General features: G+C 65.2%; 66 protein-coding genes (1 of these 66 running past the window's edge). 38 read left to right on the top strand and 28 right to left on the bottom strand.

The window, feature by feature from the left end; all coding sequences use genetic code 11:
* A protein-coding gene (locus F3J44_RS19730; RefSeq protein ID WP_370526322.1) for an OmpA family protein crosses the window boundary here: on the top strand, positions 1-157 show its 3' portion. 560 nt of this gene lie to the left of the window's left edge; 157 of the gene's 717 nt are visible here — the last part of the coding sequence; its start codon lies beyond the left edge, outside the window; the stop codon is at positions 155-157.
* Between the two features lie 113 nt (positions 158-270).
* On the opposite strand, the gene pta is transcribed toward F3J44_RS19730, so the two are convergent.
* Both pta and F3J44_RS19740 read right to left on the bottom strand, forming a co-directional pair.
* Complete coding sequence (gene pta / locus F3J44_RS19735; protein WP_167275231.1) at positions 271-2,358, bottom strand: phosphate acetyltransferase; 2,088 nt, start codon at positions 2,356-2,358, stop codon at positions 271-273.
* 32 nt (positions 2,359-2,390) lie between these two features.
* A complete protein-coding gene (locus tag F3J44_RS19740) occupies positions 2,391-2,693 on the bottom strand; it encodes a DUF3565 domain-containing protein (protein ID WP_167275234.1) in 303 nt (100 codons plus the stop codon).
* Between F3J44_RS19740 and F3J44_RS19745 the strand changes: the two genes are divergently transcribed.
* The 3 genes from F3J44_RS19745 to F3J44_RS19755 all read left to right on the top strand — a co-directional run bounded on the left by F3J44_RS19745 (position 2,692) and on the right by F3J44_RS19755 (position 5,074).
* Complete coding sequence (locus F3J44_RS19745; RefSeq protein ID WP_167275236.1) at positions 2,692-3,177, top strand: peptidylprolyl isomerase; 486 nt, start codon at positions 2,692-2,694, stop codon at positions 3,175-3,177. The two genes, F3J44_RS19740 and F3J44_RS19745, sit on opposite strands and share 2 nt — an antisense overlap.
* Before the next feature lie 146 nt (positions 3,178-3,323).
* A complete protein-coding gene (locus F3J44_RS19750; RefSeq protein WP_167058900.1) occupies positions 3,324-3,806 on the top strand; it encodes a glutathione peroxidase in 483 nt (160 codons plus the stop codon).
* A 164-nt stretch (positions 3,807-3,970) separates the two neighbouring features.
* Positions 3,971-5,074: an NADH:flavin oxidoreductase gene (locus F3J44_RS19755; RefSeq protein WP_167275239.1), complete on the top strand. Its 1,104-nt coding sequence runs from the start codon at positions 3,971-3,973 to the stop codon at positions 5,072-5,074.
* On the opposite strand, the gene F3J44_RS19760 is transcribed toward F3J44_RS19755, so the two are convergent.
* Positions 5,043-6,242 carry a glycosyltransferase family 1 protein gene (locus F3J44_RS19760; protein ID WP_167275242.1) on the bottom strand — a complete coding sequence of 400 codons (1,200 nt, stop codon included), beginning with the start codon at positions 6,240-6,242 and terminating at the stop codon, positions 5,043-5,045. The two genes, F3J44_RS19755 and F3J44_RS19760, sit on opposite strands and share 32 nt — an antisense overlap.
* Positions 6,243-6,419: 177 nt before the next feature.
* Here F3J44_RS19760 and F3J44_RS30245 point away from each other — a divergent pair, with 177 nt between their 5' ends.
* Positions 6,420-7,736 (top strand): PAS domain-containing methyl-accepting chemotaxis protein, encoded by a 1,317-nt coding sequence (locus F3J44_RS30245; RefSeq protein ID WP_167275244.1) that lies wholly within the window; start codon positions 6,420-6,422, stop codon positions 7,734-7,736.
* A 54-nt stretch (positions 7,737-7,790) separates the two neighbouring features.
* Here F3J44_RS30245 and F3J44_RS19770 read toward each other — a convergent pair whose 3' ends face one another.
* Positions 7,791-8,201 carry a hypothetical protein gene (locus F3J44_RS19770; RefSeq protein WP_167275247.1) on the bottom strand — a complete coding sequence of 137 codons (411 nt, stop codon included), beginning with the start codon at positions 8,199-8,201 and terminating at the stop codon, positions 7,791-7,793.
* Between the two features lie 93 nt (positions 8,202-8,294).
* Positions 8,295-9,023: a sulfate transporter CysZ gene (gene cysZ / locus F3J44_RS19775; RefSeq protein WP_167275250.1), complete on the bottom strand. Its 729-nt coding sequence runs from the start codon at positions 9,021-9,023 to the stop codon at positions 8,295-8,297.
* 330 nt (positions 9,024-9,353) lie between these two features.
* Here cysZ and trxB point away from each other — a divergent pair, with 330 nt between their 5' ends.
* Positions 9,354-10,316 carry a thioredoxin-disulfide reductase gene (gene trxB / locus F3J44_RS19780; RefSeq protein WP_167275252.1) on the top strand — a complete coding sequence of 321 codons (963 nt, stop codon included), beginning with the start codon at positions 9,354-9,356 and terminating at the stop codon, positions 10,314-10,316.
* Positions 10,317-10,438: 122 nt separating this feature from the next.
* On the opposite strand, the gene nadC is transcribed toward trxB, so the two are convergent.
* Positions 10,439-11,287: a carboxylating nicotinate-nucleotide diphosphorylase gene (gene nadC / locus F3J44_RS19785; RefSeq protein ID WP_167275255.1), complete on the bottom strand. Its 849-nt coding sequence runs from the start codon at positions 11,285-11,287 to the stop codon at positions 10,439-10,441.
* Between the two features lie 244 nt (positions 11,288-11,531).
* Here nadC and F3J44_RS19790 point away from each other — a divergent pair, with 244 nt between their 5' ends.
* The 4 genes from F3J44_RS19790 (at position 11,532) to F3J44_RS19805 (ending at position 17,403) form a co-directional block, all read left to right on the top strand.
* Positions 11,532-13,685 carry a DUF1631 domain-containing protein gene (locus tag F3J44_RS19790; RefSeq protein ID WP_167275258.1) on the top strand — a complete coding sequence of 718 codons (2,154 nt, stop codon included), beginning with the start codon at positions 11,532-11,534 and terminating at the stop codon, positions 13,683-13,685.
* A 95-nt stretch (positions 13,686-13,780) separates the two neighbouring features.
* Positions 13,781-14,347 (top strand): 1,6-anhydro-N-acetylmuramyl-L-alanine amidase AmpD, encoded by a 567-nt coding sequence (ampD, locus tag F3J44_RS19795; RefSeq protein WP_370526321.1) that lies wholly within the window; start codon positions 13,781-13,783, stop codon positions 14,345-14,347.
* On the top strand, positions 14,344-15,174 hold the full coding sequence (gene ampE, locus F3J44_RS19800) for a regulatory signaling modulator protein AmpE (RefSeq protein ID WP_167275260.1): 831 nt from the start codon (positions 14,344-14,346) through the stop codon (positions 15,172-15,174). Before ampD ends, ampE begins: the two co-directional genes overlap by 4 nt.
* A gap of 216 nt (positions 15,175-15,390) precedes the next feature.
* On the top strand, positions 15,391-17,403 hold the full coding sequence (locus F3J44_RS19805) for a methyl-accepting chemotaxis protein (protein ID WP_167275263.1): 2,013 nt from the start codon (positions 15,391-15,393) through the stop codon (positions 17,401-17,403).
* A gap of 87 nt (positions 17,404-17,490) precedes the next feature.
* On the opposite strand, the gene F3J44_RS19810 is transcribed toward F3J44_RS19805, so the two are convergent.
* Positions 17,491-18,267, bottom strand: coding sequence for a TatD family hydrolase (locus F3J44_RS19810; protein WP_167275266.1), 777 nt, complete (start codon positions 18,265-18,267; stop codon positions 17,491-17,493).
* A gap of 2 nt (positions 18,268-18,269) precedes the next feature.
* The gene (gene cra, locus F3J44_RS19815) at positions 18,270-19,265 is read right to left on the bottom strand and encodes a catabolite repressor/activator (RefSeq protein ID WP_167275270.1); all 996 of its coding nucleotides are present in this window, start codon (positions 19,263-19,265) and stop codon (positions 18,270-18,272) included.
* Between the two features lie 298 nt (positions 19,266-19,563).
* Here cra and ptsP point away from each other — a divergent pair, with 298 nt between their 5' ends.
* Genes ptsP through F3J44_RS19830 form a run of 3 tightly spaced genes read left to right on the top strand, consistent with a single transcriptional unit; the run spans position 19,564 to position 25,091 of the window.
* Complete coding sequence (gene ptsP / locus F3J44_RS19820; protein ID WP_167275272.1) at positions 19,564-22,416, top strand: phosphoenolpyruvate--protein phosphotransferase; 2,853 nt, start codon at positions 19,564-19,566, stop codon at positions 22,414-22,416.
* Positions 22,417-23,364 (top strand): 1-phosphofructokinase, encoded by a 948-nt coding sequence (gene pfkB / locus F3J44_RS19825; RefSeq protein ID WP_167275275.1) that lies wholly within the window; start codon positions 22,417-22,419, stop codon positions 23,362-23,364.
* Positions 23,361-25,091, top strand: a complete 1,731-nt coding sequence (locus F3J44_RS19830) for a PTS fructose-like transporter subunit IIB (protein WP_167275278.1) — start codon at positions 23,361-23,363, stop codon at positions 25,089-25,091. Before pfkB ends, F3J44_RS19830 begins: the two co-directional genes overlap by 4 nt.
* Before the next feature lie 110 nt (positions 25,092-25,201).
* On the opposite strand, the gene F3J44_RS19835 is transcribed toward F3J44_RS19830, so the two are convergent.
* Positions 25,202-25,423, bottom strand: coding sequence for a DUF3820 family protein (locus tag F3J44_RS19835; protein WP_060512540.1), 222 nt, complete (start codon positions 25,421-25,423; stop codon positions 25,202-25,204).
* Between the two features lie 201 nt (positions 25,424-25,624).
* Here F3J44_RS19835 and F3J44_RS19840 point away from each other — a divergent pair, with 201 nt between their 5' ends.
* Entirely contained in the window at positions 25,625-26,101 is a 477-nt protein-coding gene (locus F3J44_RS19840; RefSeq protein ID WP_167275280.1) for a PA2169 family four-helix-bundle protein, read from the top strand.
* On the opposite strand, the gene F3J44_RS19845 is transcribed toward F3J44_RS19840, so the two are convergent.
* The 7 genes from F3J44_RS19845 to F3J44_RS19875 all read right to left on the bottom strand — a co-directional run bounded on the left by F3J44_RS19845 (position 26,098) and on the right by F3J44_RS19875 (position 36,113).
* Positions 26,098-27,594, bottom strand: coding sequence for a diguanylate cyclase (locus tag F3J44_RS19845; protein WP_167275283.1), 1,497 nt, complete (start codon positions 27,592-27,594; stop codon positions 26,098-26,100). The two genes, F3J44_RS19840 and F3J44_RS19845, sit on opposite strands and share 4 nt — an antisense overlap.
* A gap of 214 nt (positions 27,595-27,808) precedes the next feature.
* Positions 27,809-29,143 carry an OprD family porin gene (locus F3J44_RS19850; RefSeq protein WP_167275286.1) on the bottom strand — a complete coding sequence of 445 codons (1,335 nt, stop codon included), beginning with the start codon at positions 29,141-29,143 and terminating at the stop codon, positions 27,809-27,811.
* A 204-nt stretch (positions 29,144-29,347) separates the two neighbouring features.
* A complete protein-coding gene (locus F3J44_RS19855) occupies positions 29,348-29,569 on the bottom strand; it encodes a hypothetical protein (RefSeq protein ID WP_167058836.1) in 222 nt (73 codons plus the stop codon).
* Positions 29,570-29,810: 241 nt separating this feature from the next.
* Complete coding sequence (locus tag F3J44_RS19860) at positions 29,811-31,202, bottom strand: heavy metal sensor histidine kinase (RefSeq protein ID WP_167275288.1); 1,392 nt, start codon at positions 31,200-31,202, stop codon at positions 29,811-29,813.
* A complete protein-coding gene (locus F3J44_RS19865; RefSeq protein WP_167275291.1) occupies positions 31,177-31,851 on the bottom strand; it encodes a heavy metal response regulator transcription factor in 675 nt (224 codons plus the stop codon). Before F3J44_RS19865 ends, F3J44_RS19860 begins: the two co-directional genes overlap by 26 nt.
* Before the next feature lie 9 nt (positions 31,852-31,860).
* On the bottom strand, positions 31,861-34,953 hold the full coding sequence (locus F3J44_RS19870) for a multidrug efflux RND transporter permease subunit (RefSeq protein WP_167275294.1): 3,093 nt from the start codon (positions 34,951-34,953) through the stop codon (positions 31,861-31,863).
* Complete coding sequence (locus F3J44_RS19875; RefSeq protein WP_167058824.1) at positions 34,950-36,113, bottom strand: efflux RND transporter periplasmic adaptor subunit; 1,164 nt, start codon at positions 36,111-36,113, stop codon at positions 34,950-34,952. Before F3J44_RS19875 ends, F3J44_RS19870 begins: the two co-directional genes overlap by 4 nt.
* Positions 36,114-36,627: 514 nt before the next feature.
* Here F3J44_RS19875 and F3J44_RS19880 point away from each other — a divergent pair.
* Both F3J44_RS19880 and F3J44_RS19885 read left to right on the top strand, forming a co-directional pair.
* Positions 36,628-36,882 carry a hypothetical protein gene (locus F3J44_RS19880; RefSeq protein WP_167275298.1) on the top strand — a complete coding sequence of 85 codons (255 nt, stop codon included), beginning with the start codon at positions 36,628-36,630 and terminating at the stop codon, positions 36,880-36,882.
* Positions 36,875-37,126, top strand: coding sequence for a DUF3077 domain-containing protein (locus F3J44_RS19885; RefSeq protein ID WP_167275300.1), 252 nt, complete (start codon positions 36,875-36,877; stop codon positions 37,124-37,126). The genes F3J44_RS19880 and F3J44_RS19885 overlap by 8 nt, the downstream gene beginning before the upstream one ends.
* A 239-nt stretch (positions 37,127-37,365) precedes the next feature.
* Here F3J44_RS19885 and F3J44_RS19890 read toward each other — a convergent pair whose 3' ends face one another.
* From F3J44_RS19890 to norR, 8 genes are all read right to left on the bottom strand, one after another.
* Positions 37,366-38,100, bottom strand: a complete 735-nt coding sequence (locus tag F3J44_RS19890; protein ID WP_167275303.1) for a YkgJ family cysteine cluster protein — start codon at positions 38,098-38,100, stop codon at positions 37,366-37,368.
* Complete coding sequence (locus F3J44_RS19895; RefSeq protein ID WP_167275306.1) at positions 38,097-38,408, bottom strand: hypothetical protein; 312 nt, start codon at positions 38,406-38,408, stop codon at positions 38,097-38,099. The genes F3J44_RS19890 and F3J44_RS19895 overlap by 4 nt, the downstream gene beginning before the upstream one ends.
* 98 nt (positions 38,409-38,506) lie before the next feature.
* On the bottom strand, positions 38,507-39,406 hold the full coding sequence (locus F3J44_RS19900) for a chemotaxis protein (RefSeq protein WP_167058814.1): 900 nt from the start codon (positions 39,404-39,406) through the stop codon (positions 38,507-38,509).
* A 182-nt stretch (positions 39,407-39,588) separates the two neighbouring features.
* Entirely contained in the window at positions 39,589-40,773 is a 1,185-nt protein-coding gene (locus tag F3J44_RS19905) for an HlyD family type I secretion periplasmic adaptor subunit (protein WP_167275308.1), read from the bottom strand.
* Positions 40,770-42,938: a type I secretion system permease/ATPase gene (locus F3J44_RS19910; protein WP_167058808.1), complete on the bottom strand. Its 2,169-nt coding sequence runs from the start codon at positions 42,936-42,938 to the stop codon at positions 40,770-40,772. Before F3J44_RS19910 ends, F3J44_RS19905 begins: the two co-directional genes overlap by 4 nt.
* Positions 42,935-44,368, bottom strand: coding sequence for a TolC family outer membrane protein (locus tag F3J44_RS19915; RefSeq protein WP_167058805.1), 1,434 nt, complete (start codon positions 44,366-44,368; stop codon positions 42,935-42,937). The genes F3J44_RS19910 and F3J44_RS19915 overlap by 4 nt, the downstream gene beginning before the upstream one ends.
* A gap of 63 nt (positions 44,369-44,431) precedes the next feature.
* Positions 44,432-60,037: a BapA/Bap/LapF family large adhesin gene (locus F3J44_RS19920; RefSeq protein WP_167275311.1), complete on the bottom strand. Its 15,606-nt coding sequence runs from the start codon at positions 60,035-60,037 to the stop codon at positions 44,432-44,434.
* Positions 60,038-60,211: 174 nt separating this feature from the next.
* A complete protein-coding gene (gene norR / locus F3J44_RS19925; protein WP_167275313.1) occupies positions 60,212-61,765 on the bottom strand; it encodes a nitric oxide reductase transcriptional regulator NorR in 1,554 nt (517 codons plus the stop codon).
* Positions 61,766-61,919: 154 nt separating this feature from the next.
* Between norR and hmpA the strand changes: the two genes are divergently transcribed.
* The 9 genes from hmpA to F3J44_RS19970 all read left to right on the top strand — a co-directional run bounded on the left by hmpA (position 61,920) and on the right by F3J44_RS19970 (position 71,426).
* Complete coding sequence (gene hmpA, locus F3J44_RS19930) at positions 61,920-63,098, top strand: NO-inducible flavohemoprotein (protein WP_167058796.1); 1,179 nt, start codon at positions 61,920-61,922, stop codon at positions 63,096-63,098.
* Between the two features lie 421 nt (positions 63,099-63,519).
* On the top strand, positions 63,520-64,026 hold the full coding sequence (locus F3J44_RS19935) for a disulfide bond formation protein B (RefSeq protein ID WP_167058793.1): 507 nt from the start codon (positions 63,520-63,522) through the stop codon (positions 64,024-64,026).
* Positions 64,027-64,585: 559 nt separating this feature from the next.
* On the top strand, positions 64,586-65,521 hold the full coding sequence (gene cyoA, locus F3J44_RS19940) for a ubiquinol oxidase subunit II (protein ID WP_167058790.1): 936 nt from the start codon (positions 64,586-64,588) through the stop codon (positions 65,519-65,521).
* 3 nt (positions 65,522-65,524) lie between these two features.
* Positions 65,525-67,543, top strand: a complete 2,019-nt coding sequence (gene cyoB, locus F3J44_RS19945; protein WP_167275316.1) for a cytochrome o ubiquinol oxidase subunit I — start codon at positions 65,525-65,527, stop codon at positions 67,541-67,543.
* Between the two features lie 3 nt (positions 67,544-67,546).
* Complete coding sequence (gene cyoC, locus F3J44_RS19950; RefSeq protein WP_167058784.1) at positions 67,547-68,170, top strand: cytochrome o ubiquinol oxidase subunit III; 624 nt, start codon at positions 67,547-67,549, stop codon at positions 68,168-68,170.
* Positions 68,170-68,502 (top strand): cytochrome o ubiquinol oxidase subunit IV, encoded by a 333-nt coding sequence (gene cyoD / locus F3J44_RS19955; RefSeq protein WP_167058781.1) that lies wholly within the window; start codon positions 68,170-68,172, stop codon positions 68,500-68,502. The genes cyoC and cyoD overlap by 1 nt, the downstream gene beginning before the upstream one ends.
* Positions 68,503-68,513: 11 nt before the next feature.
* Positions 68,514-69,401 carry a heme o synthase gene (gene cyoE / locus F3J44_RS19960; protein WP_167058778.1) on the top strand — a complete coding sequence of 296 codons (888 nt, stop codon included), beginning with the start codon at positions 68,514-68,516 and terminating at the stop codon, positions 69,399-69,401.
* 281 nt (positions 69,402-69,682) lie between these two features.
* Positions 69,683-70,891: an alanine transaminase gene (alaC, locus tag F3J44_RS19965; RefSeq protein ID WP_167058775.1), complete on the top strand. Its 1,209-nt coding sequence runs from the start codon at positions 69,683-69,685 to the stop codon at positions 70,889-70,891.
* A 151-nt stretch (positions 70,892-71,042) separates the two neighbouring features.
* Complete coding sequence (locus tag F3J44_RS19970; RefSeq protein ID WP_167058772.1) at positions 71,043-71,426, top strand: YkgJ family cysteine cluster protein; 384 nt, start codon at positions 71,043-71,045, stop codon at positions 71,424-71,426.
* 27 nt (positions 71,427-71,453) lie between these two features.
* On the opposite strand, the gene F3J44_RS19975 is transcribed toward F3J44_RS19970, so the two are convergent.
* A complete protein-coding gene (locus F3J44_RS19975; RefSeq protein ID WP_167275319.1) occupies positions 71,454-71,909 on the bottom strand; it encodes a transposase in 456 nt (151 codons plus the stop codon).
* Between the two features lie 378 nt (positions 71,910-72,287).
* Between F3J44_RS19975 and F3J44_RS19980 the strand changes: the two genes are divergently transcribed.
* The 6 genes from F3J44_RS19980 (at position 72,288) to F3J44_RS20005 (ending at position 77,933) form a co-directional block, all read left to right on the top strand.
* Entirely contained in the window at positions 72,288-72,851 is a 564-nt protein-coding gene (locus F3J44_RS19980) for a GNAT family N-acetyltransferase (protein WP_167275321.1), read from the top strand.
* Positions 72,848-73,405, top strand: coding sequence for a hypothetical protein (locus F3J44_RS19985; RefSeq protein WP_167275323.1), 558 nt, complete (start codon positions 72,848-72,850; stop codon positions 73,403-73,405). The genes F3J44_RS19980 and F3J44_RS19985 overlap by 4 nt, the downstream gene beginning before the upstream one ends.
* Before the next feature lie 11 nt (positions 73,406-73,416).
* On the top strand, positions 73,417-73,794 hold the full coding sequence (locus F3J44_RS19990) for a lysozyme inhibitor LprI family protein (RefSeq protein WP_167058760.1): 378 nt from the start codon (positions 73,417-73,419) through the stop codon (positions 73,792-73,794).
* 65 nt (positions 73,795-73,859) lie between these two features.
* Positions 73,860-74,387, top strand: a complete 528-nt coding sequence (locus F3J44_RS19995; RefSeq protein ID WP_167275324.1) for a sigma-70 family RNA polymerase sigma factor — start codon at positions 73,860-73,862, stop codon at positions 74,385-74,387.
* Positions 74,384-75,346: a FecR domain-containing protein gene (locus tag F3J44_RS20000; protein ID WP_167275326.1), complete on the top strand. Its 963-nt coding sequence runs from the start codon at positions 74,384-74,386 to the stop codon at positions 75,344-75,346. The genes F3J44_RS19995 and F3J44_RS20000 overlap by 4 nt, the downstream gene beginning before the upstream one ends.
* Before the next feature lie 82 nt (positions 75,347-75,428).
* Complete coding sequence (locus F3J44_RS20005; RefSeq protein WP_167275328.1) at positions 75,429-77,933, top strand: TonB-dependent receptor; 2,505 nt, start codon at positions 75,429-75,431, stop codon at positions 77,931-77,933.
* 129 nt (positions 77,934-78,062) lie between these two features.
* On the opposite strand, the gene selD is transcribed toward F3J44_RS20005, so the two are convergent.
* Positions 78,063-79,097, bottom strand: coding sequence for a selenide, water dikinase SelD (selD, locus tag F3J44_RS20010; RefSeq protein WP_167275329.1), 1,035 nt, complete (start codon positions 79,095-79,097; stop codon positions 78,063-78,065).
* Positions 79,098-79,224: 127 nt separating this feature from the next.
* Here selD and F3J44_RS20015 point away from each other — a divergent pair, with 127 nt between their 5' ends.
* The 6 genes from F3J44_RS20015 (at position 79,225) to F3J44_RS20040 (ending at position 83,326) form a co-directional block, all read left to right on the top strand.
* On the top strand, positions 79,225-80,079 hold the full coding sequence (locus F3J44_RS20015; protein WP_167275331.1) for a putative selenate ABC transporter substrate-binding protein: 855 nt from the start codon (positions 79,225-79,227) through the stop codon (positions 80,077-80,079).
* Positions 80,076-80,873: an ATP-binding cassette domain-containing protein gene (locus tag F3J44_RS20020; protein WP_205300010.1), complete on the top strand. Its 798-nt coding sequence runs from the start codon at positions 80,076-80,078 to the stop codon at positions 80,871-80,873. Before F3J44_RS20015 ends, F3J44_RS20020 begins: the two co-directional genes overlap by 4 nt.
* Positions 80,867-81,694 carry an ABC transporter permease gene (locus F3J44_RS20025; protein WP_167275334.1) on the top strand — a complete coding sequence of 276 codons (828 nt, stop codon included), beginning with the start codon at positions 80,867-80,869 and terminating at the stop codon, positions 81,692-81,694. Before F3J44_RS20020 ends, F3J44_RS20025 begins: the two co-directional genes overlap by 7 nt.
* The gene (phnE, locus tag F3J44_RS20030) at positions 81,691-82,458 is read left to right on the top strand and encodes a phosphonate ABC transporter, permease protein PhnE (protein WP_167275335.1); all 768 of its coding nucleotides are present in this window, start codon (positions 81,691-81,693) and stop codon (positions 82,456-82,458) included. Before F3J44_RS20025 ends, phnE begins: the two co-directional genes overlap by 4 nt.
* Before the next feature lie 281 nt (positions 82,459-82,739).
* Positions 82,740-83,033, top strand: a complete 294-nt coding sequence (locus tag F3J44_RS30125) for a type II toxin-antitoxin system RelE/ParE family toxin (RefSeq protein ID WP_167275337.1) — start codon at positions 82,740-82,742, stop codon at positions 83,031-83,033.
* Complete coding sequence (locus tag F3J44_RS20040; protein ID WP_167058733.1) at positions 83,030-83,326, top strand: addiction module antidote protein; 297 nt, start codon at positions 83,030-83,032, stop codon at positions 83,324-83,326. The genes F3J44_RS30125 and F3J44_RS20040 overlap by 4 nt, the downstream gene beginning before the upstream one ends.
* Here the strand turns inward: F3J44_RS20040 and F3J44_RS20045 are convergent.
* Positions 83,323-83,802 carry an N-acetyltransferase gene (locus F3J44_RS20045; protein ID WP_167275338.1) on the bottom strand — a complete coding sequence of 160 codons (480 nt, stop codon included), beginning with the start codon at positions 83,800-83,802 and terminating at the stop codon, positions 83,323-83,325. The two genes, F3J44_RS20040 and F3J44_RS20045, sit on opposite strands and share 4 nt — an antisense overlap.
* Before the next feature lie 115 nt (positions 83,803-83,917).
* Positions 83,918-84,541, bottom strand: a complete 624-nt coding sequence (locus F3J44_RS20050; RefSeq protein WP_205300012.1) for a trypsin-like peptidase domain-containing protein — start codon at positions 84,539-84,541, stop codon at positions 83,918-83,920.
* A gap of 490 nt (positions 84,542-85,031) precedes the next feature.
* On the opposite strand from F3J44_RS20050, the gene F3J44_RS20055 reads away from it, so the two are divergent.
* Positions 85,032-86,366, top strand: a complete 1,335-nt coding sequence (locus tag F3J44_RS20055) for a Fic family protein (RefSeq protein WP_167275340.1) — start codon at positions 85,032-85,034, stop codon at positions 86,364-86,366.
* The last annotated feature ends 172 nt before the right edge of the window (positions 86,367-86,538 follow it).

An 86,538-nucleotide genomic window follows, 5' to 3' on the forward strand; every position in this document is an offset into this window, starting at 1 on the left:
GCGCGTAACCGTTCGCGGCATGGGCCCGGACCAGCCGATCGCCAGCAACGCCGACGCCAATGGCCGTGCGCAGAACCGCCGTGTCGAGGTCAACCTCAAGCCGATTCCTGGCCAGCAGTATGACCAGCAGCAGGGGCAGGTTCAGCAGTATCCCTGATGCTCTGATTTTGTAGGAGCGGGCTTGCCCCGCGAAGCAGGCGACGCGGTGCATGGCACCGGCTACGCCGGTGTTCGCGGGGCAAGCCCGCTCCTACAGGACGTTGTGGCGGTCTAGCGGGTAACGCTGGCCTGGATCGCCGTAAGCGCGATGGTATGCACGATATCGTCCACCTGCGCCCCGCGCGGCAGGTCGTTGACCGGCTTGCGCAGCCCCTGCAGCATCGGCCCCAGGCTGACCCCGTCGGCACTGCGCTGCACCGCCTTGTGGGTGGTGTTGCCGGTGTTCAGGTCGGGGAACACGAACACCGTGGCGCGCCCGGCCACCGCACTGCCTGGCGCCAGCTGGCGGGCGATCTCGGGGTTGGCGGCGGCGTCGTACTGCAGCGGCCCGTCGATCAGTAACCCTTGCTCCACGCTCTGTGCCAGGCGCGTGGCCTCGCGCACTTTCTCCACTTCCTCGTCGCTTGCCGAATCACTGGAATAACTGATCATCGCCACCCGTGGCGCGATGCCGAAGGTATGCGCCGATTCGGCGCTCTGCCGGGCAATTTCGGCCAGCTCGCTGGCGCTCGGGTGCGGGTTCATCACGCAGTCGCCGTACACCAGCACCTGATCGGGGAACAGCATGAAGAACACCGACGACACCAGGCTCGCGCCCGGCGCCGTCTTGATCAGTTGCAGGGCCGGGCGGATGGTGTTGGCGGTAGAGTGCACCAGGCCCGAAACCAGGCCGTCGACTTCGTCCAGGGCCAGCATCATGGTGCCGATCACTACCGGGTCTTCCAGCTGCTGTTCGGCCATGGGCGCGTTGAGGTTCTTGCTCTTGCGCAGGTCGACCATCGGTTCCACATAACGCCCGCGAATCAGCTCGGGGTCGAGCACTTCCAGGCCCGGCGGCAGGCTGATGCCCTGGGCGCGGGCCACGGCCTCGACCTGCTCGGGCTTGGCCAGCAATACGCAGCGGGCGATGCCGCGCGCCTGGCAGATGGCCGCGGCCTGCACCAGCAGCGGTTCGGCCCCTTCGGGCAGGACGATGCGCTTGTTGGCCTGTTGCGCCCGCTGGATCAACTGGTAGCGGAACACCGCCGGGGACAGGCGCAGTTCACGCGGCGTGCCGCAGCGCTGGTGCAGCCAAGTGGCGTCGAGGTGGCTGGCAACGAAGTCGGTGATGAACTCGGCGCGGTCACGATCGTCCACCGGGATTTCGCGGTTCAGCGAGTTGAGCAGGTTGGCCGTCTCGAACGAGCCGGTGCTCACCGACAGGATCGGCAGGCCGGCCTGCAGGGCGCCGCGGCACAGGCCGAGGATGCGTGCATCGGGTTTGCTGTCGCTGGTCAGCAGCAGCCCGGCCAGCGGCACACCGTTGATCGCCGCCAGGCTGACGGCGAGGATGATGTCGTCGCGATCGCCCGGGGTCACCACCAGGGTGCCGGGTGTCAGCAGCGGTACGGTGTTGGCCACGGTGCGCGCGCAGATGATGATCTTGTTCATGCGCCGCTGCTCGTAGTCACCGGCATTGAGCACCTGGGCGCCCATCAGCTCGGCCACGTCGCGGGTGCGCGGGGCATTCAGCTCGCTTTGCCAGGGGATGCAGCCAAGCAGGCGGAAGTCGTTGCCGCGCAGCAGTGGCGAATGCTCGCGCAGGCGTGCGGCGAAGTCGGCCATGCTTTCGTCGGTGCGTACCTTGTTGAGGATCACCCCGAGCACTTTCGGGTCGCGTGGGCCGCCGTACAGCTGGGCCTGCAGCTCCACCCGCCCGGACAGCTCGCTGAGCACCTCGTTTTCCGGGGCCGACACCAGGATCACCTCGGCGTCCAGGCTCTTGGCCAGGTGCAGGTTGACCCGCGCGGCGTAGCTGGCGTGGCGGGTCGGCACCATGCCTTCGACCACCACCACGTCATTGCCGACGCAGGCCTGCTGGTACAGGCGGATGATTTCTTCAAGCAGCTCGTCCAGCTGGCCATCGCCGAGCATGCGCTCGACATGGGCCAGGCTAAGGGGCGCCGGCGGCCTGATACCGTGGGTGCGCGCCACCAGTTCGCTGGAGCGCTCCGGGCCGGTATCGCCTGGGTGAGGTTGGGCGATTGGCTTGAAGAAGCCCACCTTGAGCCCGGCGCGCTCCAGGGTGCGGATCAGGCCCAGGCTGATGGAGGTCAGGCCGACACCGAAGTCGGTCGGCGCAATGAAAAATGTCTGCATGCGTGCTTCTCGAAATAAGCGGTGCAATGAATTCAACGGCCAAGGGTAGCGCTATCGGCCCCCTGCGCGCACCAGCCACAGGCGAATGCCTGGCCGATGCGCTGCGCGCGCTGCTCGGCATCCAGCACCCACGGGCGTGCCTGCCAGGGTGGCTGGTGGCGCAGGTGCTGGGTATGGCCGCACGACAGCTCGACCACCCAGTGGCCGTCCTCGTCCTGGTGGAAGCCGAGGATCCGACTGATGGGCCGCCCGCAGCCCGCGCCGCGTTCGCATTCGGGCGATGCCTTGGTTACACTTATGGGCTCTACATACTTTTGCAAAAGGTCTTGCCCCATGCTGATCGCCGCCAACAAGGCAGTCTCCATCGACTATACCCTGACCAACGACGCCGGGGAGACCATCGACAGCTCCGCCGGTGGTGCGCCGCTGGTTTACCTGCACGGTGCCGCCAACATCATCCCGGGCCTGGAAAAAGCCCTGGAAGGCAAGCAGGCCGGTGACGAGCTGGAAGTTGCCATCGAGCCGGAAGAGGCCTACGGCGAATACCTGGCCGAGCTGGTCAGCACCCTGAACCGCAGCCTGTTCGAAGGCGTCGACCAACTGGAAGTGGGCATGCAGTTCCACGCTTCGGCGCCGGACGGCCAGATGCAGATCGTCACTATTCGCGACATCGACGGCGACGACATCACCGTCGACGGCAACCACCCACTGGCTGGCCAGCGCCTGAACTTCAAGGTCAAGGTCATCGAGGTGCGTGACGCCAGCGAAGAAGAAATCGCTCACCGTCACATCCACGGTGAAGGTGGTCACCACCACTGATTTTCTGCGCTAAGCTCAGAAAGTCGCCAGGCGCTCGGACAAGCCGGCATCCCTCTTCGGAGGCGCGTGCGGGGCTCGAAAGAGCGCCTTTTTAGTGGGCGCGATTTGCCCCAGGCGGCAACCGGGAACCTGAGAGGGGATTCATCATGAGTGCATTTCACGACCTGACGTTGAAGGCGCTGAACGGCGAGGACCTGCCCCTGGCGCCGTTCAAGGGCCAGGTGGTGCTGGTGGTCAATGTCGCCTCCAAGTGTGGCCTGACGCCACAGTATGCGTCGCTGGAAAAGCTCCACCAGCAGTTCAAGGGCAAAGGCTTCAATGTGCTGGGCCTGCCCTGCAACCAGTTTGCCGGGCAGGAGCCGGGCACTGAAAAGGACATCCAGGAGTTTTGCAGCCTGAACTATGGCGTCAGCTTCCCGCTGGGCGCCAAGCTTGAGGTCAATGGCCACGACCGCCACCAGCTGTATCGTCTGCTGGCGGGCGAGGGCGCGGAGTTCCCCGGCGACATCACCTGGAACTTCGAGAAGTTCCTGGTGGGCAAGGACGGCCGGGTGCTGGCCCGCTTCGCCCCGCGTACCGCCCCGGACGATCCATCGGTGCTGCAGGCCATCGAGAAGGCCCTGGGCTGACGCACACCCTGTAGGAGCGGCGCAAGGCCGCTCCTGCAGGCGCCAATCTCAGGCAGCCGTTTCCCATCTCGATACCTGCGAATCACCCAGATCAATAATGCTTCGCCACGCCCCCCGTAGTCCCTAACCTCAGGCGCATTTCCTACCCAGACGGAAGCGCCCCCATGTCCAGCAGCCCCCTGTTCCAGCCCTTCACCCTTGGTGCGCTCGAGTTGCCGAGCCGTGTCGTCATGGCGCCGATGACCCGTACTTTCTGCCCAGGCGGCGTGCCACACGCCGGTGTGGTGGAGTATTACCGGCGCCGGGCTGCCGCCGGCGTGGGCCTGATCATCACCGAGGGCACCACGGTCGCGCACCAGGCCGCCAACGGCTATGCCAATGTGCCGCAGTTCCACGGTGAAGCCGCCCTGGCCGGCTGGAAGCAGGTGGTCGATGCCGTGCACGCCGAAGGCGGGCGCATCGTGCCGCAGCTCTGGCACGTGGGCGCGGTACGCCGCCTGGGCACCGAGCCGGATGCCAGCGTGCCGGGCTTTGGCCCGAGCGAGAAGGTCAAGGACGGCCAGGTGCTGGTGCACGGCATGAGCCATGACGACATCCGCCAGGTGATCGCCGCCTTCGCCCAGGCGGCCCGCGATGCCCAGGCCATCGGCATGGACGGGGTAGAGATCCACGGCGCCCACGGCTACCTGATCGACCAGTTCTTCTGGGCCGCCAGCAACCGCCGTGATGACGAATACGGCGGCGACCTGGCCGGCCGCTCGCGTTTTGCCATCGAGCTGATCCAGGCCGTGCGCGCGGCGGTGGGGCCGGGCTTCCCGATCATTTTCCGTTTCTCGCAGTGGAAACAGCAGGACTACAGCGCCCGCCTGGTGGAAACCCCCGAGGCCTTGGCGGCCTTCCTCAAGCCACTGGCCGAGGCGGGTGTGGATATCTTCCACTGCTCGACCCGGCGCTTCTGGGAGCCGGAGTTCGATGGCTCGGAACTGAACCTGGCCGGCTGGACCCGCCGCCTCACCGGCAAGCCGACCATCACCGTGGGCAGCGTCGGCCTTGACGGCGAGTTCCTGCAGTTCATGGTCGACACCGACAAGGTAGCCAAGCCGGCCAGCCTCGATGGCTTGCTACGCCGCCTGGGGGACCAGGAATTCGACCTGGTGGCAGTCGGCCGGGCGCTGCTGGTGGACGCCGAATGGGCGCAAAAGGTGCGTGATGGGCGTGAGGCGGACGTGCTGCCGTTCAGCCGTGAGGCGCTGACGACTCTGGCTTGATCGCCAGCGGCCCGGCGGACGGTGTGCTGTGGCAAGCGTTGAACAGGTGCGACTCGAACTGTTCGACAATCGCCGGCCAACCCTGGCGGCTGGCGTGCTGGCGGGCGTTGAGGCGTACCCTGCGCAGGGTTTCGCTTTCCTCCAGCAGCCAGCAGGCCGCATCGATGAAGGCCGCCTGGTCGCCCGGCATGGCCAGCGCACCGGTGTGGCCGGGGCGGATATGCTGGGCGGCGGCGGCTTCGTCGAAGGCGACCACCGCAAGGCCCGAGGCCATGGCTTCGAGCACCACATTGCCGAAGGTTTCGGTCAGGCTCGGGAACAGGAACAGGTCGCCGCTGGCGTAGTGTTCGGCCAGTGCCTCGCCGCGCTGGGCTCCGCAGAACACCGCATCCGGCATTTGCTGTTCAAGGGTTGCGCGTTGCGGGCCGTCACCCACCACTATCAGGCGCAGCCGCCGCTGTGGATAACGTTGTTGCAGCGCCTGCAGGCAAGGGTGCAGCAGGGTCAGGTTCTTTTCTGCGGCCAGGCGGCCGACATGCAGCACGGCGATGTCGTCCGTCGCCAGCCCCCAGCTGTCGCGCAAGGCCTGGTTGCGCCGGGCCGGGTTGAACAGGCCGGCGTCGACGCCACGGGCCATCAATGCCAGGCGTTCGAAGCCGCGGCGTTCCAGCTCCAGGCGTTGGCTGGCGCTGGGCACCAGGGTGGCGGCGGTGCGCCGGTGGAACCAGCGCAGGTAATGGGTGAGCAGGCGTGCCAGCAGGCCCAGGCCGTACTGGCCGGAGTATTGCGGGAAGTTGGTGTGAAAGCCGCTGACCACGGCAACCCCCAGGCGCCGCGCGGCGCGCAGGGCGCTGAGCCCCAGCGGGCCTTCGGTGGCGATGTACAGCACGTCGGGCCGCTGCCGGCGCCAGCGGCGCAGCAGCTTGTGCATCGACACCTCGCCCCATTGCAACCCCGGGTAGCCGGGCAGGGCCCAGCCACGGCACAGCAGCACGTCCTGGTCATCGGCCGCGGGCAGGTCGTTGGCCTGGCGTGGTCGCACCACTTCTACCCGGTGGCCACGCTGTCGCAAGCCCTCGCTGAGGCGGCCAAGGGTATTGGCCACGCCGTTGATTTCAGGTGGGAAGGTTTCGCTGACAAGGGTGATGCGTAGGGCGGGTGTATTCATGAGAAAAAGTCTCCGCCTGCTTGGTTGCGCCTATGTGACACCCATGTGACGCGCAGGTGACGCCTGATTCCCGGCACCGGGCCTGCATGAATAAATCTTTGCAGCGCACTCAAGAGCCGGGTCCGGCAGCCGATGAAGATGCATCGAAATCGGGTGATGCGCTCGGGGAGAGCGGTGATGTTCAACAGCAAGCTCAAGAAAGAAATCCAGCAACTGCGTGAAGAGCTGATGGCCGTCGAGCAGGTCAAGAACAGCCTCGACAGCGAAATGCTGGTATTGCAGCTCGACCCCCAGGGGCGTATTGAACAGGCCAATGGCAACTTCGAGAGCGAAATGCTCTACCGCGCCGAGCAACTGATCGGCCGCAACATCGAAGACATCGTGCCGGCGCATGTGAAGAAGCTCGATTTCTACCAGCGCATGAAAAGCGCCATCAGCCGTGGCGAGCACCTGAACGGCGCCTTCCGCCTGCTGCGGGGCAACGGCCAGGAAGCCTGGCTGCGCTCGATCCTGCAGCCGGTGAAGGCGGCCGACGGGCGCATCAAGCACTTCACCATGCACTCCAGCGACCTGACCCGCACCATCGAAACCTCCCGTGAGCACGAAAGCCTGATCAAGGCGCTGATGCGCTCCACCGCGGTCATCGAGTTCAACCTCAATGGCGAAGTGCTGACCGCCAACGACCGCTTCCTGCACGCTGTCGGCTACAGCCTGGAACAAGTGCGCGGCAAGCATCACCGCATGTTCTGCGAACCCGAAGAGGCCAATTCGCCAGGTTACCAGGCGTTCTGGGAGCGCCTGCGCCGCGGCGAGTACGTGGCCGACCGGTTCAAGCGGGTAGATGCCCACGGCCGCACGATGTGGCTGGAAGCTTCCTACAACCCGATCTTCGACGCCCACGACGTGCTGTACAAGGTGGTGAAGTTCGCCACCGTGATCACCGACCAGGTCAACCAGGAACAGGCCGTGGCCCAGGCGGCAGACATCGCCTACACCACCTCGCTGGCCACCGACGACAGCGCGCGCAAGGCCACCGACGTGGTCACCCAGACCGTGGAAGTGATGCGCGGGCTGGAAGGTTCGATGCAGGACGCCGCCGAAGGTATTCAGGCGCTGGACAAGCAGTCCAAGGTGATTGGCGCGATCATCAAGACCATCAGCGACATCGCCGGGCAAACCAACCTGCTGGCGCTCAACGCGGCCATTGAAGCCGCCCGCGCCGGTGAACAGGGCCGTGGCTTTGCCGTGGTTGCCGACGAAGTGCGCCAACTGGCCTCGCGCACCAGCAGCGCCACCGAGGAAATTGCCAAGGTGGTGCAGCAGAACGAGCAATTGGCGCAAGCAGCGGTGGACATCATCGACACCAGCAAACGCCAGGCCGAGCAGGGGTTGGCGTTGGCGGCCGATACCGGCGGAGTGATCGTAGAGATCCAGGAAGGGGCGAAGAAAGTGGTGGATGCGGTTGGGCAGTTCTCCAACCAGTTGGGCCATTGACCCAACAAGAGAAAGGGGCCGTGGCCGGCCCCAATCAAGCGCAGGCCGGTACCTTCAACCCTTGGTTTCGGTGTCCTTGATGTGGTCGTAGACGAAGCCCATCACGGCGCTGACAAGGTCTGCATCAAGGTCCAGGTTTGCTTCTCGGCTGGTGGTGTAGGCGGCCGAGTAGAAGCCACCACCGGTGCCGAACTGGGTTGAAGCACGCTCGTTGTCCAGCACGGCTTGCGTCATGATCTCCACCAACGACTTGCTGTAGTCGATCACGCCGTCCACAGGGTGGCCGGTGAAGTAGATCTGATCGTAGGGGTGTTGCACCTGGTTGGCTTCCAGCAGCTGGCGCAAGCGCCACTTTGCGCGATGCTCTGCAACCACTGCACTTTGGCGATGAGCCTCGATACCCGCCAGCTCGATGAAGTCGTTCGGCTTCACGTCGGTGAACTCGATTGCCTTGAATGTTGCCATTTTCAATCTCCTGATTTCCGACAAAGCCGCGCAAGTGCGGCCTTGGGAAACCATTGGAAATGAAACGAGGCAGGCCCCGGCGCTACATGTGTACTACGTGCGCTCGCGCACATAAAACAACGTAGCCCCTGCCACCGCTGCTGGCATCATCAGCACGTTCACCCCCGGAATGAGCAACGCCAGGTAGGTAATCCCGCCAAAGCCCATCGACTGCCAGCGCTTCTGCCGCAGCCAGGCGAGCATGTCTTGCCAGCTCATCTTGTTGTTGTCTGCCGGGTAGTCGATGTACTGGATGGCCATCATCCACACGCCAAACACCAGCCACAGCGGTGCAGTCACCACGTTCACCACCGGGATCAGCGACAGGATGAACAAGCCGATGGCCCGTGGCAGGAAGTAGCCGAGCTTGCGCATTTCACGGCTGAAGGTGCGCGGCACCATGGCCACCAGCTCGCCCCAGCTGAACGCCGGGAACGGGTCTTTACCGCGCACCACCACCTCGACCTTTTCCGCCAGGAAGCCGTTGAACGGCGCAGCGATGACGTTGGCCACCAGGGTGAAGGTGAAGAACACCATCAGTACCAGCAAGGCGACGAACAGCGGCCAGAGGATATAGCTGAGGAAACTCAGCCAGCCCGGCAGGGTGGGCATCAGCGCATCGAGCCACAGGCTGAACTCGTGGCCGGCGAAGTAGATCAGGCCACCGAACAGCAGCAGGTTGACCGCCAGCGGCAGCAGCACGAACATCCGCAGGTTGGGGCTGAGCACCAGTTTCAGGCCTTCGCGCAGGTACTGGGGGCCGGAGAGGACAGGGGCTTGCATCGGGACACTCCGCAGAGAAGGGAAAACGCGCTGACCTTACCGAGTTTACCGCGCCGACGAAAGGCGGCCGCGCATGAAGAAACCGGCTGTAACAAAAGCTTCGACGCCTGCGCGGTGGGTGAAATTCTCAAATAGAGGTTACCTATGAGGTGGATTGTCGAAGGATATTTCCTTAATCTCTGCCACCTCGCTACAGTGCGCTCAACGTTCGGTTTGTGGACCTGCGCGTTGTAGCCCTTCCCCAAGTGCTGCGTGGGTCCTTTTTAATGCTCGGCTGGCGCAGCCGGTACACCGTGCCGGCCCCTGCGGCCCGCTCGACAGGAGTTCGACATGTCTGAAGTACGTCATTCGCGCGTCATCATCCTCGGTTCCGGCCCTGCCGGTTACAGCGCCGCGGTGTATGCCGCCCGCGCCAACCTCAAGCCGCTGCTGATCACCGGCATGCAGGCCGGCGGCCAGCTGACCACCACCACCGAAGTCGACAACTGGCCGGGCGACCCCCACGGCCTGACCGGCCCGGCACTGATGCAGCGCATGCAGGAACACGCCGAGCGCTTCGAGACCGAGATCGTCTTCGACCACATCAACGCCGTCGACCTGGCCAACAAGCCCTACACCCTGCAGGGTGACAGCGGCACCTACACCTGCGACGCGCTGATCATCGCCACTGGCGCCAGCGCCCGTTACCTGGGCCTGCCGTCGGAAGAAGCGTTCATGGGCAAGGGCGTTTCCGCCTGCGCGACCTGCGACGGTTTCTTCTACCGCAACAAGCCGGTGGCCGTGGTAGGCGGTGGCAACACTGCCGTGGAAGAGGCGCTGTACCTGGCCAACATCGCCAGCAAGGTGACCCTGGTACACCGCCGCGACACCTTCCGTGCCGAGAAAATCCTGATCGACAAGCTCAACGCCCGCGTGGCCGAAGGCAAGATCGAGCTCAAGCTCAATGCCACCCTGGATGAAGTGCTGGGTGACAACATGGGCGTAACCGGTGCACGCCTGAAGAAAAACGATGGCAGCAGCGACGAAATCAAGGTCGACGGCGTGTTCATCGCCATTGGCCACACCCCGAACACGTCGCTGTTCGAAGGCCAGCTGACCCTCAAGGACGGCTACCTGGTAGTCAACGGCGGCCGTGAAGGCAACGCCACCGCCACCAACGTCGAAGGCGTGTTCGCTGCAGGCGACGTGGCCGACCACGTGTACCGCCAGGCGATCACCTCGGCCGGTGCCGGCTGCATGGCCGCCCTGGACGTTGAGCGCTACCTGGACGGCTTGGCCAACGCCGCGTTCTGATACCGCTTGTTGGGGCCGCTTTGCGGCCCATTCGCGGCACAAGGCCGCTCCTACAGGGGATTGCGTAAACCCTGTAGGAGCGGCCTTGTGCCGCGAATGGCGGGCAAAGCGCCGCCAATGCTTTACAGGCTAAGGCGCATGGACAGGTCCACCGCCTTCACATCCTTGGTCATCGCACCAATCGAGATGTAGTCCACGCCGGTTTCGGCAATCACCCGCAGGGTGCTCTCGTTTACCCCGCCGCTGGCCTCCAGCTTGGCCTTGCCCGCGTTGATGCGCACCGCTTCGCGCATTTCATCCTGGGTCAGCTCATCGAGCATGATGATATCTGCCCCGGCATCCAGCGCCTGGCGCAGCTCATCCAGGCTTTCCACTTCGATTTCCACCGGCTTGCCCGGTGCGATGCGGTGCGCCGCTGCCACGGCCTCGGCCACGCCACCACTGGCGGCAATGTGGTTTTCCTTGATCAGGAAGGCGTCGTACAGGCCGATGCGGTGGTTATGGCAACCACCGCAGGTTACGGCGTATTTCTGCGCAAGGCGCAGGCCTGGCAGGGTTTTGCGGGTGTCCAGCAGGCGCACCTGGGTGCCTTCGACCAGGTCGGCCAAAAAGCGCGCGCGGGTGGCCACGCCCGACAGCATCTGCAGGAAGTTCAGCGCGCTGCGCTCGCCGCTGAGCAGCGAACGGGCCGGGCCTTCGAGGTGGAACAGCGGCTGGTTGGCCATGGCGCGCTCGCCATCGGCAACCTGCCAGTGCACCGCTACCCGTGGGTCGAGCTGGCGGAATACTGCGTCAACCCAGGCGGTGCCGGAAATCACGCAGTCTTCGCGGGTGATGATGGTGGCCTTGGCCAGGCGCTCGGCCGGAATCAGCTGCGCGGTGATGTCGCCACTGCCGATGTCCTCCAGCAGTGCGCGGCGCACGTTGGCTTCGATCTCGGCAGTCAGGTCGGCAAGGCGTAGGTTCGGCATGGTCGGCTCCACAAGCTAGATGCCGGCGATTATAGGGCAGGGGGCGGCGCTGTACAGCCGCTTGCCGACCGACCTTTGGTCAGGCCGATTGAGCATTCGTTGTAATCCAATGTCATTAACACGCCTGGTAAGAGGTGCTAGCAGCAGTAGGCTTTTTTACCGATAATAGCGCCCAGTATTTGGCGTCATAGCTTTGACGATTGTTCTCGACCTATCGAACGAGTTACCCAGCAAGGAGTCCGGGATGCAGAAAGACGGCAAGGTGGTGCCTCTGGCAACCGCCCTTGAGCGCGGTGCGCGCACGCCCTTGCCCTGCCTGCCGGTGCTGCTCCTGCAAGTGCGTGACAAGGCCGCCATGCAGTTGCGCCAGGGCCTGCAGGCGCTGTTCGACAATGCCGACGATACCCTGTTCGAAATGGCCGACCGGGCCAGTGACCGCTTCGACCAGAACCTTTATTTCGAAGCCATGCGCGACCTGCGCCTGAAGCGCAAGAGCATCGAGCGCGGCTTCCTGGATATTTTCTACGACAGCTTCGCCCGCATGGGCCAGGCCGACCCGCTCGGCGCCCTGGACCAGGCCGGGGCGGCGCCAGGCCATGTGCAGCCCGAGCGTGCGGCGGCGATCGAGGGCATGCTGGCGCGCGTGCTGTCACGCGATGGTATTGCCCTCGGCCACCTGGGCTTGCGCCTGCAGAACTTGCTGGAGCGGCGAGTGGACGAGCGGCACAACCCGCTCGGCCCTGCAGCCCTGTGCGGGTATTTTCTCGATGCCGGGCGAAACCTGGGGGTAGGCCCGCGGGTCAAGCTGGTGTTGCTCAAGCTGTTCGAACGCTACGTGTTGCGTGACATCGACGTGCTCTATGGCGAAGCCAACCAGTTGCTGGCTGCGGCCGGGGTGCTGTCGGAGCTACAGCCAGCGCCACGCCGCCGCGCCGAGGACCGCCGGCTGAATTCGCGCAGGGTTTCGGCGAACCTGGCGGTTGAAGATGCCCTGGGCGCCGACAGCGCCGGGCAGGCTTTCATCGAGTCCCTGCAAGGGTTGCTGGCGCCCTCGCGCGGGCGTGTGGCGCCGCGCCTGCAGGCGGTGGCCAGCGCCCAGCCGATCAGCACCGCCGACCTGCTGCGCCTGCTGACGCACCTGCAGCACTACGTGCCGGCGGCCATCGACGAGGACGACTTCGACCTGGGCCAGCAGCTTGAGCAGCTGCTGCTGCGGGTCAGCGTGCGCAGCGGCACCCGCCGGCGCATCGCCATGGCGGACGAAGACATCATCAACCTGGTCGGGCTGCTGTTCGCCTACATGGAAACCGACGACAACCTGCCGCAGAGCCTGCGCGCCCTGATCGCGCGCCTGCACATCCCATTGCTCAAGGTGGCGCTGCTCGACAAAAGCCTGTTCAGCCGCGCCAGCCACCCGGCGCGGCGCCTGCTCAATGAAATTGCCAGTGCCGCCATTGGTTGGGAAACCGGCAGCGAAGGCCTGCGCGACAGCCTGCATTTGCGTGTGGAGCGGGTGGTGCAACGGCTGCTCAACGACTTTACCGAAGACGCCGCGCTGTTCAGCGAGTTGCTGGAAGATTTCCTGGCCTTCAGCCAGGACGAGCGCCGGCGCAACGAACTGCTCGAACAGCGCACCCGCGACGCCGAAGAGGGCCGCGCCCGCGCCGTGCAGGCTCGCCAGCACGTGCAGCAGGCCTTGAACCTGCGCCTGCGCGGGCGCTTGTTGCCCCAGGCCGTGGTGCAGATGCTGGTGCACGCCTGGAGCCAGGTGTTGTTGCTGGCCTGGCTCAAGCATGGGCAGGCATCGCCCGCCTGGCAGCAGGCCCTGGCGACCATGGACACGCTGCTGGCCAGCATCGCCCCGCAGGCCGATGCCCAAGCCCTTTTGCAGCAGGTGCCGGGGTTGCTCAAGGCCCTGCGCGAAGGGTTGGCCAGCGTGGCGCTGGACTCACAGGCGACCCGTGAATTCTTCCTTCAGCTGGAGCAGCTGCACCTGCGCGCCTGCGCCCCGGGCGAGCCTGCTGGCGATGACATCGAGCGGGTCTGGGTGCAGGAGGACATCGTGCTGGCGGTGGCTGATGAGTCTGCCTGTGCACCGCTGCACACGCTCGATGAGCCCATGGCCGAGCTGCGCAGCGTGCAGCGCTTGCGCATCGGCGCCTGGGTTGAAGTGCTCGACGATGACGAACCCCTGCGCTGCAAGCTGGTGGCACGTATCGACAGCAGCGACCGCCTGGTGTTTGCCAACCGCACCGGCATGAAGGTGCGCGAATGGAACAGCGCAGGCCTGGCCCGGGCGGTGCGCCGGGGCGATGTGCGAGTGCTCGATGACGGCCTGCTGTTCGAACGGGCGCTGGAAACCGTGCTCGAAGGCTTGCGCCAGCAGCAGGTGCACTGAGCGGCGGTATTACAATCATTCACATGCACAGCGGTGCGGGCCCAAGGCATACTGCAACCCTGTACCCGGCGTTTTTCAGGATCTGCCCCATGCAATTGGACCGTGCCACGGGCTGGTTCCACGGAATCGGAATCACCCACTGCCCCTCGCCGAACTTCAATGCCCGCCCCGACGGCGAAGCCATTTCCCTGCTCGTTATCCACAACATCAGCCTGCCGCCTGCCTGTTTTGGCACCGGCAAGGTCCAGCAGTTCTTCCAGAACCGCCTGGACCCAAACGAACACCCGTACTTCGCCGGCATCCAGCACCTGACCGTGTCGGCCCACCTGTTCGTCGAGCGTGACGGTGCGGTGACCCAGTTCGTGTCTCTGCTCGACCGCGCCTGGCACGCCGGGGTGTCGTGTTTCGATGGCCGCGAGGGCTGCAACGATTTTTCCATCGGCATCGAGCTCGAAGGCACTGACGATTTGCCTTACACCGATGCCCAGTACCAGGTGCTGGAGCAGCTGACCCGGCATATCCGCGCGGCCTGGCCGGCCATCGATCTGGGCCGCATCCAGGGCCACAGCGACATCGCCCCGGTGCGCAAGACCGACCCTGGCCCGGCATTCGACTGGCCGCGCTACCGCAATGCGCTGACGCACAATGAGGGCAAGGCATGAGTTTTCTGGTGTTGTTACTGGCGCTGTGGGTCGAGAAGTTTTCGGCCCTGCGCCACCAGGTTCAACGCGATGGTTTCTTCCTCGGCGAGCTGGTGCGCCTGGAGCGCAGTGGCAAGGTCGACCCCTGGTGGACGCTGACGATTCTGATTCTGGCGCCGGTGGCCGTGCTGGTGCTGCTGTTGCACGTGCTGGAACCGGTGGCCTATGGCTTGCTGGCTTTGCCGGTTCACTTGCTGGTGCTGGTCTACAGCCTGGGGCGCGGCGATGCCAAGGCTGCCCTGGGGCCGTTTCGCGACGCCTGGCGACGGGGGGATGACCAGGCTGCGTTGCATGTGGCCGAGCGTGACCTGGGCCTGCAGGCCGAGGAGCCCCACGGCTTGCTGGTGCGGGTGCAGGGCCACTTGCTGTGGCAGGTGTACCAAGGGTTTTTCGCCGTCATTTTCTGGTATTTCGTGCTTGGCCCCGGTGCTGCCTTGGCCTACCGCCTGCTGGCCCTGACGGCCGAGCACGGCAAGCAGCCGGCGCTGCGCGCCCGTGCCGAACAGCTGCGGCATATTCTGGACTGGCTGCCGGTGCGGGTGCTGGCGGTGAGCTTTGCGCTGGTGGGCAATTTCGTTGCGGTTACCCGGGTGATGCTGCATGAATTGCTCAATGGGCACATCAGCGCTGCGCACCTGGTGGCGCGGGTTGGGCGCATTGCCGACGACATTCCTGAGGAAGAAGATGCCCAGCGCGGGCTGGGGCGGTTGGACAGCCTGTGGGAATTGCTGCTGCGCTGTGCGGTGCTGTGGTATGCCGGGTTTGCCCTGTGGACGGTGTTGGTTTGACGTCCGGGCGCCGCTGGCGCGGCGCATCGCGAGCTTCGCTCGCTCCTACCAAAGCCCAACACTGCCCCGGTAGGAGCGAGCGCTAGCTCGCGAAGCGCCGCGCCAGCGGCGCCCCCAACGGTTAACCTTAAGTTACAAACCTCCGATTCGATCTGCGTTATACAGATGGCCTAGTGCTATCCCCGCAGAACAACAAGAATCCAAGGAGGTGCCCCCGTGAAGCGTCTGCTCTACCCGGCCATCGCACTGATGAACCGCCTGAGCTTCGGCCAGAAGTTCAGCCTCATCAGCGTCCTGTTCTTCCTGCCCATGCTGGCCACCAGCTTCTACCTGGTGCGTGACGCCTACCAGCAATTGCACAGCACCGGTTCCGAACTGCGCGACATCGCGCCCCTGGCCGGCAGCCTGGCCCTGCGCGCCGACCTGGAGGCCCTGGGCAACCTGCTGCAAGTCAACGCCGTGCTCGGCCAGTCGGGCCAGCCCGGTGACCTGGAGCCGCGCATCGCCGCGCTGCAGGACAAGGTCCAGGCGCAGTTGCAGGCGCTGCAGGGCAGCGAGTCGGTGCCCCAGGCCAAACTCGATGAACTGGCCACTGCCTTCACCCGCGCGCGCAACGAGTCGTCCTTGCAGAACAAGACCGCGCTGTTCGACAAGCTGCTAGCCCAGGCCCAGATGCTTGGCAAGCAGGTGGCAAGCCAGGCGGGCCTGAACCAGGACAGCCAGGCCTCGGTGCGCCAGCTGGGCGAATTGATCACGGTCGCCACCGCGCAGGTCACCCAGGCCCTGGGCGAAGGTCGCGCGATGGGGGCAGTGGCCCTGGGCCGCGGCTTCATCGACTCCTCCGGCAGTGCGCGCTTCGAAGACCTGCTGCAGCGCCTGGAGCGCCTGGCGGCGGACTACGCATTGCGCCTGGACGACGCCATGGCCAGCGACCCCGGCGCCGAGGCCCGGTTGGCGGACGTGGCCCGGGCCAGCCAGGCGACGGTCAAACAAGCGGCGGCCTTTTTCGAGGATCAGGTGGTGGTGGCGCAAGCACTCGATGCCCCTTGGCCGGCGTTCTACCAGCACGTCAGCGAGTTGATGGCCCACACCTACCGGCTGAACGACGCGACCCTCGACCACCTGCAGGCCCAGTTGCAGGCGCGCCTTGCCGAGCAGCGCCTGCGCATGCTCGGCCTTGGCGCAGCGCTGGCTGGTGCCTTCGCGTTGATCCTTTACCTCTACGGCGGTTTCTATGCCTCCACGCGGGCCACCCTGCGCCGGCTTGGCGGTGCCATGGACCGGGTTGCCGCGGGCGACATGACGGTCACCTTCAAGGCCCACAGCCGCGATGAACTCGGCGACCTGGGCCAGGGCTTCAGCGAAACCGTGCGGCGCATCCGTGGCCTGATCGAGCAAGTGGGGCTCACTGTCGTGGCGGTTGAAGCACAAGCCGGGCAGGTGCTGGCGGTGTCTGCCCGCAGCAACCAGGCCGTGAGCGGCCAGCGCGAGCAGATCGAACAAGTGGCCACGGCCATGAACCAGATGAGCGCCACCGCCCAGGAAGTGGCACGCAGCGCGGCCTTGGCGGCCGAAGGCGCGCAGCAGGTCAACCAGGAAAGCGCCACGGGCCGCTCCCTGGTACACAGCCAGCAGGGCAGCATTGGCCGGCTGGCGGCGGAAATCGACCAGACGGTGCTGGCGATCAACCAGCTGGCAACTGACAGCCAGGCCATCGGCCAGGTGCTGGAGGTGATTCGCAGCATTGCCGAGCAGACCAACCTGCTGGCGCTCAACGCCGCCATCGAGGCCGCCCGGGCCGGCGAGCAGGGGCGTGGCTTTGCCGTGGTTGCCGATGAAGTGCGTACCCTGGCCAGGCGTACCCAGGACTCCACCGCGCAGATCGCGCAGATGATCCAGCGCCTGCAGGAAGGTGTGGGGGCGGCGGTGCAGGCCATGGGCAGCAGCCACCAGATGGCCGCGGGCACCGTCGATGAAGCGCGCCAGGTGCAGCAGGCGTTGGGCAACATCCTGGGGGCGGTGGGTGGCATCGTCGAACAGAACCAGCAGATTGCGGCGGCGGTGGAGCAGCAGACGGCAGTGGCCCATGATATCGACCGCAACATCGTGGCGATCAACCGAGCCGCCCAGGACACCACCCAAGGGGCCTGCCAGACCGAGGATGCCAGCCGGGCGTTGTCGGTTCAGGTGGTGGAGTTGAAGCGGTTGATCGGGGCGTTCAGGGTTTGAGGAGGTAGCCTGTTCCGGCCCTTTCGCGGGGCAAGCCCGCTCCTACAGCCTGTGTAGGAGCGGGCTTGCCCCGCGAAAGGGCCGGCACTACCAGCCAAAAACCTCGCAGGCGTTCCGGCTGCTGGCCTCAGCCAGCACTGCAACCTCAACCCCAATCAGCTCGGCCAACACCCCGGCAATCTCCGGCAAATGCTCCGGGCTATTACGCTCCCCGGCAAACATCGCCGGCGCCATGTCGGGCGAGTCGGTCTCCAGCACGATGCTTTCCAGCGGCAGGCGCGCAACCGTCTTGCGCAAGCGCAACGCCTGCGGCCAGGTCGCCGCGCCACCCAAACCCAGCCTGAAGCCCAGCTTGATGTACTCGCGTGCCTCCTCGAAGCTACCGGCGAAGGCATGGATTACCCCACCTCTGGCCAGTTTGTAGCGCTTGAGCGTGGCGATCACCTGGGCATGGCTGCGGCGCACGTGCAGCAGGGCCGGCAACTCGAAATCGCAGGCCATCTGCAACTGTGCCTCGAACAACGCCTGCTGGCGCTCCTTGTCCAGTTCTTCAAGGTAGTAGTCCAGGCCGAACTCGCCCACGGCGCACAGACGCGGGTCACCGTGCAGCCGTTCCAGCCACTGGCGCAATTGCACCAGGTGCTCTGGCCGATGCTGCTCCAGGTAGACCGGGTGCAGCCCCAGCGCTGCATGCACGCTGCCTTCGGCGCACGCCAGGTCCCACACCCGCTGGAAGTTCGCCTGGTACACCCCCAGCACCACCATCCGCTCCACCCCGCGCGCCGCCGCGTTGGCCAGCAGGCGCGGGCGGTCGGCGTCGAACTCGGGGAAGTCCAGGTGGGTGTGGGTGTCGATAAGGCGCATGGTCAGGCCGAGGCGATGCGTTGCTTGAAGGTACGGCCCACGGCATGCACCCCAGGCTCGTAGCGTTTTTCCTCGATGGCGGCCAGGGCCAGTTCCAGTGCCGTGGCGGCGATCAAACCGTGCTGCTGGGCCATGGCGTTGACCGGCAGTGGCAGGAAATCGAGCAGCTGGTTGTCGCCGAAGGTGCCCAGGTGCAACTGGCGCGAATCGGCCGGGCGCGCCTGCAGGGTATCGAACACCCCTTGCAGCAGCACATAGGAGGTGGTGACCAGGGCATCCGGCAGGCCGCCTTGGTCATCGATCAACTGTTGCATCAGGCGCTGGCCGCACTCACGGCTGAAGGCCTCGCCCTGGTAACGCCGCACCACACCGTCGAAGCCTTGCATGGCTTCGTCGAAGCCGCCGGCACGGGCCTGGCTGACCGACAGTTCCGGGCGTGCGCCAATCAGGGCAATGCTGCGCGGCGCGGTGGCCAGCAGGCTGCCGGCCAGTTGCCGGCTGGCATCGCGGTCGTCGCTGATGACCGAGCAGAAGTGGGCTGGGTCCAGGCGCCGGTCGATGGCGATGACGGGCAGGCCTTTGTCGTGCAGCTCGCGGTAGCTGTCATCTTCCGGCGGCAGGCAGCTGGCGACGAACAGCGCGTCGCAGCGCCGGGCGCGGAACAGCTGCTGCAGTTGGCGCTCGCTGTCGGGCTGGTCGTCGCTGCTGGCGATCAGCAACTGGTAGCCACGGGCACGGGCACCCTGTTCCAGCTGCTTGGCGATGCGGGCATAGCTGGGGTTCTCCAGATCCGGGAGAATGAAGCCCAGGGTACGGGTGTGGCGGCTGCGCAGGCCGGCGGCCTGTGGGTTGGGGGTGAAGCCATGGGCTTCGACCACCGCACGCACCCGTTCGACAGTGCTGTTGCTGATGCGCTGCTGCTCGGCCTTGCCGTTGATGACGTAACTGGCAGTGGTCACTGACACACCGGCCAGGCGGGCGATATCGCTGAGTTTCACCGAATTTTCCTTGTTATTACCGGGACTGGCTACGGAACCAGGACCGGGTAGTTTGACCCGGATTGGCCCCCGCGCGCAGGCGACCATTGTCGCAATTGTCCGACAGGATGGGGCTTTTTCCTTGGAAGATTATCGAGTAACGTGGCCGCTTGGTCAGATTAAACGATTCAGCCAGTAAATTTTCTGCCCCGACAGCTGCCGATACCCGGCTGCCGAACTGGCTGATTCCGTGAATATCACAACAATACCTCAGTACCCGGCACTAAAACCAAGCCCGGGGCTGCAAAAGGAGAAGGTCATGCTCGAGCTCGCCAAAGAGCAGATTGCCATGGGCCAGCAGGCCGCCGACAAGGCCCAGGCATTGCGCCTGCTGGCGGACCGGCTGGTCGCCGACGGCCTGGTGGCCGAGGGGTATCTGCAGGGCTTGCAGGCGCGCGAGGCGCAAGGTTCGACCTTCCTCGGCCAGGGCATCGCCATTCCCCACGGCACCCCGCAAACCCGCGACCTGGTGTACGCCACCGGCGTGCGCCTGCTGCAGTTCCCCGAGGGCGTGGACTGGGGCGATGGCCAGATCGTCTATCTGGCCATCGGCATCGCTGCCCGGTCCGACGAACACCTGCGCCTGCTGCAACTGCTCACCCGCGCCCTGGGCGAAACCGACCTGGCCGAGGCGCTGCGCCGGGCCAGCTCCGCCGAGGCCCTGCTCAAGTTGCTGCAAGGTGCGCCCCAGGCACTGGCGCTGGACGCGCAGCTGGTTGGCCTGAACCTGCCCGCCGAAGACTTCGACGAGCTGGCCTGGCGCGGTGCACGCCTGTTGCAGCGCGCCGGTTGCGTGGACAGCGGCTTTGCCGCCGTGTTGCAGCAGGCCGAGCCGCTGCCGCTGGGTGAAGGCCTCTGGTGGTTGCACAGTGAACGCCAGGTGCGCCAGCCGGGCCTGGCGTTCATCACCCCGCAACAGCCGCTGCGTTACCGCGACCAGCCGCTTAACGGCCTGTTCTGCCTGGCAAGCCTGGGCGCCGCCCATCAGGCCCTGCTCGAACGCCTGTGCGAGGTGCTGATCGAAGGCCGCGGGCAAACCCTGTACCAGGCCACCAGTAGCCGTACCGTGCTCGAAGTGCTCGGTGGCGAGGCCCCGGCCGACTGGCCGAGTGCGCGCATCGTGCTGGCCAACCCGCATGGCCTGCATGCGCGCCCGGCCAAGGTGCTCGCGCAGCTGGCCAAGGGCTTCGACGGCGAGCTGCGCCTGCGCCTGCCCGACAGCGGGCAGCCGGCGGTGTCGGTGAAAAGCCTGAGCAAATTGCTCAGCCTCGGCGCCCGGCGCGGGCAGGAACTGGAACTGATTGCCGAGCCTTCGATTGCCGCTGATGCGCTGCCGGTACTGCTGGCGGCCATCGAGGCGGGGCTGGGCGAGGAGGTCGAGCCGCTGCCCACGGTAGCCAGCCCGGTTGCTGAGGTTGCCGCGCAGCCCTTGCAGGCACCACCCGCCGGCAGCCACATCCAGGGCGTTAGTGCTTCCCCAGGCATTGCCAGTGGCCCTGCGCATGTGTGTGTCGAGCGCGACATCGACTACCCGCTGCGCGGTGAATCGCCCGCAGCGGAGCGCCGCAAGCTGCGTGAGGCCCTGGCCGTGGTGAACGCCGACCTGCAGGCGCTGGTGCAGCGCAGCGACAAGGCCATTGGCGAGATCTTCGTCACCCACCAGGAAATGCTCGCCGACCCGGCCTTGGGCGACGACGTGGAACTGCGCCTGGCCCAGGGCGAGAGCGCGCAGGCGGGTTGGATGGCGGTGATCGAAGCTGCCGCACGCCAACAGGAAGCGCTGCAGGACGCCTTGCTTGCTGAACGCGCCGCCGACCTGCGCGACATCGGCCGCCGGGTGCTGGCGCAGCTGTGCGGCGTGCAGGCGCAGGCAGAACCCGAGCAACCCTACGTGCTGGTGATGGGCGAGGTTGGCCCGTCCGACGTCGCCCGCCTGAACCCGGAGCGGGTCGCCGGCATCGTCACCGCCCATGGCGGCGCCACCGCACACAGTGCCATCGTCGCCCGCGCCCTGGGCATTCCGGCAGTGGTTGGCGCTGGCGCTGCGGTGCTGCTGCTCGAACCTGGCACGCCCTTGTTGCTCGATGGCCAGCGTGGGCAGGTCACGGTGGCACCCGCGGCAGACGAGCTGCAACGCGCCCTGGCCGAACGCGACGCGCGCGAGCAGCGCCTGCAGGCCGCCTGGGCCGAGCGCCACGCGCCGGCCGTCACCCGCGACGGCCATGCGGTTGAAGTGTTCGCCAACATTGGCGACAGCAACGGCATCGCCAAGGTGGTGGAGCAGGGCGCCGAAGGCGTTGGCCTGCTGCGCACCGAACTGATCTTCATGGCCCACCCGCAAGCGCCGGATGTGGCCACCCAGGAGGCCGAGTACCGCCGCGTGCTCGACGGCCTGGGCGGGCGGCCACTGGTGGTGCGTACCCTGGATGTCGGCGGCGACAAGCCACTGCCGTACTGGCCGATCGCTGCCGAGGAAAACCCCTTCCTTGGCGTGCGCGGCGTGCGCTTGACCCTGCAGCGCCCGCAGATCATGGAAGACCAGCTGCGCGCCCTGCTGCGCGCTGCCGACCAGCGCCCGCTGCGCATCATGTTCCCGATGGTTGGGCAGGCCCACGAGTGGCGCGAGGCACGCGCCATGGTCGAGGGCCTGCGCCAGGAAATTCCGGTGGCCGACCTGCAGGTCGGGATCATGGTCGAGGTGCCGTCCGCAGCCCTCATGGCGGCGCAACTGGCCCGCGAAGTGGACTTCTTCAGCATCGGCACCAACGACCTCACCCAGTACACCCTGGCCATCGACCGCGGCCACCCGAGCCTGTCGGCCCAGGCCGACGGCCTGCACCCAGCGGTGCTGAGCCTGATCGACATGACCGTGCGCGCCGCCCATGCCCACGGCAAGTGGGTAGGCGTGTGCGGCGAGCTGGCCGCCGACCCGCAGGCCGTGGCCGTGCTGCTGGGCCTGGACGTGGATGAACTGAGCGTGGCGGCCCGCAGCATTGCCGAAGTCAAGGCCCTGGTTCGCCAGGCCGATCACCAGACGGCCCGCGCCCTGGCGCGCGAGGCCCTGCAACAAGACAGCGCCGCAGCGGTACGCGCGCTGGTGGAGCGTTACTGAATGGCCAAGATCCTCACCCTGACCCTGAACCCGGCGCTGGACCTCACCCTCAGCCTCGACACCCTGCGCCCCGGCCATGTCAACCGCACCCAGGCCCAGCAAAGCCATGCCGCTGGCAAGGGCCTGAACGTCGCCCAGGTGCTGGCCGACCTGGGCCACCAGGTGACCGTGGCCGGTTTCCTCGGCCAGGACAACCTGCAGCCATTCGAAGCGCTGATCGCCCGCCGTGGCTTTGCCGACTGCTTCGTGCGCGTGCCCGGCGAAACCCGCAGCAACGTCAAGGTGGTCGAAGCCAATGGCCGGGTCACCGACATCAACGGCCAGGGGCCGGAGGTTGGCGAAGCTGCCCGCGCCGAGCTGTTGCAACGCCTGGCACAGGCCGCGCCGGGGCACTCGGCGGTGGTGGTGGCGGGCAGCCTGCCGCGCGGCATCAGCGCCGCCTGGTTCCGTGACTTGCTGCTGCAGCTCAAGGCACTGGGGTTGAAGGTTGCCCTCGACAGCAGCGGCGAGGCGCTGCGTGCCGGCCTGCAGAGCGCGCCGTGGCTGGTGAAGCCGAACACCGAGGAACTGGGCGAGGTGCTTGGCCTGCCGGTGCATGACCTGGCCGCGCAGCGTGCCGCCGCCGAGCGCCTGTTGGGCAGTGGCGTCGAGCATGTGGTGGTGTCGGCGGGCGAGCAGGGCGTCAGCTGGTTCGCCGCAGGCGTTGCCCTGCAGGCACGCCCGCCGCACGTGCAGGTGGCCAGCACCGTGGGCGCCGGTGATTCGCTGGTGGCCGGTATGGTCCATGGCCTGCTCACCGGGAAAGCCCCGCAACACACCCTGCGCCACGCCACCGCCATTGCCGCCCAGGCCGTGACCCAGGTGGGCTTCGGCATCAACGACCGCGCGCAATTGGCGCAGCTGGAAGCCGCCGTGCAACTGACAGAACAACAAGAGGGTTGCCGATGAACATTGCCATTGTCACCGCCTGCCCCAATGGGCAGGTGTCCAGCGTGCTCAGCGCACGCCTGTTGTCGGCCGCCGCCCAGCGCCGTGGCTGGAAGACCTGCGTTGAAGTGCAGGACGCCGAACACCCCGAACGCCAGCTGAGCGCCGCGCAGATCGCCGAGGCCGACTGGGTGCTGGTGGTCAGCACCGGCCCCGTGGACCTGGCCCGTTTCACCGGCAAGCGCCTGTACCAGAGCAGCCCGGCCCAGGCCCTGGCAGACCGCGAGCATTTTCTTGATGAAGCGGCGGCCAACGCCCAGGTGCAGGCTGCCGAGCCGTTCGCCCAGGCGCCCGCTGCCGCCACACGCATCGTCGCGGTAACCGCCTGCCCGACCGGCGTGGCGCACACCTTCATGGCCGCCGAAGCCCTGCAGCAGGCCGCCCAGCAACTGGGTTACCAACTGACGGTGGAAACCCAGGGCTCGGTGGGGGCACGCAACCCGCTGTCGGCGCAGGCCATCGCCGAAGCCGACGTGGTGCTGCTGGCCGCCGACATCGAGGTGCCCACGGCACGCTTTGCCGGCAAGCGCATCTACCGCTGCGGCACCGGCATCGCCCTCAAGCAGGCCCAGGCGACCCTGGCCAAGGCGCTGGCCGAGGCCAAGGTGGAAAGCGCAGGCGATGCAGCCGCTGCGCCAAGCGCCAAGGCGGAAAAGGCCGGGGTGTACAAGCACCTGCTGACCGGCGTGTCGTTCATGCTGCCGATGGTGGTGGCCGGCGGTTTGCTGATCGCCTTGTCGTTCGTCTTCGGCATCGAGGCCTACAAGGAACCTGGCACCTTGCCAGCGGCGTTGATGCAGATCGGCGGCGAAGCGGCGTTCAAGCTGATGGTGCCGTTGCTGGCCGGCTACATTGCCTGGTCCATCGCCGACCGCCCGGGCCTGGCGCCGGGGATGATCGGCGGCTTGCTGGCAAGCACCCTCGGGGCCGGGTTCATTGGCGGCATCGTCGCCGGTTTTCTTGCCGGTTACAGCGCCAAGGCCATTGCCCGCTGGGCCAAGCTGCCGAGTAGCCTGGAGGCGCTCAAGCCGATTCTGATCATTCCACTGTTGGCCAGCCTGTTCACGGGCCTGGTGATGATCTACGTGGTCGGCCAGCCGGTCGCGGCCATGCTCGAAGGCCTCACGCACTTTCTCGACAGCATGGGCACCACCAACGCCATTCTGTTGGGGCTGCTGCTGGGCGGCATGATGTGCGTCGACCTGGGCGGGCCGATCAACAAGGCGGCGTACGCCTTTTCGGTAGGGCTGCTGGCCTCGTCCAGTTATGCACCGATGGCGGCGACCATGGCCGCGGGCATGGTGCCGCCGATTGGCCTGGGCCTGGCCACCTTCCTGGCCCGGCGCAAGTTCGCCCAGAGCGAGCGAGAGGCGGGCAAGGCGGCATTGGCGCTGGGGCTGTGCTTCATCTCCGAAGGAGCGATTCCGTTCGCCGCCAAGGACCCGCTGCGGGTGATTCCGGCGAGCATCGCCGGTGGCGCGTTGACCGGGGCATTGTCGATGTACTTTGGCTGCAAGCTGATGGCGCCCCATGGCGGGCTGTTCGTGTTGCTGATTCCCAATGCCATCAACCACGCGTTGTTGTATTTGCTGGCGATCGTGGCCGGGAGCCTGGTGACGGCGGTGGTGTATGCGGTGATCAAGAAGAGCGAGCGGGTGGAGTTGGCGGTGGCGCCGGTTAAAGGTTAGCGGTTTGTGGTGGCCTTGGCGGCCCTTTCGCGGGGCAAGCCCGCTCCTACAGGATTAACACCGGCGGTCTTTGTAGGAGCGGGCTTGCCCCGCGAAAGGGCCGGCCCAGGCTAGCGCCGATGCTTCTGCCGCAACGGCACCAGCAGGTCGGCCAGCCCGTTATGGTCAACCTCATGCATCAACGCCAACAACCCCCCAAGCTCCCCCGCTGGAAACCCTTTGCGCGCAAACCAGGCCAGGTAGTCCCCCGGCAGGTCGGCAATGATCCGCCCCTGGTATTTGCCAAATGGCATGGTGCGGGTCACCAGCAGTTCGAGCATTTCCGGTTTCATCGCGCAGCCCTGGCAGTGAATGAGCGCCGACCATACTGCAATCTGCACGGGCACCCAAGCGGTAATCATGCATAACACCGCTTCCGGTGTTCGTTAGACTTTTTATAAATAATTGTTTTTTAAAGAATTATTGAAAACTACAGGCCTGGCACGAAGGCTGCTCCATTACAGATGACTATCACCTGCCTAGGAGTCTGTGCCATGAGCAACCCCAACAAAGACGTAATCGACGTACTCAACGACCTGATCGAGTACAGCAAGGACGGCGAAAAGGGCTTCAAGGCGTCGGCCGATGACGTGAAGAACCCCAGCCTCAAGGCGTTCTTCGTCCAGCGCGCCGGCGAATGCGCCAACGCAGCCGCTGAGCTGCAAAGCGAAGTGCGCCGCCTGGGCGGCGACCCGGAAACCACCACCAGCATCAGCGGTGACCTGCACCGTGGCTGGGTGAACCTGAAGTCGATGGTTACCGGCAAGGACGAAGAAGCGGTGCTCAACGAAGTGGAGCGTGGTGAAGACCATGCCCTGAAAGCCTACAAGGAAGCCCGCGAGAAGCTGGTGAAGCTGGGCCGCATGGCCAGCGACAGCAGCTATGCACTGGTGGAAAAACAGCTGCAAGGCGTGCAGCGCAACCACGACCAGGTCAAGGCGCTGCGTAACGCGGCCCGCACCCAGTCCTAGGCCAGCGGCCCCTCTACCTGGTTGCGGCCATTGGCCTTGGCCCGGTAGAGCGCTTCATCCGCGGCGCCCAGTAGCCGTGAAAGGTCCTGCTGGGTGCCGGGGGTGTAAACGCCGATGCCGATGCTCACCGTCACCGAGTGGGCATCGTCGGCAAACGGCGCCAAGGCTTCCACCCTTGCGCGAATGCGCTCGGCCAACATGGCTGCACCGTGCTGTTCGGTTTCTGGCAGCACTACCTGAAACTCCTCCCCGCCATAGCGTGCCGCCAGGTCCGCAGGCCGGCGTATGCACTGCTCCATGGCCTTGGCCACCTCGCGCAGGGCATGGTCGCCTCCGGCATGGCCGTGGCGCTGGTTGAACGCCTTGAAGTGATCCACATCCACCATCAGTACCGCCAGCGGCTTGCGATTGCGCTGGGCGCGTGACCATTCCTGGCGCAGCACCTGGTCGAGGCGGCGGCGGTTGGCCAGCCCGGTCAGGCTGTCGGTGGCGGCCAGTGCTTCCAGGCCTTGCTCGGCTTCGTGGCGGCGGCGCAGCTCGCGGCCCAGCAGCAACGTCAGCCAGAGGATACCGATGCAGAGCGTGCCGGTGGCGGCACTGACCACAATGGCCGTGCGCCGCCACGACTGGAACACCTCATCGGCCGAGTGCACCACCAGCACGATCAGCGGCAGGTCGGCCACCCGGGCGAAGGTGTACATGCGTTGGGTGCCATAGATGCTGGAGCGGGCGGTGAAGCTGCCGCTGCGCTCGCCCAGGATGCGCTTGAAGTTGGGGCGGTCGGCGAAATTGGTGCCGATCAGCGGGTCCTGGCTGCGGGTGGGTTGCCGGGCCAGCAGTTGGCCGTCGGTGTTGAGCAGGTTGATGCTGCTTTCCTCGCCAATGTCCAGGCGCTGGAACAGCTCGTTGAAATAGGACAGGCGCAGGGCACCGGCGGCAAGGCCTGCGAAACTGCCGTCTGCCCCCGGTATGCGCCGGCTGAAGCTGATGCACCAGTCCAGGTTGCCCAGGCGCGCCTTGAATGGCGGGCTGATGAACAGGCCCAGCCCCGGGTTGTGGCGGTGGGCGCGAAATGCCTCGGTATCGGCAAAATTGGCCTGGCGCGGTTTCACGCTGATCGAATCGCCCACCACATCGCCGTTGGCGTCGAGCCAGAGGATGTCACCGCGCACCGGGGCGGCGAAGGTCTGGTTGAACAGGATCTGCTGGCGCAGGCGTGGCCTGACCTGCAGCAGCTCCGGGTGCTGCACTGCCCAGATCAGCCCGCGCAGGGATTGGTCGTAGAGCTCGACGTTGCGCAGGATGTCGCTTTCGATCAGCTGCACGATATTGCCGGACGACCGTATGGCCGACTGTTCGACATTATCGCGCTCGCGGCCCAGCAAATAGCTGACGATGGCCACGATGGCGAGCACGGCAAGGCAACTGCCCAGGTTGAGGAACAGCTCGGGGTGCGACCTGTAGAGTGCGAAACGCGAGGTTGAAGTGGGCATGCGCGCTACTGCTGAGGCAGGGCCATTTTCGGCGGGCGACATTTTAGGGAAGCGCGGATTGTCGGACAAGATTTGTCCGACGGAATCGTATGGGGCCTACCCATCGCATTGTAGGAGCGGGCTTGCCCCGCGAAGCAGGCAACCCGAGGCTTGGCACCGGCGCTGCCGCTGTTCGCGGGGCAAGCCCGCTCCTACAAAGGCTCTACAGCGGGGATCAGAAGATGTTCAGTGGGTAATCGACGATCACCCGCACTTCGTCGTTGTCGCTGGAGCCATCGATGGCGGCGTAGCCTTGGCTGCCGCGGTGGGTGGCATAGCGCACTTGCACGGCCAGGTCTTTCAGGTCGCCTTCCTGGAACACGTATTTCACGTCCAGGTCGCGCTCCCAGTGCATGGCGTTCTTGCCATCGGCGCTGTAGTAGCTGTAATGGGTGTTGTCCTGGCTGGCCTTGGTCAGGTCTGCCTCACCGCGCGAGTACGACAGGCTGCTGCTCAGGCCCGGAATGCCGAGACCGGCGAAGTTGTACTCGTACTGCAGCTTCCACGAACGCTCGTTCGGCGCGTTGAAGTCCGAGTACATGCGCGAGTTGTCCAGGTAAATGCTGTCGCCCAGGTTGATGTAGTCGAACGGCGTGTTGCCGTTGACCCGCTGGTAGGCGGCGGTGATGCTGTGGTAACCGGCATTGACCGTGAAGTGCAGGCTGTAGGTGTTGTTGTCGATCTTGCCCAGCAGCGCCCGGCCGGTGTCCTGGGTGTGGTAGAAGTGCACGCCCGGGTTCAGGCTGACCAGGTCGTTGACCACGTAGGTGTAGTCGAAGTCAGCGTAGTACTGGTTCCAGATGTCCTTGAGCTCGGCGGCATACAGGTTGGTGGTGACGTTCTCGGTGCCGCTCCACGAGGCGCCCGCCCAGCTCAGGTGCTTGCTCTTTTCGTGCTCGTCCAGGCTGCCGTAGTAGGTGTCGATACGGCGGTGGCCACTCTGGTTGTAGGGGTGGGTGAAACTGACCTGGCCACCTTCGAGCAGCAGCCCGTCGATGCTGTGGTTGGTCAGGCTTACGCCGCGGAAGGTCTGCGGCAGCATGCGGGTTTCACCCCCGGCGATGACCGGGTTGGTGAGGAACAGGTCACCGGCCTTGAGTTCGGTGTCGAAGGCCTTGAGCTTCACCGCCGCGCCTGCGGTAGAGAACGAATGCGGGGCTGCGCCCAGTTCGCCGTCGTCCTTGATGTGCTCAGGCAGGATGCTGGTGCCGGCATGGCCGCCACCGCCGTCGAGTTTCAGGCCCAGGATGCCGTGGGCGTCGATGCCGAAGCCGACGGTGCCCGCGGTGTAACCCGACTCGAAGCGTGCGACTGCGCCCTGGCCCCACTCGCGGGTATCGCGGGCGCCGGGGTTGTGGCTGTCGCGGTTGAAGTAGGCATTACGAAAATGCAGGTTGAGGGACGAACCTTCGATGAAGCCATCAGCCTTGTCTTCATCTGCCTGGGCGGCGAACGGGATCGTTGCAGTCAACGCAATGAACAGCGGGGTAAAACGGAACGCGGAAGGCACCGGTACTAGCTCCTTTGGTCTGACGGTGGGGCAGTTTTTATTTTTGAATGTGCAGCTTTCTTATGGGTGAACGTACAGCCGGGCTGAGAGTTAAGGCACATAAAAAAAGCCGCTGATCGGCAGCGGCTTTAAAAGGCTAACATAACGGCACCGACGGTGCCCATGGCGTAGCCAAGGGAAAAACGGAGCGGGAGCGGCGTGCGATCAGCTGTCGGCATTGGCGTCGCTGGCGACTTTCGAAGCAGTCTGTTCTGCATCTTTGCCAGCGTCGGCCTTGTGTGCGATAGCGTCGCGCGATTCCTGATGAACGGCGGCAAGTTCTGCGTTACGGGCAACGAACGCCGGGGATTCTTCGGCCATGGCCAGGGGCGACAACAACAGGGACGACAGGACGAAAACGCTGGCAATACCCATACTGTTGGACATTTGAAACTACCTTCTTGCGCAGGCAAGTGTGAATGAGGACAGGGCTAAAGTTAGTCCGTTAAGTGCTGCGGAAACAGCCTCTTTGGCGATAAGCACTGTTGCGCAAAAGGTAAGGATGGCTCAGGTCACACCCGGGTAGGAGCGACCGTAGGTCGCGATGGGCTGCCGTGCAGCCCCAGCAATGTTCGCTAAAGCACAGAAGCGGGCCGCTGCGCGTCCCGATCGCGACCTCCGGTCGCTCCTACAGGGCGCTTGCCGGCAGGCGGATACCAAAGGTATTGGCCCCAGCGCCGCTGCGCACGAACACTTCGCCGCCATGCATCACGGCAATCGCCTTGACGATCGCCAGCCCCAGCCCATGGTTGCCGCCGCCGCTGTTGCTGCGCGCCGCATCCACGCGGTAGAAGCGCTCGAACAGCAGCGGCAGGTGCGCCTCATCGATGGCCGGCCCCGGGTTGCTGACGGCAATGCTGACCTGCTCCGGCGCCGCCTCGATCTGCACGCGAATCACCTGGTTGGGCGCGGTGTGCTGCACGGCATTGTTCAGCAGGTTGATCAGCGCCCGGCGCAGCTGGGCCTTTTCGATCGGCGCCTGGGCATCGCCGCTGACGCTGACCCTGACCTGGGCGTCTTCGAGAATGTAGTCCAGGTAGTCCAGGGTGGTGGCCACTTCCTCGGCCAGTGACGCCTGGGTCAGCGCCGTGGCCTTGCTGCCTTGGTCGGCGTTGGCCAGGAACAGCATGTCGTTGATGATGCTGCGCAGGCGCTCCAGCTCCTCAAGGTTCGATTGCAGCACCTCGAAGTAATGCTCGGCGCTGCGCCCCCGGGTGAGGGCCACCTGGGTTTGGCCGATCAGGTTGGTCAGCGGCGAGCGCAGTTCGTGGGCAACGTCGGCGTTGAATGCCTCCAGCCGCGAATAGGCTTGGCTCACGCGGTCCAGCGCGGCATTGAAGGCACCGGCGAACTGCGCCAGTTCCGGCGCCAGGTTCACCGTTTGCAGGCGCCCGTCCAGGCGTGGCGGGGCCAGCGCCTGGGCTTCCACCGACAGCGCCAGCAACGGGCGCAGGCCAATGCGCGCCACCCAGTAACCCAGCACCGAGGCCAGCAGCACGCCGAGCACGGCAAGGCTGACGATGGCCACCAGCAGGCTGTGCTGGGCCTGCCAGAACGTTTCGGTGTCGATGCCGATCAGAAAGCGCAGCGGCGGGCGCTCGCCCAGAGCCGGCAGCTCGCTGACCAGCACCTTGTACGGGTAGGGCCGGTCGGGCAGGCGCAGGTCGCGCATGCCTTGCGGGCCTTCGCCAAAGGCGCGCACCAGTTCGCTGGGGTGGCCGTATTCGTAGGCCGGGTTGCTGCTGACCACCCAGAAGCGAATGCGCTTGTCTTCCTCGCTGAGCAGGTTGAGCTTGTTGTTGATCTTGGCCCAATGCTCGGGGGTGCCGAAGCGGTTGAGGGTGGATTCGAGCACGCTGAAGCGCGCATCCAGCTCGGCCTCGGGCAGCAGGTCGAGGCTGCGGTCGACCTGGCGGTACAACGCCGAGCCAATCAGTACGAACACCGCCAGCGCCACCAGGATGAACAGCGCCGACAGGCGCAGGGCAATGGAATTAATCGGCACGGTTTTCCAGGACATAGCCCATGCCTCGAATGGTGTGCAGCAACTTGTTGTCGAACGGCCCGTCGAGCTTGGCACGCAGGCGCTTGATGGCCACTTCGACGACATTGGCGTCGCTGTCGAAGTTGATGTCCCACACCAGCTCGGCGATGGCGGTCTTGGAGAGGATTTCGCCCTGGCGCCGGGCCAGCACGCTGAGCAGCGAGAACTCCTTGGCGGTCAGCTCCAGGCGCTGGCCGCTGCGGCTGGCCTTGCGTGCCATCAGGTCGATCCACAGGTCGCCCACCTGGATCTGCAGCGGTTCGTGGCTGCTGCTGCGCCGGGTCAGGGCCTGCAGCCGGGCCACCAGTTCCAGGAACGAGAACGGCTTGCCCAGGTAGTCGTCGGCGCCTTCGCGCAGGCCGTGGATACGGTCCTCCACGCGCTCGCGGGCGGTGAGCATGATCACCGGCGTCTGCTTGCGCGCCCGTAGCGCACGCAGCACGCCGTAGCCGTCCAGGCCAGGCAGCATCACGTCGAGCACGATCACCGCGTAGTCGCCCTCAAGCGCCAGGTGCAGGCCGTCGATGCCATCGCGCGCCAGGTCCACGGTAAAGCCCTGCTCGGTGAGGCCGCGATGCAGGTAGTCGGCGGTTTTTTCTTCGTCTTCGATGATCAGCACACGCATGGTCTTGTCCTAACTGGCACTGGGCGCCGCCGCACGGGCAGCCTGGCGGCGGTGGAACAGGCGCTCCAGGGCCAAGTATATGACCGGGGTGGTGAACAGCGTCAGCGCCTGGCTCACCAGCAGCCCGCCCACCACGGCAATGCCCAGCGGTTGGCGCAGCTCGGCGCCTGCGCCGAAGCCGAACATCAGCGGCACCGCGCCCAGCAGGGCGGCGAGGGTGGTCATGATGATCGGCCGGAAGCGCGTCAGGCACGCCTGGCGGATCGCCTGCTCGGGCGTCATGCCCTGGTGGCGCTGGGCTTCCAGGGCGAAGTCGATCAGCAGGATGCCGTTTTTCTTGACGATGCCGATCAGCAGCACCACCCCGATCAGGCCCATGATGCTGAAGTCCTGGCCCATGCCCCAGAGCAGAATCAGCGCGCCCAGGCCCGCCGAGGGCAGGGTGGAAATGATCGTCAGCGGGTGCACGAAGCTCTCGTAGAGCACGCCGAGGATGATGTACACCGCCACCAGCGCGGCCAGGATCAGCCATGGCTGGCTCGACAGCGAACTCTGGAAGGCCTGGGCCGCGCCCTGGAAGTTGCCGCTGATCGAGTTGGGCATGCCCAGTTCGCGCTGGGTGCGCTCAAGGATTTGCACCGCATCGCCCAGGGCCACGCCGGGGGCCAGGTTGAACGACAGGTTGGCCGCCGGGAACAGCCCGTCGTGGCTGATCGACAGCGGCCCGGTGCTGGGCGGCGCAACATGCGCCAGGGCCGACAGTGGCACCATCTCGTTGGTTAGCGGCGAGCGCAGGTAGAAGAAGTTCAGGCTCTCGGCCTTGCCGCGCTGCTGGGCGTCCAGCTCCAGGATCACCTTGTACTGGTTGGTTTCGGTCTGGAATTCGCTGATCTGGCGCTGGCCGAAGGCGTCGTACAGCGCCTGGTCGACGTCGGTGGTGGTCAGGCCGAAGCGCGCCGCCGCCTGGCGGTCGATGTCGATGCGGGTGACGCTGGCGCCCAGCTGCAGGTCGTTGGACAAGTCACGAAAGGCTGGGTTTTCCCGCAGGCGCTCGGTCAGGCGCTGGGTCCACAGGTTCAGCGCCACGCCGTCGTTGCTCTTGAGCACGTACTGGTACTGGGTGCGCGACGGGCCGGAGCTGAGGTTGATGTCTTGCCCGGCGCGCATGTACAGGACAATGCCCGGCACCTGGGCCAGTTTCGGCCGCAGCCGGTCGATCAGCTCGCTGGCGGTGACATCGCGCTCGCCAGGGGGCTTGAGGGAAATCCAGAAGCGGCCGTTGGCGATGGTCTGGTTGCTGCCGGTGACGCCCACTGAGTGGGAATAGGCGCGCACCGCCGGGTCGTCACCGATGATCTTGGCCAGCGCCAGGTGCTTCTCGACCATGGCCGGATACGACACGTCCGCCGCCGCCTCGGTGGTGCCCAGGATGAAGCCTGTGTCTTGCAGCGGGAAGAAGCCTTTGGGGATGCCAATGTAGCCGGCCACCGCCAGGGCCAGGGTCAGGCCGAACACACCGAGGGTCAGGCGGCGGTGGGCAAGGGCACGGTCCAGGCCTTTTTCGTACCGTTTCAGCAGGCGCTCACCGAAGCCGCCTTGGTGTTCACCCGGTGGCCGGCGCATGAACAGCGCGCACAGGGTGGGAGCCAGGGTCAGCGATACCACCACCGAAATCAGGATGGTGGAGGTGGCGGTGAGGGCGAATTCCTTGAACAGCCGGCCGACCACGCCGCCCATGAACAGCAGCGGGATGAACGCGGCGATCAGCGAGAAGCTGATCGACACCACGGTGAAGCCGATCTCGCCGGCGCCCTTGAGCGCCGCGGTGCGGCTGTCGTCGCCGGCTTCCAGGTGGCGGTGGATGTTCTCCACCACGACGATGGCGTCGTCGACCACGAAGCCCACGGCGATGACGATGGCCACCAAGGTCAGGTTGTTCAGGCTGAAACCCAGCACGTACATCAGCGCGCAACTGGCGATCAGCGAGACGCCAAGCACGCTGGACACCACCAGGGTTGCCGACCACTGGCGCAGGAACAGCGCCATCACCCCGATCACCAGGGCCACGGCGATCATCAGGGTCAGTTCCACCTCGTGCAGGGAGGCGCGGATGGTTTGGGTACGGTCCTGCAGCACCGACACCTCGACCGAAGCCGGGAGCATTTCCTGCAGCCTGGGCAGGGCGTCCAGCACCCGGTCGACGGTGTCGACGATATTCGCCCCGGGCTGGCGGAACACCACCAGGTTCAACCCCTGCTGGTCGCCCGACCAGGCCTTGACGTAGGCGTTCTCGGCGCCGTTGATGACCTTGGCCACGTCCTTGAGGTGCACCGGTGCGCCGTTGCGGTACGAGACGATCAGCTGGGCGTAGTCTTCGGGGTGGAACAGCTGGTCGTTGGCCGCGATGGTCGACACGCTGTGCTCGCCATACAGCGCGCCCTTGGCCAGGTTCAGGCTGGTTTGCTGGATGGCCAGGCGCACGTCGGCCAGGGTCAGGCCGATGGCGGCTAGTTTTTCAGGCTGCGCCTGCACGCGAATGGCCGGGCGCAGCTGGCCGGTGATGTTGATCAGGCCAACCCCGTCGATCTGGCTGAGCTGGCGCGCCAGCAAGGTTTCGGCGTAGTCGCTGAGGTCGTTGCCGGGCATTTGCGCGGAACTGACGGTGAGGATCAGCACCGGGCTGTCAGCCGGGTTGACCTTGCGCCAGGTGGGCGGGTTGGGCAGGTCCTGGGGCAGGCGCGCGGTGGCGGTGTTGATCGCCGCTTGTACTTCCTGGGCGGCGGTGTCGATGTTCTTGTCGAGGGTGAACTGCAGAATCAGCGTGGTCGAGCCCAGGGCGCTGCTGCTGGTCATCTGGGTCATGCCGGGGATGGCGCTGAACTGCACCTCCAGGGGCGTTGCCACCGACGAGGCCATGGTTTCCGGGCTGGCGCCGGGCAGGGCGGCGGTGACCTGAATGGTCGGGAAGTCGGCTTCCGGCAGCGGCGCCACCGGCAGGCGCGGGAAGGCGATGGCGCCCAGCAGCACCAGGGCGAAAGTCAGTAGCAGGGTGGCGATGGGGTGGTCGATGCACCAGGCGGAAACGCCGTTGCGGCTGTTCATGGCTGGTTCCCGCCATCGGCCATTTGCGCAGGCGCCGGGGCGTCGGGCGCTACCTCAACCCGGGCGCCGGGCTTGAGCCGCGACTGGCCGTCGAGCACCAGGCGTTCACCGGGCTTGACCCCGGCGATGATGGTTTGGTCGCTGTCCTGGTAGATCACCTTGACTGGCACGCTGGTCACCTTGTCGCCGTCCAGGCGGTACACGAAGTGCCCGTCGATGCCGCGTTGCACCACCGGTGGCGGCACTACCAGGGCGTTTTCCTCGACGGCGGTGCGCAGGCGAATGGTGACCAGCTGGCCGGGCCACAGGCGGCCGTCCTTGTTGTCGAACTCGGCTTTTACCCGCACCGTGCCGGTGGTGGCGGAAATCTGGTTGTCGATCAGCGCCAGGTGGCCTTCGCCAAGCAGGTTGCGCTCGCCGTCGGCGTCCATGTAGGCCTGCACCAGCGCTGGGGTGGGGGCTTTTAGCAGGGTTTGCAGGGTGGGCAGCATCTGTTGCGGCAGGGCGAACTCGATGGCGATGGGGTCGATCTGGGTAACGCTGAACAGGCCTTGGGTGTCGCTGGTGCGCACCAGGTTGCCGGGGTCGACATTGCGAATGCCCACGCGGCCGGTCACGGGGGAGCGGATTTGCGTGTACGAGAGTTGCACCTGGGCATTGGCGATGGCGGCCTGGTTGCCCTTGACCGTGGCCTGCAGCTGGTTCACCAGGGCTTGTTGTTGGTCGAGGGTCTGTTTTGACACGCCGTCGTCGGTGCTGAGCAGGCGGTAGCGCTTGAGGTCGACCCCGGCCACCTGGATTTGCGCCTGGCTCTGGCCGAGCTGGGCCTGGGCTTGGTCGAGTTGGGCGCGAATGGCGCGGTCGTCGAGGGTGGCGAGCAGGTCGCCTTCCTTGACCCACTGGCCTTCCTTGACCAGCACCTGGGTGAGCACGCCTTCGACCTGTGGGCGCACGTCGACGCTGTGCAGTGACAGCACCGAGCCGATGGCGCTGGCGAAGCGCGGGACGTCCTGTTGGGCGACGCTGACCACGCGCACCGGGATGGCGGTTTGCGCATGGTTGGCGGGTGCCTCCCGGCGCTGGCCGTACCACACGCCCAGGGCTGCCAGGGCGAGCAGGGTGAGGCCGGCGAGAAGGAGGGGGCGGGATGGACGTCGCATCGGTGCGGGGACCTTGGCCATGGGGGATGGAGGGGTGTATTGCAAGCTTATAGCGGTTTGAACGGGTCGGGAGCGTGACGGCTGGCTGACAGCGGTGACAGGTTGGGTTCTGGGCGGATGCGGGGTGTTCGCCTTGAGAGGTTGGTTGGGTTTGAAATCGAGCGCCGCCACAAACCTCAAGGCATGCACCTGTACGAACATTCCGAATCTAAAACCAAACGCTTCAAGACCCAGGCCATGACGAAATATCCTACGAACTCTGTCGGATGGCGTCTGATATTCAGGGAACTGTTTCAGCGATAACTTCATGGTTCGCCAACAACGGCGAGCGGCCGTGAGAAAGCTGCGGTAGACCCTCGAACATGCCTTTCGTTATGGCAGCCGTGCGCGTGAGACTTCGGTCTGGCCGCGGTGAGTGGGGCGCGGTTTTCTCACCTCGCGTACGGCTGCCACCCTATCCGTGAGAAAGAGACAGGTGGTCGATGCCCTGAAAATCCCCAATCGAGATTCAATCATGAAGAAGATCGTACCCGACCCACCACCCTCATTCCCTATCCCCTACGTCACCATCATCGCCGACCTAATCCTCGAAGACGCCAAGTCTCACCTCATCTCGCTGATGGACAACCTGTCCAAAACCTGCGACCTGTTCGTCAGCCTCGAAGCCGATGACCAGCGCAACACCGTGTTGGAAAACATAGGTATCCTCACCGAGCTGCTGCATGCGTTGTCCGACCATATGCGTGCGCTGGAGGCTGGCCATGGGTAATAACCTGAAAGCCTGGAGCACGGCTGGCAAGGAGACGTTTCTCGACCTGTACGCCGTCCAGCCGGGCATCCCGCTCGATCATGCGTTCGATGAATTGTCGGTGTTGCTCGGTTGTATCCGGCATCTGAGCGAAGAGGCGGAGATGGAGGGCAACCTGGTTGCTGGCAGTGCGGCGCGGATTCTCAGTGCCATGGCCAAGGCGCTGATCAATGACATGGAACTGGGCTTGAATCGCGGCGCCTGAAGGGTGTTCGCCTTGAGAGGTTGGTTGGGTTTGAAATCGAGCGCCGCCCGCGCGGCGCATCGCAGGCAAGCCTGCTCCTACATCTGTTTCGGGCCAGTTTTCATGTGGCCACCGCGCGCGGCCCCTGGGTGACTGGCCCGAGATAAATGTAGGAGCAGGCTTGCCTGCGATGCGCCGCGCGGGCGGCGCTCGATTTGCGCGCCACCGCAAACCTCAAGGCATGCACCGCTGCGGCCTACCTAAAACCCAATGAACGCATAAAAAACCGGCGCCTCAGCGGTGGTTCTCAACTCCAGCCCCCGCAAATCGCCAATCAACTCAGGCCGCTCCACATGCAGCGTCCAGCTACCCTCTGCCCCCACCGAAACTTGGGCCAATGCCGCAGCAAAAGCCGACATGTCCGGCAGGTAAGCGGTAAACCCGTCGCCCTTCAACGCACTGGTGGTCATCCCCAGTGCCTGGCAAACGGCAACCTTGGCCGCAATGTCATCCCGATCGGCCTGGCGTGAGGCCTGCACCAGCGCCGCCAGGGCCGGGTCCACTGGGATTGCCCCATGAATCAACTCAGGCCCCTGCTCCCAAGCCTCGGGCGGGCAATCCTTGTTCTCGGGCCGTAGCGGAATATGCGGGTTGATCTCCACCGGGTAGATACGGCACACCAACGGCCGGTTCTCATAGATCCGGCACAGGTCGTTGTCGTCAAGGTTGCGGCAACGACCGGGGTTGAACGCCGCGAATGTCACCGACACACGGATTTCACCCTGGCCGCAGGGCACCGGGTGCGAGCGGCGCAGCACGTGCTCGCGCTGCGCTGGCGGCATGCCCGGCCCATCGGCCACGCAGCCTTCGATCAGCACCACCACCTGGCCACCGGCAGCTGCCCACTGGCGAGCTTCGTCCAGGGTCAGCGGCACATGGTGGCCGGTACAGCACTTTCCACAACCGGTACAGGCAAACCGCAGGCTGTCGTTCACTGGGCGCCCGGGTTCCATTCGCTGACGTACGCATGCTGCTGTTGACGGTCATACAGGCACAGCTCGGTGCCAGTGCGCTGCTGCATGTGCTTTTGCGGATACACGCCTTCAATCAGCAGGGCGCTGAAACCCACCTGGTCATCGAACTCGGCAGGCTTGCCACGGGCGTGGGCGTCCTTGAACTGGCTGGCGGCCAGGCAGGCCTTGAGCATCTGCTGGCGCTGCTCGTTCCAGGCCTGGCTGCTGGAAGCCTGGGCGGCACCGCTGAACAGTGCGCAGGCGATCAGGAGGGAGCTAAGAAACTTCATACGCGGTTCCGGGAATTTATCCGAGGGGCGCGAATTATGCCCGAGTCATCCCTGGCGGCAAGCCAGGGAGTTTGTCGCTGAATATAACAACACGCTCTTCAGCGCTCGGCAAACACCACGGTGCGGGCGGCAGTCACCAGGCAGTCGGTGAGGTCGGGTGAGGAGAATTTGGTAAGGATGGCGTTGGCCCCGGCGAGCTTGGCTTTTTCGCTGCTCATCGCGCTGTCCAGCGAGGTGTGCAGCAGCACGTAGAGGTGCTGGAAGTCGGGGGTTTCGCGCAGGGTGCGGGTGAAGGCGTAGCCGTCCATCTCGGACATCTCGATGTCGGAGACGATGATATTGATCTCCTGGGGGCTGCCCTGCAGCTCCAGCAGCACGTTGATCGCATCCTTGGCGCTGCGCGCTGTGTGGCAATCGATGCCGAGGTTGCGCAGGGTGTGCACCGACTGTTGCAGCGCCACCTGGCTGTCGTCGACCACCAGGATGTTGGCAGCAGCGAGCAGGCTTGCGTCTTCCTCGCTGAGTTCACCGGGGTTCGGCTCGGGTTCGGGCGTGGCGATGCCGTGGATGACTTTTTCGATGTCCAGCACCTGCACCAGGGTGTTGTCCACCCGGGTGACGCCGGTGATGAACGAGCGGTTGCCGGAGCCGAACGGCGGCGGTTTGATGTCGGTGCTCAGGCAATGGACGATGCGGCTCACGGCCTGCACGTGCAGGCCCTGGCGCGAGCGGCTGATCTCGGTGACGATCAGGCAGCCGCCCTGTGGGTCTTCCAGTGGGCGTTCGCCGATGGCCCGGGACAGGTCGATCACCGACAGCGAATTACCGCGCAGGGTGGCTACGCCTTTTACGTGCGGGTGCGATTCGGGCAGTTTGGTCAGCGGCGGGCAGGGGATGATTTCACTGACCTTGAGCAGGTTGATTGCCATCAGCTTGCCGCTGCGCAGGGTGAACAGTAGCAGGGACAACGAGTCCGCGCGGGCATTTTGCGTGGCCATGGTGACCTTCGTGGGAAACAGGGGATAACGGGTTATCGGCCTGGATCGCCTGCGCTTTAGCTTGATTGTGTTGGCACCGCTAGCGCTGTGCATCGCGAGCTTTGCTCGCTCCTACAGGATGGATGCAGCTCAGGTAGGAGCGAGCGTAGCTCGCGATGCGGCGCCTAAGCGGCGCTCAGGGGTCAACGCTCGCGCAAGGCCTCGCGGGCGCGGTTCAGGGGCTTGATCAGGTAATCGAGAATGGTCTTCTCGCCGGTGCGGATATCCACCGTCGCCACCATCCCCGGCACGATCGCAAAGTGCTTGCCAGCCTTGTTCTGCAGGCTGTCCTGCTCGGTGCGGATGAACACCCGGTAGTAATAGATCTCCGGCTTCACCTCGTCCTGCAGGGTGTCTGGCGAAATGCCCACCACCTTGCCTTCGAGCCCGCCGTACACCGAATAGTCATAGGCACTGATCTTCACCTTGGCCGCCTGGTCGGGGTGGATGAAGGCGATGTCCCGCGGTGCGATGCGGGTTTCCACCAGCAACCGTTCGTCCAGCGGCACGATCTTCATCACCTGGCCGCCGGGCTGTACCACGCCGCCCAAGGTGTTGACCTCGATGTCCTTGACGATGCCGCGTACCGGCGAGCGCAGGGTCAGGCGCGTCAGCGAATCGCTGCGCCCGCGAATCACTTCCGACAAACTGTCGGCCTCGGCGCTGGCCTTGGCCAGCTCCTCGCGCGCCCGCACCAGGTACTCGGAGCGGGCCTCGTTGGCCTTGAGTTCCAGCTCCGAACGCTGGCGGTTCAGGCGAATCACCTCCACCCGGCTGGACGCCCCCATCTTGGCCAGGTTCTCGGTGATCTTCAGCTCCGCACGCACCAGGCGCAGGGAGTCCTCGATACCGGCCAAGGTCTGCTCCAGGCCGCGACGGCGGGTTTGGTACAGGGCCGTTTCGGCGTCGATCAGCTCGGGGGAGTCCTTCAGGCTTTCGGGGAAACTCAGCGGCTTGCCGGTGACCTCGGCGCGCAGGCGGGCCACGCTGGCCTTGGCTGCACGGTACTTGGCCTCGCTTTCGCCCACGCTGGAGGCGGTTTTGGTCGGGTCGAGCTGGGCCAGCACCTGACCGCGCTCGACCAGGTCGCCTTCGGCCACGTTCATTTCAGCAACGATGCCGCCCTCGAACGACTGGATCACCTGCTCCCGTGAACTGGGGATCACCTTGCCGGTGCCAGTGGACACCTCGGTGACCTCGAACCAGGCAGCCCAGGCCAGGAACGCGGCAAGCATCGCCGCGCAGATCGTGATGATGCGCCCGGCGCGCAGCACGGCCTGCTCATCCTGGCCGTCCAGGTAGGACGCGGGGAGTTCGTGTTGGCTCATGCCTGCACTCCTTGCAACTTGGCCAGGGCGGCGTCGCGCTGGTCGTCGATGACGATACGCCCGCCGTCCAGCACGATGATGCGCTGTACCCGCTGCAGCACGCTGAGGCGGTGGGTGGCGATCACCAGGGTACGGCCCTGGCAGAAGCGGTCGAGGTTATCCAGCAGCTTGCGCTCGGTGGTGTCGTCCAGCGAGGCGGTGGGTTCGTCGAGCAACAGCACCTGCGGCTGGCGCACCAGCAGGCGCGACAGCACCAGGGCCTGGCGCTGGCCGCCGGAAAGGCCCTGGCCACCTTCGAGAATCAGGTGGTCGAGGCCCTTGGGCAGGCGGCGGACGAATTCCAGCGCGCCGGTGGCGGCCAATGCCGCCACCAGTTCCTGGTCGCTGGCCTGGCCGGCACCGAGGGTGAGGTTTTCCCGCAGGGTGCCGTGGAACAGCCGGGCGTACTGCGCCAGCAAACCGACGTCGCGGCGCAGGTCGGCGGGGTCGAGGTGGTCCATGGCGATACCGTCCAGGCTGACCTCGCCCTGGGCCAGGTCCATGGCCCCGCCCAGGGCCTGCAGCAGGGTCGACTTGCCGGCGCCGTTGCGCCCGAGCACGGCAATGCGCTCGCCCGGCTGGATGGCCAGCTGGCCGATGCTCAGCACCGGTGGGGCCTCGGGGCTGTAGCGAAAGTGCGCCTGGCGCAGCAGGTATTCGCCGCGGATGGCTGGCAGGTGCACACGGGCCTCGCCCTCGGGGTGGTCGACGGGCGCCTGCATCAGCTTGTCCAGGCCCTGCAGCGCCACCTTGGCCTGCTGCCAGCGGGTCAGCACGTGGGTCAACTGCGCCAGCGGCGCCATCATGCGCGACGACAGCATCGAGGCGGCCACCAGGCTACCGGTGGTGAGGTCGCCGGCAATCACCATCGGCGCGCCAATCACGATCACCACAGCGAACACCGCGCCCTGCACGTTCTGGGTCCAGGTCACCAGGCCGTTGGTGAGGGTACGCAGGCGCAGGTTGGTGTGGGCGCAGGCGGCGTTGTATTGGTTCCACTGGCGCTCGAAACGGGCCTCGGCCTGTAGTGCCTTGATCTCGTCCAGGCCCTGGATGCTCTCCACCAGCATGGCGTTGCGCAGCGACGACTCGCGCATCGAGGCATTGGCCAGCACCGCCAGGCGCCGCTGGGCGAGCAGCCCTGGAAGCACCATGGCCAGCAGCGCCACCAGCGGAATGAACACCAGCACGCCGCCGATCAGCCAGAACACGAACAGGAACAACAGGAAGAACGGCAGGTCCGCCAGCGCCGTGGCGGTGCTGGAGGTAATCAGGTCGCGGATCGATTCCAGCTCGCGCAGCTGCGAGATGAACGAGCCGGTGGACTTTGGCCGCGCCGAATTGCGCAGGCGCAGGGCGTGGCCATAAACCAGGTCGGACACCCGCAGGTCGGCGCGCTTGCCGAGCAGGTCGGTGACCTTCAGGCGCAACAGGCGCATGCTGAAATCAAACACCAGCGCCAGCACCACCCCGCCGAACAGCACGTACAGGGTGGGCAACGACTCAGCCGGAATTACCCGGTCGTACACTTGCATCGAGAACAGCACCCCGGCCAGGGCCAGCACGTTGGCCACCAGCGAGGCCACCATCACCTGGCCATACGGGCGCAGGTCGCGCAGCACGATACGGGTGAACCAGTGGCGGTCGTAGGGTGCGGTGTAGTCGTCGGTGCGCACGTCGCGCAGGGGGCGGGCAGGGCGCATCAGCGCCACGCGGTTGATGCGCCCTTCGAGCTCGCTGCGCGGCAGGCGCGAGGTCAGCCCCTGGTCGCCGGCGAACACCACGGCCAGTTCGTTTTCCTCGGTCACCGCCTCCACCACGGCCAGCTGGCCATCGTCGAGTTCCAGTACCAGCGGCGTGCGCCACTGGCGCAGCGCCTTGGCATCGAAGCGCACGAAGCGCAGGGTCAGCCCGGCCTGGCGGGCCATGTGGCGGAGGATTTCATCCAGGGGCCGGGCGTCTTCCGCTGCCGCCAGGCGAATGCGCTGGGGCGAGACATCCAGGCGGTAGTGGTGGGCGACCTGCAGCATCACTTCCAGCCACGGGCCAAGGTCCGGGCGGTGGGCCACCGTTTGTTCAGGTTGCTGCGCCTGGCCGCCCTGGGGCAGGTTGACGGTATCGTTCATGGCTCGATCTCCACCCCTTGCAGGTTGCGCCCTTCCAGCCCGAAGGCGGTCCGCAGGGCACCGGTGTTGTACAGGCAGTCGACATCCAGGCGCAGCAGGTCGGAACGGGTGCCGGCCAGCTCGAAGCGCGACTGGTAGATTTCCTGCTCGGCGTTGAGCAGGTCGAGCAGCGGCCGGGTGCCCAGGTCCAGGTATTGCCGGCCATACAGCTCCCGGGCTTCCTGGATGCTGGTCTGGCGCGCTTCCAGTGAACTCAGGCGCCGCCCCAGGCCCGACGTTTGCGCCACCGCCTCGGCCAAGCCGCGGCGCGCCTGCAGGCGCGCTGCATCTTCGGCGGAATCGGCGGAGCTCAGGGCGTAACCGGCGGCGCGGCTGCGCGCGCTGATGGCGCCGCCCTGGTAGATCGGCACCTCGACGTTCAGGTAGATGCCGGCCTGGGTACGGTCCAGCCGCGAGTTATCGCGGTTGTAGTCGTTGTCCAGGTAGTGGTTGACCTGCGGCTGCAGCGACACGGTGGGATAGGCTTCGGCCTTGGCCTGGGCCAGTTCGGCCTGGGACTGGGCACGCAGGGCCAGGGCCATCAGCACCGCGGGCAAGCGGTCGGCGCCATTGGCCGGCCGTTTGCAGGCCTGGTTCAGCTCGGGCGGCGGCGCTTCGGCCAGTGCCGGGGGCGACGCGCGGCCAAGCAGTTCGGCCAGGGTGGAACGCCAGCGTTCGTATTGCGACTGGTACTCCTCCAGGGTGGCGCGGGCGCCTTCCACACGCGATTCGGCCTGCACCACGTCGGAGCGCGTGCTGGCGCCCATGTCGCTGCGCTGGCGGGCCATGCCGGCGATGTCGCCAACGCCGCGGATCTGGTCGCGGGCAATGACCATCAACTGCTCGTAGCGGCGGGTTTCGATCCAGGCGTAGGCGGTATCGCGGGCCAGGTCGTCGACCACCAGCAGGATATTGGCCTGGGCCCGGTTGGCGGCGGCCTTGGCGGCATTGACGGCGCTGTCGACCTTGCCGAAGTCGTACAGCATCTGCTTGAGCGACAGGTTCAGCGCCTGGCTGTTGCGGTCGCCGCCGTAGCCTGTGTCATAACCGGTGCGAATGCCACCGGAGATCTGCGGGTAGTAACCGGCGCGGGCCACGTTGATGCCCTCGCCTTGCTTGTACAGGTTGCCGATGGCTTCGGCGATGCTCGGGTGCCATTGCGCGGCGGTCAACACCGCTTCGGAAAGCCCCAGCCGATCGCCGCCACTGGCGGCCTGCACGGCAGGTGGCCGGGCGGGGATGGCGTCGGGCGCGTCACGTAGCAGTGACGGCCCGATGCTGCGCAGCCTTGGGTCGATATCATCGGCTGCCAGGGCAACCGGGTGGAGGGTCAACGCCAGGAGCCCGAGGGCGCCCAGCCACAACGGTGACAGCGGACTGCTTCGCTTCACGAAATTCCCTTACTGCTGATCGTCCTTGCCGCCGGGCGGTGTGCCCGGCGGGATGCAGCGGCCTCAGACGACATGGATTCCGTTCTGTACCCACAAGTGGTGGCTCGGATCCTCCTGGGCCGTGTATTGGTTATAGTCGATTCCGTCGGCAACCTGGTTACCAACCAGTGTCCAGCTATCGGTCATGTGCACCGAATCCTTGTCGTCCCCCTTGATAATCAAGGTGTCGGAGCCGGTTTCGGTAATTTTCACCACGTCGGCCAGGTTGAGGGTCAGGGCCACCGCACTGGTGTCGTTGAGGTCGATGATCTCGATGTTGTGGATACGGTCGGCCAGGTTGGCCAGGTCGATGCTGGCATCGCCGCCGCCCCACAGCAGGGTGTCGGTGCCGGTGCCGCCGTCGACGCTGGCGAAGTTCTGGTCGACCACTTCGAGAATGTCGTTGCCCGCGCCGCCTTCCAGGGTGATGTGGCCGCCCTGGCTGCCGACCAGGTGGTCGTTGCCGTCGGTGCCGGCGATCACCTCGCTGGTTGCCGCAGCGGCGACGCTGGCGACTGCGCTGGTGTCATCGACGCTGTCGGCCACCAGCGCGGAGAAGGTGGTGAGGCCGGCGGCGTTGTCCAGGTTGATGGTCAGGGTGGCGGTGTCGGTGGTGCCGTTGGGGTGGGTCAGCTCGTAGGTGAAGGTGTCGTGCTGGCCGATTACCGCCGAGGTCAGCCCGCTGTTGAGGGTGTAGGTGTAGCTGCCGTCGGCATGCACCAGCAGGGTGCCGTACTGGCCGGCCACGCTGACTCCGTTGTAGCCGGGGATGGTGAAGGTGTTGACGGCGGTCAGCACGCTCAGCACGGTCAATGGCGAACCCAGGATATCGGTGCCGGAAGGGTCGGTAATCAGGTTGCCGCTGGCCACCGTCGCGCTGCTGACCACGTAGTCGGTCAGGTGCGTGGTAGTGGTGTTGAGGCTGGTGGTGATCGAGCTTGCCAGGCCGATGCCGCCGGCGGTCACCACGATGTGGTAGGTGCCCGCACCCTGGCCGGTGAAGGTGTAGCCGGCGCCACCACCGAGCAGGCTGATCAGCGAACTACCTCCCACTGTCTGCACCACCACGTACTGGCCGGTGGTCGTGTTGAGCTTGAGCAACTGGATGGTGGTGCCGTTGAGCAGGCTCAGCAGGTTGGTGGAGTTGACCACCACCTGCAGGTTGGCCGTGGTGTCGGTGGCCACCGTGGTGGTGTAGGTGGCCGAGCGCGAGCCGATCAGCGGCAGGGTCAGCGAGCCGAGCGTGGCGCTGCTGGTGTCGACCCGGTTGGCCAGGGTGATATGGCTGGCGCCCACATCGTTGACCGCATCCACCACCGTGGCCGGGGCGCTGAGGTTGCTGTCGCTCCAGACCTCCGTGGCCTGCGGGCTGTCGATGCGCACGTAGAGGTTGGCCGACGCGGTGAGCCCGTTGGGGTGTACCAGCTGGTAGCTGAACACATCCACCTTGCCGACGCTCGACGGGCTGCCGTTGGGCGTGTAGGTGTAGCTGCCGTCGGCGTGGATCACCAAGGTGCCGTACTGGCCCTGCACGGTGGTGCCGGCGCCGCTGGCTGCGGCCACGTAGCTGCCGTTTTTCAGCACTTGCAGTACGGCGAGGCTGTCTGGGCCCAGGGAGTCGACGGCGCCATTGGTGCCGGGGTCGGTGATGACGTTACCGGAGACGGCGGTGGCGCTGCCGGTGAACTGGGTCAGGCTACTGGCGACGATGTCCAGGGTGGTGGTGACCTGGGTAATCAGGCCGATGCCGCCGCTGGCCACGGTCAGTCGATAGTCGCCTGCTTGCAGCACGCCGATGTCCACCTGCAGCCCCAGCGGCAGCACGATCAGGTCGAGCAGGCCTTGGGTGCTGCCGTTGGCGATGGTCACCCAGGCACCGGTGGCGTCTTTGACCTGCAGCACGAAGGTTGAGTTGTTGAGCAGCGCCAGCACGCTGTTGGTGGTCAGCATCAACACCGGGTCGACCGTGGTGCCGGGGGCGACGGTCCAGGTGTAGGTCTTGCTGAAGCCCGACAGCAGGGTGGTGAAGCTGTCCGTGTAGGTTTGCGTGGCCGTGACCGGCGCCAGCACCACGTTGGCGGTCGCCAGGTTGTTGGTGGCGATCAGCGGCAGGTTGGCGTCGATGTCCGGGGCGGTGACGGTGACGGCGCCGGATACGTTGCTGCGTGGGTCGGTGAGGGTGACCGACAACACCTGGCCGTTGTCCTGGGCAGGGCTCAGGGTAATGCTGAAGGTGCCGTTGGCCTGCACGGTCCCGGTTTGCAGCACGGTACCGCTGGCGCTGCGCACGGTGACCGTGGCGCCGACCTCGCCGGTGCCGGTGAGGGTGGTGCCGGTGGCGTTGATTACCAGGTTGCCGGCGTTGGCCGGTGGGGTCAGGTCCGGAGCGTTGACCGCGGTGGCAGTCGACACGTTACCGGCGGCATCGGTGAGGGTGACGCTCAGCGCCTGGAAGTTGATCTGCGCGGTGCTCAAGCTGACCACGTACAGGCCATTGCTGCCCACCGTGGCTGTGCCGAGCACGGTCCCGGAGCTGTTGCGCACGGTCACCGTGCTGCCAACTTCGCCCGAGCCGCTGACCGAGGTGCCGTTGCTGTTGACGCTGGCCACCGGGGCGGCCGGTGGCGTGGTGTCCGGGGCTGTGATGCCAGTGCTGGCAGAAACGTTACTGGCGGCGTCGGCCTGGCGCACCACCAGTGCCTGGCCATTGGTCTGCGCGGTCAGCAGGGTGACGCTGAAGGTGCCGTTGGCCTGAACCACGGCGGTGCCAAGTGTCGTTCCTCCCTGGTTGGTCACGGTAACGGTGGCGCCCACTTCACCCACGCCAGTGAGCACGGTTCCGGTGCCATTGATCGCCAGGTTGCTTGGTGCCAGCGGGGCCTGGGTATCCGGCGCCGTGTAGCTGGTGACACCGGACACGTTCAGCGCCGCGTCGGCTTGGGTCAGGCTCAGTACCTGGCCATTGAGCTGGGCGCTGGCCAGGTTGACGCTGAATACGCCACCGCCGTTGACCAGGCCTGTGCCCAGCACGTTGCCGCTGGCATCACGCACGGTCACCGTGGCCCCGGCTTCACCGGTGCCTGTGAGTACCAGGCCGTTGGCCGACAGCGCGCTGACCACCGGGTTGGCCGGTGGGGTGATGTCGGCTGCGATCAAGAACACCGGTTGCGACTCACCGCCCAGCAGCGACACGGCGGTAACAGACAAATGCTGCCCGTTGAGCTGGGCACTGCTCAAGGTGATGCTGAAGCCACCGTTGCCAATGTTGGCCGAGCCGCTGCCGATCAAGTTGCCGGCGGCGTCGTACACGCGAATCGACGCACCCGTGGCGGCGGTCCCGGTGAGCGTGAGGCCGTTGGCGGCCAATGTCACGTTCACCGGTGGCTCCGGTGGCGGCACCAGCGGCGTGATGAAGGTCGACACCGCCGAGGTGTTGTTGGCCGCATCGGTTTGGGTGACCGCCAGCGACGCCGCCGAACCTGGGGCCGGTTGCAGGGTGATGGAGAAGTTGCCGCCGCTGTTGACCACGCCGGTGCCGATGACCACGCCGCCGAAGCTGACCGTCACCGTGGCGCCGGCCTCACCGTGCCCGGTGAGGATGTTGTAGGTGTTGTTGATGGCCAGGTTGGTGACTGCGGTCGGTGCCACGGTGTCGAGGGTCTGGTAGGTGGCCGGCAGCGAGGCATTGCCCGCGGCATCGGTGGACACCACGGTCAGCAGCTGGCCGGTGCTTTGCGACGCTGTGAAGGTGATGGTGAACACGCCGCCCGCCGGCACCGTGGTGGTGCCCAGTACGGAGTTGTCCGGAGCGCGAACGGTAATGGTGCTGCCGACTTCGCCCGTGCCAGTGAGCACCAGGCCACCGGTGAGCAGCAGGTTGCCGGGTTGTACGGGTGGGGTCAGGTCCGATGCGGTCAGTTGCAAGGGCACGGACGGGTTGCCAGTGGCATCCTGGGCGATGACGCTCAACACTTGGCCATTGATTTGCGCAGTGGTGAGGTTGATCACGAAGCTGCCGTCGGCGGCAATGGTGCCCTGGCCGATCAGGTTACCCAGGTTGTTCATCACCGTGACGTGCGCGCCGGCCTCGCCGGTACCGCTGACCTGGGTGCCACTGGCGTTGAGCGTGGCGACCACTGTGGCCGGTGGGGTGATGTCCACGGCGGTGATTGTGCTGATGGCCGAAACGTTGTTGCTGGCATCCTGCAGGGTGACCTGCAAGACCTGGCCATTGAGTTGCGCTGCGTTGAGGTTGACCACGAAGGTGCCATTGGCGGCCACCGTCGCAGTGCCGATTTCGACGACGCCGACGTAGACCCGCACCGTGGTGCCAGCCTCGCCGGTACCGCTGAGCTGGTCGCCAGCGGTGTTGAGGTGCAGCCCGGCGGCGGCAGCCGGTGGCGTGAGGTCGGGTGCGTTGATCGTGACCGGATCGCTGATGTTGCCGGGCGGGTCGGCCTGCTGTACGGAAAGCACTTGCTGGTTGATCTGCGCGGGTGTCAGTTCGACACGGAAGGTGCCGTCGGCCAGCACCACGGTGGTACCCACCACCACGCCGGCGGCGTTGGTCACCGTAACGGTGGCGCCAGGCTCGCCCGAACCGCTGACCACGCTGCCGTTGGCGTTGATGACCACGTTGGTGAGCAGGTCTGGCGGGGTGAAGTCCGGTGTCTGCAGGGTGGCCACGGCCGATACGTTACCGGCGCCGTCGGTCTGGGTGAAACTGAGCAGCTCGGCATTGCCCAAGGCCGGGTTGAGGGTGATGGTGAAGTGGCCGCTTGCGTCGACGACCGCTGTGCCGATCGGCTGGCCGAGCGGGTTGTTGACCGTGACCGATGCACCCGCTTCACCGCGGCCGGTGATGGTCACGCCATCACTGGAAATGGCCAGTTCAGTGGGGGCATTCGGTGGCGTGGTATCCGGTGCGGTGATGGCCCCGGCGGCGGACTGGTTGCCGGCGGCATCGGTGAGTATTACCTGCACCTGCTGGCCGTTGGCTTGCGGGGTGAGCAGCACGACCTGGAAGTTGCCGTTGGCCATGACCACGCCCGTGCCCAGCACGGTGCCGTTGAGGGCGATGACCTTGACCAGCGCGCCGGCTTCGCCGGTGCCGTTGAGCAGGCTGCCACCCCCGGCGAAGGCCAGGTTGGCAGGCGCGTCGGGCGCAATTCGGTCGGGAGCGGTGAGGTTGACGCTGTTGGACTCGTTACCGGCGGCGTCGGTTTGCGCAGCGCTCAGCAGTTGCCCGTTGAGCTGCGCAGCACTCAAGTTGACGCTGAAGTTGCCGCTGGCATCGACCACGGCGGTACCGAGCGCCAGCCCGCCAACGCCGGTGATGGTGACCGTGGCGCCAGCTTCGCCGTGGCCGGTCAGCACCAGGCCGTCGTTGGACAGCACCAGGTTGCTCAGCGGCTGCGGCGCGGTGGTATCGGGCGCTTGCAGGGTGGCCGGCAGCGAAACGCTGCCATCGGTGCCCACGGCGTTCACATGCAGCAGTTCGCCGTTGGCCTGGGCGCTGCCGAGGTTGACGGTGAAGGTGCCGTCGTTGGCCACTGCGGCGCTGCCAAGCAGGGCGCCGGTGGGGCCATAGACCTTGATCGTGGCGCCTGGTGTGCCGGTGCCGGTCACAGCCAGGCCATTGGCCGACAACACCAGGTTGCCGGGTACATCCGGGGCGGTGACGCCGGGGGCGACCACGGTCAGGATCGGCGAAACGTTCAGCGCGGCGTCGGCCTGGGTGACGCTGAGGATTTCGCCGGTGCTGGCGGCAGGGCTCAAGGTGACGCTGAAGTGGCCATCGGCGCCGACCAGCGCGGTGCCCAGCACAGTGCCGTCGGGCGCGCGCACGGTGACCGTGGCGCCAGCCTCGCCAGTACCGGCCAGGGTCGCGCCATTGGGCGACACGGCCAGGTTGGCGACCACGGCGGGCGGGGTGGTGTCGGCGGCCAGGTACGGCGTGGCAGCCGACACATTGCCCGCCGCATCGGTGGCGGTCACCTGCAGCGCCTGGCCGTTGGTTTGCGCGCTGTTCAGGGTGAGCTGGAAGGTGCCGTTGCTGGTGGCTACCGCAGTACCCAGCACATTGCCCGCAGCATCGCGCACGGTCACGGTGCTGCCGGCTTCGGCGTTGCCGCTCAGTTGCAGGCCGCCGAGCGACAGGGCCAGGGCGCTCGGCGCCGCTGGCGGGGTGTGGTCGGGGGCAATGACGGTGACGGCGGTGGAGGTGTTGTTGCTGGCGTCGGTCTGGGTCACGCTCAAGTGCTGGGCATTGAGCTGGGCGGTGGTGAGGACGAGGGTGAAGCTGCCATTGGCGGCTACCAGGCCGGTGCCGACGATGGTGCCATCGGCGCCACGCACGGTGACGCTGGCGCCGGCTTCGCCCAGGCCCGTGAGGGTGAGCCCGTTGTTGTTGAGCACCACGTTGGTCAGTGGCGTTGGCGCGGTCAGGTCAGGGGTTGCCAGGCTGATGGCGGGCGACACGTTGCCCGCGGCATCCACCTGGGTGACGCCAATCGCGGCACCGGTGATTTGTGGCGTGTCGAAGGTCACCGTGAAGCGCCCATCTGCACCGACCACGGCGGTTCCCAGCACGGTGCCGGCGGCGTTGCGCACCTGCACGGTGGCACCGGCTTCACCACTGCCGGACAACTGCTTGCCGTCGGCGCTGAGCACCGGGTTGCTGACGGCGAGCGGTGGCGTGCGGTCCGGGGTGGCCAGCAGCGCTGTGCCGGACACGTTGCCGGCGGCGTCGGTCAGGGTCACCTGCAGGGGGCTGCCGGTGGTCTGCGCGGTAGGCAGGGTAATCTGGAACTGCCCACTGAGGTTTACCGTACCGGTGGCCAGTATCACGCCGAGGGCGTCACGTACGGTCACCGTGGCGCCGGCTTCACCCTGGCCGCTGACCACGGTGGCGGCGATGTTCAGGCTCAGCCCGGTGGCGGCGTTTGGCGCCTGTATGTCGGCCGCTTGCAGCGTGGCCGCCAGGGAGACGTTGCCGGCGGCGTCGGCCTGGGTGATGGTGAGGTTCTGGCCGTTGGCCTGCGGTGGCACCAGGGTGACGCTGAACAAGCCGTTGCTGGCGACCGTCGCGGTGCCCAGCAGGGTGCCTTGGGCATCGACCACGCGCACCGTGGCGCCGACCTCGCCGTGGCCGGTGAGGGTCGTGCCGGTGCGCTCAAGGGCCAACTGGTTCGGTGCATCCGGTGCGGTGGTGTCGGCGGCGACGATGATCGCCGGCACCGATGGTTTGCCGCCGACCGCCAGGCGGGCGCTGACTTGCAGGGTTTGTGCGTTGAGCAGGGCACTGGTGAAGAAGATGTGGAACACACCATCGCTGCCGACCGTGCCGCTGCCCACCGTGGTGCCAGCAGAGGTGACCGTGATCAGCGAGCCGGCCGTGCCTTCGCCGGTCAGCACGAAGCCATCGACGCTCAGCGACAGGGCGGTAGGCGTTGCCACTTCGGTGCCATCCGGGCCGTCGACGTTGATCGAGGTTTCATTGCCACCGCCATCGCGGACCACCACCTGCACCGTGTCGCCGGTGACCAGGGGCGGGTTGACCGGTATGACGAAGGTGCCGTCCGGCCCGGCAGTGCCAGTGCCCAGCTCAGTGTTGCCATCGCGTACGATAACCGTGGTGCCGGGCTCGGCAATGCCGCTGATGGTGCCGCCGTCAGGGCTGACCGTAACGTCGGCAGCAGGCAGCGGTGGGGTGGTGTCGGGGGCTGTGACGGTGGACGGTGCGGTCTGGTTGCCGGCTGCGTCGCTGACCACCACGCTGAGGATTTCGCCATTGGTCAGCGGGCTGCCCAACGGTACGCTGAAGCTGCCATCGCCGTTGACCGCCACCGTGACCACGTTGCCATTGGGGTCGGTCACGGTCACCGAGGTGGCGCCTGGCGCACTGCCGATGACGGTGCTGCCGTCAAGGCTGACCGCAAGGCCTATGGGCAGCTCGGGTGGGGTGATGTCCGGTGCGCTGACCGGTGTGTCGGAGGAGGCGTTGCCAGCGGCGTCGATCAAGGTTACCTGGAGGGTCTGGCCGTCCAGTTGCGCCGGCAGCAGCGGCACGCTGAAGCTGCCCCCGGCAGGAATCACCACGCTGCCCAGCAGGTCGCCAGCGGCGTTGCGCACCTCGACCCGAGCACCGACTTCACCGGTACCGTGCACGAGGGTGCCGTCGGCACTCACCTGCAGGCCAAGCGGCAGGGCTGGGGCCGTGGTGTCGGGGGCCGTGAACGAGGCCGACGGCGAGGTGTTGCCAGCACCGTCGATGAGCACCACCGACAGCACCTGGCCGTTGGTTTGTGCCGGGCTGAGGGTGACGCTGAAGTTGCCATCGGCATCGACTACGCCGTTGCCGAGCAGTTGCCCGGCGCTGTTGCGCACTTGCACGGCGGTGCCGATTTCACCCACACCGTTGAGCAAGGTGCCGCCATTGGCCAGCCCAAGAATCAGCGCCGGGCTTGGCGCTTCCATGTCACTGGCGATCACGGTGCCCGCGCCGGAGGTATTGCCGCCGCCATCGGTCAGGGTAACCGACAGGGTTTGGCCATTGAGCTGGGCGGGGATGAGGGACACGCTGAAACTGCCATCGGCCTGAACCACGGCAGTGCCCAGGACCACGCCGGCAACGCCGGTCACCTGCACCCGTGTGCCGGGCTCGCCGCTGCCGGTGACCACGGCGCCGTCAGCCGACAGCAGCAGGCCGGTGGGCGCATTCGGTGCCTGGGTATCTGGCGCCGGCAGGGAGGTGGCGCCAGACACGTTGCCTGCAGCGTCAGTCTGGGTGACGCTCAGGACCTGGCCGTTGGTTTGTGGTGGAACCAGGGTAACGGTGAAGGTGCCATTGACGGCCACCAGCGCGCTGCCCAGAACGCTGCCGTCCGGCCCGCGCACGGTGACTGTGGCGCCCACTTCGCCGGTGCCGGTAACGGTTGCCCCCAGGCCGTCGATGGACGGGCTGACCACCGCTTGTGGCGGGGTATGGTCCGGTGCGGTGAAGGCCACGGGGCCGGCGCTGTTGCCCAGGCTGTCGGTGGCTTCCACGGTCAGGCTTTCACCGTTGCGCTGGGCGGCAATCAGGGTGACGTCGAAGTGCCCGTCGGCGCCGACCACGCTCACGCCCAGCACACTGCCATTGGCCGCGCGTACGGTGACCGTCGAGCCAACCTGGCCCAGGCCTGTGAGGTGCAGGCCGGTGATGTCGACGCTCAGGGCCGAAGGTTGCAGCGGGCCATCGGTGTCCGGGGCGGTGATGTTGGCGGTGGAGCTGTTGCCGGCGGCGTCGCGCAGCACCACGTCCAGTTCCTGGCCGTCGGTTTGCGCGGGCACCAGGGTGACGCTGAATTGGCCATTGGCGCCCACCACGGCGCTGCCCAGCAGGGTGCCCTGGGCATTGCTGACTTGCACGGTGGCACCGGGTTCGCCGCGGCCGGTGAGCAGGGTGCCGTCAGCGCTTACCAGCAGGTCGCTGGCCTCGTTCGGCGGGGTGATGTCCGGGGCGCTGATCTGGGTTGGCAACGAGCTGTTGCCATCGGCGTCGATGGCCACCACATCGAGCAGCTCGCCATTGGCCTGGGCCGGGGTGAGGCTGACGGTGAAGGTGCCGCCGTTGCCAACCTGCACGCTGCCGATCACGTTGCCGTTGGCATCACGCACCTCGACCAGGCTGCCAACCGGCGCGCTGCCGGTAATGGACGTGCCATCGGCGGCAACCACCAGGCCACTGGGGCTGTCCGGCAATTCGATGGCCGGTACGATGACCACCAGGCCGAGCGACGGGTTGCCTGCCGCGTCGGTCTGCACCAATACCAGGGCTTCGCCTGCCGTGACCGGGTTGCCGAGGCCGACCAGGAACGTACCATTGGCCGCGACCACACCGCTGCCAAGCAGATTGCCATTGATATCGCGGATTTCCACGGTCGCGCCGGGTTCGCCGCGGCCAGACACCGTGAGGCTGCCGTCACCGACCACCACATCGCTGATGATCGCCGGCGGGGTGATATCCGGTGCGGTATAGCTCAGCGGGGCAGAGGTGTTGCCTGCCGCGTCGGTGGCGGTGATGGACAACTGCTCGCCATTGGCCTGGGCCGGGTCGAGGGTCAGGCTGAAGCTGCCGTCCTGGCTGACGATGCCGGTGCCGATCAGGTTGCCATTGGCATCACGCACGTCCACCCGTGCGCCCGGTTCGGCGCTGCCGGCCAGGGTCACGCCATCGGTGAGGGTGAGCCCTGTGGGTTCTGCTGGGGCCTGCAGGTCTGGCGAGGTCAGCGGGCTGGGCGTCGAAACGTTGCCCGCGGCGTCGGTAAGGGTCACTTGCAAGGACGAACCATCGGTCACCGCTGCCGTGAGTTGCAAGGTGAACGCGCCGTCAGGCTGTACGGTGCCCGTGCCGATCACCTGGCCCTGGTCATTCAGCACATTGACGGTGGCCCCGACCTCGCCACGGCCTGATACGGTGCGCCCATCGCTGCTGATGACCAGGTCGGTGGCCGGTTGCGGCGGCGTGGTATCGCCGCCGCCATCCACATCCGGTGCGGTGACATTGCCTGCCGTGGAGGTATTACCTGCCGCGTCGGTGGCCGTTACCTGCAGTTGCTCACCATCGACCTGGGCGGGCGACAGGCTGACACTGAAGAGGCCGGTACTGCCGGCCACGGCGGTGCCGAGCACGGTGGTGCCGTCGGCGGCCAGGACGCGCACGGTGCTGCCAGGTTCCGCGCGACCGGTGACCATGCTGCCATCGGCGCTGACGGCCAGGTCAGCGGGGGCGGCCGGGGCGGTAATGTCTGGTGCGGTGATCTGTGTGGGCAGGGACGTAGCGCCAGCGGTATCGACGGCCGTAACGTCCAGCAGCTCGCCATTGGCCTGGGCCGGGTTGAGCGGCACAGTGAAGGTGCCTTCGGCGCCAACCACCACGCTGCCCACCAGGGTGCCATTGGCATCATGCACGTCTACACGGGTGCCGGCCGGGGCCGTGCCGCTGAGGCTGCTGCCGTCGGCGGCGACGCTGAGGTCGCTGGGGCTGTCAGGCACCTGGGTCAGCGGCACGTCGTACTGCAGCGTGGGGGAAGCATTGCCGGCGGCATCGGTTTGCACCAGGCTCAGGCGCTCGCCAGGCTGGGCGGCGGGTTCGAGGTCGATCAGGAAACTGCCGTTGGCGGCGACAGTGCCGGTACCCAGCAGGTTGCCATTAACGTCGCGGACCTCGACGGTGGCGCCGGCTTCACCGTGCCCGCTCAGGGCCAGGCCACCATTGCCGACCACGATATTGCTGACTTCGGCCGGTGGGGTGATGTCGGGGGCCGTGAATTCCAGCGGCGCGGAGGTGTTGCCGGCGCCATCGGTCAGGCTTACCTCAAGGGTTTCGCCGTTGGCCTGCGCCGGGGAAAGGGTGACGGTGAATTGGCCATCGGCGCCGACCGTACCGCTGCCGATCAGGTTGCCATTGGCATCGCGCACCTGCACGGTGGCATTGGGTTCACCCTGGCCGGTGAGTGTCACGCCGTCGGCAAGCGCCAGGTCAGTAGGCTGTGCCGGTGGTTGCAGGTCGGGCGAGGTCACCGAGCCTGGGGGCGATACATTGCCGGCCGCATCGGTGAGGGTGACCTGCAGGGTGCTGCCGTCGTTGACCGGCGGGTTGAGGCTGATCTGGAAGTTGCCATCGCCGCCGACCGTACCGCTGGCGATCAGGTTGCCCTGGGCATCGCGCACTTGCACGGTCGCGCCGACTTCGCCATGGCCACTGAGCTGCTGGCCGGCGAGGCCGATCACCAGGGCCGTGGGCGCATCGGGTGGCGTGGTATCGCCGCCGTCGATGTCGGGGGCGGTGACGTTGCTGGCAGTGGAGGTATTGCCGGCGGCGTCGGTAGCGGTGACTTGCAGCTGTTCACCATCGACCAGCGCTGGCGTGAGGGTGATGGAGAAGACGCCCGTTGCGCCGACCACTGCCGTGCCGAGCACGGTGGTGCCATCGGCCGCCAGCACCCGCACGGTGCTGCCAATTTCGGCACGGCCGGTAACGGTGCTGCCATCGGCGCTCACGGCCAGGTCGGCTGGTGCGTTTGGCGCGGTGATGTCCGGGGCGCTGACCTGCGTGGGCAGCGACGAGGTGCCGTCGGTATCGACGGCGGTGACGTTCAGCAGTTGGCCGTTGGCCTGCGCTGGGGAGAGGGCGACGGTGAAGGTGCCGTCGGCACCGACCTGCACATTGCCCAGCAGGGTCCCATCGGCGCCGCGCACGTCCACGCGGGTACCGGCAGGCGCGCTACCGCTGATGCTGCTGCCATCGGCCGCGATGACCAGGTCGGTCGGGCTGGTGGGTACGCTGGTGGCGGGGACTTCGTAGTCGACGGCAGTGGAAACGTTGCCGGCCGCATCGGTCTGCACCACGCTCAGTTGTTCACCCGGTGTTACGGCGGGGTCGAGATCGATGATGAAAGTGCCATTGGCGCTGACCAGGCCTTGGCCCAGCAGGTTGCCATCGGCGTCACGCACCTCGACGGTCGCGCCAGCTTCACCGGTGCCTGCCAGTTGCAGTCCGCCTGGGCCCACGGCGAGGCCGCTGACCGGGCTGGGTGGCGTGATGTCCGGGGCGTCGAATTCCAGGGGCGCAGACGCATTGCCAGCGGCATCGAGCAGGCGCACTTCAAGCGCTTCGCCATTGGCCTGGGCCGGGGAGAGGGTGATGCTGAAATTGCCATCGGCACCGACCGTACCGCTGCCGACGAGGTTGCCACCGGCATCTCGCACTTGCACGATGCTGTTGGGTTCACCCTTGCCACTGAAGGTCACGCCATCGACCAGGGCCAGGTCGGTGGGTTGTGCCGGTGGTTGCAGGTCGGGCGAGGTCACCGAGCCTGGGGGCGATACATTGCCGGCCGCATCGGTGAGGGTGACCTGCAGGGTGCTGCCGTCGTTGACCGGCGGGTTGAGGCTGATCTGGAAGTTGCCATCGCCGCCGACCGTACCGCTGGCGATCAGGTTGCCCTGGGCATCGCGCACTTGCACGGTCGCGCCGACTTCGCCATGGCCACTGAGCTGCTGGCCGGCGAGGCCGATCACCAGGGCCGTGGGCGCATCGGGTGGCGTGGTATCGCCGCCGTCGATGTCGGGGGCGGTGACGTTGCTGGCAGTGGAGGTATTGCCGGCGGCGTCGGTAGCGGTGACTTGCAGCTGTTCACCATCGACCAGCGCTGGCGTGAGGGTGATGGAGAAGACGCCCGTTGCGCCGACCACTGCCGTGCCGAGCACGGTGGTGCCATCGGCCGCCAGCACCCGCACGGTGCTGCCAATTTCGGCACGGCCGGTAACGGTGCTGCCATCGGCGCTCACGGCCAGGTCGGCTGGTGCGTTTGGCGCGGTGATGTCCGGGGCGCTGACCTGCGTGGGCAGCGACGAGGTGCCGTCGGTATCGACGGCGGTGACGTTCAGCAGTTGGCCGTTGGCCTGCGCTGGGGAGAGGGCGACGGTGAAGGTGCCGTCGGCACCGACCTGCACATTGCCCAGCAGGGTCCCATCGGCGCCGCGCACGTCCACGCGGGTACCGGCAGGCGCGCTACCGCTGATGCTGCTGCCATCGGCCGCGATGACCAGGTCGGTCGGGCTGGTGGGTACGCTGGTGGCGGGGACTTCGTAGTCGACGGCAGTGGAAACGTTGCCGGCCGCATCGGTCTGCACCACGCTCAGTTGTTCACCCGGTGTTACGGCGGGGTCGAGATCGATGATGAAAGTGCCATTGGCGCTGACCAGGCCTTGGCCCAGCAGGTTGCCATCGGCGTCACGCACCTCGACGGTCGCGCCAGCTTCACCGGTGCCTGCCAGTTGCAGGCCGCCTGGGCCCACGGCGAGGCCGCTGACCGGGTTGGGTGGCGTGATGTCCGGGGCGTCGAATTCCAGGGGCGCAGACGCATTGCCAGCGGCATCGAGCAGGCGCACTTCAAGCGCTTCGCCATTGGCCTGGGCCGGGGAGAGGGTAATGCTGAAATTGCCATCGGCACCGACCGTACCGCTGCCGATGAGGTTGCCACCGGCATCTCGCACTTGCACGATGCTGTTGGGTTCCCCCTTGCCACTGAAGGTCACGCCATCGACCAGGGCCAGGTCGGTGGGTTGTGCCGGTGGTTGCAGGTCGGGCGAGGTCACCGAGCCTGGGGGCGATACATTGCCGGCCGCATCGGTGAGGGTGACTTGAAGGGTGCTGCCATCGTTCACCGCCGGGGAGAGGGTGACCTGGAAGGTGCCGTCGGCACCGACTGCGCCGGTGGCGATCAGGTTGCCCTGGGCATCGCGCACCTGCACGCTGGTGCCGGCCTCACCGCGGCCACTGAGTTGCTGGCCGGCGAGGGCGATCACCAGGTTGGTCGGGGCATCCGGTGGTGTGGTGTCGGGTGGGGTGCCATCGTCCGGTGCGGTGATCGCGGTGCTGCCCGAGGTGTTTCCGGCCGCATCGGTGGCGGTCACGGCCAAGGCTTGGCCATCGGTCTGCGGCGGTTGCAGGGTGACGCTGAACTGGCCGTCCGCACCGGCCACGGCGCTGCCGAGCAGGGTGCCATCGGCGCCGCGTACCTGCACGGTTGCGCCTGGTTCGGCGCTACCGGTGAGGGTCGTACCTTGCCCATTGATCGCCAACTGAGCCGGGGCGCCAGGTGCGGTGATGTCGGGTGCGGTGACAGGGCTGGTTGGCGAGGTGTTGCCGGCGGTGTCGGTCAGGGTGACGCTGAGGCTTTCGCCGTTGGCCTGCGGGCTGCTCAGGGGAACGCTGAAAGTGCCGTCGGCGCCGACGGTAGTTGTGCCGATGACGTTGCCTGCCCCATCGCGTACCGTTACGGTCGAGCCGGCTTCACCGCGACCGCTCACGGAGGTCCCTTGAGCATTGACGGCCACGTCGGTCGGAGCGGCCGGGGGAGTGGTGTCTGGCGCAGTAACGGTGCCGGGTTGCGAAGTATTGCCGGCGCCATCGGTCAGGGTTACACCGAGGTTTTCGCCATTGGCCTGCGGGCTGGTGAGGCTGACGTTGAAGGTGCCGTCACTGCCCACGGTGCCGGTGCCGATCAGGTTGCCGGCAGGGCCGAACACGTTGACCGTGGCACCCGCTTCGCCGCGGCCAGTCAGGCGCAGGCCGTCTGGCGATACCAGCAGGTCGATGGGGGACTCGGGTGGTGTAGTGTCACTGCTGCCGCCGCCACCACCACCGCCGCCACCGTGGCTCGCCGCAGCGGCGGCACCGCCGACACCGAGCAGGGACAGCCCGGCGATGGCGAAGGTCGAAGTGGAGGCACCGGCAACGCCGACGCCGGCGACCAGTTCGTCCAGGGAGTTCACTTCCTCGAAGGTGAAGCCGGTGAAGGCTGCCGAATCGTAGCCAGCGTGCCACAACGTGCCGTCTTCTCCGACGAAGACCATGTCGCTGCCGACGCCGGCCTGGTCTACCGCGAAGAAGTTGCCAACGGTGACCTTTTCACCGGTTTTGAGCGTGACGATCAAGTCTTGGCCGCGCCGGGTGACGGTGGCCACCTGGTCGGGAGCAATGGGCATCTGCACGACGCCTGGGCTGTTGAGGGTGATATTGCCCCAAGCGTTCTGGGTGGCGACGGCCGATTCTTTATCGGCAACTACGATATTTTCCATGGGTGCTCCCTGCTGGTATTTCGGTTTGCAGGACCGAATTAGGCGATCCTGATTCTGCGCACGCGCGCAGTTGGCCTTGCCGTGGCCCAATTACCGGTGATTACCGAGATATAGCAGCCCAGCGGGAAGCAACCAGATGGCTTTGTGGGTTAATCCTTTTGGTAGAGTAGCGGTTCAGCGCAGGCCCAAACGGCGCGCCAAGCGGCTGAGATTGGCGCGATCCAGGCCCAGTTCGCGGGCTGCAGCGGCCCAGTTTTCCTGGTGACGTTTCAGGCAATCGTCGACCACTCGTCGCTGGTAGGCGTCGACAGCTTCACGCAGGCCGCCGGCAGGCAAGGGCGGCAAAGCCGGGGCTGGATCGGTGGCGGGTGCAGCGGGGCCTGCTGAGGCCGGGCGCAGGTCCAGGTCGGTGGCGCTGAGGGTAAGGATGCGCGGACGCTCAGGGTGCTGGCCCAATGCTTTGAGGGCCGAGCGGCCGATCAGGTGTTCCAGTTCGCGCACGTTGCCTGGCCAGTCGTAGGCCAGCAGTGCGGCCTGGGCTTCAGGGCTCAGGCGCAGGCTGTTCAGGCCCAGGCGCGATCGGTTCTGTTCGAGGAAGTAGCCTGCCAATAGCAGCACGTCACGCCCACGTTCGCGCAAGGGCGGCACGTGCAACGGGTACACGCTGAGGCGGTGGTAGAAGTCGGCGCGGTAGTTGCCGTTGCGCACCTCGGCGGCCAGGTCGCGGTTGGTGGCGGCGATCAGGCGCACGTCCACGCGGTGCTCGCGGTCCGAGCCCAGGCGCTGCAGTTGGCCGCTCTGCAACACCCGCAGCAGCTTGGCCTGCACGCTCAGCGGCAGCTCGCCGACTTCATCGAGGAACAGCGTGCCACCGTTGGCCAGTTCGAACTTGCCCCGGCGTTCGCCGTGGGCGCCGGTGAAGGCGCCGCGCACGTGGCCGAACAGCTCGCTTTCCACCAGGGTGTCGGGCAGGGCGGCGCAGTTCAGGCTCACCAGCGGCTTGTCGGCGCGGTGGCTGGCCTGGTGCAGGGCCATGGCCACCAGTTCCTTGCCTACCCCGGTTTCGCCGGTAATCAGCACGGTCAGGTCGCTGCCGCCGACCAGCCGCACTTCCTCCAGCAGGTGCTTGTGCGCCGGGCTCTGGCCGATCAGTTCCTTGTCCTGGCCGCTGGCCTGGCGGTACACCTCGGCGCGCTGGTGCTCGTCCTCGGCGCGCAGGGCCAGGTGTTCGATGCGCTCGGCCACGGTAACGGTGGCGGCGGCCAGGCTGGCGAAGGCCTGCAGGGCGTCGAGCTCCAGGCTTTGGAATTGCCCAGGGGTAAGGGCGTCGAGGGTCACCAGGCCCCAGGGGCGCTCATCGACCATCAGCGGGCAGCCCATGCAATCGTGCACTTCAAGGTTGGCGCCGGGGGCGTTGACCAGGCCGTCGTAGGGGTCCGGCAACTCGGAATCGCTGGCGAAACGAGTGGGTTCCGGGCGGCTGAGCAGGGCCTGGAAGCGTGGGTGCTCGCTCACCTTGAAGCGCCGGCCCAGGGTATCGGCCGACAGCCCGTCGACCGCCAGCGGCACCAGCCATTCGCCGTCCAGGCGCAGCAGCGCGGCGGCGTCGCACGGCAACAGCCCACGCATAGCTTGCAGCAGGCGGCGGTAGCGCTCCTGGTCGGGCAGGTCGCGGGACAGGTCGCTGACCAGGGGGAGGAGGGCGGTGAGCAGCGGTTTTGCGGTCATAAGGACTCCTATTGGTCTTAATGACTATACGCCGGGGTGGGTCTTTTTGACATGAATCGCGGCAAGGCCCTGATTTCACTGGTTATTAAAGTTGGCACGATTGCTGAAATATCTACGGCAACCATGTGAAGCCTCAGGCTCAGGAGTCGTTGCAATGCTCAATGCCGAACAACGTGCAATCATCAAGGCCACCGTCCCACTGCTGGAAACCGGCGGCGAAGCCCTGACCACCCACTTCTACAAGATGATGCTCAGCGAGTACCCCGAGGTACGCCCGCTGTTTAACCAGGCCCACCAGGCCAGCGGCGACCAGCCGCGAGCCCTGGCCAACGGGGTGCTGATGTACGCCCGCCATATCGACCAACTGGAGCAGTTGGGCGGGCTGGTGGGGCAGATCATCAACAAGCATGTGGCCTTGCAGATTCTGCCCGAGCACTACCCGATCGTCGGCAGCTGCCTGCTGCGGGCCATCGAGGAAGTGTTGGGCACGGACATCGCCACCCCTGAAGTCATCGCAGCCTGGGCGGCGGCCTATGGCCAGCTGGCCGACATTCTGATTGGCGCCGAGGAAAGCCTGTACCAGCAGAAGGAAGCCGCCACCGGAGGCTGGCGCGGCACCCGCGAGTTCCGCCTGGTGCGCCGCGAGCAGGAAAGTGGCGAGATCGTTTCGTTCTACCTGGCCCCGGTCGATGGGCAGCCAGTGCTCAAGGCCGAACCCGGGCAGTACATCGGCCTGCAGCTGTTCATCGACGGTGCCGAGCACCGTCGCAACTATTCGCTGTCGGCACTGTGCGACGGCGTGCAGTACCGCATCAGTGTCAAGCGTGAGGTGGGCGGCAAGGTGTCGGGCTACCTGCACGATGCGCTGATGGTGGGCGATACCGTGCAGCTGTTCCCGCCGGCGGGTGATTTCACCTTGGCCGCCAGTGACAAGCCATTGGTGCTGATCAGCGGGGGCGTGGGCATTACCCCGACCCTGGCGATGCTGGAAGCGGCGCTGCAGGGCGAGCGGCCGGTGCATTTCATTCATTGCGCGCGCAACGGCGCGGTGCATGCGTTCCGCGACTGGGTTGATGGCCTGGCCGCGCGGTACCCGCAGCTCAAGCGCTTTTATTGCTATGCCGAAGGGCAGGGCGCGCAGGGAGATGCCGCTGTGGGCCTGCTGAGCCAGGACTTGCTCGCAGAGTGGCTGCCGCAGGCGCGGGATGTGGATGCCTACTTCCTTGGGCCCAAGGGGTTCATGGCGGCGGTCAAGCGCCAGCTCAAAGCGCTGGGGGTGCCGGAGCAGCAGAGCCGGTACGAGTTCTTCGGGCCGGCGGCGGCCTTGGAGTGATGGGTTTATCGTGAGAACGCTTCGCGAGCTTTGCTCGCTCCTACGGGGGGGAGGAGCACACACCCCTGGTAGGAGCGAGCGCAGCTCGCGATAGGGCCCTCAAGGGGGGGCTACCACTTCCTGCCTATATATAAGGAAAGATGAAAGGCGCCTGGCGACCTTTCACCTTTAATCCTCCTTTAATCACTGTATCCTTCACTCCCGGGTGTCGAGGGGCCTGGCCCTGCGCGGCATCCGGGCAGCCGTTTTTTCACCGGCCGGTGTTGAACCGATCCCGGCAATGCCTGTCTCAGCTTCTCCGGATAGCCCTGCGCAGTGCTGTCTCGCCGCTTCCCCGACACGCTAATTGGTCATACCTGCGTGTAGACTTGCGCCCAGGCAGGCGGAACACGCTGCCCCCTATCCATCGAAGGAATCGGCAATGAACGAACAATCTTCGCGCCTGAATCGGGAACGGCGCTTTCTGGTGCTGCTGGGGCTGATCTGCCTGGCGCTGATCGGCGGTGCGTTGTACATGCAGGTGGTACTGGGCGAGGCGCCATGCCCGCTGTGCATCCTGCAACGCTATGCCTTGCTCTTTATCGCCCTCTTCGCGTTCATTGCCGCCGCCATGCCCGGGCGCCGCAGCCTGACCTTCTTCGAAGGCCTGGTGGTGCTCAGTGCGATTGGCGGAATCATTGCGGCGGGCAACCATGTGTATATACTCGCCAACCCCATGGTCAGTTGCGGCATCGATACCCTGCAACCGATCGTCGATGACCTACCCCTGGCCAAGCTCTGGCCGCTGGTGTTCCAGGTCGACGGCTTCTGCAGCACGCCGTACCCGCCGGTTCTCGGCCTGTCGCTGGCGCAGTGGGCATTGGTCGCGTTCGTGATGACGGCGATCCTGGTTCCGCTGGGCATTTACCGCAATCGGCGCCGCCCTTAGACATAAGTCCCAAATTCGGTGGGGTCTTTTACAGCGGATGTGAACAGCGAAAAAGCCTCCCCCGCTTGACCTGGATCAAGCTCTAAGCCTTGCAGGATGCGGGTTTAGGGACTAGCAAGCGGGGTGCGACAAACTGTCGCGAAGTTGATTCGCTGGGTGCTATTGTTGCGCAATCTGTAAAAGACTGTTGCTCAATAAGTCATAGTCAAGGGTTGGCGACCTATCTACAATCGCCCCCAATTTCCGTTCGGCACTGCTTGCGAGTCGCAGGATTGAAGGAAGCCCCAGCGCTCCTTTTTGCTGACTTCGTCAAGTTTCGCCCAACGGCGATACCGGGCGGACCCCCCTCCGCGTTTTCCCGCACCAAATGGACTTGGTCTGAAGTACAGGCCTGTTGCCTACGAAACCATAAGCACCGCTAACACGCTTTGCGCCAAGGTCCTGCAGTCGGACCCCCGGCAGGAGCGAGTACGGGCGCGAAATGCCTCACTTGGCAGGACGAAGTGTTGGCTACCAAAACACAAATTGCATTGAAGCAAGCTGATCTAGAGGTCGTGAGATGAGTAAAAAGCGTTACCCCAGACTGTTTGGCATATTGCCCTTTTTAGGCATGCTTTTACTCAGTGGGTGCAACTGGACCCTGCTCGACCCGAAGGGCCAGGTGGGCATTGAGCAAAAGAACCTGATCCTGATCGCTACCGGCCTGATGCTGCTGGTGGTTATTCCGGTCATCATCATGACCGTGGCATTCGCCTGGAAGTACCGTGCTTCCAACAAGGCTGCCACCTACACCCCAGACTGGTCGCACTCGACCAAGATCGAAGCCGCGGTGTGGATCATCCCGATCATCATCATCATCGCCCTGGGTTACGTCACCTACAAGTCGACCCACAAGCTGGACCCGTACCGTCCACTGGATTCCGACGTGAAGCCGATCCAGATCGACGTGGTCGCGCTGGACTGGAAATGGCTGTTCATCTACCCAGAGCAGGGCATTGCCACCGTCAACCAGATCAACTTCCCGGCTAACGTCCCGGTGAACTTCCGCGTCACCTCCGACGCCGTGATGAACTCGTTCTTCATCCCGGGCCTGGGTGGCCAGATCTACGCGATGGCGGGCATGACCACCAAGCTGCATCTGATCGCCAACGAAAATGGCGTGTTCGACGGTATCAGCGCCAACTACAGCGGCGCTGGCTTCACCGGCATGAAATTCAAGGCCAATGCGACCTCTCAGGAAGACTTCGACAAGTGGGTCGCCGAGGTCAAGCAGTCGCCGTTGAAACTGGACAAGGCCACCTACGACGCCTTGGCCAAACCAAGCGAAAACAACCCAGTCGCGCTGTATGGCGAGGCCTCGCCTGACCAGTTCCAGCTGATCGTCGACAAGTACGAAGGCATGAACCGCGGTCGTCCGAGCCACGAAGAAGCAGGCAGCAAAGATCTGGCCACCACCGAGTCGAGTGCGCAACCAGCTGCCGGTGCAGAGGAGTAAGAGATGTTCGGTAAATTAACCCTGGAGGCGATACCCTTCCACGAGCCGATAGTCATGGTGACCATTGCCATGATCGCGCTCGGGGGTCTCGCTGTCGTCGGTCTTATCACCTATTTCCGCAAGTGGACCTACTTGTGGACCGAGTGGTTGACCACCGTCGACCACAAGAAAATCGGGGTGATGTACATCGTCGTCGCGATGGTCATGCTGCTGCGCGGCTTTGCCGACGCCATCATGATGCGTACCCAGTTGGCCGCCGCTACCGGTGGCTCGGAAGGCTACCTGCCGCCTGAACACTATGACCAGATCTTCACCGCCCACGGTGTGATCATGATCATCTTCATGGCGATGCCGTTCTTCACCGGCCTGATGAACCTGGCGGTTCCTCTGCAGATCGGTGCACGTGACGTTGCCTTCCCGTTCCTGAACTCCCTGAGCTTCTACCTGCTGCTGGCAGGCGTGCTGCTGGTGAACATCTCGCTGGGTGTTGGTGAATTCGCCAAGACCGGCTGGGTGGCCTACCCGCCGCTCGCGGGCATTCAGTACAGCCCTGGGGTGGGTGTCGACTACTACATCTGGGCGCTACAGCTCTCAGGCTTGGGTACGACACTGACCGGCGTGAACTTCCTCGTCACCGTGATGAAGATGCGCGCACCTGGCATGAAGCTGATGGACATGCCGATCTTCACCTGGACCTGCACCTGGGCCAACGTGCTGATCGTGGCTTCGTTCCCGATCCTGACCGCTGCACTCGCGCTGCTGACTGTTGACCGTTATCTGGACTTCCACATTTTCACCAACGAGCTTGGTGGGAACCCGATGATGTACGTCAACCTGTTCTGGGCGTGGGGTCACCCTGAGGTTTACATCCTGATCCTGCCGGCCTTCGGCGTGTTCTCGGAAGTGACTTCGACCTTCTCCGGCAAGCGTCTGTTCGGCCACCACTCGATGATCTACGCATCGGGCGCCATCGCCGTGCTGGGCTTCGCTGTATGGCTGCACCACTTCTTCACCATGGGTGCCGGCGCCAGCGTCAACACCTTCTTCGGCCTGGCGACGATGCTGATCTCCATTCCGACCGGTGTGAAGCTGTTCAACTGGCTGTTCACCATGTACCAGGGCCGTGTGCGCTTCACCGCACCGATGCTGTGGACCCTGGGCTTCATGATCACCTTCTCGATCGGTGGCATGACCGGCGTTCTGCTGGCTGTTCCAGGTGCTGACTTCGTGCTGCACAACAGCCTGTTCGTTATCGCTCACTTCCACAACGTGATCATTGGTGGTGCGGTATTCGGCTACATCGCCGGCTTCGCCTACTGGTGGCCAAAAGCGTTCGGCTTCAAGCTGAACGAGAAGTGGGGCAAAGCTGCCTTCTGGTTCTGGATCTCCGGCTTCTACGTTGCGTTCATGCCGCTGTACGCCCTGGGCTTCATGGGCATGACCCGTCGTCTGAACCACTCCGACAACCCACTGTGGGAACCCTACCTGTACGTAGCCGTTGTCGGCGCCGTGCTGATCCTGTTCGGTATCGCCTGCCAGCTGATCCAGATCGTCGTTTCGATCCGCGACCGCGAGCAGAACCTGGACGTGACCGGCGACCCATGGGGCGGCCGTACTCTGGAATGGTCGACTTCCTCGCCACCTCCGTTCTACAACTTCGCCCACATGCCAGAAAAAGTTGGCCTGGACTGCTGGAACGAAGCCAAGGAAGCCGGTGTTGCCTACAAGGTGCCGGGCAAGTACGAAGCGATCCACATGCCGAACAACACCGCTACCGGTCTGTTCATGGGTATGTTCCTGACCGTGTTCGGCTTCGCCTTCATCTGGCACATCTGGTGGCTGGTGGGCGCGAGCCTGTTGGCAACCATCGCAGTCTTCGTTCGCCACGCTGCACGTGACGACCAGGGCTACATGGTTCCGGCCGAAGAAGTGGCGCGCATCGAAGGCGAGCGTCTGAAGGCGCTGGCCCAAGCAGGTGCTCTGCCTGCCGGCGCACGTGTCGAATCGTTTGAACGGGTGTAATCAATGTCCAGTCAAGTAATCCACGGTGGCGCGCATGGTCATGACCATGCTCACGATGACCACCACCACGACTCGGGCCAGATGACCGTCCTCGGTTTCTGGCTGTACCTGATGACCGACTGCATCCTGTTTGCGTCGCTCTTCGCCACCTACGCGGTGCTGTCCGGCAGTTTTGCCGGCGGCCCGTCGGGTCACGACATCTTCCAGCTCGACTTCGTAGCTGTGGAAACGCTGTTCCTGCTGCTGTCCTCGATCACCTTCGGCTTCGCCATGCTGAAGATGTTCGCTGGCAAGAAAGCAGGCGTACTGGGCTGGTTGGCCGTGACCTTCCTGTTCGGTGCAGGCTTCATCGGGATGGAAATCTATGAATTCCATCACCTGATCGGCGAGGGCTTCGGCCCAACCCGCAGTGGCTTCCTGTCGGGCTTCTTCGCCCTGGTAGGCACCCACGGTCTGCACGTGACCGCCGGCCTGATCTGGATGGCAATCATGATGTACCAGATCAACAAGCACGGCATCACGCCGACCGCCAAGACCCGCATGAGCTGCCTGAGCCTGTTCTGGCACTTCCTGGACGTGGTCTGGATCTGCGTATTCACCGTCGTCTACCTGCTGGGAGTTCTGTAATGGCTAACGCACACGACACTCATCACGAAGGTAACCACGGCAGCGTCAAGTCGTACATGATCGGTTTCATCCTGTCGATCATCCTGACTGCGATCCCGTTTGGCCTGGCCATGACTGGCAGCCTGCCGAAGAACCTGACCGTTCTGATCATCGTGGCCATGGCTGTGATTCAGGTAGTGGTACACCTGGTGTACTTCCTGCACATGGACCGCTCGAAAGAGCAACGTTCCAACGTGTCGACGTTCCTGTTCACCGCGATGGTAATCGCTCTGCTGGTCGGCCTGTCGCTGTGGATCATGTTCAGCATCCACTTCGAAATGATGGCCAAGTGAGGTAAGACTGCATGTCCGTTAAGCACTTTATCCAAATCACCAAACCGGGGATCATTTTCGGTAACGTGCTTTCCGTGGCAGGCGGCTTCTTCCTTGCCTCGAAGGGCCATGTGGACTTCGCCCTGTTCCTGGCGGTGGTGATCGGTACTTCGCTGGTGGTCGCGTCCGGATGCGTGTTCAACAACTGCATCGACCGTGACATCGACCACAAGATGGAGCGCACCAAGAACCGCGTCATGGTGCAGGGCGGCATGTCGCTGACCCTCGCGCTGGCCTACGCCACCCTGCTTGGGGTGGCGGGCTTCAGCCTGCTGTATGTCCAGGCCAACCCGCTGTCGGCGTTCTGCGCAGCGGTAGGCTTCATCGTCTACGTCGGTTTCTACAGCCTGTGGCTGAAGCGCAAATCGGTGCACGGCACCTTGGTTGGCAGCCTGTCCGGTGCCATGCCTCCGGTGATCGGCTACTGCGCCGTGAGCAACAGCTTCGACCTGGCTGCAGTGACCCTGCTGGTGATGTTCAGCCTGTGGCAGATGCCGCACAGCTTCGCCATCGCGATCTTCCGCTTCAAGGACTACAGCGCTGCCAACATCCCGGTTCTGCCGGTGGCACGTGGCGTGCTGGCTGCGAAGAAGCAGATCGTGCTGTACGTGCTGGCCTTCGTGCTCGCCACCTTGATGCTCACCCTCGGCGGTTACGCCGGCCTCGGCTACCTGGCCGTGGCAGCTGCCATGGGCCTGTACTGGCTGTACATGGCCTGGGGTGGCTACAAGGCCGAGGACGACAGCAAGTGGGCGCGCAAGGTGTTCGGCTTCTCCATCCTCACCGTTACCGCCCTGAGCGTGATGATGTCGGTGGACAGCCAGACCGCAGCCGACGTGCTGATGACCTACGCGCGCTGATCGAGGCGCCTGCTTCACGAAAACCCGGCCATGTGCCGGGTTTTTTTATGGGTGTTTTCCTGTAAGGGCCTCTTCGCGGGGCAAGCCCGCTCCTACAAGGACACGCATGCCCTGAAAACGTAAACGCCTGATTTTCAAAAAATAAGACTAAAAAATCCTAACAAAACAGGAAATTACCCTTTACACGAATCCTCTTTCGGCACTATCTTCTGACTCAGGCCGCCACACAGCAGCCAGCGTCGCTCGGACGGTTCCGGGCGCTTACGTCTCCAGAGGAAACCATGGCCAATCCAGGTTCGCCGCGCCGTTTCGCGCGCATCGATCGTCTTCCCCCCTACGTCTTCAATATCACCGCCGAGCTCAAGATGGCCGCCCGCCGCCGTGGCGAGGACATCATCGACCTGAGCATGGGCAACCCCGATGGCGCCACCCCGCCGCACATCGTCGAGAAGCTGGTGCAGGTTGCCCAGCGCGAAGACACCCATGGCTACTCCACCTCTCGCGGCATCCCGCGCCTGCGCCGGGCTATCTCCAACTGGTACCAGGAACGCTACGCGGTCGATATCGACCCGGAAAGCGAAGCCATCGTCACCATTGGCTCGAAAGAGGGCCTGGCCCACCTGATGCTGGCCACCCTCGACCAGGGCGACACGGTGCTGGTGCCCAACCCCAGTTACCCCATCCATATCTATGGCGCGGTGATTGCCGGTGCCCAGGTGCGTTCCGTGCCGTTGGTGCCGGGCGTGGACTTCTTCAACGAGCTTGAGCGGGCGATTCGCGAGTCGATCCCAAAGCCCAAGATGATGATCCTCGGCTTCCCGTCCAACCCCACCGCCCAGTGCGTGGAGCTGGACTTCTTCGAGCGCGTGGTGGCCCTGGCCAAGCAGTACGATGTGCTGGTGGTGCACGACCTGGCCTATGCCGACATCGTCTACGACGGCTGGAAGGCCCCGTCGATCATGCAGGTGCCGGGCGCCAAGGACATTGCGGTGGAGTTCTTCACCTTGTCCAAGAGCTACAACATGGCCGGCTGGCGGATCGGCTTCATGGTCGGCAACCCTGAGCTGGTCAGCGCCCTGGCGCGGATCAAGAGCTACCACGACTACGGCACCTTCACCCCGCTGCAGGTGGCGGCCATCGCTGCGCTGGAGGGCGACCAGCAGTGTGTGCGCGATATCGCCGAGCAGTACCGCCAGCGCCGTAACCTGTTGGTCAAGGGCCTGCACGAGCTGGGCTGGATGGTCGAGAACCCCAAGGCGTCGATGTACGTGTGGGCGAAGATTCCCGAGCAGTACGCCCACCTGGGTTCGCTGGAGTTCGCCAAGAAGCTGCTGGCCGAGGCCAAGGTGTGTGTGTCGCCGGGCATCGGCTTCGGCGACTATGGCGACGACCATGTGCGCTTCGCCCTGATCGAAAACCCAGACCGCATTCGCCAGGCGATTCGCGGCATCCGCCAGATGTTCCGGGCCGATGGCTTGAGCCGCAAGTAATGCATTAGCCGGGCCCGCTGCGGCGGGCCCGGCTGTTGCCGATCAGCGGCCAACTATTTTTGCTGTACCCCTCTTCTCAGCCGAGCTGGCTTCGATTACAAATGGCGCGCGGGCCCAGCCCCGATAACAACAACCTTCCCTCCGTGCCATCATGTCCGAATATAACCCTTGCCTTGACTGCGGCGCCTGCTGCGGGTTTTTCCGTGTGTCCTTCTTTTGGGGTGAATGCCAGTCTGCCGGCGGTGTGGTGCCGGATGACCTGGTGGTGCAGATCAACCCGACGCGGGTCGCGATGATCGGCACCGATGCCAAGCCTTGCCGCTGCGTTAGCCTGCAGGGTGAGATTGGCCAGGAGGTGGCGTGCACCATCTACGCCAACCGCTCCAGCCCCTGCCGCGAGTTCGACGCGTCGTGGGAGGGTGGGGTGCACAACCCCAGCTGCGACGATGCACGAGCGGCCTACGGGCTGCCGCCGCTGACCCCGCCGGAGGCCAATGAGCCGCATTGGCCGGATGATGGGGCAGAGGTAGCTTGATCTGGCGGTTACGTGTTCGCGGCGGCATCACAGCCATAGTGCGTCCCAATGTGAATAATGCCTGACACTTGTAACCAGCCCGGCTCGCACGGCGTTCATGATGATGTACCGCGCTACCACTTGCACATCCTCGTCTTTGCGCAAGGCGTGGTCATGGAAGCCCCTTTGCCAGAGCTGTCCAGATTGATGGTTGTGGCGGTTTATCATCATGGTGCTGCGTGACTTCACTCTGCGCATAAGCCGCTTCAGGCTGATTGGGCCGAGCTCGATCAGCCAGTGGAAATGATCGGGCATCACTACCCAGGCAAGTGATCTGACCGCGCCTTCTTCTTGCGCTTGGCGCAATGCGCCCACCAACAGTCGGGCCGACCGTAAATCCCGGAAAATTCGTCTTCTCGACTGAGTGATGCTGGTGAGCATGTACAGTCGGCTGGTTTCTGAAAAACGGCCTAATCGCAGGTGCCGTGCGTGGGGACGATCCATGTTCCCTTCCTCGTGATGGTTTGTTCTTTAGGCTATAGCGGTTGGAGTAGGGTGGTTTGGGGGATTTGGTTCGTGGTGTTTCGGGCGGTGGGCAGGGAGATTGCGTCAGGGCCACCAGGTGCCTGCCACAATATCTTCAGCGCCTGAGAGATCGAGCGCCGCCCGCGCGGCGCATCGCAGGCAAGCCTGCTCCTACATCTGTTTCGGGCCAGTGCTCATGTGGCCACCGCGCGCGGCCCTTTGTAGGAGCAGGCTTGCCTGCGATGCGCCGCACAGCGGCGCTCGATGTGCGCACCAACACACCCCTCAAGACATACCCCCACGGTCTCCACATGACGTTAAACTGTCATCTCCCCAGCAATGGACAGGAGATCCGGCGTGACCCCACCCCGCAGTTTCCCCACTGACCTCTGCCTCGACAGCCCGCGCCTGCAATTGCGCCCCATGCGCCATGCCGACGCCGCGCAATGGCTGGCGATCATGGCCGACCCCGAGGTCATGCGTTACTGGCACCACGCGCCCTGGCAAAACCTGGCCGAAGCCGAAAGCGCCCTGGCCGCCGACCGCGAAGCCTACGCCAATGGCGACCAGCTCAAGCTGGGCATGTACCGCCGCGACAATGGCGAACTCATCGGCATGGTCCAGCTGTTCAATATCGATGACATCTCCCGCCGCGGGGAGATCGGCTACTGCCTGGCCAGCGCCGTGCAAGGCCGTGGCTACATGGACGAAGCGCTGACCTGCTTCATTGACTACCTCGCCCACACCTTGCACATGCGTCGCCTGGAAGGCGAGATCGACCCACGCAACCAAGGCTCGGCCCGCACCCTCGAACGCCAGGGCTTCGTGCTTGAAGGCACGCTGCGCGCACGCTGGTGCGTGGCCGGCGAGTTGTCCGACTCTGGCCTGTACGGCCTGCTGCTGGAGCCCCCTGTCGTATGAGCCTGGGCGCCCGTTTACCGGCCTTCTACCTCACGCTCAGCCTGGCGCTGTACCTGCTCAGCCTGGCCTTCGACGGCGCCGTGATGACTGCTGGGCGCCATATGCCAGCGCTGCAGATGTTTCTATACGGCCCGTGGGGCATCCCCTTCGGCATGTTCCAGTGGTTTGCCAACCCGCTGTTGGCGGTGGCCATCCTCTGCCATCGGCGCCTGCGCAGGTTGGCCCTGCTGCTTGGTCTGGCCGCCTTGTACCTGGCCGCCAGCAGCTTCGGTATCGAGCGGCTGCCGGACAATATCAGCTACGAATTCACCCACCGCATCGGCTTCGGCGCAGGCTTCTACCTGTGGCTGGCGGCGATTGTGGTGTTCTGCGCAGGCCAGGCCTGGCAGTGCTGGCGCGCACGCAGCAGCGCCGATGTACCGGCGTGGAACTGGCTGGATGTCGTGCTGGTTGCGGGGCTAGCGGTTACTGCCTATGCGGCGACCCAAATGCCAGCACTGCAATTCGAACCGGGCAGGGTGCTGATGCCGCCTGAGCCTGTACAAACGCTTTAGAGGGATGAGCGATGAAACATTACCTGATGGCCCTGGCCTTTTGCGCGCCGCTCGCGTTGGCCGACGACAACTCGCCGGCGTATGCCCAGTGCATGGACAAGGCCTCCAGTACAGTGGCCATGAGCGCGTGCATCCAGGCCGAAACCAAGCTGCAGGACGACCGCCTGAACCGGGTGTACAAACAACTGATGGCGAAGCTGGGCGCGGCACCGCAGAAGAGCCTGCGCGATGTGCAGCGCCAATGGATCGCGTATCGCGATGCCAATTGCAAGTTCCATGTCCAAGCCAGCGGCGGAACCCTGGCGCAATTGGAAGGTGGCATGTGCGTGCTGGACCAGACCCGCGAGCGGGCGGCGGAGCTGGAGCGAGTACTCAGCCCCGGGCAGTAGGTTGCATAGTGAGACGGCGAATAGCTACTATCCGGTAACAATTCTCACTTACGCCGCGGTGCACCATGCCTTCTGCCGACACCCCGAGCCCGTACCCGCTTGACCAGTTGTACAGCGAGCACCACGGCTGGCTGTTCGGCTGGCTGCGGCGAAAGTTGCGTTGCCCGCACAATGCCGCCGACCTGGCACAGGACACCTTCGTGCGTATCCTCGCCTCGCGCGATGCGCTGCTGAGCATGCGTGAACCGCGTGCCTTCCTGAGCACGACGGCGCGGCGGTTGCTGATCGACCGGGCGCGGCGCCAGCAGATCGAACAGGCCTACCTGGCTGAACTGGCGCTGGCCGCCGAGGCCCTGGAAGGGCACCAGTCGCCCGAGCAGGTTCATATCACCCTGCAGGCCCTGGAGCAGATCGCCTTTCTGCTGGAGGGCCTGCAGCCCAAGGCCCGCGAGGCCTTCGTCAGTTATTACCTGGACGAGTTGAGCCAACCGCAGATCGCCGAACGCCTGCAGATATCCACACGCATGGTGCGCAAATACCTGGCACAGGCCCTGGTGCACTGTCATCGCTCGCTGGATTACGCCGAACCGTGAGCATCGAGGAACAAGCAGCCGAGTGGGTGCTGCGCCTGGGCGAAGGTGACCTGGATACCCAGGAGCAGGTTGAATTCAAGGCTTGGCTGAATGCCGACCCCCGCCATCAGGCCACCCTGCAGCGCATGCAGGGCGTGGTCAGCCAGTTGCAGGCCCTGCGCCCGCAGCGCCAGCCGGTGGCGGCAGCGCTCAAGGTGGCGGCGCAGGGCGCACGCCCGGCATCGCTCAGCCGCCGCGCTGTCATCGGCCTGGTGCTGGCGGCGTCGGTACTGGGCGCGCTGCCGTTCACCGGTGTCACCCCGCCCACCTGGTTCGCCGACCTGCACACGGAACCTGGCGAGTGGCGCAGCGAAGTGCTGGCCGATGGCTCGCACCTTACCCTGGCCGGCAACGCCGTGGTCGATGTGCAGTTCACCGCCAGCGAGCGGCGTATCCGCTTGCGCCAGGGGCAAATTCTGATCGAAGTGGCCCATGACGCGGCGCGGCCATTGTTGGTGCTTACAGAAGAGGGCAGTTTCCGCGCCCTGGGCACTCGCTTTGTGGTCAGCCGTAGCACTGGGCGCAGTGAGCTGACCATGCTCGAATCGCGGGTCGAGGCCCGTAGTGCGGTGTCTGGCGACCAGTTGGTGGCCGGGCGCGGTGAGCGCGCCTGGGTTGCCCGCGATGGCCTCGGGCCGTTACCGGCGGTTGACCCACAGCGGGTCGAGCAGGCCTGGCAACACCACCAGCTGGTGGCCGACGGCGTACCGCTGGACCAAGTGCTCGATGCACTGGCCGCGCAACGTCGCGGCGTGTTGCGCTTCGACCGCCAGGCGATGCAGGGGCTGAAGGTGTCGGCGGTACTGCCGTTGGATGACAGCGAACGTGCCCTGCGCCTGTTGGCCGAAGCGTTGCCAATTCGCATCGGCGGCGTGGGGCGCTGGTGGACCACGGTCGAGCGCCTGCCCCAGGCGCGGTGAAATTCACGGTTCCGCTTTTTTGGCATGGCCCGTCAAACAAGAGGCCAACACCTTAAAAGACAAGCAAAGGAGCCGTTCGATCATGCGCCGATTTACAGGCCAACCCTCCCTCAGCCCGCTGGCGCTGTGCCTGCGCCTGGCCTGCGCCGGCCTGGTGCTGCCAGCCCTGGCCCTGCCCGCCGTGGCCGAGGAAGCTGCCCGCCGCAACTTCGATGTACCGGCGGGCAACCTGGCCCAGGTGCTCGGCCAGTTCGCCCAGCAGGCCGGCGTGCCGCTGGCATTTCCTTCCGAAGCCTTGGCCGGCCAGCACAGCGCGGGCCTGCAGGGGCTGTATTCGGTCGACAGCGGCTTTGCCGTGCTGCTGGCCGGCAGTGGCTACCGCAGCGAGCGCAGCGGCAATGGCTACCGCCTGGTGGCCGAGCCGCAGGCTGCAGCCGGTGGCGAAGTCGTGGAACTGAGCGCCACCACCGTGGCGGGGCAGGGCATGGGCGAAAGTACCGAGAACACAGGCTCCTACGCCCCGGGGCTGATCAGCGTGGGCTCCAAGAGCCCTACCAGCCTGCGCCAGACGCCGCAGTCGGTGTCGACGGTGACCCGCCAGTTGATGGAGGACCAGCAGCTGACCGACATCAATCAGGTGATGAAGGTGACCCCAGGCATCGTCACCCAGAGCACCACTTTCCGTACCCAGGACTTCTTCTCGCGCGGGTTCAGCATCCAGAACCTGCAGATCGACGGCGCCGCCCCCCAGTCGCTCGGTACTGCCATGGGCTCGTTCTACTCGTCGAACATCTTCGACATGGCCGAATTCGACCACGTCGAGGTGCTGCGCGGCACCTCGGCCTTGTACGGCGGCACCGGCGACCCAGGTGGCATCATCAACCTGGTGCGCAAGCGGCCCACCGCCTTCAACCAGCTCAAGCTGACCCTCTCGGCCGGCACCTGGGACAACTATCGCCAGGAAATCGACTTGTCCGGGCCGCTGGGTTGGGATGGCCGCCTGCGTGGGCGGCTGGTGCTGGCCAATACCGACCGCCAGTACTTCTATGACAACCGCGCCACCGAACGGCCCCTGGCCTACGGTGTGCTCGAAGCAGATGTTACCGACGACACCCTGCTTACCTTTGGTGCGCGTTACAACAAGGCCCACGAGACCGGCACCAACAACTCGCTGCCGCGCTACAGCAACGGTGCCGACCTGAACTTGCCGCGGCACACGGGCCTGACGCAGAAATGGGCTTACCTCGACGCCACGGCGCGCGAGTACTTCGCCAAGGTCGACCACCGTTTCAACGACGACTGGAAGCTCAACCTGAGCTACACCAACACCTGGGACCTGGGCCTGTTCAAGAGCGCCACGACCCTGAACGCGGTCAATGCCGCCACCGGCACCGGGGCGACCTGGTACGGCACCCGGGTTCGCCAGGAGAACGAGCAGCAGTTGTACGACGGTAACGTTTCCGGCCACTTCCAGGCATTTGGCCTGGACCATGAAGTGGTGTTCGGTGCCGACTACCAGCGTATCGACAGCCGTTGGCAGGGCACGGCGCCGTTTGCCGCTTCGGGCGCGCCGGCCAACCTGTTCGACCCAGACAGCACAGCGTTCGAAAACCCGGGCAATGCGCAGCCGTACCTGCGCGACTACAGCCCCAACTCGCAGCGCCAATATGGCCTGTACGGCAGCCTGCGCCTGCAATTGGCCGAGCCGCTGCACGTAATTCTCGGCGCGCGCGCCCAGCGCTTCCACTTCTGGCAGACCTACACCAATGCGCTGACCACGCCAGCGAGCGTTTCCAGCCCCGAGCAGCGCATCGGCACCAAGGTCACGCCGTTCGCCGGGCTGGTCTACGACCTGGACGATCAATGGTCGGCCTACGCCAGCTATGCGGAAATCTTCAAGCCGCAATCGAGCCGCCTGGCCGGCCCGGAAGGTTCGAGCACCGCGCTGGAGCCGATGACCGGCAAAACCTACGAGACGGGCCTGAAGGGTGAGCTGTTCAATGGGGCGGTGAACACCAGTGTGGCGCTGTACTACACCACCCGCGAAAACGAGGCGGTGCAGGACCCGGCCTACGCCTTCACCAGTGCTGGCTTCTCGGGCAGCTGCTGCTACGTCTCCACTGGCAAGGTGGTGAGCAAGGGCGTGGATGTGGAGATGTCCGGCGAGCTGCTGCCGGACTGGATGCTGGTGGGGGGCTACACCTTCAACCTCAACCGCAACCGCACGGCCGACTCGCCCCTGAGCACGGTGACGCCCAAGCACCTGTTCAAGCTCTACACCACCTACCGCCTGCCGGGCGTGCTCAGCGATTTTAAGGTGGGCGGCGGCGTGCAGGTGCAGAGCGCGACCTACACCAGTGGTACGGCGGTCACTGGCGGGCAGACGGTGGCGTTCGACTACCAACAGAGCGGCTATGCGATCTGGAATGCGTTGCTTGACTACCGGGTGGACGATCACTGGAACGTGACGCTCAACGGCAACAACCTGTTCGACAAGAAGTATTACGAGACGGTCGGGACTTCGACCTATGGCAACTACTATGGCGAGCCGCGTAACTTCATGGTGACCTTGCGCGGGACTTATTGAGGGCAGGGGACGAGCGCCGCTGCGCGGCGCATCGCGAGCTGCGCTCGCTCCTACGAGATCTGCGCAGGGTCGGCCTGGCCCCCCGTAGGAGCGAGCAAAGCTCGCGATGCGCCGCCCAGGCGGCGCGCTTCAGACAACCTCCACCGCGTGCGCCTGTCGCCCCACCAACCGGCCAATCGGCGCCAGCTTCAGGCCCAGTTCAACCGCCACAGCCAAGAACTCCGCTTCCCCCTCCGGGGCCACGGCCACCAGCAGCCCGCCGCTGGTCTGCGGGTCGCACAGCAGATGTTTCTGCGCCTCGCTCAACGCGCCGAGCTTGTGCCCGTAACTGTCGTAGTTACGCAGGGTGCCGCCGGGAATGCAGCCTTCGGCCAGGTAATGCTCCACGCTCGGCAGCCGCGGCACGGCGGCATAATCCAAGTGCGCGGTCAGGCCGCTGCCCTCGGCCAGCTCCACCAAGTGGCCAAGCAGGCCGAAGCCGGTGACGTCGGTCATCGCCTTGACCCCGTCGAGCTTGCCGAAACGGCTACCCGGTGTGTTCAGCCTGCACATCCAGTCCCGCGCTACCCCCTGGTCCTGCTCACGCAGCCTGGCCTTCTTCTCGGCCGTGGTGAGAATGCCGATGCCCAGCGGCTTGGTCAGGTACAGGCGGCAACCGGCGGTTGCGGTGTCGTTGCGCTTGAGGTGGCGCTTGCTGACCACACCGGTGACGGCCAGGCCGAAGATCGGTTCCGGGGCGTCGATGGAATGGCCGCCGGCCAGGGGGATGCCCGCTTCGGCGCACGCGGCGCGGCCACCGCGAATCACTTCACGGGCCACTTCCGGGGCCAGCACATTGATCGGCCAGCCGAGGATGGCAATGGCCATCAATGGGTCGCCGCCCATGGCGTAGATATCGCTGATGGCGTTGGTGGCGGCGATGCGGCCGAAGTCGTAAGGGTCATCGACGATGGGCATGAAGAAGTCGGTGGTCGACACCACCCCGCGCTCGTCGTCCAGAGCGTACACCGCCGCATCGTCACGGGAGGCATTGCCTACCCATAGCTTCGGGTCCAGGGCCTGGGCGCCGCTCTCGGCGAGGATTACGTCCAGTACCTTGGGAGAGATCTTGCAGCCACATCCGGCACCGTGGCTGTACTGGGTCAGGCGGATCGGCTCGCTCATAAGCACCTCGCGAAGGGGTGAGTCGTTGCGCGAGTTTAGCAAAACTGGCCATCGCGCCCGGGCCTCTTATACTTCCCAGCGTCGGCACCACCGCCGGCTTCGTCTGCAACCGCCCCGGAGAATTGCCATGCTCAATCGCTCCCTGGCGCTGGCCGCCGGCCTTGTGCTGTCGTGCTGCGCCGTTGTTGCCCAGGCTGCAGAAACCTTGCGGGTCAGTGCCATTCCCGACGAGGCCCCCACCGAACTGCTGCGCAAGTTCGAGCCACTGGGCAAGTACCTGTCACAGAAGCTGGGCATGGAGGTGAAGTTCGTGCCGGTGGCCGACTACCCGGCGGTGGTCGAGGCGCTGGCCAGCAACCGCCTGGACCTGGCCTGGCTGGGTGGCTTCACCTTCGTTCAGGTGCATCTCAAAGACCCCAGCGCCACGGCACTGGTGCAGCGCGAGCAGGACGCCCAGTTCACCTCCAAGTTCATCACCGCCAACCCCGAGGTGAAGAGCCTGGCCGACCTCAAGGGCAAGTCGTTCGCCTTCGGCTCCATCTCCTCCACCTCCGGCAGCCTGATGCCGCGCTACTTCATGCTCAAGGAAGACAACATCAAGCCTGAGAGCTACTTCAGCCGTGTGGCCTATTCCGGCGCCCACGATGCCACCGTGGCCTGGGTTCAGGCGGGCAAGGTCGACGGTGGGGTGCTCAATGCCAGCGTGTGGCAGAAGCTGGTCGATGCCGGCAAGGTCGATACCAGCAAAGTGAAGGTGTTCGCCACCACACCGGCCTATTACGACTACAACTGGACGGTGCGCGGCAGCATGGAGCCGGCGCTCAAGGCCAGGATCAAGCAAGCCTTCCTCGACCTGGACCCTGCCAACCCGGAGCACAAGGCCATCCTCGACCTGCAGGCGGCCAGCCGCTTCATCGAGACCAAGCCGGAGAACTACGTGGGTACCGAACAAGCCGCGCGTGAGGCCGGCCTGCTCAAGTGACACTGCATGTGCAGGGCGCGGGCCTGCGCCATGGCCAGATGCGTGCGCTCGGTGCGGTGAGCCTGCGCATCGGCAAGGGGGAGCGGGTGGCGATCATCGGCCCCTCCGGGGCGGGCAAGTCCAGCCTGCTGCAGTTGATGGCCACGGCGTTGCAACCGAGCAGCGGCCAGCTGGAGGTGTTGGGCGAGCAGCCTTGGGCGCTGTCGGCCCGGGCACGCCAGCGCCTGCGTGCGCGAATTGGCCTGGTGCACCAGGCGCCGCCGCTGCCGCCACGCCAGCGCGTGGTAACGGCGGTACTGGCAGGCCGCTTGGGGCAGTGGGGCCTATTGCGCGGGTTATTCAACCTGCTGCACCCGACCGATGTGCTCGGTGCGCGTCAGGTGTTGGCCGAGTTGGGGTTGGCTGAAAAGCTGTTCGTGCAGTGCGGGCAACTGTCGGGCGGGCAGTTGCAGCGCGTGGGCATTGCCCGGGTGCTGTACCAGCGCCCGGACTTGCTGCTAGCCGATGAGCCGGTGTCGGCGATGGACCCGGTACTGGCCGAGCACAGCCTGGCGTTGCTCAACCGCCATGCCCAGGCCAATGGCGTCACCCTGGTGGCCAGCCTGCATGCTGTTGAACTGGCCTTGGCGCATTTCCCCCGAATCATCGGCATCCGTGAAGGCGATGTGGTGTTCGACTGCCCGGCCCAGGCGGTGACCGAGGCGTTGCTCGCGGGCTTGTACGCCAACGAGCAGCTGGCCTCGTCAACTGCAAGCCAGAGGGCTGCGGTGACAGTGCAGATTCCGCGATGCTGAAGGCCGGTGCCCGCGACCCTGCCGCCTGGCCGCGCCTGCTGTTGGCCCTGCTGGCGCTGGCGGTGTTGTGGCCTGGGCTGCGCTTGAGCGAACTGAACCCGTGGGTGCTGCTGCAGGCGCACAACCGTCAGCAGATCGCCAGCTTCACCGGCGCGTTCTGGCCACCGGCCCATGGCGATGAATTCCTCAAGCTGCTGTACGAAGCCACCTTGCAAACCCTGGCGGTCGCCACCGCTGGCATGGCCCTGGCGCTGTTGCTGGCGGTTCCGGCCAGCCTGCTGGCCAGCCGGGCATTGTCGCTGCGCGCGGCCTCCCGGGGTGGCCACGCCGGGGTGTGGTCGCGGCTGCTGCGCCTGCCGGTGCGTGGCGTGCTGATCTTCCTGCGCAGCGTGCCGGAGATCGTCTGGGCATTGCTGTTCGTGCGCGCCGTTGGCCTGGGGCCTACCGCTGGGGTGCTGGCCATCGCCATCACCTACAGCGGCATGCTCGGCAAGGTTTACGCCGAGATTTTCGAGTCGGTCGACCAGCGCCCGGCGCATGCCTTGCTGCAGGCCGGCAGCGGGCGGCTGGCCGCGTTCTGCTACGGCATTCTGCCCAGTGCTTCGGCAGAGGTGGTGTCCTACACCGTGTACCGCTGGGAGTGCGCGGTGCGCGCTTCGGTGGTGATGGGCTTCGTCGGGGCCGGTGGCCTGGGCCAGCAGATCGACCTGTCCATGCGCATGTTCGCCGGTGGCGAGGTGGCAACCATGCTGCTGGCGTTTCTGGGGCTGGTGCTGCTGGCTGATGGGCTGAGCCGCTTGTTGCGCGGGCGGCTGGCATGAACCGGTTGCTCAACCTGCTGGTGATCGCGGCCATTGTGGCAGCGGTGGTGGGTTCGTTCGGCTACTTGCAACTGGACCTGCATGCGCTGCTGGGGGACGGCGGCCTGGGGCAGATGGGCGAATATGCCGCGCGCTTCCTGCACCCGGACTTTTCTGCCGAGCACTTGCAGGCGGTGGCCCGGGGTGCGTTGGAAACGCTGGCCATGTCGGGGCTGGGCACATTGTTGGCCATGCTGCTGGGGATGCTGCTGGCGTTGCCGGCTGCGGGGCGTTTCGGCGGGCTGCTGCAAGCGCTGTCGCGGCTGCTGCTCAATGCCCTGCGGGCCATTCCGGAGCTGGTGTGGGCGGCGCTGACCGTGCTGGCGGCGGGGCTGGGGCCGAACGCCGGTACGCTGGCGTTGGCCCTGCATACCTCGGGGGTGCTGGGGCGCTTGTTCGCCGAGGCGCTGGAGAATGCGCCGGAGGAACCCGCGGCGGCGATTCGCCTGCAAGGTGGCGGGCAGTTGGCGGCGTTCTGCTATGGCACCTTGCCGAACCTGTGGCCGCAATGGCTGGCCTACAGCTTGTACCGCTGGGAGAACAACATCCGCATGGCCAGCGTGCTGGGCCTTGTAGGTGCTGGAGGGCTTGGGCAGATGCTCTACACCACCCTCAGCCTGTTCCAGGAGGCCCAGGCCAGCACGGTGATCCTGGCCATGCTGGTGCTGGTATTGCTGGTGGATGCGCTGAGCGATGTACTGCGCCAGCGCTATGTGCGCGTCTGACCTGCGCGACCTCACCACATCCCCTCCACACGAGTATTTGCGTGCGATGGCGTCTTTCACACGGGAAACCTCGAAACCCAGGGCGTGAACACTCTGAGGTCGGAGGGGATTGAAGCTTCGAGGGGGAATGTTGCAAAGGATTTTATAGCGGAAGCACAGAGACAATTCTGACCACGTTTAAAGATCGCTCTGAATTCCCAATGCAGGAGAGGCGCGACAGAGTGGGGCGCGTCAATACTTGTAAAGGGTGTATCCATACGGATACTATTGGGTGGTCGCTTGTGTTTCTTGTAGAACAAACGGAAAGCTTTGCTGACTGGTTATCCAGTTTGAGAGATTTGAGGGCTCAGCTTGCAATCGGTCGCAGACTGGAGCGAGCGGCTATGGGAAATCTTGGTGACACTAAATGGCTTGGGGGCGGCATTGGTGAGCTTCGAATAGATGTAGCGGCCGGGTATCGTGTCTATTTCACACTCAAGGGTCAAAGGTTGGTGCTGCTACTGGTCGGCGGTGACAAATCCACGCAGGCTGCAGATATTCGCAAGGCCAGAAAGCTGTTGGAGGATATGAAATGAGTGAAAAGCTAATTCCGTTCGATATGGCAGCCTTGCTGAACAGCGATGAGGCAATCAGCGAGTACCTTAGCCAAGTGCTATCGGACGGGGATACCGAAGAAATCATCCGGGCATTGGGCCATATCGCACGTGCGCGAGGGATGACCCAGATCGCCAGCGACAGCGGCCTGGGCAGGGAAAGCCTGTACAAAGCCTTGAGCCCGGGCGCAAAGCCTCGGTTCGACACCGTTCTGAAAGTCATTCGTGCCTTGGGTGTAGACCTTCTCGTACAGCCTCATGCCACCTCCCGCTAGCCCAATACCTGCTTCATTTGCACCAGCGCCACGCGGGTGCCATCCCATGTCTGGCGTTCTTCAACGCCAAACGGCACGAACCCCAGCTGTGGATAAAGCAGCAACCCTGCGGTGTTGTGGTTGAAGCACGACACCCACAACTCCCGTGCGGCGAACTGCTCGCGGGCCAGGTTGATCATGCACTGCACCAGGTAGCGGGCGACGCCATGCCCGCGTGCGGCAGGGGCCACCACCAGGTTGCCAAGGGCGCAAACACCGCCGTGTTCGGCCTTGTAGAAGTTGGCAAAGCCCAGCACCAGGCCCTGGCCTTCGACCACGGTGGAGGCGCTGCGCTGGGCGATGGCGTCGCTCAGTTGCAAGGGGGTGAGCGGGTAGGTGGCCTTGGGGAACATGTAGAACAGCTCGTCCGGGCCCTGGGGGAAGCAGCAGATCACGGGAATGTCGCCGGACTGAACGGGGCGGTGGGTGAGGTGCATGGCAGATCCTTCTTCCATTGGGTGTTGGCGGCACCCGCGCAACCGGCAGGTGTGATGGCGTGGATTAATTGATAGCACACCGCCCCGCCCGCCGCGCCGCAGCCTGTCGTTTCCGTCAGGGTTTGCTCGCCACCGCCACGTAGCCCTTGATTGCAGCTGGCTTGCCATGGGGCTTGCCCTTGTGCGCCAGGTACTGGAAGCGGCGCCATTCCTTGTCGATTTCACTGTACGACATGAACACGCTGACCCGCTGGGTGCCGGCCAGGTCCGGGCGGCTGCGGGCGTCGATGCTGTCCTTGGCGATGTAGGCGACGTTGATGCCCAGTACCTTGCCGTCTTCGCCGAACAACGGCCCGCCGGACATGCCCTTGACGATCGGGCCATCGTGCACCGAATAGAACACGCTGCCCGGCGTGCCATCGAGGCGCACCAGGGACGCCAGGGTATGGCCCTTGCCCTGCATCGGCATCATGAAGCTGTTGAAGCCCACCGCCGTCACCGCCTCACCCGGAACGAACTGGCGCCACTGTGGCACCTTGCTGGCTTTGTGCTTGAAGAACACCACGTCACCCAGCCCTTCATGCACCACGTTGCGCAGGAACGGGGTGTGCTTGGCGGTGACGGCGTAGTCTTCGTTCCACTGAATGGCGCTGGCCATTAGCAGCATCGGCAGGGGGGCACCGGAGGTGACCACGAAAGCCTGGTCGTAGGCAGGGTTTGATTCAGTTGCGGTGGGCATTCCATTGCACCCGCTGAGCAGCATCATTGCTGCCATCCAGGGCGCGGTTTTAGTCATGGTTCACGCAGCGGTGGTGTGAAAGGGAGCGCAAATATGGCGAAGAGCCATCATTCTGGCAATACTTTATGTATATACCCGACGAGCGACAGCTTATTGCCACTATTGGTGGGCAGGCCAATTGAATGCATGGATGGGAGCAGAGGGCGGTGGCGGGGGAGTTGGCGTCAAAAATGGCAGGTTGCGATTCCTATGTGGGAGCAACTGTCCTGCTCGCGCAATTCCTGTGGGAGCGGGCTTGCCCGCAAACACGGGCGAAGCCCGTGCCATCCACTTCATCGCCTGCTTTCCGTCAACGCTTGTTGGGATGACTGGGCTGGGTTGAGCTCTATTGAGCTGCATTGAGCTGCATTGAGCTGCATTGAGCTGCATTGAGCTGCATTGAGCTGCATTGAGCTATATTGAGCTGTATTGAGCTGGATCCGGAGATACCATGACTTTACCCAACAAGATTCTGACCGAGTTGCGCCGTGGTCAGGCCCTCAGTTCTCGCGAATTGGCCGAACGCCTCGACGCGAGCTGGTCGACAGTCAAGCGCCATCTGGAACTCTTGCTGGATTCGGGCAAGGTCGAGCGCGAGAAAGATGGCCGTACCAGACGGTATCGACAGGTCGCTGTTCCGCCGTCTGCTGGCATCAATACGCAATCAAATGGCTTCGCCGAGATCCCCTGGTCACCGCAAAGCCGCTCTCTGCGCGCCTCGCTGCTTCAGCCTTTGGCAATGCGCGAGGTGGTGACATACCAGCGGGAATTGGTAGATAACTACCAACCGAATCACAGCGCATGGCTGCCCCGTAACCAGGCTGCCGCACTCGAAGTCGAAGGGCAGATGCGCGGCCAGCAGCCAGCAGGCACTTATGCCCGCAAGGTGCTGGAACCCCTGCTGATCGACCTGTCCTGGTCATCGTCGCGCTTGGAGGGTAACCGTTACTCCCTGCTCGATACAGAAAGGCTCTTCAAAAGTGGTGTCACGGACGGCGATCTGGACGCGGTCATGCTGCTCAATCACAAGGCTGCAATCGAATTCATGGTCGATGCGGTACCTGAATATGGCCTCAACTCGGCAGTGATCAGCAATCTGCACGCCTTGCTGATGCAGGACTTGCTGGCAGATGGGACTGCGCTTGGCAGCATTCGCCAGACTGTCGTCAACATCAGCGGTACAACCTATTTTCCAACCCAGCTACCTTCGTTGCTGGAAGAAATGTTCGAGCGGGTGCTGGATAAGGCGAGGCAGATCAAGAATCCGATCGAAGCGGCCTTCTTCCTGTGGATAAACCTGGCATACCTGCAACCGTTCGAAGACGGTAACAAGCGCACGAGCCGGTTGGCAGCAAACATCCCGCTGATGCTCTACAACTGCTCGCCGCTGTCGTTCCTGGATGTCGACCCGCAGGACTACGCCCTGGCCATGATGGGTGTTTACGAGCAGCGGGACATGGCCATGGCGGCTGATCTGTTCGTTTGGGTTTATCGGCGTTCCATCAGTAAGTATGGCGTGATGATCGAAGCCATGGGGGTGCCTGACCCTGTTCGTCTTCACTATCGGGAGTGGTTGAACGAGGCGATCAATGCGGTGGTGCGCGAGCGTCTGACGGTGCAGCAGGTGGTGGGCGGGCTGGATCTGTCAGCAGAAGAAAAGGAGCAGTTTGAGCCGTTGTTGCGCAGTGAACTGAAGCTCCTGGCGTTGCATAACTGCGCTCGCTATCGGTTGAGCATGAAGCAGGTGAAGGCGTGGATTGATGCAGGTCGGCCTGGCGACCGTTGATGCCTGGGGTTTGGGCGGATTAATAACAGGCACAATTAGGCTGCAATCGACCCAGGCTGTGTGAAAACGCCAGTGATTGTCTAACCTTCTGATCGTCGAGATCGTGGCGGGGACGATCATGAAACGGTTCATTGAGGGTGAGGCTCGGACGCAAGTCACGTTGCTGCCGGAG

Source organism: Pantoea sp. Tr-811, assembly GCF_011752535.1.
Taxonomy (GTDB): Bacteria; Pseudomonadota; Gammaproteobacteria; order Pseudomonadales; family Pseudomonadaceae; genus Aquipseudomonas.

Bases quoted from the DNA above. Each gene is read 5' to 3' on its own strand.
- pta (WP_167275231.1), bottom strand. From the start codon at position 2,358: ATGCAGACATTTTTCATTGCGCCGACCGACTTCGGTGTCGGCCTGACC.
- F3J44_RS19745 (WP_167275236.1), top strand. From the start codon at position 2,692: ATGCTGATCGCCGCCAACAAGGCAGTCTCCATCGACTATACCCTGACC.
- F3J44_RS19740 (WP_167275234.1), bottom strand. From the start codon at position 2,693: ATGGGGCAAGACCTTTTGCAAAAGTATGTAGAGCCCATAAGTGTAACC.
- F3J44_RS19750 (WP_167058900.1), top strand. From the start codon at position 3,324: ATGAGTGCATTTCACGACCTGACGTTGAAGGCGCTGAACGGCGAGGAC.
- F3J44_RS19755 (WP_167275239.1), top strand. From the start codon at position 3,971: ATGTCCAGCAGCCCCCTGTTCCAGCCCTTCACCCTTGGTGCGCTCGAG.
- F3J44_RS19760 (WP_167275242.1), bottom strand. From the start codon at position 6,242: ATGAATACACCCGCCCTACGCATCACCCTTGTCAGCGAAACCTTCCCA.
- F3J44_RS30245 (WP_167275244.1), top strand. From the start codon at position 6,420: ATGTTCAACAGCAAGCTCAAGAAAGAAATCCAGCAACTGCGTGAAGAG.
- F3J44_RS19770 (WP_167275247.1), bottom strand. From the start codon at position 8,201: ATGGCAACATTCAAGGCAATCGAGTTCACCGACGTGAAGCCGAACGAC.
- cysZ (WP_167275250.1), bottom strand. From the start codon at position 9,023: ATGCAAGCCCCTGTCCTCTCCGGCCCCCAGTACCTGCGCGAAGGCCTG.
- trxB (WP_167275252.1), top strand. From the start codon at position 9,354: ATGTCTGAAGTACGTCATTCGCGCGTCATCATCCTCGGTTCCGGCCCT.
- nadC (WP_167275255.1), bottom strand. From the start codon at position 11,287: ATGCCGAACCTACGCCTTGCCGACCTGACTGCCGAGATCGAAGCCAAC.
- F3J44_RS19790 (WP_167275258.1), top strand. From the start codon at position 11,532: ATGCAGAAAGACGGCAAGGTGGTGCCTCTGGCAACCGCCCTTGAGCGC.
- ampE (WP_167275260.1), top strand. From the start codon at position 14,344: ATGAGTTTTCTGGTGTTGTTACTGGCGCTGTGGGTCGAGAAGTTTTCG.
- F3J44_RS19810 (WP_167275266.1), bottom strand. From the start codon at position 18,267: ATGCGCCTTATCGACACCCACACCCACCTGGACTTCCCCGAGTTCGAC.
- ptsP (WP_167275272.1), top strand. From the start codon at position 19,564: ATGCTCGAGCTCGCCAAAGAGCAGATTGCCATGGGCCAGCAGGCCGCC.
- pfkB (WP_167275275.1), top strand. From the start codon at position 22,417: ATGGCCAAGATCCTCACCCTGACCCTGAACCCGGCGCTGGACCTCACC.
- F3J44_RS19830 (WP_167275278.1), top strand. From the start codon at position 23,361: ATGAACATTGCCATTGTCACCGCCTGCCCCAATGGGCAGGTGTCCAGC.
- F3J44_RS19835 (WP_060512540.1), bottom strand. From the start codon at position 25,423: ATGAAACCGGAAATGCTCGAACTGCTGGTGACCCGCACCATGCCATTT.
- F3J44_RS19840 (WP_167275280.1), top strand. From the start codon at position 25,625: ATGAGCAACCCCAACAAAGACGTAATCGACGTACTCAACGACCTGATC.
- F3J44_RS19845 (WP_167275283.1), bottom strand. From the start codon at position 27,594: ATGCCCACTTCAACCTCGCGTTTCGCACTCTACAGGTCGCACCCCGAG.
- F3J44_RS19855 (WP_167058836.1), bottom strand. From the start codon at position 29,569: ATGTCCAACAGTATGGGTATTGCCAGCGTTTTCGTCCTGTCGTCCCTG.
- F3J44_RS19860 (WP_167275288.1), bottom strand. From the start codon at position 31,202: ATGTCCTGGAAAACCGTGCCGATTAATTCCATTGCCCTGCGCCTGTCG.
- F3J44_RS19865 (WP_167275291.1), bottom strand. From the start codon at position 31,851: ATGCGTGTGCTGATCATCGAAGACGAAGAAAAAACCGCCGACTACCTG.
- F3J44_RS19870 (WP_167275294.1), bottom strand. From the start codon at position 34,953: ATGAACAGCCGCAACGGCGTTTCCGCCTGGTGCATCGACCACCCCATC.
- F3J44_RS19875 (WP_167058824.1), bottom strand. From the start codon at position 36,113: ATGCGACGTCCATCCCGCCCCCTCCTTCTCGCCGGCCTCACCCTGCTC.
- F3J44_RS19880 (WP_167275298.1), top strand. From the start codon at position 36,628: ATGAAGAAGATCGTACCCGACCCACCACCCTCATTCCCTATCCCCTAC.
- F3J44_RS19885 (WP_167275300.1), top strand. From the start codon at position 36,875: ATGGGTAATAACCTGAAAGCCTGGAGCACGGCTGGCAAGGAGACGTTT.
- F3J44_RS19895 (WP_167275306.1), bottom strand. From the start codon at position 38,408: ATGAAGTTTCTTAGCTCCCTCCTGATCGCCTGCGCACTGTTCAGCGGT.
- F3J44_RS19900 (WP_167058814.1), bottom strand. From the start codon at position 39,406: ATGGCCACGCAAAATGCCCGCGCGGACTCGTTGTCCCTGCTACTGTTC.
- F3J44_RS19905 (WP_167275308.1), bottom strand. From the start codon at position 40,773: ATGAGCCAACACGAACTCCCCGCGTCCTACCTGGACGGCCAGGATGAG.
- F3J44_RS19910 (WP_167058808.1), bottom strand. From the start codon at position 42,938: ATGAACGATACCGTCAACCTGCCCCAGGGCGGCCAGGCGCAGCAACCT.
- F3J44_RS19920 (WP_167275311.1), bottom strand. From the start codon at position 60,037: ATGGAAAATATCGTAGTTGCCGATAAAGAATCGGCCGTCGCCACCCAG.
- norR (WP_167275313.1), bottom strand. From the start codon at position 61,765: ATGACCGCAAAACCGCTGCTCACCGCCCTCCTCCCCCTGGTCAGCGAC.
- hmpA (WP_167058796.1), top strand. From the start codon at position 61,920: ATGCTCAATGCCGAACAACGTGCAATCATCAAGGCCACCGTCCCACTG.
- F3J44_RS19935 (WP_167058793.1), top strand. From the start codon at position 63,520: ATGAACGAACAATCTTCGCGCCTGAATCGGGAACGGCGCTTTCTGGTG.
- cyoA (WP_167058790.1), top strand. From the start codon at position 64,586: ATGAGTAAAAAGCGTTACCCCAGACTGTTTGGCATATTGCCCTTTTTA.
- cyoB (WP_167275316.1), top strand. From the start codon at position 65,525: ATGTTCGGTAAATTAACCCTGGAGGCGATACCCTTCCACGAGCCGATA.
- cyoC (WP_167058784.1), top strand. From the start codon at position 67,547: ATGTCCAGTCAAGTAATCCACGGTGGCGCGCATGGTCATGACCATGCT.
- cyoD (WP_167058781.1), top strand. From the start codon at position 68,170: ATGGCTAACGCACACGACACTCATCACGAAGGTAACCACGGCAGCGTC.
- cyoE (WP_167058778.1), top strand. From the start codon at position 68,514: ATGTCCGTTAAGCACTTTATCCAAATCACCAAACCGGGGATCATTTTC.
- alaC (WP_167058775.1), top strand. From the start codon at position 69,683: ATGGCCAATCCAGGTTCGCCGCGCCGTTTCGCGCGCATCGATCGTCTT.
- F3J44_RS19970 (WP_167058772.1), top strand. From the start codon at position 71,043: ATGTCCGAATATAACCCTTGCCTTGACTGCGGCGCCTGCTGCGGGTTT.
- F3J44_RS19975 (WP_167275319.1), bottom strand. From the start codon at position 71,909: ATGGATCGTCCCCACGCACGGCACCTGCGATTAGGCCGTTTTTCAGAA.
- F3J44_RS19985 (WP_167275323.1), top strand. From the start codon at position 72,848: ATGAGCCTGGGCGCCCGTTTACCGGCCTTCTACCTCACGCTCAGCCTG.
- F3J44_RS19990 (WP_167058760.1), top strand. From the start codon at position 73,417: ATGAAACATTACCTGATGGCCCTGGCCTTTTGCGCGCCGCTCGCGTTG.
- F3J44_RS19995 (WP_167275324.1), top strand. From the start codon at position 73,860: ATGCCTTCTGCCGACACCCCGAGCCCGTACCCGCTTGACCAGTTGTAC.
- F3J44_RS20005 (WP_167275328.1), top strand. From the start codon at position 75,429: ATGCGCCGATTTACAGGCCAACCCTCCCTCAGCCCGCTGGCGCTGTGC.
- selD (WP_167275329.1), bottom strand. From the start codon at position 79,097: ATGAGCGAGCCGATCCGCCTGACCCAGTACAGCCACGGTGCCGGATGT.
- F3J44_RS20015 (WP_167275331.1), top strand. From the start codon at position 79,225: ATGCTCAATCGCTCCCTGGCGCTGGCCGCCGGCCTTGTGCTGTCGTGC.
- F3J44_RS20025 (WP_167275334.1), top strand. From the start codon at position 80,867: ATGCTGAAGGCCGGTGCCCGCGACCCTGCCGCCTGGCCGCGCCTGCTG.
- phnE (WP_167275335.1), top strand. From the start codon at position 81,691: ATGAACCGGTTGCTCAACCTGCTGGTGATCGCGGCCATTGTGGCAGCG.
- F3J44_RS20040 (WP_167058733.1), top strand. From the start codon at position 83,030: ATGAGTGAAAAGCTAATTCCGTTCGATATGGCAGCCTTGCTGAACAGC.
- F3J44_RS20045 (WP_167275338.1), bottom strand. From the start codon at position 83,802: ATGCACCTCACCCACCGCCCCGTTCAGTCCGGCGACATTCCCGTGATC.
- F3J44_RS20050 (WP_205300012.1), bottom strand. From the start codon at position 84,541: ATGCCCACCGCAACTGAATCAAACCCTGCCTACGACCAGGCTTTCGTG.
- F3J44_RS20055 (WP_167275340.1), top strand. From the start codon at position 85,032: ATGACTTTACCCAACAAGATTCTGACCGAGTTGCGCCGTGGTCAGGCC.